At 44.0% G+C, this 85,826-nt stretch carries 67 protein-coding genes and 4 CRISPR repeat arrays; of the genes, 31 read left to right on the top strand and 36 right to left on the bottom strand.

The window, feature by feature from the left end; genetic code table 11:
- Positions 1 to 25 precede the first annotated feature (25 nt).
- The 14 genes from topA to VB775_RS22855 form a co-directional block, all read right to left on the bottom strand.
- Positions 26 to 2,293, bottom strand: coding sequence for a type I DNA topoisomerase (topA, locus tag VB775_RS22920; RefSeq protein WP_281010050.1), 2,268 nt, complete (start codon positions 2,291 to 2,293; stop codon positions 26 to 28).
- A gap of 37 nt (positions 2,294 to 2,330) precedes the next feature.
- Positions 2,331 to 3,038: a hypothetical protein gene (locus tag VB775_RS22915; protein WP_281010051.1), complete on the bottom strand. Its 708-nt coding sequence runs from the start codon at positions 3,036 to 3,038 to the stop codon at positions 2,331 to 2,333.
- Between the two features lie 9 nt (positions 3,039 to 3,047).
- A complete protein-coding gene (locus VB775_RS22910) occupies positions 3,048 to 4,283 on the bottom strand; it encodes a hypothetical protein (RefSeq protein ID WP_281010052.1) in 1,236 nt (411 codons plus the stop codon).
- A 9-nt stretch (positions 4,284 to 4,292) separates the two neighbouring features.
- A complete protein-coding gene (locus tag VB775_RS22905) occupies positions 4,293 to 6,224 on the bottom strand; it encodes a type IV secretory system conjugative DNA transfer family protein (protein WP_281010053.1) in 1,932 nt (643 codons plus the stop codon).
- Positions 6,225 to 6,230: 6 nt separating this feature from the next.
- Positions 6,231 to 7,505, bottom strand: a complete 1,275-nt coding sequence (locus VB775_RS22900; protein WP_281010054.1) for a hypothetical protein — start codon at positions 7,503 to 7,505, stop codon at positions 6,231 to 6,233.
- A gap of 2 nt (positions 7,506 to 7,507) precedes the next feature.
- On the bottom strand, positions 7,508 to 8,083 hold the full coding sequence (locus VB775_RS22895; RefSeq protein WP_323216975.1) for a hypothetical protein: 576 nt from the start codon (positions 8,081 to 8,083) through the stop codon (positions 7,508 to 7,510).
- Positions 8,084 to 8,122: 39 nt separating this feature from the next.
- A complete protein-coding gene (locus tag VB775_RS22890; protein ID WP_281010056.1) occupies positions 8,123 to 9,619 on the bottom strand; it encodes a TrbI/VirB10 family protein in 1,497 nt (498 codons plus the stop codon).
- A gap of 31 nt (positions 9,620 to 9,650) precedes the next feature.
- On the bottom strand, positions 9,651 to 10,484 hold the full coding sequence (locus tag VB775_RS22885; protein WP_281010058.1) for a hypothetical protein: 834 nt from the start codon (positions 10,482 to 10,484) through the stop codon (positions 9,651 to 9,653).
- Positions 10,485 to 10,489: 5 nt separating this feature from the next.
- Positions 10,490 to 11,527: a hypothetical protein gene (locus VB775_RS22880; RefSeq protein ID WP_281010059.1), complete on the bottom strand. Its 1,038-nt coding sequence runs from the start codon at positions 11,525 to 11,527 to the stop codon at positions 10,490 to 10,492.
- A gap of 11 nt (positions 11,528 to 11,538) precedes the next feature.
- Positions 11,539 to 12,504 (bottom strand): hypothetical protein, encoded by a 966-nt coding sequence (locus VB775_RS22875; RefSeq protein ID WP_281010060.1) that lies wholly within the window; start codon positions 12,502 to 12,504, stop codon positions 11,539 to 11,541.
- Positions 12,505 to 12,535: 31 nt separating this feature from the next.
- Positions 12,536 to 15,283, bottom strand: coding sequence for a hypothetical protein (locus tag VB775_RS22870; protein ID WP_323216974.1), 2,748 nt, complete (start codon positions 15,281 to 15,283; stop codon positions 12,536 to 12,538).
- Complete coding sequence (locus tag VB775_RS22865) at positions 15,270 to 15,590, bottom strand: hypothetical protein (protein WP_281009955.1); 321 nt, start codon at positions 15,588 to 15,590, stop codon at positions 15,270 to 15,272. The genes VB775_RS22870 and VB775_RS22865 overlap by 14 nt, the downstream gene beginning before the upstream one ends.
- A gap of 4 nt (positions 15,591 to 15,594) precedes the next feature.
- Positions 15,595 to 16,176 carry a hypothetical protein gene (locus VB775_RS22860; RefSeq protein ID WP_281009956.1) on the bottom strand — a complete coding sequence of 194 codons (582 nt, stop codon included), beginning with the start codon at positions 16,174 to 16,176 and terminating at the stop codon, positions 15,595 to 15,597.
- 175 nt (positions 16,177 to 16,351) lie between these two features.
- Positions 16,352 to 16,600, bottom strand: a complete 249-nt coding sequence (locus VB775_RS22855) for a helix-turn-helix domain-containing protein (protein ID WP_281009957.1) — start codon at positions 16,598 to 16,600, stop codon at positions 16,352 to 16,354.
- A gap of 302 nt (positions 16,601 to 16,902) precedes the next feature.
- On the opposite strand from VB775_RS22855, the gene VB775_RS22850 reads away from it, so the two are divergent.
- From VB775_RS22850 to VB775_RS22815, 8 genes are all read left to right on the top strand, one after another.
- Positions 16,903 to 17,886, top strand: coding sequence for an SDR family NAD(P)-dependent oxidoreductase (locus VB775_RS22850; RefSeq protein WP_281009958.1), 984 nt, complete (start codon positions 16,903 to 16,905; stop codon positions 17,884 to 17,886).
- Positions 17,887 to 18,187: 301 nt separating this feature from the next.
- On the top strand, positions 18,188 to 19,129 hold the full coding sequence (locus VB775_RS22845; protein WP_281009959.1) for a tyrosine-type recombinase/integrase: 942 nt from the start codon (positions 18,188 to 18,190) through the stop codon (positions 19,127 to 19,129).
- A 54-nt stretch (positions 19,130 to 19,183) separates the two neighbouring features.
- Complete coding sequence (csx2, locus tag VB775_RS22840; RefSeq protein ID WP_281009960.1) at positions 19,184 to 20,437, top strand: TIGR02221 family CRISPR-associated protein; 1,254 nt, start codon at positions 19,184 to 19,186, stop codon at positions 20,435 to 20,437.
- Positions 20,438 to 21,488: 1,051 nt separating this feature from the next.
- Positions 21,489 to 21,857, top strand: a complete 369-nt coding sequence (locus tag VB775_RS22835) for a four helix bundle protein (RefSeq protein WP_009625650.1) — start codon at positions 21,489 to 21,491, stop codon at positions 21,855 to 21,857.
- A gap of 156 nt (positions 21,858 to 22,013) precedes the next feature.
- Positions 22,014 to 24,107 (top strand): CRISPR-associated endonuclease Cas1, encoded by a 2,094-nt coding sequence (gene cas1, locus VB775_RS22830; RefSeq protein WP_281009961.1) that lies wholly within the window; start codon positions 22,014 to 22,016, stop codon positions 24,105 to 24,107.
- A 27-nt stretch (positions 24,108 to 24,134) separates the two neighbouring features.
- On the top strand, positions 24,135 to 24,410 hold the full coding sequence (gene cas2, locus VB775_RS22825) for a CRISPR-associated endonuclease Cas2 (protein WP_281009962.1): 276 nt from the start codon (positions 24,135 to 24,137) through the stop codon (positions 24,408 to 24,410).
- A 238-nt stretch (positions 24,411 to 24,648) separates the two neighbouring features.
- Positions 24,649 to 26,185: direct repeats of the CRISPR family, unit length 35 nt; unit sequence GTTTCATATAAATTTCCCCGCAAGGGGACGGAAAC.
- A 490-nt stretch (positions 26,186 to 26,675) separates the two neighbouring features.
- Positions 26,676 to 26,915, top strand: a complete 240-nt coding sequence (locus VB775_RS22820; protein ID WP_281009963.1) for a hypothetical protein — start codon at positions 26,676 to 26,678, stop codon at positions 26,913 to 26,915.
- On the top strand, positions 26,902 to 27,321 hold the full coding sequence (locus tag VB775_RS22815; protein ID WP_281009964.1) for a type II toxin-antitoxin system VapC family toxin: 420 nt from the start codon (positions 26,902 to 26,904) through the stop codon (positions 27,319 to 27,321). Before VB775_RS22820 ends, VB775_RS22815 begins: the two co-directional genes overlap by 14 nt.
- A 119-nt stretch (positions 27,322 to 27,440) precedes the next feature.
- Here VB775_RS22815 and VB775_RS22810 read toward each other — a convergent pair whose 3' ends face one another.
- The 5 genes from VB775_RS22810 to VB775_RS22790 all read right to left on the bottom strand — a co-directional run bounded on the left by VB775_RS22810 (position 27,441) and on the right by VB775_RS22790 (position 33,021).
- Positions 27,441 to 28,265 carry a hypothetical protein gene (locus VB775_RS22810; protein WP_281009965.1) on the bottom strand — a complete coding sequence of 275 codons (825 nt, stop codon included), beginning with the start codon at positions 28,263 to 28,265 and terminating at the stop codon, positions 27,441 to 27,443.
- A 237-nt stretch (positions 28,266 to 28,502) separates the two neighbouring features.
- Positions 28,503 to 30,224, bottom strand: a complete 1,722-nt coding sequence (locus VB775_RS22805; RefSeq protein ID WP_281009966.1) for a GspE/PulE family protein — start codon at positions 30,222 to 30,224, stop codon at positions 28,503 to 28,505.
- Between the two features lie 14 nt (positions 30,225 to 30,238).
- Complete coding sequence (locus tag VB775_RS22800) at positions 30,239 to 30,592, bottom strand: hypothetical protein (protein WP_281009967.1); 354 nt, start codon at positions 30,590 to 30,592, stop codon at positions 30,239 to 30,241.
- Between the two features lie 66 nt (positions 30,593 to 30,658).
- The gene (locus tag VB775_RS22795) at positions 30,659 to 31,429 is read right to left on the bottom strand and encodes a CHAP domain-containing protein (protein ID WP_281009968.1); all 771 of its coding nucleotides are present in this window, start codon (positions 31,427 to 31,429) and stop codon (positions 30,659 to 30,661) included.
- Positions 31,430 to 31,563: 134 nt separating this feature from the next.
- Entirely contained in the window at positions 31,564 to 33,021 is a 1,458-nt protein-coding gene (locus VB775_RS22790; protein WP_281009969.1) for a TIGR03985 family CRISPR-associated protein, read from the bottom strand.
- Between the two features lie 131 nt (positions 33,022 to 33,152).
- On the opposite strand from VB775_RS22790, the gene VB775_RS22785 reads away from it, so the two are divergent.
- The 8 genes from VB775_RS22785 to cas6 (VB775_RS22750) all read left to right on the top strand — a co-directional run bounded on the left by VB775_RS22785 (position 33,153) and on the right by cas6 (VB775_RS22750) (position 43,561).
- Complete coding sequence (locus VB775_RS22785; RefSeq protein ID WP_281009970.1) at positions 33,153 to 34,478, top strand: hypothetical protein; 1,326 nt, start codon at positions 33,153 to 33,155, stop codon at positions 34,476 to 34,478.
- 52 nt (positions 34,479 to 34,530) lie between these two features.
- Positions 34,531 to 34,761 (top strand): hypothetical protein, encoded by a 231-nt coding sequence (locus VB775_RS22780; protein WP_281009971.1) that lies wholly within the window; start codon positions 34,531 to 34,533, stop codon positions 34,759 to 34,761.
- Between the two features lie 338 nt (positions 34,762 to 35,099).
- Positions 35,100 to 36,037: direct repeats of the CRISPR family, unit length 35 nt; unit sequence GTTTCAAAATATTTACCCCGCAAGGGGACGGAAAC.
- Positions 36,038 to 36,625: 588 nt separating this feature from the next.
- On the top strand, positions 36,626 to 38,938 hold the full coding sequence (gene cas10 / locus VB775_RS22775; RefSeq protein ID WP_281009972.1) for a type III-A CRISPR-associated protein Cas10/Csm1: 2,313 nt from the start codon (positions 36,626 to 36,628) through the stop codon (positions 38,936 to 38,938).
- Between the two features lie 132 nt (positions 38,939 to 39,070).
- Entirely contained in the window at positions 39,071 to 39,547 is a 477-nt protein-coding gene (gene csm2, locus VB775_RS22770) for a type III-A CRISPR-associated protein Csm2 (protein WP_281009973.1), read from the top strand.
- The gene (gene csm3, locus VB775_RS22765) at positions 39,547 to 40,506 is read left to right on the top strand and encodes a type III-A CRISPR-associated RAMP protein Csm3 (protein WP_281009974.1); all 960 of its coding nucleotides are present in this window, start codon (positions 39,547 to 39,549) and stop codon (positions 40,504 to 40,506) included. The genes csm2 and csm3 overlap by 1 nt, the downstream gene beginning before the upstream one ends.
- Before the next feature lie 2 nt (positions 40,507 to 40,508).
- Positions 40,509 to 41,495, top strand: a complete 987-nt coding sequence (csm4, locus tag VB775_RS22760; protein WP_281009975.1) for a type III-A CRISPR-associated RAMP protein Csm4 — start codon at positions 40,509 to 40,511, stop codon at positions 41,493 to 41,495.
- The gene (gene csm5 / locus VB775_RS22755) at positions 41,492 to 42,802 is read left to right on the top strand and encodes a type III-A CRISPR-associated RAMP protein Csm5 (RefSeq protein WP_281009976.1); all 1,311 of its coding nucleotides are present in this window, start codon (positions 41,492 to 41,494) and stop codon (positions 42,800 to 42,802) included. Before csm4 ends, csm5 begins: the two co-directional genes overlap by 4 nt.
- 3 nt (positions 42,803 to 42,805) lie before the next feature.
- Positions 42,806 to 43,561: a CRISPR system precrRNA processing endoribonuclease RAMP protein Cas6 gene (cas6, locus tag VB775_RS22750; RefSeq protein ID WP_281009977.1), complete on the top strand. Its 756-nt coding sequence runs from the start codon at positions 42,806 to 42,808 to the stop codon at positions 43,559 to 43,561.
- Positions 43,562 to 43,797: 236 nt separating this feature from the next.
- Positions 43,798 to 44,451: a CRISPR direct-repeat array (repeat unit 35 nt; unit sequence GTTTCAATTTTTTTACCCCGCAAGGGGACGGAAAC).
- A gap of 280 nt (positions 44,452 to 44,731) precedes the next feature.
- On the opposite strand, the gene VB775_RS22745 is transcribed toward cas6 (VB775_RS22750), so the two are convergent.
- Together VB775_RS22745 and VB775_RS22740 are read right to left on the bottom strand one after the other, a co-directional pair.
- Positions 44,732 to 45,010 carry a hypothetical protein gene (locus VB775_RS22745; RefSeq protein WP_281009978.1) on the bottom strand — a complete coding sequence of 93 codons (279 nt, stop codon included), beginning with the start codon at positions 45,008 to 45,010 and terminating at the stop codon, positions 44,732 to 44,734.
- Positions 44,997 to 48,236 carry an AAA family ATPase gene (locus VB775_RS22740; protein ID WP_281009979.1) on the bottom strand — a complete coding sequence of 1,080 codons (3,240 nt, stop codon included), beginning with the start codon at positions 48,234 to 48,236 and terminating at the stop codon, positions 44,997 to 44,999. Before VB775_RS22740 ends, VB775_RS22745 begins: the two co-directional genes overlap by 14 nt.
- 128 nt (positions 48,237 to 48,364) lie before the next feature.
- Here VB775_RS22740 and cas1 (VB775_RS22735) point away from each other — a divergent pair, with 128 nt between their 5' ends.
- From cas1 (VB775_RS22735) to VB775_RS22720, 4 genes are all read left to right on the top strand, one after another.
- Positions 48,365 to 50,335 carry a CRISPR-associated endonuclease Cas1 gene (gene cas1, locus VB775_RS22735; protein WP_281009980.1) on the top strand — a complete coding sequence of 657 codons (1,971 nt, stop codon included), beginning with the start codon at positions 48,365 to 48,367 and terminating at the stop codon, positions 50,333 to 50,335.
- A gap of 1 nt (position 50,336) precedes the next feature.
- Positions 50,337 to 50,615 (top strand): CRISPR-associated endonuclease Cas2, encoded by a 279-nt coding sequence (gene cas2, locus VB775_RS22730; protein WP_281009981.1) that lies wholly within the window; start codon positions 50,337 to 50,339, stop codon positions 50,613 to 50,615.
- Positions 50,616 to 50,763: 148 nt separating this feature from the next.
- On the top strand, positions 50,764 to 51,153 hold the full coding sequence (locus tag VB775_RS22725; RefSeq protein WP_281009982.1) for a four helix bundle protein: 390 nt from the start codon (positions 50,764 to 50,766) through the stop codon (positions 51,151 to 51,153).
- 2 nt (positions 51,154 to 51,155) lie between these two features.
- Positions 51,156 to 51,503 (top strand): hypothetical protein, encoded by a 348-nt coding sequence (locus VB775_RS22720; protein WP_281009983.1) that lies wholly within the window; start codon positions 51,156 to 51,158, stop codon positions 51,501 to 51,503.
- Positions 51,504 to 51,716: 213 nt separating this feature from the next.
- Positions 51,717 to 52,856: a CRISPR direct-repeat array (repeat unit 35 nt; unit sequence GTTTCAATTTTTTTACCCCGCAAGGGGACGGAAAC).
- Positions 52,857 to 52,897: 41 nt separating this feature from the next.
- On the opposite strand, the gene VB775_RS22715 is transcribed toward VB775_RS22720, so the two are convergent.
- From VB775_RS22715 to VB775_RS22705, 3 genes are all read right to left on the bottom strand, one after another.
- A protein-coding gene (locus tag VB775_RS22715; protein ID WP_281009984.1) for a transposase-like zinc-binding domain-containing protein occupies positions 52,898 to 53,894 on the bottom strand; the annotation gives its coding sequence in 2 pieces (ribosomal slippage) (positions 52,898 to 53,521 and positions 53,523 to 53,894; 996 coding nt in all).
- 168 nt (positions 53,895 to 54,062) lie between these two features.
- On the bottom strand, positions 54,063 to 54,356 hold the full coding sequence (locus tag VB775_RS22710; protein ID WP_281010061.1) for a putative toxin-antitoxin system toxin component, PIN family: 294 nt from the start codon (positions 54,354 to 54,356) through the stop codon (positions 54,063 to 54,065).
- A gap of 122 nt (positions 54,357 to 54,478) precedes the next feature.
- Positions 54,479 to 54,754 carry a hypothetical protein gene (locus VB775_RS22705; RefSeq protein ID WP_281009985.1) on the bottom strand — a complete coding sequence of 92 codons (276 nt, stop codon included), beginning with the start codon at positions 54,752 to 54,754 and terminating at the stop codon, positions 54,479 to 54,481.
- Positions 54,755 to 54,893: 139 nt separating this feature from the next.
- Here VB775_RS22705 and VB775_RS22700 point away from each other — a divergent pair, with 139 nt between their 5' ends.
- Positions 54,894 to 55,712: a hypothetical protein gene (locus VB775_RS22700; RefSeq protein ID WP_281009986.1), complete on the top strand. Its 819-nt coding sequence runs from the start codon at positions 54,894 to 54,896 to the stop codon at positions 55,710 to 55,712.
- 7 nt (positions 55,713 to 55,719) lie between these two features.
- Entirely contained in the window at positions 55,720 to 56,853 is a 1,134-nt protein-coding gene (gene cas6 / locus VB775_RS22695; RefSeq protein ID WP_281009987.1) for a CRISPR-associated endoribonuclease Cas6, read from the top strand.
- Positions 56,854 to 56,894: 41 nt separating this feature from the next.
- Here the strand turns inward: cas6 (VB775_RS22695) and VB775_RS22690 are convergent, their stop codons facing one another.
- Entirely contained in the window at positions 56,895 to 58,439 is a 1,545-nt protein-coding gene (locus tag VB775_RS22690; RefSeq protein WP_323216973.1) for an AAA family ATPase, read from the bottom strand.
- Between the two features lie 600 nt (positions 58,440 to 59,039).
- Here VB775_RS22690 and drmA point away from each other — a divergent pair.
- The 5 genes from drmA to drmC all read left to right on the top strand — a co-directional run bounded on the left by drmA (position 59,040) and on the right by drmC (position 66,451).
- On the top strand, positions 59,040 to 63,041 hold the full coding sequence (gene drmA / locus VB775_RS22685; protein ID WP_281009511.1) for a DISARM system helicase DrmA: 4,002 nt from the start codon (positions 59,040 to 59,042) through the stop codon (positions 63,039 to 63,041).
- Between the two features lie 94 nt (positions 63,042 to 63,135).
- Entirely contained in the window at positions 63,136 to 65,001 is a 1,866-nt protein-coding gene (gene drmB, locus VB775_RS22680) for a DUF1998 domain-containing protein (protein ID WP_281009510.1), read from the top strand.
- A gap of 68 nt (positions 65,002 to 65,069) precedes the next feature.
- Positions 65,070 to 65,336, top strand: a complete 267-nt coding sequence (locus VB775_RS22675; protein ID WP_281009509.1) for a BrnT family toxin — start codon at positions 65,070 to 65,072, stop codon at positions 65,334 to 65,336.
- A complete protein-coding gene (locus tag VB775_RS22670; RefSeq protein WP_281009508.1) occupies positions 65,323 to 65,616 on the top strand; it encodes a BrnA antitoxin family protein in 294 nt (97 codons plus the stop codon). The genes VB775_RS22675 and VB775_RS22670 overlap by 14 nt, the downstream gene beginning before the upstream one ends.
- A gap of 43 nt (positions 65,617 to 65,659) precedes the next feature.
- Complete coding sequence (gene drmC, locus VB775_RS22665; protein WP_281009507.1) at positions 65,660 to 66,451, top strand: DISARM system phospholipase D-like protein DrmC; 792 nt, start codon at positions 65,660 to 65,662, stop codon at positions 66,449 to 66,451.
- 48 nt (positions 66,452 to 66,499) lie between these two features.
- Here drmC and VB775_RS22660 read toward each other — a convergent pair whose 3' ends face one another.
- Positions 66,500 to 66,985: a PIN domain-containing protein gene (locus VB775_RS22660; RefSeq protein ID WP_281009506.1), complete on the bottom strand. Its 486-nt coding sequence runs from the start codon at positions 66,983 to 66,985 to the stop codon at positions 66,500 to 66,502.
- A 9-nt stretch (positions 66,986 to 66,994) separates the two neighbouring features.
- The gene (locus tag VB775_RS22655; RefSeq protein WP_281009505.1) at positions 66,995 to 67,345 is read right to left on the bottom strand and encodes a ribbon-helix-helix protein, CopG family; all 351 of its coding nucleotides are present in this window, start codon (positions 67,343 to 67,345) and stop codon (positions 66,995 to 66,997) included.
- 210 nt (positions 67,346 to 67,555) lie between these two features.
- On the opposite strand from VB775_RS22655, the gene VB775_RS22650 reads away from it, so the two are divergent.
- Positions 67,556 to 68,161 (top strand): Uma2 family endonuclease, encoded by a 606-nt coding sequence (locus VB775_RS22650; protein ID WP_281009504.1) that lies wholly within the window; start codon positions 67,556 to 67,558, stop codon positions 68,159 to 68,161.
- 39 nt (positions 68,162 to 68,200) lie between these two features.
- On the opposite strand, the gene VB775_RS22645 is transcribed toward VB775_RS22650, so the two are convergent.
- From VB775_RS22645 to VB775_RS22625, 5 genes are all read right to left on the bottom strand, one after another.
- Positions 68,201 to 68,440, bottom strand: a complete 240-nt coding sequence (locus VB775_RS22645; protein WP_281009503.1) for a hypothetical protein — start codon at positions 68,438 to 68,440, stop codon at positions 68,201 to 68,203.
- Positions 68,441 to 68,792: 352 nt separating this feature from the next.
- Positions 68,793 to 73,166, bottom strand: coding sequence for an Eco57I restriction-modification methylase domain-containing protein (locus VB775_RS22640; protein WP_281009502.1), 4,374 nt, complete (start codon positions 73,164 to 73,166; stop codon positions 68,793 to 68,795).
- 250 nt (positions 73,167 to 73,416) lie between these two features.
- Positions 73,417 to 76,581 carry a DISARM system SNF2-like helicase DrmD gene (gene drmD, locus VB775_RS22635; protein WP_281009501.1) on the bottom strand — a complete coding sequence of 1,055 codons (3,165 nt, stop codon included), beginning with the start codon at positions 76,579 to 76,581 and terminating at the stop codon, positions 73,417 to 73,419.
- Positions 76,582 to 76,858: 277 nt separating this feature from the next.
- On the bottom strand, positions 76,859 to 79,699 hold the full coding sequence (locus VB775_RS22630) for a DEAD/DEAH box helicase (RefSeq protein ID WP_281009500.1): 2,841 nt from the start codon (positions 79,697 to 79,699) through the stop codon (positions 76,859 to 76,861).
- An 18-nt stretch (positions 79,700 to 79,717) separates the two neighbouring features.
- Positions 79,718 to 80,029 carry a fertility inhibition FinO-like protein gene (locus VB775_RS22625; protein ID WP_281009499.1) on the bottom strand — a complete coding sequence of 104 codons (312 nt, stop codon included), beginning with the start codon at positions 80,027 to 80,029 and terminating at the stop codon, positions 79,718 to 79,720.
- Between the two features lie 116 nt (positions 80,030 to 80,145).
- Here VB775_RS22625 and VB775_RS22620 point away from each other — a divergent pair, with 116 nt between their 5' ends.
- Both VB775_RS22620 and VB775_RS22615 read left to right on the top strand, forming a co-directional pair.
- The gene (locus tag VB775_RS22620) at positions 80,146 to 80,637 is read left to right on the top strand and encodes a hypothetical protein (protein ID WP_281009498.1); all 492 of its coding nucleotides are present in this window, start codon (positions 80,146 to 80,148) and stop codon (positions 80,635 to 80,637) included.
- 14 nt (positions 80,638 to 80,651) lie between these two features.
- Positions 80,652 to 81,314, top strand: a complete 663-nt coding sequence (locus tag VB775_RS22615) for a hypothetical protein (RefSeq protein ID WP_281009497.1) — start codon at positions 80,652 to 80,654, stop codon at positions 81,312 to 81,314.
- On the opposite strand, the gene VB775_RS22610 is transcribed toward VB775_RS22615, so the two are convergent.
- The 3 genes from VB775_RS22610 to VB775_RS22600 are packed head-to-tail and all read right to left on the bottom strand — an operon-like array spanning position 81,311 to position 83,321.
- On the bottom strand, positions 81,311 to 81,634 hold the full coding sequence (locus VB775_RS22610) for a cupin domain-containing protein (protein ID WP_281009496.1): 324 nt from the start codon (positions 81,632 to 81,634) through the stop codon (positions 81,311 to 81,313). The genes VB775_RS22615 and VB775_RS22610 overlap by 4 nt on opposite strands.
- A 14-nt stretch (positions 81,635 to 81,648) precedes the next feature.
- Positions 81,649 to 82,569 (bottom strand): ParB/RepB/Spo0J family partition protein, encoded by a 921-nt coding sequence (locus tag VB775_RS22605; RefSeq protein ID WP_281009495.1) that lies wholly within the window; start codon positions 82,567 to 82,569, stop codon positions 81,649 to 81,651.
- Positions 82,569 to 83,321 carry a ParA family protein gene (locus VB775_RS22600; RefSeq protein WP_281009494.1) on the bottom strand — a complete coding sequence of 251 codons (753 nt, stop codon included), beginning with the start codon at positions 83,319 to 83,321 and terminating at the stop codon, positions 82,569 to 82,571. Before VB775_RS22600 ends, VB775_RS22605 begins: the two co-directional genes overlap by 1 nt.
- Positions 83,322 to 83,724: 403 nt before the next feature.
- Between VB775_RS22600 and VB775_RS22595 the strand changes: the two genes are divergently transcribed.
- On the top strand, positions 83,725 to 85,596 hold the full coding sequence (locus VB775_RS22595) for an SWIM zinc finger family protein (protein ID WP_281009493.1): 1,872 nt from the start codon (positions 83,725 to 83,727) through the stop codon (positions 85,594 to 85,596).
- Positions 85,597 to 85,628: 32 nt separating this feature from the next.
- Here VB775_RS22595 and VB775_RS22590 read toward each other — a convergent pair.
- The coding region (locus VB775_RS22590; protein WP_323216972.1) for a transposase at positions 85,629 to 85,826 on the bottom strand (198 nt) is incomplete at its 5' end.

The raw sequence follows: 85,826 nt of genomic DNA, 5'->3' as shown, positions 1-85,826 counted from the left end.
AGAAACTTGCAAATAAGCTTGCTTATCAAGACAACTTTTTAGGACGAGACTTAGCCACTTTACCCGCCTGTTTCGGCTTCCCCTGAGAAACTTTCTTCTCCTTCGCAGTAGCAACCTTACCCAAATTAGGCTTAGCCGCCTCATCCAAATCGCCAAACTTCTTCGACCACCACTTCTCCTGAGAAGACCAGAAAAAGACCACATCCGCATGATCCTTGCGTTGCCGCGCCTGCACATCCGCACACTTCAACATCACCTTATCCACACCATCCTTAGTATAGGGAAACTTAGCCAAAGGCTTGCCACAGACAGGACAAGCAAAACTAGTAACCTCCGCCGTCACTGCATTTTCACCCTTCGGTTGAGGAATCTCCCACTGATTACGGCGATCGCTCCAAAACATGACCAGATTCTCACAGCCATGCTCACACTTGAGAAAATGCCCACCACTCACCTTTTTAGAAGGAATCTTACTGAGAGGATGATTACAAGTAGGACAAGCCACATCCGAAAGCTCATTTTTGCGATTACTTGGTTGTAAATCCGCACCAAGATTCGTATAAGCCCGCGCCAACATTGGCTGAAAATAGGACTGATGCCAACCAATCAAATAGCTCTGCCACTCCAACTTACCCACCGAGACTTCATCCAAAGTAGTCTCCATCCCTGCGGTAAAATCGGCTCTGAGCAGATCGGGAAAAGTTTTATGCAACACATCATCCGTAGACATTCCTAAAGCCGAAGGTTCGAGAACCTTACCCTTGAGTAACACATAGTTTCGATCCTTCAGCGTCTTGACGATCGCTGCAAACGTACTCGGTCTACCCACACCCTGACGTTCTAGTACCTGTACCAACTTCGCCTCGCTATACCTAGCAGGAGGTTGAGTTTGTTTCTGCGTAAAACCTGCATTCGCCAAAGCCAAAGTCTGACCGCTCGTTAACGCAGGAATATGTTTATCCTTACTCAAATCATTCCAATAGCGCGTATAACCCGCAAAGGTGAGAATACTGCCCCTAGTCTGCCAAAGCGTCGAACCAGCCTGAATAATCACCCGACTTTTTTGAATCAAAGCATTCGCACATTGAGAAGCAACGGCTCTGCGCCAGATTAACTCATAGAGTTGATGTTGTTTAGCACTGAGATGATCTCTCACCGTTTTTGGAGTAATACTCAAATAGGTAGGACGAATCGCTTCATGAGCGGATTGAGCTGTTGCCTGTTCGCGATGACGAGTAGTTTTCTTAGGCACATTATCAGGATCGTGTTTCGATAGCCAGTCCTTCACCTCAGCACAAAACTCAGGCGCGAGACTAGTGCTGTCAGTGCGGTGATAGGTAATCAAACCCTTACGTCCGTTCGGCAAATCGACACCCTCAAACAACTCTTGAGCCACCTTCATCGTCTCTTCAGGCGATAGCCCTAATCTCACAGAAGCAGCTTGTTGGAGCGAACTGGTAATAAAAGGCGGTAGAGGTGATTTTTGAGCCGTGACACCCGTAGCTTCGCGAACGATATGGGGATGATTACGGGCAACTTGAATAATTCTGGCAGCTTCCGCTTCCGACAATACCCGTTTTGACTCAACCGTAGATTCCGTATTCACCTCCGCCGCATCATCGGTGACATCCTGATCGTCAAGTACAGGCTCTATCTCACTGCTACCCGCATAGAAAGCTGTGAATCCTTCAGCATATTCCGTCCACACCGACCAATAGTTAATCGGCACAAAAGCACTAATTTCCCGTTCACGCTGACAGACAATATGCAAAGCCACCGACTGCACCCGACCCGCCGAGCTACCGCCGCTAGTACGACGCACCAAAGGCGAAACCTTAAACCCAATCAACCGATCTAAGCATTGTCTCGCTCTTTGAGCCGAAATCAGATTCAAATCTAACTGATGAGCATTAGCGATCGCCGCCTTAACTGCCGTGGGCGTAATCTGGTTATAGACAGCACGTTTGGGATTACGAAGATGCAGTTGCTGTTGTAAATGCCAAGCAATCCCCTCACCCTCGCGATCGCCATCGGTAGCCAGCACCACTTCTGAAGCATTCTTCACCGCCGCCCGAAGTTTAGCGACTACCTGTTGACCCTTGCCTTCCGTCAATTGGTAGCGGCATTCAATTTTGTTGGTATCTGAATGCATCGTAAAGCCCAAGCTATCTTCACCATCTTTAGCAAGTTCCGTAAAGTGACCAAAGGAAGCTTCCACTTGCCATTCACTACCAAGAATTGCTTGGATGGTTTTGCACTTGGATGGAGATTCAACGAGTAACAGCTTTTTCATGTTTTTGTACCTGTGTAAACTTTACCACCAAACAGACTTACTTATGATTTTCAATAGGTTTAGATTGTTGTACGTTTAACATCTCCACAGCCCTAGCAATATTTGCCGCATCAAGATCGGTAACATGGGACTCTAAGATTTTTCCCTGCGACTCCACAAGGATCGCATTAGCAGGACGATCCTTCGCATTCAATGTCATCGTATCCGATGCCTTTTCGAGATTGAACTTGTAATTCCCCTTGCCATCAGGACGTTCAAAGATAAGATTATTACCATCATCTCTACCCTTTACCTGTAGTAATTCGCGACAATCACGCGCCAGTTTCAGATCGCGTTCTGCATCAGTAATTTGACTAGGAGAACTGGGCATAGCAGCAGTTGCAGTATCTTCAGACTTACCGTCTGATTGATCTTTACGCAGATTACTCAACCCATCAAACATTGACAGCGCCAAATTCTGAATCTGCGTTGCATAATCGCTCTGGTTTTGTTCTGGAATAACAGCATTCACCTGTTGAGCATCATTACCACCCGAATTAGAATCGCTACCCTTGCCCCGTACCTGCGATGGTTGCCACTCTTCATCAAATACATCATCTTTATCGATCATCGTTAAATCCTTAATATTAGTGGAAGATATTTCTCGTTCAGCGATCGCTAAAATATGGGTGCTATGCAGTTCCACAACTTGGTTAAACACAGTCATGAACTGAGCCATATCCCGATCTGGGTTCGCAGTAATCATCGCCTTTACCTAACGCTCTAAATCGGGGCTGGATTGTTCTAGCAGAGGCTGAGGCGAATTCATCCGTTGAAACGCTTGTTGGAAGTTGTTTAAATCAGTTGGATTCATCGCATTAAGAGAGATTTGCCCTTGCGTAGTCCGCAAAATATCTTCGCCAGTATAGTTATTGACAATGGTGATATCACCATCCTGATTTCTTTGGAAATTGTAATATTCACCCTTAAACGACTCCTGACCAGTCTCATTAAGGGCATTTTCAACAACCACTACACCCCTAGCCCCAGCAGGAGCCAGATCTCCCAGCTTATCTACTGCCGCGAGATAACCCTGATTCTGAGTCAAACTTGCCATATCCACAGTCGTCGTCCTAAAGGCAGTTTTAGTAAAGTCAATCTGTTGGTCAACCGTAGTCCTATCCTCAACAAACACAGCCCGATCGCTTTGCAATTCAAACTTAGCGATCGCCTCACCATCAAGGTTAGAAATCTCATAGAGATTGTCCTGAGATTGAATGCGATAATTTTCCGCTTCATACTTGCCATCGACACCCAATTTTGCTACTAGGGCAACCGACACCGCCGCCATCACCTGTTGTCTAAAGTCATCAAAAGATAGAGGATTAGAACGTCCTAACTCATCACGATCGCTGATACCATCGCCATCAGTATCAATGCTGCGAGGATTGAGTCCCATCCGCAGTTCATCCACATCAGTAATCCCATCCCCATCTAAATCTCGCCGTAGTAACTCGGCTAACTCTATTTTTGGGAGTTCTCGCCATTCCACATCGATATAATTCTCTTCCGTAAAAATGGGCAATGGTGACTGCGATGACTTAGGCAGTGGCGGTAGATTACTACCAGATAGAGGTGATGGCTGAATGGGTGCTTTGGGAAGCATCGCAAAATCTGGATCACCTTTATCCCGAGGATTATTCGAGATGACAGTCAAAGCCTGTGAAGTCTCAGGAGCAGTAGAGCGATCTGGTGCAGCCTGATATCTGCGCCACCAATCATCCATGATGTCCTGATCCCATTGCTGAGATACCTGATCCCACTCCGCATCACTGAATCCCGATGATGGAGCATCAGGCTCTTGCCTGTTTCCATCTTTCTCTTGCAATAACTCTTCCTGCTTACCTAACAATTGCCTCAGCAGTTCTGCTAGAGCTTCAATCGTAGTTTGTGCGATCGCCAATTGTTGAGCATTAGCCTGAGACGCTTCCGATGTCTGCATAAAAACCATAATTTACCTCTATAAACCTTCAGCCCAAGCAGGAACAGTGGACTTAGGAGCATTGGGAGCATCTTTCGCAGGTAAAGGAAAATGCTCTTGAAAGTAATCTTTACGGGAAGCGATCGCCCCATCCGTAATCGGTACTTGACTACCAGATTTAGCCAACCTAACTTTTAGAGACTCCCATTTAGACTTGCTCTTATCTGCCCTCTCCGCGTCAACTTTGGGGATTTTAATATGACAACGCCGTGGTACATTCGCTTCTTTCTTAGAGCTATAGCCTGGGGAAATGAGAATACAATTACCTTGCGGTAACTTGAGAAAATCCTCTGGAGCAAATAGTTTGCGCGTACGTTCCTGATCCGATGTACTGGTGCTAGTCCGACCACCACCCGTACTACGGGATTTAGATTTGTACTTCAAATGCTCATCACCAAGATAATCAGAGAAAATCTTCGCTGATTCAGGCTCAAGGGGATTAAAAATCGCTTTAGTTGCACAGCCGCCAAAGATTGCTCTTGACACCTCCTTACCATAAGTTTCTTCGAGCTGCACCAAATTCTGGAAACCCAACATACAGGACAAGCCATCCTCACGGTGAACGTTCAGCCATTGGACAAGGCTCGGCAAATAAAGCGTTGGCAACTCATCGATCGCCACTAGCAGAGGATCTTCGCGTTTAGTGGACACGACATTACGGGTAACAATCATATGTAAAACTGTCGCCAACAATGGTGCAACCACATCCTGCTTTTCGCGCTTCATGCCGATAATCAGCAATTGCTTGCCTTTCAACTGCAAAGGAATCGTCGTCTTGCCACAGAACACGCTGAGGATATCAGGAGACATGAAACGACTAAAGAGAATACTCGCCGTCGAGATTACAGAAGCAACAGTTTTCTCAGAATCTGCCATCGAAATCAACTGTCCAAAACTGGTTTCTACCCAAGTTGGCAAATTGGCATTCTGGACTCTAGCAGGCAGGTTATTCGCACCCAATGCCTTGGCACAGAAAATAATATCAGGATAGGGAGTTGTCTTTGCTAGGAGCAGCACTGCTTGAATCAGTTGGTCGCCACTATTGGTAAAGAAGGGATCTTCACTACCTTTGCCGCCAGACTTGAAGTTGCGATTCAGGACGATCGCTACCTGTCGCGCCATATCCACATCCGCAGCATCACGAATAAAATCAAGGGGATTACAGATACCACTTTCAGGAAAACTAGGGGCAAAGATACTGACCTGATAGCCTGCTGCCGCTGCTACTCCCGCAATGCGCGAGGATTGTTCAGCATATTTGTAATCGTAGAGAATAATCGGAAATCCTTGGTCGATCGCACTGCGAATCGCAGGGTCAATTACGCCATAGGTTTTACCCGAACCCGTACCACCGAGTACGGCAATACCGCGATTAGCATCGGGAAGCCAGATCGTCCGATCCGCTTGCGATACCTGAATCACTTTGGGCTTCTGTCCCGCAACAGGTAGTTCGTGATTGGGTGTAGCCACTCCTGGACGAGAAATCAATTCGGGCGGAAAAATTAATTTAGGCTTAACGATGAACAGAGACAGCTTATTACGTTCGCGGCGATTAATCTGTTCCTTTGCCTTTTTCCGCGCCGCCGCAATCTCCGCGCTATTTGCCCAGTGAGCGTTAGCCAACTTGTTTTTGCTATTGCCGCCACCATTCATGCTCAAGAAAACCATGCCGATGGCACAAGCCGCAATAATGCCACCTGTAGGCGTGAATAGCTGATGAGCAATAAAAGCAAGTTCAGGAGGTAAACCATTGGCTGAAGACTTCTTCTCTACTGAGGTTGGAGAACTGTCTATTTCCTGTGAATACCCCATCTCTACTGGGACGAGACAAGCGATCGAAACCGCGATCGCCAGCAAAATTAGTTTCTTTGAGAAATTTTTATGGCTAAACCAAAACATCAAAAAATTCATGGCAATCTATTTGCTGAAAGGTTTGCTAATGGAAATTGGTGAATTGACCGTCGAGTTGCTAGGAACGGCATAGGGAATCGTGCTTTTTTCTTGGAGAACAACCAACGGTAAGGGAGGGGTAATGTAGGGAGTACAACCTAAATCCACAAACCACGATCGCTGACACCAACGAAACCGCAGACCGAGGGTAATTGTGCCTGTAGCCTCATCTAGAGATTCAATAGTGACGCGAAAAGCATCACCAAAGGGATGATTGCCTGCGGGACCGCGATTGCCAAATAGACCACCTAAAAAGCCGTAACCATCGGGTACTTGCTGCGATGCGGTCATCCATTGCTTGCCAGTATAGTAACCACCTGCAAAGTCTGTAACCTCAATATGCGGGCAATCATTATTACCATCGCAACCCACCGCTTGAAATCCTGACTCAGTAACGCCACCACTAATCGGATTAATGCGATTCTTCTCCCTATTGCCAAGGGCAATATCCACCATACCAAACCTGACATTGGGCAGTAACGCTGGAGCATTGGGAAATTGGGAAAGACTGAGTTTACCTAAACCCGTAGCATTCAAATCCGATAAAACCACGCTCGATGCACCTTGAATATTACCTAAAGGCAACTGAGCAAAGCCTGCAATCGATTCGATGCTATAGCTATTCAACCGATCGCCAAGACTGCTCAAGGATAAATTACCAAGATCGGGAAAAGCATTTACCAATTGCCCCACAGTCATACCAGACATTTCACCACTCAGACGGTTGAGATTGGCAGATCCAGATTTCTGGGTAACCAGATCGAAGATGGGTTGAACTTGGCTCAAAGACCGATCGCGCAGATCTGGCAGTGACTGCAACAAACTATTAATCGTCTGCTGCGAAGTAAGTTCGCCCAATTGACCAAGACTGACATTGCTCAGGGAAACACCAGCACGACTAGCGATCGCCTGTAAGCTCATTTGCTCTAAACCCAGAGACTGAAGTGAACCCACCGTCAGATAGCGATCTGGGCTAACAAAACTACCGATTGCCAGATTGGTTAAGGCATTTGGAGAAAGTAGTTGCGATAGCTGTTGCTGCAATTGGGCGGTAACTTGGATTTTCGGTAAATTCTCGAAACTGATTCTCGTAAAATCAGGAATCATAACCGATTGAGCATTCCCAAATGGCTGTACTGTCATAGGCAAAGATTGAGCAGAAGCAAAATCGGCATTGAAAATAGCGATCGCCGCAGAGGAGATCGCTAACGCCGTTATTGGGATGATACGTTTATACAACATGATTAGAAATCCAACGATGTTTTATTGATTTGAGCAGGGGCTGTCGGTGTAAGCGGAGCAAGGCGAGGGATTTGAGCATCGGGAACAACTTCCAAAATGCTGTAGGCAGGAGTGGGGACATTCAGAACTAATTGAAACTGATAGAGATTTCTTAGCCCACCTGTTCCTGTGGTGATCACAGTTAAGGAGGTGCGATTTCCTCTTGCCGAGGCAGATAGATTCATATCCAAGTCAATCGGTCTCGCAAGTTGCCGCAGATTAATTACCGTTGCCCCGCAATTGCTATCGTTCGTAACGTCCTTACAGAGGGGACTGTCATAGTCCATGACCACCTTAGAAGGATTACCCAACCACACCTTTTTGATAATCTCGCCCGTCTTGATGAAGCTAATATTTAAGGACTGCATTGGCGATAGGCTAACTACCGAGGTCACGCCGCTTACACCCATCGCCTGACTGACACCAATCTGCTGCTTGGCAGGAAAGATAGTCTCGGAATGAGCGATCGCAGGTAGTGACAAGACTAGAAAAGCGAATGTCCCTGAGATGGCATATTTTCGACATGGCAAAAAGTTCATAACCATAGAACTGGATCGTTGATAGAAGATTGGTATTAGCTAGAAAATCACAGTTTGATTGACAAACACTTGCAGTTCTTTACCTGCGGGGATAAAGAAGACATTGGGACGGGTTTTAATCTCCTCGATCGCCTGTTGACTACGACGATTCAAAGTTTCTGAGAGAACGCCAAAGCCACCACTAATCGCCGCACCGAGATAGTTGGGGGGTGGTGCAGTACTGACCGTGGCACTCCCGCCAATGGACGAGATGCTGCTAGTAGTTGTGGGACTATTGGTAAGTTTGCCAACTTCCGCTAATGCCGAAGTAATGAAGCTCGCCACATCCATACCGCTAATTTCCGCACCGCGATCGAAGTACTTGTCCGCGACTAAAGGCGCACCCTCCGCACCACGAATCGAGATGGCATTGGGTGGTGGAATCAACTCGCGACCATTGATCGCAATACCAACCACATCCAATTCAGCTAGTCCTGATTTGGCATCAAGAGGACGAGCGGTAACGATTAACACCGCATCCGCAGGAATTATAGGCTTACCATCCGCTGTCGTAATTGGTTCTTGGAGAGTGACGATAAATTTAGGAATGAGTCCAGGGGCGCTACCCATAGTCCGACTGCCATCGGTGGAGAACACAACTGATGTTTTCAATGCGGCTTTAGCAGTTGTCCCGACCAGCAAAGTATTTGCAGGTGTAGTCTTTGGCAAGGATTTTTCCGCTTGAGCGAGATAGTTAGTGAGCGAATTTAAGGGTGGTTTCTCAATTGTAGGAATTGAAGAATTGGGATTGTTAACGCTATTTGCAGCAACTGGACTGACCGCGATCGCGCGAGGCATTTCCGTAGGCGCAGCCAGATTGCCATAACTGCCGATGCTTGCCAAGCGCTGCCATTCATCGGCGGGGTTTTTAGCTTCAGGTGGACTCGCCGAAAAGTTACGTGGCGGCAGCATCACAGGTGTTGGTTGCGACATCACCTGTCGCATCGGTATTGGCTCAAGGGGCGGAGCCGATAGATTCCTTACGGGTGAGACGGTTGGGAGATCGGCAGACTGTGCGGGATTGGCTTCTAACTTGTCTTTGGAATCAGCTTTAGAAGCCAATGCATCTGACTTTGGTAGATTTGCTGGACGCAGTGTTTTTGATTTACCCGCAGAAAGCTGACTACCTAAAGCTAAATCCGTCTTGAACTTGGCAATTTCCGCATCCTTAGGATCGGTGGTCGAGGTTAGGGCAAGCTTTTCATCATTGGATTTAGCCGTTAATTGCTTGGCATTAGATGGCGACATAATGCTATTCATGAATAGCCCCACCAGCAAAAATCCTAGAGAACCAACCCCACCAACCAAAGCCATCTTAGAAAAAGGACTGCCAACAATACCCCTAATTGTCCGATGCTGCTCTGGATCTGGGTCATCACTAAAATCATCGATCGCTAAGCTCGTATTATTTACATCGGGTTGAAACCCAGTTAACTGAGCAAAGTCAATTTCATCGGTTACGCTTACTGATTGTGGTTCTTGAACTTCGGTAATCATCACAACTCCTTCAAGTATCGACAGAGAAAAGTTATTTCAAATCATTTCGGGTGAGATCTCGCATGGCATAGATTTCTAGTCCAGAGGATTTCACTTTGAAAATGGCTTGCTCCAGAGGTGAAGCATCGGCTTTCAGATTCGGCACATCGATCGCCTGAATAAAGATTTCTTTATTAAAGGGAACCGATTCGCCAACTTGATTGAGGGGACTGAAAGTAACCAGATTTGCCACCAGATTAACTTTCCATTTCCCTTTCTCAATCTCTTCAGGAACCGTAATCGTCTGCGGCACTAGAATTACCTTGCTGCCCCCTGAGAAAACCTCTATCGGTGTGAGTTCCGCGATCGATGAGAGCAATCCTTTACGGAAGTCTTCAGAAAAAGCAAAGCTGGCTTGCCATGCCGTGGTAGTGATTTTCTTTTTCAAGCCCTTGTCCGCCGTAACTTCCACGCCAGTATCTAAAAGCGGCTTCCCATTTTGACTTGCCTCAGAGGGCAGTTCCCCTGTCCATGTCATCAGTGCCATCACCTGCTGAGTGACAAACTGTTTTACCACTTCAGGAGATCTGGTTTTATTTTCACTGGCGATCGCCGTAATCGCTTTACCGCCCGACAACTGTACGAGCGTTGGTGGTTTCTGGGAAGCAAGGGAGGCATATGCACCAATCAGAGCGATCAGCCCTAAACTATTGAGTGCCGATAAGCCAAGTATGCCGAACAAAATCGATACCACCAGTACGTCTTTAGGAGTTTTGGCTTTACTACGGTGGGATAGACCAGCAGGAATAAAGCGATGGAAAGCATTAGTTTCATCTGTTTCTGGTTTTGGTTCAGTATTCACTTCAGTATTTGGATATGAGTTCATGGGAATTACCTAGAAATGCGTAGACCGATATTTAAACCTGCGGAAGCGGCGGCACTTGCTGCCGAGAGAATGGCGCTAAATATTGCCATGCCACCACCCGCTGATAGGGATAGGGCAAGAATTGGTGCAAGTAGTCCGAGGGTGATGGCAATGGAGAGTGTATCCAGTTGTGCGGATGCGGCGATCGCGGTGGCGGCAAGTCCTGTGACAATGTTCAAGCTTAGTTTTGCCATCCCTAATGACCAAAATCCCGTCATCCATGCATAGAGTGGCTTTGCCCCGATGGGTAGTAAGGAAGCACCAACCGCAAGGGGACCGAGTAAACCTGTCAGTAAAAATCCGACCTCAATCAAAGCCTGAAACGCCGACTGCATCGCCACCATAAAAGTCTCAATTGCCGCCAGCATAATTGACCTTGAAATCACCGTACCGGGGAAGAGATTAGTAACTGTTTCAAGAGGATTTTCACTTGCTTTCTCGATTTGTTTTTGTAACTTACCAACCAAAGCCGCAGCAACTGCACCGTAGTTGGATTGGTAATTACCGAGAAGGGCTTGAGCTTTGGTATTCACCTCTTGTAAGCAGACCTGCATCTCCTCATTTTTAGTGAGTCCATTGCATTGCTGACGGTAGGCAATGATTTGCTCTTGGGCGACCGAAAAATCAGCTAGGGCTGATAGGGTTTTCTCCAATTGGGCGGTGGAGGTAATTGCGCCTAAGACCGAGTTATTGGCATTGTTAATCACTGTCCGCATCCCATTGGTTAGTCCAATTAGATTTTGACCACCATTAGTGAGCAGCACAATGACAATTACTGGCCAGATTAATTCCCCAAACTGCCGATAGCTCTGGTCATCAATCAAGTTTTTGGTGAATTGGATTGTCCATAGCAACAGCGAAGCCACGGCAACGATCAATCCCAGATTGGTGAGCGCTTGATAGAGCGTGCCATTAAAGGCAAGTTCCCAAGTGTTCTGCCATGCCCCTTGTACCGCTAGCGATACCTCTTCTGAATTGTTGACGATCGCTTGAGCAATCAGCATAGGTCATCTCGCTATCTTAGAAAGGTATAGGGCATCCGTTGTTGCACGGTGGAGTTGCGCTCGATCAACCGATCTTGGCGATCACCTTTGAGGGAGGCGTTAATCTGGTCAAGATTGAGCAGTGATGTGGCTCCCTGTTGGGTTTGTTGCACTTGCAGCGCTAATTGTTGAGCGTCAATCTGAGCGCGTTGGCTATTCTGTTCGGCTACCTGTGAGTTCTGTTCAGATAGCAACCCCAATTGATTAGCGACGTTACCAACCTGATTGGCATTGTTGCCAAACTGGGAAGCAATATTGGCAAGGATTGCCGAATTACCTGCATTTTGCTGCACCACAATCTTGAGGACATCCTGTGTCGATAGGGCGGCTTGTGCTTGCTGCGAAAGTCCATCCACCTGTTGGGAACGGGCTAAGGAATTCTGAGCAAAGCTAACAGAATTCGCCGCGATCTGTTGGGAGACATCAGCGATCGCGGTGCTAGTTTCTGCACCTGTCGCTGTATTCAAAGATAGCTGTCCAACGTTCTGAGCATTGACGAGCATATCTTCAAGGGTTTTCTTCAACCTTGCTTGCCCCTCTTCTCCCAATACATTTTGGATCGAGGTATTCGTAATTGCCGAGGTGACCACACCTTGATTGATCAATGTGCCATTTAGCCCCGCACTGTTAAATGCTCCCTCGATCTGAGCGAGAACGGTGGCTTCGGCTTTACTGGGATCTGGTAATCCCAGTTGCCCAATTGACTGAGTAATGGCGGCTTGTACCTGTGGTAAGTACTGCCCAAGTAGCTTGTCCATCTGTGCTTTTAAGAAATCGCCAGAATTGATCGAGGTAATCAGTTGATTGACCTGTTGAATTAATCCTGTGAGTTCGGGTGGTAATGGAACTTGAGCATCCGCAGGGTGGGGACTAAATAGCAAAAGCGAACAGGTTGCGAGGCTGATGACTGCAATCTGACGGGGTTTTCGTTTGTTCATGGCAGTGTCAGGAGTTTTTAGAGGTGAAAAATTAAGCAGCCAGTTCGGGTAATTTCAGCTTGCGCCCATCCCTCAAAGCACTTGCCATCTCGCGCGAAAAAGCAGCCAGCCCTTTATAGGGATCTGCCATGGCAAGCATGTAAGCAGTACGTGCCTCTTGCTCATCGGGATTGTTTGCCACAACGCCTAGTTGGATATAGCTAGGGAAAAAACGCACGAATGTATAAATGCCTGCATCATCTAGCAGCCATTGCGAATAGATCGCCTCGCGTTTGGGGAAGAACCGCTCCTCTGCATTCTGGGCAATCACCTCTCTGGGATATTTGAGAATGCTCACAAAGCTATCCACTGCCGATGGTTGGATGCGACCGATTAATCTGGTGGATAGATTTTGCAAGATTTTCGGTGCGGAGGGCGATCTGGCGATCGTGTCAGGATCTTGGGCGGAAATAATTACCTTAATACCCGCTTTGGCTCCATTGGCACAGAGCCTTGCCACCATTTCCGAGATCGTCGGATATTCAAATAGAATCGGGGCTTCATCGATGAACAGGATACTTGCAGGTGATGATAAAGCGCGTCGCAGGGCGGCGGAATATGCCGATAAAGCTAAAATCGCCGCATCCTCTGCTTCCGATAGGTTTCGTAGGGCAAACACCAATAGTCTTGCATCACTACGAAAAGTCGATGGACGGGAAATGGCGCGACCGATTCTGGAGTTAAGCCAGAATCGCAGTTGAATCACTATTTGATTGGTGGCTTGATCGATCTGTTCGCTATCAGCAACATCGGAGGTAATTTCCGCTTTACCCTCCGTCAAAAAGTAATCCAGAAAGTCCGACAGAGTTGGCATATTGCTCCATGCTTCTGTACCGAATCCATCAGCGATCGCCCGATCGTATCTGGCTTTAATCTGCTGATCGTCAAAGAAGCTATTAACCACAGGCACTAACAAAGCCCTAATCAATTGCCGCAGTTGCCTTTCTGATGAAGAGAGGTCATGCTGACTTGCCCCGAACACCATTGTCATCAATGCTGATTCTACAAAGGATTTGAAATCCCGTAGCCGTTCTTCTGCTTGTTCAGGGTCAAAGGCTCGCAGATCTGGTAATTCGAGCAAGTTTGAGGACTCTTTGCTAATGTCAAAATAGGCTCCCAGTTCACCGATGAAATGGGTGTAGTCCGTGAACGTACTCGTGCCATCGGGCTTAGGGAAATCGAGAGCCACAATTTGCTGTTCTTGGCATAGGGCTTGAGACAAAATCGCCGATACTAATACCGACTTACCCGCACGGGTAGTTGCAAAAATACCGATATTGCGATGCTTGCGTACATCGATATATAAAGGCATTCCGCCTTCTTCCGTAATCAATTCAAAGCCATTCTCATCAACAGATCTGGGCATCACACAGCTTGTAAAGGCAACTGCTTCATCTGATAAATAAACATGGCGACGGGGGAATGGTTGAGCCAGCAGATTTCCCACTGTTACTGGTAAGGTTTGTTTCCACATCAGCCATGCATATTCCGTCTCGCGTTCTACCCAAGCAGGACGCTGGAAGCAACTGCAAAAATAGCGACAGGCATCATCAAGGGCAATCAAGTTGGGACGACGAATCAACACCGCCACAGCCACATTAATTGGCATAGCTCCCTCATATAGTGCTTCCTGTGCCTTGACCGCTTTTTGCTGTTTCAGTGACGCATTAACATTGATGTTATTCAAGGATGCCGATTGCTCTTGCGAGACAATGCTCTGCTTGGTCACCCGTTGCATATTTGCTTTGACAATGGTTTCATTGGCTCTTGTGAATTGACAAAACACTTCTGTATTTGCCACAGAGTCGCGTGCGATCGCTTCCCAGAGATAGCGCATCTGCTTACCCTTAGATACCCAACCCCCTGGTTTATCCATGAAGGTTAGTACGCCGATATATTCACCCTTGAGATGCACAAACCCATTGTCAGCAAAGGGAATCGAATCGGGACGCTCTAACAATAGTGTTTTTAGATGCACTTGGGTATTGATACGCTCTTCCACACCCCGCTCGGACATCACCAACAACTGCGGAATCGTAGGAGGATTGCTGCTATTAAATTGCCGCCAGAGATGCTCCCATAGTTCCTGCTCGGTCAAGGGTCGCAGGTCTAAACCCATGCGATTAACGAGAATCTGCTCCCAGTTCAAGAAGCCATCGGTAAAAGCCTTAGCAAAAGCAATCTCATGACGCTCCTGCTCAATTTGCTTTTCCTGACCCATCAATTGCTGCGATAGCTTCTGTACCCACGCCAGTGCTTTTTCAAGACCATCATTGCCTTCAGCCGTGGAACCACGCACAGTATAGGTGGCATAGAGTCTCAGGAATTTTGGTTTGCGTAGTCCTGCCTTAGATAGCTCCTGTACTCTCTGCTTTTCACCCATGACTAGAAACTTGAGCTGCGGCGTATCCGCTTGTTCGTAAAGTTCTTGGAGTTGCTGTTGGCGATCGCTGTCGGAACTAACCGAACCAAAATGCACCGTCAGCTTTTCACCATCAGGAATATCTTTCAACCCTGATTGAATCGCCTCAAATAGCGATTCTTCCTGATCCGTTGAGAGGGTGGTATGAATGCCCTTCGACTCCCAGCCAAATACAAACTGTAACGATTCGAGAGACGATTGCCCCTGCTTGAGGACGAAACAACTGACGGCGCGACCGCGTAGCTCGAACTTGAGCAGACATTCTACGGCTAGCTCTTTTTCAAAATGGCGATATCGCTTCTGCTTAACGCTCTGCATACTTTCTTGCCTCCTGTTTACGCATCCCCTTGTACTGATAAACGCCTCGCGTCCATCGTGGCACAGGGATAAATTTTGATAAAAAACGATAGGGCTTTGAACCAGTTAAAATCCACCATGTCGCATCACCCCATGCCACGATTAGCAATACCCATAACCAAGGCAGATTCAGAACCACGTAGCAAATCATGAACAGAGTAAAACTGATAATCGCCCAAGGAATGATTAGCTCAGTGGGAAACGGTCCAATCTTGGGACTTGCCCCCAAAATGGCATTGACCTTACGGAATTTGTATTCTTCTGCCATAGTGTTAGGCTGCACCTGTGATGATGCCTGCCAAAATGTCGCCCATTGTCACCGTTACTACCAGAATTAGCGGAGTTCTAGCCATTTGCTGCCAGTCATCGTCGTTTCGAGCTGATTGAATCACTTTTACTAGTCCAATTCCCAGATAGATTACAAACAAGGCTCGCAACACATTGAAAATCAGGGCAACTAGTCCTGTATCAATCCCAGGAATTGCCCCTGTCATCCATGTCTGAGTCCTATTGAAAAACTGGGCTTGAGCTGGCTCCACTGTGAGAATTAGCAGTAAACCAATCACAAAACCAATGGCGATACCCAGTAATAAAACGGGACTGTACTTGGATTGCCGAATCAATTGCTCGAATTTACCATAGAGCATCAGCAATACCTTTGGGAAGGCTATCAGCAAACCAATCAAGGCGAGTAAAGCTGTGAGATACATTCCTTTAGAGCAAGCAAAGGTGATGACGATTCCCACAATTGAAGCCGTCAATGTGGCTATCTGAAGATTTTGGATTTGGCTGAGGAAGTTACTGCGGTGGGGACTATAGGGAACTCTCAGGGAATTAATTGGATAGGTTTTCATAGTTGCTATCTAGAAAAATGTGAGACATGGGAAATAGATGCACAAAAGCCATAGGCAACAAAGCGATCTGATTACCTTTGCACCTCTACTTTTGAAAAGCATTCTGATTGATAGTTCTTTTCCCGTCAATAACCGAACAGCATACGCACTGTCGTTTTAGGCTGTATTTGAAACATCACGATCGCCGCCGCCGATCTGCTAAGGCATCGTTTAAGCCACCTTGCAAATATTGCTTCCGCAACCTCCAGAGACGGGTTCTTTTAACCCGCAGCACTCGCATTACTTCGGAGATGTCCACACCGTCATGCAGAGCAAGTAATACCTGTGCACGATTGATGGTTGACGCATGACCATTACCTTTTAAGCATAGAGACACGCATTGGCGATAATCGGTGTTGGTGAGGGTGATTTTTAGTCTTTCCATGTTTCAAATAACGTTTTGTAAAGTTTGGCGTGGGGCTACTTTTTTTTGCTAATCATTACTTTTGTCGGACAATTATTTGTTAACTTTCCTGACTAGAATGTTTTATGTAAAACAAATTTTATAAGCATAATCTTCTCAACTAATCTCTGGAAATATTTCATAGGGAAGATTCAGCATATTTTATAGCTATTGTTGAAGATGAGAAGGGGGAAATTAAACAATACAAAAGATTGGTTATGCCCGCCTATTCATATAGGTAAGCGATAATTGGAAAGTGGTTTGCAAAATGGAGATGGTTTATCATGGCAGGAAATTTAAAAGGGAAAGTTGCCTTGGTAACAGGCGCTTCACGGGGAATTGGCAAAGGGATTGCTATTGGTTTGGGTGAAGCAGGTGCGTTGGTTTATATCACGGGGCGCAGTGTGCATCAGACAAATTCTATAGAAACTATCTCGGGAAGCTTACTAGATACCAAAGTCGCAGTAGAAAAGGCGGGTGGAATTTGTATAGCAGTTCCCGTTGATCACAGTGATGATGAGCAAATTAAATCTCTATTTGAGCAAATTGATCGGGAACAAAATGGACAGTTGGATCTATTGGTGAATAATGCTTATGGTGGTGTGCGATCTCTAATTGAGGCAAAGGGTAAACCATTTTGGGAATCGGATCTTAGTCTTTGGGATGCTTGCAATCAAGTCGGTTTGCGAAGTCATTATGTAGCAAGTCATTTTGCTGCAAAGATGATGACTCAAAGCAAACAAGGCTTAATCGTGACGATTTCTTCTTGGGGTGGTTTAGCTCCTATCTTTGGTGTTGCCTATGGTACTGGTAAATCTGCTTGCGATCGCCTTGCGGCTGATATGGGAGTGGAACTAAAGCCGTTTAATGTTGCTTCGATTTCACTTTGGCCAGGGATTGTTGGGACTGAGCAGTTTCATCAGTTGGCGGATGCAAACCTTGAGGGTACTGATAACAATCTTGGTGTGGCGGCGATCGCTGATAAATTCAATTGGGAAACTCCTTTGTTTGTCGGTAGGGTAATTGCTGCTCTATATAATGATTCAGCCCTGATGAAGCGAACTGGGAAAGTTCAGATTGTGGCGGAATTAGCGGCACGTTATGGAATAGTTGATGAGTATGAGCAGCATCCTGTTTCTTTGCGTTCTCTCAGATTTTTATTGGCGCAAGGTTTGCCGAATCTTAAAAGCAAAGCTAGGTTCATTCCCGATCTAAGTGTACCTTGGTGGATTTTGCTTTTAGCAATTCTCAAGTCTCCGAAAATTTGAATATGATTCTAAATCGGGTATGGTAACGATTCGAGTAAAACTGTATCACGACAGGCTGAAGATGTAGATATAGAATTGTTTTCAGAGACTTGCTTTTTGCAGCCTTGATTGACAATCTTAGAATGGAAGATTGTAGGTTTGAGCCACACTAAAGCTAGAGAAAAAGCCTTCATGATCCTAAATTGCCCGAATCGTTGTCATACTTGATCGGCGATCGGACTACGATCAAGATGGCAACCAGTGTCGCAGGTCGTAATATTATTGTGATTCGTGGCTAGAGAACTAATCAATTCATACAGATATGTCGATTCCAGAGCCAACTTTAGTTATTTACGGTGAATTGCCCAAAGCGATCGCTACTACAGACTTACGCCAAGCAAGGGTTGATGAGTTTTTAGCATCAAGGTCTTTGCAGCCGAAGAGTCGTAAGGCTTATCAAGCAGACTTGCGGATATTTATGGACTGGTGCGATCTGGCTTGGGTGGATGTGAGTCGGCGCAAAGTGACGCAGTTTAAAACTTTTTTGCTGAAGGAACGTGAACTAGCACTAAGTTCGGTGAATCGGGTTCTGCGAACTCTGAAATCGTTTTATCGATGGATGTTGCTCTCGGAATATGTGGTTGCCGATCCGACGATTGGGATTCAGCAGGAGCGATTGCCCGATCCTGTGGCAAAGGATTTGGAAGATGAGGAGGTGTTGCTGATTTATGACACGATTGAGTTGAGTAAAATGATGTTGCGCGATCGCGCTTTATTTTCGATTTTGTTGCATGGGTTGAGAGCAGAGGAGGTTTGTCGGCTGAATGTTGAGGATTATGTGAATGGGGAATTGGTGATTAAGGAGGCGAAGTGGGATAGTAAGGGAGAAGTACCTTTGACGAAGTTGGGGATTCAGGATTTGGATGCTTATTTAGATTGGAGGAGGGAGCAAGAAGGGGAGTTATTGCCTGATAATGCTTTGTTTGTATCTTGTTCTAATCGTAGTCAGGGTAAGCGCTTGACCTATTGGGGAATTCGGCATGTGATGGATGATTTGGCGGAGAAGACGGGGATTGATTTGCATTCGCATCGGGGAAGACATACGTTTGCAACGAATTTGATTGTGAAGTATGAGTTAGATCCATCTTTGGCGATGGAGTTGACCAGACATCGGGATGTCAGGAGTTTTAGGCGTTATACCAATCGTAAGAATAAGATTGCGGCGAAACGTGCTTTTTTGAAGGCGGCTGAACGTTTGGATTAGAGGGATGTGCGTTACTGCTTACAATTTATATGGCTACTTAGAAGTGGGTAATTCATGACGACTATTGTTACTTTTTTGGGCGATCGCGGTTTATTAGAAACAAAATATGGTTTTGGCGATCGCGATCAATCTTATACGGGCGGCGTATTCGCGGAGGCACTTGTGCAGTTTTGTGAATTTGATCGCATGATTGTTTGTGTGACGGAGAAGGCAAAGCTAAATACATGGTCAAAATTAGTAAATCTTCAAAATGATCCAAGGGTTCAGGCTCTAGATATTCCTACAGGAATGGATACGGGGGAGATGTGGCAAACCTTTGAGATTATTGCGGCGGAGATTCCTGAAGGGGAAAGTGTTATTTTTGATATTACTCACGGATTGCGATCGCTACCTTTTCTGGTGTTTTTATTTGCGGCTTATTTTAAGGCGGCGAAGAATGTGTCGATTGAGGGGATTTATTACGGGGCGTTGGAGTTGAAAAATGCGGAAGGGATTGCACCTGTGATTGATTTGTCGGAATTTATTTCGATGATTGATTGGATTACGGCGACTACAAGGTTTACGGAGATGGGGAATGGTCAGGCTTTGGCGGATTTGTTGAGGAATGAGATGCCGACTCGTGAAGAATTGGGCGATCGCCCTGATTGGTCGGGTTTGAGTGTGTCTTTAGAAAATACAGCTAGCGCCATTGAAACAATTTCTCTGGCGTTGAGTATTACGAGACCAATTGAGGTGATGGCTTCGGCGGCGAAGTTGGAAGCAACGCTAAAACGTAGTGCGAATGCTTTTGGGCAGAGGGCAAAACCTTTTCAGTTGTTGAGCGATCGCGTTGTGGCTGAGTATGGGCAGTTTGCGTTAGAGCGTCCTATGCAAAGGGATGCAATTCGGCAAAATCTGGAAATCCAGAGGGAGACGATTGAGTGGTACATTGGGCGCAATTATATTGTGCAGGCTTTGACGTTGGCGAGGGAGTGGCTGGTGTCGGTGGTTGCCTATTGGTTTGATTTGGATATTTTGGACTATAGGGGAAGTCGCGAACCAATTGAGGATGCACTGAATCGGCTTAGACATAAGTTTCATGGGCGGGGACGGAAGTTTGTGTCAAGGGAAAGTGGCTATTTTGATGAGTTGGCGGATCTTCCTAATGCTAGGGCGATCGCGACTTTGTGGAAGGAGTTGGCTAATCTGCGGAACGATCTTGCTCATTGTGGGATGAATAAGCGGCCGATGTTGGCGACAAAGATGCGTGAGTGTGCGATGGGGATTGGGCGATCGCTGATTGATATCGAAAAGTCTTTATTAGATTAAACTAGCAGTAACCCAATTCTCGGTATTTGTATGGCTTCCAGTAATTTCAAAAGTATTGGACAGACGGTTAAAGATTTACAAATAATTTATGCTGGGGCGAATTTTTACGCATCATCCTGCAACTTATAGTATTTTTGAGTTGGATCGGTTGTTTGCTATGGTTAACTATATTTTCCAGCAATGTGAAATTCAGTTGGGTAATTATTTAGGCATGGTGGCTTGATTGTTGTTAAGTTTTTACATAATTTAATGTTATTGAACTAGACAAAATCTTGATTTTGCAGTTATAGTTTTGTCAGTCACCTCCATAGGTGGCAAGAACCTTGAAAACCGCATTATTACGTTGACCTATGGAGGTCGCGCTCTCCATAAGGGTTCTGGCTTTTATATTTGTCGTTTTTTTGCAAATTTGGCAAGTTTTTTGACTATATAAATGACCTATGGAGATCGACCCTATTAAAAGCTTTACTGTGTAAGCCTCAAAAATGAGAGGGGTTTCACGCCTAACACCCCGCAAGGGGACGGAAACGAAATTAAAGACGGACGAGTAGCTATTAGCTGGTGCAGTATTGTTTCACGCCTAACACCCCGCAAGGGGACGGAAACATTGTTTGTAGGGTTGACCGTTAAACAATTGTTCGCTCCAGTTTCACGCCTAACACCCCGCAAGGGGACGGAAACTCCCTAATTGGCTATAGACAAAATCACCAATCTCCTCAATAGTTTCACGCCTAACACCCCGCAAGGGGACGGAAACGTAAGGGAAAGAGAGAAGAATGAAGATCGAAGAATGAAGAAAAAAGAAATATGAAATTTCTGCAATAATATAAAATTGAATTCTTGATTTTCAATCTTCATTTTTCCGCCTTTATTCTTCCCTCTTCAATCTTCATTTTTCCGCCTTTATTCTTCCCTTTTCAATCTTCATTTTTCCGCCTTTATTCTTCTCTCTTCAATCTTCCTTCTTCCGCCTTTATTCTTCCCTCTTCAATCTTCCTTCTTCCGCCTTTATTCTTCCCTCTTCAATCTTCCTTCTTCCGCCTTTCTTATTATGTTTGACCTACGTGATCGCACCAAAAGCTTTGCATTGAGAATTGTGAAATTATATACATCACTGCCCAAAAGCACCGAAGCCCAAGTATTAGGAAAACAAGTACTGAGAAGTGGAACATCAGTTGGGGCGCATTATCGAGAAGCAACCCGTGCGCGATCCAATGCGGAATACATCAGTAAAATTGAAGTTGGACTGCAAGAGCTAGAAGAAAGTATTTACTGGCTAGAGCTATTAGCTGAAGCTGAGATTATCAAAGCATCTAACTTAGCCAACCTCATTCAAGAAGCGGAAGAACTGATTGCGATTTTTGTGACTTTGGTGAAAAAAGCAAAAGATAAAGTTGGAAGAGCGAAGGCGGAAGAGTGAAGAAAAGATGAAGAGCAAGAAAAATATATAAATGCTAAAATTGTCGCGATCGCCTAAAACTATATTCTTAAATTTCATTCTTCATTCTTCGATCTTCCGCCTTTATTTTTCCCTCTTCGACCTTCCGCCTTCCGCCTTTATCCTCCTCCTCCTCTGATGCAGAATTTTAGTGATAAATTCCTCAGTCCAGAAAACTTTCAGCTTGCATGGGAACGGGTTGCGGCAAAAAATGGATGTGCAGGTGTCGATCGCGAAACGGTGGCTCATTTTGCTAAAAATGCTGAAGCATATTTAAGTCGATTGAGGCGATCGCTTGCTTCGGGACATTATCACCCAATGCCATTGCGGCAGTTATTCATTCCTAAAAAAGCTGGTGGATGGCGAGAGTTAGGCGTACCGACAGTTCGCGATCGCATTGTCCAAAATGCGTTGTTAAATATTCTGCATCCATTGCTAGAGCCGCAGTTTGAGGCTTGTAGTTTTGCCTATCGTCCTGGGCGATCGCATTTGATGGCAGTTAGGCAGATCGCCCATTGGCGCGATCGCGGCTATGAATGGGTACTTGATGCTGATGTTGTGCGCTATTTTGAGAATATTTTATGGCAGAGGTTACTTGACGAGTTGGCAGAAAGGCTTAACGCGCCTGAAGTTCAATCTCTAATTTCTGATTGGCTATCGGTGGGAGTTCTATCCAAAGAGGGACTAATATTTCCTCAAAAGGGAATTGCTCAAGGTTCGGCTATCTCACCGATATTGGCGAATGTTTATCTGGATGACTTTGATGAAATTGTTTCGGCAACTGGGTTAAAGCTGGTGCGTTATGCTGATGATTTTGTGGTGATGTCGCGCAGTCAGAAGCGGATTGTTGAGGCGAAGGATGAAGTTGCAGAATTAATGAATGGAATGGGGCTGCAATTACATCCTGATAAAACCCGAATTGTGGATTTTGATCATGGGTTTCGATTTTTGGGTCATGCCTTTGCGGGGAAGGTGATTGTTAAGATGGAAGGCGGAAGAGAGAAGAGGGAAGAGGATATGCGGGGGGCGGTTGATCCTTTTCCAGATGGGCAATTGGTTTATAGCGATCCGCAGGTAAGACCAACGCAGATGCAGAAGGCAATGTTGGAGGCTCTCAAAAGTTCGGCTGAGCCAATTCCGCCGCCGCTATTTGTTGTTTTGGGATACAGTCTGCGTGAGACGAAACCTGTCAAGATAGAGTCCGATGAAGCGATCTGGACTACTGGTATGTCAACACTTTATCTGGTGCAGCAGGGTGCAACGCTACGAAAGGAGCAGGGACGTTTTTTGGTGCAGCCGCTCAAAGAGTCGGCATTGGAGATCCCGATCGCTGAAGTCGAGTTAGTCTTGGTATTTGGCAATATTCAGCTAACCACCTCAGCGATCGCGGCTTGTTTAGATGCGAAGATTCCTGTGATCTTTTTGACGCAGATGGGGGAATATAAGGGGCAACTCTGGAATTCGGAGTTTTACGATCTAGTTTCGGAAGAGGCACAGTGGCAAAGGCGTTTGGATGTTGCTTTTCAGCTAGAAACGGCTAGGGCGATCGTTTGGGGTAAGTTGATGAACTCGAAACAGTTGTTGTTGCGGCTAAATCGCAAGCGGCAATTGGAGGAGGTGACGACAGCGATCGCGGGAATTACGTCTGATATTGAGTCAGTGGAGATGGCTGAAACTTTGGAAAGCTTGCGAGGTTATGAGGGAATTGCGGCAAGTCGATATTTTGCGGCGTTGGGGCTGTTGATTACGAATGAGGGTTTTAGTTTGACAGGACGCAATCGCCGCCCGCCGAAAGATCCTGTTAATTCGTTACTGAGCTTTGGTTATACGTTGCTTTATAACAATGTGTTGAGTTTGATTTTGGCGGAGGGGTTAAATCCTTATTTGGGAAATTTGCATCGTAGCGATCGTAAGGAGACGCATTTGGCTTTTGACCTGATGGAGGAGTTTAGATCGCCTGTGGTTGATACGTTGGTAATGACTTTGGTAAATAAGCAAACCCTTAAGCCTACTGACTTTACTTGGTTTGATAAGGATGGGGGGGTATATCTGACCGATATGCCAAGACGAATTTTTCTAAAGGCTTTTGAGGATCGGATTAATGAGTTGGTTTCTCACCCAGATGTACAAGCAAAGGTGTCCTATCGGAGGGCGATCCAGTTACAAATTCGGCGGTATAAAAAATGTTTGCTTGGCGAAATATCCTATGAGGCTTTTTTACGAGCTGTGTGATTACAAAACCTTATTTAGATTATTTTTATGCTTGTACTAGTGGTTTACGATATTGCTGATGATAAGCGTCGCCTCAAGTTGTCAAATTTTCTCGAAGGTCATGGGCGTAGGGTTCAGGAAAGTGTGTTTGAGTGTTTTGTAAGTTTGGAGCAGATGAAGAAGCTCCATGATCAGGTCAAAAAACGAGTTAAACCTGATGTTGATAATGTGCGTTTTTATTGGATACCGTCTGATGCTTTGCCAAAGGCTTTAGCGATCGGTAGTGCGTTGCCAAAACCGCCACCAAATGTTTACATTATTTAGGTTGACTTTTTTGTTTTTAGCCTTTAGTCTGGTTTGTATCGTCAAATCGACGCACCCCCCTCGAACCTTGAAAACCGCATAATTACGTTGAGGTGTGTCGATGGCATACCTAGCAAGGGTTCCAAGATGTCCGTTTTCTTGAAAACCTGTCAATAAGGCTTTCTTATTGAGACTAAAAAGAGGTGCGTCGATTGACCCTTTTGAAAGGTTTGCTGGGTATGGCTTAAAAATTGCAAGGGTTTCATATAAATTTCCCCGCAAGGGGACGGAAACCTGTTCGTCGTGCACTTTCCTGTGCTTACGCCACTGGTAGTTTCATATAAATTTCCCCGCAAGGGGACGGAAACACTTAGATAACGTTCGTTATCTAAGTCCGTAATCCAGCTTGTTTCATATAAATTTCCCCGCAAGGGGACGGAAACGTTAAGGTAAAAAATGGCTTGATTACCTGATTTTGTAGGACTGTTTCATATAAATTTCCCCGCAAGGGGACGGAAACTTTTAAAAATAAAGTAGGTTACATTTGTCAAGGCTCCTCCGAGTTTCATATAAATTTCCCCGCAAGGGGACGGAAACAGCGTTTGACCTGCGCGTGCCTTTTCCATGACGGAAGAGTTTCATATAAATTTCCCCGCAAGGGGACGGAAACAATCATCGGCATCATATTGGAGAAATCTCCTTAAGCGAGACAAGTTTCATATAAATTTCCCCGCAAGGGGACGGAAACAGTATTCTTTGATACCCCCCAAGAGACCACCAGAATGCAACCGTTTCATATAAATTTCCCCGCAAGGGGACGGAAACTTTTCGCCAGTCACATTTCCGTTGGTTGCGCGATTGGTGTGTTTCATATAAATTTCCCCGCAAGGGGACGGAAACTAAAAATCTACGAACTTTTGAGTAAGCGAAAACTGGTCAGTTTCATATAAATTTCCCCGCAAGGGGACGGAAACCTGATTCCGTATAGTTTTCAGTTCGAGTCCCAGATTGGTACCGTTCGTTTCATATAAATTTCCCCGCAAGGGGACGGAAACTAAAAACAGTTTCGATAGCAGGTTTTTTATCTGCTTGATTTGGTTTCATATAAATTTCCCCGCAAGGGGACGGAAACCCTGCATTAGTAGCTCAAGATTGATTGAGATGCCAAATGTGTTTCATATAAATTTCCCCGCAAGGGGACGGAAACGTAACAACGATATCTCCTACTCCTTGCCAATTGGCAGAAGTTTCATATAAATTTCCCCGCAAGGGGACGGAAACAAATCAGTCTTTATATTAGCCCTGTATTCACAGAGCTTGTTGTTTCATATAAATTTCCCCGCAAGGGGACGGAAACAGTTAATCTGCCTATTATCGCACGTAGTTTCCGTTGTCCTGTTTCATATAAATTTCCCCGCAAGGGGACGGAAACTTCTTCGTCAGATTCACCTAGTATAATCAATGCTTGGTTTCATATAAATTTCCCCGCAAGGGGACGGAAACTCAGAAGCAAATACTGTAAGATTAGTTAAAACTAACTGTTTCATATAAATTTCCCCGCAAGGGGACGGAAACCCTCATTCTTGATCGACGTAACCGATTGGTCACGTTGTTTCATATAAATTTCCCCGCAAGGGGACGGAAACAAATATTGCACAACGATCAAAGTTACGATGCATATTAGTGTGGTTTCATATAAATTTCCCCGCAAGGGGACGGAAACTGTGTAAAGAAACATAAAAAAGACCATGCTCAGAAATCGTTTCATATAAATTTCCCCGCAAGGGGACGGAAACGATGATCAAGGAAAAAGGCAAAAGTAGAAAGTAAAAAGTGATAGCAGAGATCGCTAAAACCAAAGGAACAATTTAAAAATCTTACTTTTCCCATTATCTTGCTGTTTCAGCATAACCGTCAATATTCTTACCGCCACAAGCCTTATTCCAGCGTTGTATATTGTCATTAAGTAATACTTATTGCAAATACACTTAGCCATGAAACTCTTGCCTAGAGAGCATTTCAGAGATAACGTGAAAAGTAAGGGTAAAAATTTGTCCTGTATTTTTCCTTTTTCCTTTTTCCTTTTAAATTTTTCCTTGAAAACTGGGGACGGAAACTTAAGAGAAAGAGAGAAGAATGAAGATCGAAGAGTGAAGAAAAGATGAAGAGCAAGAAAAGTATAGAAATGCTAAAATTGTCGCGATCTCAAAAAAATTCATTTTTCATTCTTCGATCTTCCGCCTTTAAATTTCCCTCTTCGATCTTCATTCTTCCGTCTTTAAAAAGATGAACCTAAACACCATTCAGCAAGAAATTGCAATGCTACCACCTGAAGCGCAACAAGTGATCTTTGAGCTAGTAAGCGTTCTCAAAAATCGCTATCATGCTAACCAACCAACCTCCGTAAAAAATAAAAGCCAAAATTGGTCGGACTTTATCGGTTGCATGGAAGCCGAACCAGACCTATCAAAAAATTACAAAACCTACTTAAGCAAAGAACTCGATTTAAAATATGGTGATCGTTGATACGGGCTTCTGGCTTGCTCTTGCTAACAGCAAAGATTCCGCTCACCAAGCAGCGACAAAATTATTTCAGAGCTTAGAGAACGAAGAATTTATTACCGCTTGGTGCGTAGTTACTGAAACCTGCTATTTGATGCAAAAACGAGTCGGTGTAGATGCACCCAAATTATTTATTCGTAAAATTGCATTAGGATATCTACGAATATTTGACCTTAATCCATCTCACTGTCTGCGTATCGAAGAACTGATGCAGAAATATAGAGACTTACCAATGGATTTAGCCGATGCATCCCTAGTCATTCTTGCCGAAGAACTAGGGCATGGTCGTATCCTTTCAGTTGACTATCGAGACTTTAATACCTACCGTTGGAAAAATACCGAACCATTTCAAAATCTATTTCAGGAGTAGAAAGAGAAAGTTGGAAAATCGAAGAAGGAAGGTCGAAGAATGAAGAAAGAGAAAGATGAAAATGATGTATCTGTATTTGCTGTAAATATTTTCAATCTTCATTCTTCCCCCTTCCGCCTTCATCTTCCCTTTACTGGGCGCATATTATAAGAAATATCCACCTCCATAATTGGACGCAAATCTGACTGAATAATATATTCCAAATGCCGATTTGGACTAGCACAAGCAATCACCATTCCTGCCGTCATCGACTTTGTGCCACCCGTATAGTCAGCAATAATTTTTGACTCACTAATCCCTTTACTTTCAGCATCAAAGTAAATACCTTGTACCAACCTCTGGATATAGTTAGGATCATCCACAAACTCCTCAGGTACAAGCAAACTCATATCAGGAGTATTTTCATTTTTAATGGCATAATCACCAAAGAAAATACTTGTCGTCATCAAACACCCCTCCTGCGCTAACTTCGCCACCAGCTTCTCAGCCTCATTCATAGACTTTTCTGTACAGATCAACCAACAACATTGATAGATTGGATTTTTGCCTTGGTTCCAATGGAAGCGAATCGCCCATTCAGCAGGAGAATCAGATTTTGCACTCATGAACGCGATTAAGCCAGCATAATCCCTTGTGACAGAACGAACACTCGCGATCGCATTGCCTTGAGGACTAAAAAACCTACTAAGATACCTTCCAACATTGGAAACAAAATCAGTACCATAAATTATCAAAAGCATAATTGCGATGATTATTGCTAGCCCAGCTATTTGAACCGTGCTTTTGTCCCTAATCTTTAGAGAGTCCTTGAGCAAATCAGCACCAGTATTCCATGCCAAATCAAATATTCCACTGGCAATAAAGGGTAAACCGATCAGACCGATCACAATAAAAAGGAACAAATTACGACTAGGATCGAAAACAGCACGCTTAAAAGGATTCATCTTCAAAAATCTCCCTAGCAAATAATATTGTTAGTTTATCCTTCCATGGAATCCCCTTTTACCATAGTCCAAAAAAATCTTGTAAGCCTGAACCTTACAGCGCTTTGCTAATTCCTGATGCTCTGCCAAATGCTTTAGCGATCGGTAGGTTACTCCACAACAATAAACGAGTAGCGGCGCGATGCGCCGCCACTCGTTTATTGTTGTTTATATTCTTCCGCCTTCCCTCTTTCCCCATCACCCCACATTAAGCAAAGTAACATTACTTGGAAGCTCTTTAGGTTCCTTCCGCTTAGCCAGAGCCGATCGCGGTAGCACCCGTAAAACCTCCGCGATCGTAGTAATCCCAGACAGCACCTTAGCGATCACCGCTTGGCGAAAAGACTGAAAATCATTGCTATGGAGATAGCGCGTCAATTGCGTCATCGAACCCTCATAGATAATTTGCCGAATAGAATCATCAACCTCCAGTAATTCGATAATTGCCTCCCGACCTAAATAGCCCGTATCAAAACATTTAGGACAGCCCTTACCCTTACGAAAGTTTTGATGACTCACCTCACTACGCACCAAACCGATCGCCTCAAGCTCATGGTCAGATGGCACATAGGCACTAGAGCAATGGGGACAAACCCGACGGACAAGGCGTTGAGCCACCACACCCAGCAAAGCATCACTTACCAAACTAGGATCGAGTCCCATATCCTTAATGCGAGGAATCGCACTAGGAGCATCATTAGTGTGCATAGTTGTTAACACCAAATGTCCCGTCAGCGCCGCCCGAATAGCCGTCTCCGCCGTTTCAGCATCACGAATTTCACCAACCATAATGATGTCAGGATCTTGACGTAGAATTGCCCGTAAGCCAGAGGCAAAAGTCATGCCCGCTAACTCATTAACTTGAGTCTGGGTAATATTGGAGAGGACATACTCTACAGGATCTTCCACCGTTGTGACATTGACATTTTCCGTAGCGATCGCCTGTAGGCTCGTATAGAGAGTACTAGTTTTACCCGAACCTGTAGGCCCTGTAAAAATAATCATTCCTTGAGGTTGACTGAGCCAGTTTTCGTAAGTATGGCGAGACTTTTCGGTAAAGCCCAAATCCGCGATATTAGTAAAGGGATTTTCTTGAGGCAGTAGCCGAATGACGATCTTCTCACCGTTGACGCAGGGCAGAGTACTCACCCGCAGATCTAAGTCTTTGGCAATGTTATCCTCAGCCGTGTATTGCTCACCAATGCGACCATCTTGGGGGCGGCGACTATCAGCAATATCCATTTCCGCCATGACCTTTAGCGCCACGATTACTTTGCGGCTAATGTCTAATGGTAAAGTTTTGATATCACGGAGAATGCCATCAATACGGAATCGAATCCGTAACCCTTTATCGGTAGGCTCTAAGTGAATGTCACTAGCCCGACATTGCAAAGCACTAGCGAGAATCGCTTTAATCCGCCCAATTTGGTCAGTAGCTTTAGCTAACTTTAACTCTGCGGTTTCCGCGATCGCCATTGGCTCAAGATCGTCACCAAAGGGTAAATTCCCCTCACCAATAGAAATATCGGAAGCACTCCCAATACGGATATTTTGTCTGCGAAACCAATCACGATAGCTCTTTTTGCTAATCGCAATTATTTCCACAGTCATTCCTAGTCGCGAACTAAGACTCTTAATATCTTGAACAGATAATTCCTCTGGGGAACCCAGAAAAAAGCGTCCTTGCCATAGCAGTAGAGGAATAATCGCTGGTAGTCCCGCTTGATTACCAATCTTTTGAAAAAAGCGATCGCTGACTTCAGGATCGAGGAGATTAACCGCTACCGTGCCATCAGAAAATACCAGTTGGGCAAGAGCCTCTTCACAGGAGATTTTGCCAGATTTCAACAATTGCCAAGGACTAGTGGGAGTGGCAAAAGGAATTGCCGAATTAGATGAATTAATAGTTGGAGAATTCATATTAACCTTGAAATTTAACCTTGAAAGTCGGAATTAGCATCGGGCAAACCTGCGGGTTGTTGATTGCAAGTACCCGTTTGTTCGCATCGTTGATTTTTTTTGCAGAAGTCAGAGAGCAATCGTGTCTTTTCGGCTGTTTCGCCTAATTCGACATTACAAATATTTGGACTGCGGAAACCACAGATAGATGAGAGATCTAGCGCCTGATTAGTAGAGATTTGGGCAAAACAAATCGGCGGATTGTTATGGAGTGAAGCAGGCTCAATATTTGGGAACCTAGTTAATAGTGGTTCAGCCAAGCTAGGACTAGCGAATAGAAGCGAGACAAATGAGGCGATCGCCGCTTTAGGAGAAAGTTGGATAAACATGAGAACCTACAAATAAAAAACTTTAGATATAAGTGCGGCGCAAAGCGCCGCACTTATATCTGTTAGCTATGGCATTGGGCGAGAGTTAGGTGCATTGCCAAAGACAACAGCACTAGCAACCCACTGATTAGTGCCTGAGATGCGATACCAACGAGCATCGGGTGTCCTCATCCACAAATCTCTCTCAGTAGTGCCATACTGCCAAGCATCAAAGTTAATTCTTTGATTGCCGCCGATGCGTCGGACAACTCCGAAGTTTGTACCAGGACCAGAGCGAACATTGATGCCGCCAGAAGCACTGGTTCCAGAAAATCTGACAGAACGGATAGGATTACTTGGAGGTCTGGAAACATTGCCTCTTACCCAGTAAGAGACATCAGAACGTCCATTTACAGGAGTTGCAAAATCGACGATGGCAACATTGGTGCAGTTAAATTCTGAGAACCATCTACCACCTTGGTTTGAGCCTCGTACAGTCAGAAAAGTACTGCCATTGCGAACTGAAGTTCTCTCAACAATGCCCACATGACCATATCTAGCATGAGCGCCGCGAAAGGTGGGTTGCATGATCACAACTGCACCAGGTTGAGGACTGTTGACACGGGTAAATCCATGTCGAGGTAAGCTATGAATCATATCTTTAGCATTACCCACAGCAGCCGTAATCCCAAAGCGGTTTTTGACATATCCGACACATTGGCAGGTGCTGGCAGCTTCGCTAGGACTTGCAAATAGTTGAGAGAGAACTACACTACTAGGGACGATTGCCGCTAAGCTAAGGAGGCTAGAAACTGCGGTCTTTTTGAAGGAAGGCTTGATCTTTGTAAGTATTGTCATCGCTTTATGCGCTTGTGTTTGAAGTTGTTTAATCTTTTGAACACTGCGATTCTGCACTAGAGGTGGGAAGGGGGCTTTCCATTTATTCCCAAAGAAAAAAGGCGATGCAATGCATCGCCTTTTTTCTTTGCTTTTTAGATTTCGTACATCTTCCAAAGTTCATTGATATCTTCTCGCATCTCTTGCCGCAAATCCCAAGGCGATAGTACCTCCACCTGTTGTCCCCAAGCCCGTAAACGCATAATCACAGCCCGATCGCCAACGTGATATTCCACCCGACAATAGACATCTCGATGGGGACGCGATCGCATTATTTGTAAAAGCTGTTCATTCTGTTCAGGAGTATTCGCACTCGCATTCTTGAGCAAGCGTTCAGCATCATCGTAGGAGATAGTCTTAAATAGAGCAGTGCGCTCAGTCCGCTCAATATAATTGCCATGAAAATACTGATTAAACCTAAGCAGCATCGTTTGTTTGGGACGGAAAAAGTCAAACCCCAGCGCTCTGCCCATTTCCGCATTCACGTCATCAATGGTTGGCAAGGTTCCCCGATCGCGTTTTTGTTTGAGGGCAATCGGGATCTGGCGATCGCTCCATGAGAGAGTTGTAATTGACTCAATCCGATCTAACCGATAGTCATACCAGTCTAGGGGCGTAATATCTGAAGGGGAGAGATCTGTATGGGGCGCTTGACCATAGGCATAGAGATAGGGAGCGCGTTGGTGATAACGAATGCAGACAGGATAAACAATTAAATCCAGTTGAGCATCAAACAAACGAGCGCTAGTGTAGTTAATTTGAATCGGGGGAATATCGGCTTCTTCCCAACAAGCTTTGAGTTGTTGTTGCAACTCTTCAAGGCGATCGCTAAGTTGTCTCGGTACGATATATTCCACATCAAGGAAAAAGCGCTGTACACCATTAATTTCCTGTCCCAAGGTTTCTGCTAGAGAAACAATCTCCTCAATGGGAATAAAATTGCTAGGAGCGATCGCATCTGGTTCTTCTATACTCAGCAATTCAGGAAAAGTAGTCACCTTTTGGTATTCCTTGCCTTTTTTGCCAGTTTGACTGGGTACTTCCACTAGCCAGCCACTCTTTACTAACGACTCAAAATCATTCTGGAGAGTTTTGCCTGTGACTACAAACAGACGACCTTCGATTAAAGGAGTTGTTTTAGAAGAAGAACCATAGAGTAATATTTGCTCGACTTCCTGTGGATTGGCGATCGCACATTCCTTAGCAAATTCCTTCTTCCATTGTTTCGCATCGATGTCATAGTAAGGATCAAATAACCAATCAGCAACTGTTTTCGCACAGGGACAATCAGGATCATTATGGATGGGAGTCGCCTTATCGCGATCGCAATGATAGTCTTGGGTATTGGTAAAAAACTGTTGGCTCCAGACCCTCACGGAAAAGCTGTGATCGAGGCTAACCGTCTGCTCTGAAGCTACATCCCCATACAGCGATCGCAGGATTACCCAAAGGCGCACCGCCTTCTGAAAGCTATTATGTAAATAAGACCCGTTGCCTAATAATTCTTGCAAAAGCTTGACTGTGGGCGCGTAATCAAACAGGGTTTCATTCATAATCTCGATCTGTGTTTATAATTGACGGTGCTTTGCGCTGATTTAAAGCCCAGAGAAGTTTTTGAAAGCGCCGCGAAGCGACGCTTTCAAAAACTTCTCTGTACTCCTCAAAATATCAATAGGCTGTAACTATGAGTACTTACTTAACCAAATTAGATGGCAAAATCCTTCAGGTTGGCTTTGGTCAATCTGCGGATAATGATCGCATTGTTCGTGATGCAACGGATCAGATCGATCGCTTGATTGCTAATGGAGAAATGACGGGTGGGGAGATTCTCTGTATTAATGGACGTGCTTCAATGCCCGTAGGCTTTGCGATCGCCGCAAAGGTCGGGCATATCTTTGGGGCGATCGCTGTTTCTGATCCTAAACTGGGCAAAGATACCTTTGTGGTGGCGATTACTCATAGTGCAACCTATAAACTAGGCGAGGTATTACGCCTTGATGCTGAGAATGAACAAAATATCCAATCTTTAATTAAGGTTAGCTTAGAAGATTCAGAAAGTTTAGGGAATAGCTCTAGTTTCTTTGTCAAGCTAGAAGGCAATGTTTTGTTGGTGGATTTTAATCGGTTACAGGAAGTTAGTAATGCTCGCTTGGTTAAAGATGCTAGTGCTGAACTCGATCGCCTTGTGGCTGCGGGGGAATTGTGCGGCGGCGAGTTGCTGAAAGTCAATGGACCAATCTCCTTGCCTGTGAGTTTTGTGGTTTCGCATCGGGTATCGCATCTTTATAAGGCGATCGCGATGTTTGATCCGAAGATGTCGCGCTATGTGGTGACGAGTAGCCATGATTTGCAATATCGTTTGGGGGATACGATTTTATTTGATGAGTTGACTAATCCTGTGCGGGTACGGGTGGTGTTATGTGGGGCAGCCAATTCGGGTAAGTCCTGTTTGCGTGAAGGCTTAAAACAAGCGCTATGGAATCTAAAATCGAACATTTATCCCTATGTGATCACAGCTCAACCCGATGGTGATGGATGTTTTACCTTTGAAACCTATCGTTATGACGAAACTTTTGCCTCTGAACTGAAGCAAACTCTCAAATCTCAGTCTCAGGGCTTTAAGCCAGAGTTTGTACATCTAGTGGCAGGGTGGGTACGCAATGCCTCTTTGCCGCTAACTTTGGTGGATGTGGGCGGACAGATATCGCCTGAGAATAAGTTAATTATGGGTGAAGCTACCCATGCGGTTATTTTGTCTAAAACCCAAGCAGAAATTGATGAATGGCGAGCCTTTTGTCAGTCTTTCAAGCCACGCAATTTAGAAATTATTGCCGAGCTTCACAGCATTTTAGGTGGGGAGGGCGATCGCTTTGAGGAGACAGATAATTTATTAACGGGTGAAATCTACGGCATTAATCGTGGTGTTGATCTGTCTGATCGCGCCATTGTCAAGGCTCTTGCTTTGCGGTTGGTGATGCTGGTGCGATCGATGGAAGGGGGGATTTCTTGATCTGTTTATGCTATTGGCGATCCATAGATATTTCAATATCGAAATTTAGGTTATGTTTCCTGCTAATCGCTACGGCTATTTTTTCCGCTTTACTTGCAAATTCATGGCTTTTGCTTTCTTTTTTGCGGTGGGTTTGCTGTTTGCCTATATGTTTTCGGTTAGCTTAGGCGGAGCAAATATTGCTGTCTTCATCGGTGCGATCGTGCAGCAGTCAATTTTGCCGATTTCGTTGATTTTATTAGCTTGGTTGTTTGTGGCGGTTTCGGTCGAGGCTTTGCGTTAAGACATAAAACCCAAAAGAGAGTTGGGGTGCGAAGCACCCCAACTCTCTTTTGGGTTTTGATTTGTTCTAATACTGTTAGCTGTAGCTATATCAGCCTATTGACGGATGGTTTCAGATAATTTACACTAGCGTCAGCGCTGATCAGTTCTAGGGGTCAGCCAGTACCTTGAAAACCGCATAACTTCGTTGACCCCAAGAACTCGCTCTCCCAGTAAGGGTTTGAGCTTGTTTTGAAAGAGCCTTATTGATAGCTATTATCAATAATTTGACAATTTTCTTACCCCCAAGAATTTTCGTGTTGTCAAATGCACTCTAGGCAAGCCCTCCAGAAGCCGAGGGTTTCAAAATATTTACCCCGCAAGGGGACGGAAACAAATAGCAGTATAGACACCGCCATTTAAAGTATTGTTTCAAAATATTTACCCCGCAAGGGGACGGAAACGTGACTATGTCACCCCAGGCTTCCCACTTTTTTACGAGTTTCAAAATATTTACCCCGCAAGGGGACGGAAACAAGCCCAAGTGCCTCCATAAAAGTTGGACGTTCTCGTGTTTCAAAATATTTACCCCGCAAGGGGACGGAAACAGTTAGCATTTCCACAAAGAGATTACCAGTTAGATGTTTCAAAATATTTACCCCGCAAGGGGACGGAAACTCAAACCCACGTTGAACATAGGCACAGGCTTTTGTTTCAAAATATTTACCCCGCAAGGGGACGGAAACCCTCCATTCACCACCATTAGCATTTGCTAATGGCCAGTTTCAAAATATTTACCCCGCAAGGGGACGGAAACAATTGGAATACACCATAAAGAAATTGTAGCAGGTTTCAAAATATTTACCCCGCAAGGGGACGGAAACACACAGCTACTAGTGCTGTGAAAACGGTAAGAAGTTTCAAAATATTTACCCCGCAAGGGGACGGAAACATTACTCCTGCTTCGACAACCCCTTTTGCTTCTTGTTTCAAAATATTTACCCCGCAAGGGGACGAAAACTTTCCACCGTTATTACCGCTACCAGAGATTTGGTAGTTTCAAAATATTTACCCCGCAAGGGGACGGAAACAGTTTAAACTTAGCATTTGGGTACCCCTTCAAATCGTTTCAAAATATTTACCCCGCAAGGGGACGGAAACCCACGAAGTTGATTCGTGGTTTAGTCATCCTAGGTTTCAAAATATTTACCCCGCAAGGGGACGGAAACTGTACCCGCGGTTGAGCCATTTACAACTAGTTTGGTTTCAAAATATTTACCCCGCAAGGGGACGGAAACGAGGGAGAAAGGTCGAAGAATGAAGATCGAAGAGGGAAGAAAATGCGAAGAAATAAGAAATATTAATGGCAACAAACAAAAACAAAAGATGATAATTTATTGAAAACTTTGAGCCAAGTTCTCTCTTCATTTTTCCCTCTTCAGTCTTTAGAGATCGGGGACGGAAACGGGAGGGAAAGACGGAAGAAAGAAGATTGAAGAGAAAAAATGCGAAGAAATAAAAAATTACTGTAATCGAATACAATTGATTGCTTAAATTTCATTCTTCGTTCTTCATTTTTCCGTCTTTAGGTCGCGGGGACGGAAACGAGGGAGAAAGGTCGAAGAATGAAGATCGAAGAGGGAAGAAAAGGCGAAGAAACAAGAAAAATATTAGTGACAATAAAAGAAAACAAAAGATGATAATTTACCGAGAACTTAGAGCCAAATTCGATCTTCAGTCTTCCCTCTTCCACCTTTAAATCTCCCTCTTCCGCCTTCATTTTTCAGCCTTGGAATACCCCCTTTCCACATATCCTGCTATACTACCCGAAATTCACATAAAACCACCGATTATGCAACCTTGCTAGAGACATCGGGGAGAATAAAATGACTAACTGCTTAGATCCTCATCAAGTTACATTACAAGTGCTGCAACAAGTGATCGCCGATCTGCTTGGCAGTAGATTACCTAGCGAATGCAAACTCAGCGAAGATGCAGAAATCGTCAAACTTGTTAATCGTGTTAAGGAATTACTTACGTTAACTAACGAAAAAATTGATACACTGTCTTTGCTTTTTGATCGCATTAAATTACCAGAAGGCAAAGGACAAAAAAGCAATCATTACGTTGCCTTACAAGAAATTACCTGTAAGTCTAGTGAATATCCCGATTTACCCTACCCAATTACCGAAAAACCTAGCCAATCTCAATTAGAAAACTATCAATCTAGAATTGCTGAAGAAATTAAACCTCAACTTAACAGCGATCGCTGGAACAATCTTAACTTCCTGAGTTTCATCTTGGAAAAGTATGGATCATCAATTAGCTATGGTGATAACCACGTCGCCTTAGTTGACGCAACCAAAATGACCGCCGCCGTTGCAGCCTCCATAGCTCAAAATAGTGAAGCTAATTTACAAACAGTACATTTAATCGCAGGTAGCCTATCAGGAATTCAAAACTTTATCTATACAATCTCCTCAGATGGAGCCTTAAAGTCCTTACGAGCAAGGAGCTTTTATTTAGAACTTGTTGCCGAAGAAATCGTTCAACAAATTCTAGAGCAGTTACAACTACCTCGGACTAACATCATTTATGCAGGTGGGGGTAACTTATTTATTCTCACTGGAGAGAATGAATCCATACTCAAATCAAAGTTAAAAGCTCTACAAAATAAGATAAACGAATGGCTAGAGAAAAATTTTCAAGGTAAAATTTTCTTTTCACTAGATTACGGTTCCTGTGATCTGAATGATCTAAAACCTGCCCTATTTCGGGACTGTTGGAATCAAGCGATCGCCAAAGTTTCACAGCATAAAAACCAGAAATTTCGGCATCAAATCGAGAACGGCAAATTACTAGCAGTTCGTGATAGCTATCAACCCTGTAAAGTTTGCCATCGCGATGATACTGAAGATTTAAAACCTTTAAATCGGCATGAATCTGATTCGACTCTTGCCTGTAAAACTTGTCGTGATATGTTTCAGCTAGGTGACGAGATTCCCGATACGTTGGCGATATTGCGAACTAAGCGATCGCCAGCAGATGGTAGGTTAGGCGCTAAATATTGGATGGAAATCAATGGCTCATATTACTATCTGTTCGAGAATAGTCGAGAGGTTAATTTCAGCGTCAATCCAGAAACTGATACTGTCTATTGCATTAATAACTGGGAGATTGAGAATTACACTACAGGGCTAACAGTACCGATGTTAATGGGCAGATACTATCAAAGTACTGACGACGGCAAGTTCATAACTGCTGAAGAATTAGCGGAAACCTCTCAAGGTATTAATCGTGTCGGTTATTTGCGAATGGATGTGGATCGCTTAGGTCAAATCTTTGCGAAAGGGCTAGAAGGTCATAATTATTCGTTGCCACGAGTTGCTAGCCTGTCAAGACAGATGAGCTATTTCTTTAAGGTCTATCTGAATAGTTTAGCAAGCGATCGCTCAAATAATTTGACTAGCCAAGCTGTGAAGTTAACCGAAAGCGATCGCCCAAATCTAATGTTTATCTATGCTGGCGGTGATGATCTATTTATTAGCGGCGCATGGGATGAAGTTGTCGAATTTGCCTTTGATGTCTATCAATCCTTTCGATCCTATACAGGCAACCATCCTGATATCACTCTCTCAGGTGGTATTAGCATTGATGATGCAAAGTTTCCCCTTTATCAATCCGCAAGAACATCTGGTGAAGCTGAGGATAAAGCTAAAGGTAATGGTCGAGATAGTTTGGGATTATTCGGTACTGCCTTAAAATGGGACGAGTGGCTAGGGAACGAACCTGAGATGATTATTCAAGCTATTAAAGAACGTGATGGCAAAGATAGGTATTGGCAGCAGGAAAAAAATATTCCAGTTTTAGCAGGAGTCTTGCCATTCGTAAGTACCTTAATCGATCAAGGATTTGCTTCAGGATATTCTCGCGCTTTTGTGCGGAACTTGCTCAAAGCTGCTCAATTGCAGGAGCAGAAACTAGAAGAGTTGCGACATAAGCAGAAAAGTCTAGATTCTGATGAAGCAAGGGATTTGCGATATTACTTACATCTACCGCAAATTGCTTACACCATTTCTCGCTTACCCAAGGAGGTGAAATTAAGTGATGAGTTTCGGAGATCGCTCATGAGTCCCTACAATGCTCCATATTTTCGAGCGATCGCTACATGGATCGAATTATTAAATCGAGGGTACTAAATATACGAAATATTACGATGATTCAGAGATACTGTGATCTCCTTACGATTGTAAAAACTAACATTTATCGTGAATTTAGATTTTACAAGTTTAATTTCCATACAACGAAATGCATATTAACTTTTAACCACTATGAATTCTCCAAGTAGACCAAACAAAAATCCAGAAAACTCAGGAAATCCAGAAGAAGATATAGTTGCTTCTATGGTGAAGAAAATCAATGGGTTTGCTAATGGATTGAAAGATTACAAGATTCGCGAATTAGTTGCAGACACCGAAAAACTGGGTCTAAAACTAGCTCAAGACAAGCTAAAGACGACTCAAATCCGCAAGTTTTTAGATGCTATAAATCGATTGAAAGTAAAAAATTCTGGGATGACTCAGTTGCCAGAAGATGTCAAGGCTGAATTGCATTTATTAAGACCGAAGCTTGCTTATGCAGCAGCAAGGCAAGCAACTAATAACAATTCAGGACCAGTTGAACCATTGAAAAGAGTTTTGGAGTCGGCTCTCAAGAAGGACATGGACATGGAAGATTTTTCTCGTCTTGTTCAGTTGATTGAAGCTATCATTGCATACCACAAAGCCGCAGGAGGCAAAGACCAATAATGAAAACTCAAAATCCTTTACTTGGCAAATTGAAACTCACCAGTCATCTAGTTGTCAAAACTGGTTTACATATTGGCGGAGGCAGTATGAGCCTTGATATCGGCGGTATTGATAAATCCGTTGTCCGCGATCCAATAACAAGACATCCTTATCTCCCTGGTTCTTCAATCAAGGGGAAAATGCGTTCTATTTTAGAGCGCTTTCTGAACAAGCCCGTAAATCGCTCAGGTGGTAGCGGGACATTTCGCTATGAAAGTGACGATCTAGTATCAGGCTTTTCGGAAATCAAGGAACACAAGGGACAATTGATCGAGTTTGAAGGTGCTGAAACCTGTGAAGTGAGCCGTTTGTTTGGTTCAACTGCAAATAGTTGTTGGATACCAGAGTCAAAATCTGAGGGTGTTGATAGAGAGCAAAATGTTAAGCCTAGAGATATTAACGGAGTTAGTTACGTTAAAGTAAAGGGTCGCAACTCTCCTGCGCGGCTAATCGTGCGCGATAGTCACTTAACTGCTGATTCAGCCGTGCTTCTCAAATCTATTGATACAGGGCTGTACATGACTGAATGGAAGTTTGAGAATGGCATCGATCGCATCACCGCCGCCGCTAACCCACGTCAACTAGAGCGTGTACCTGCGGGAGCAGTATTTGATTTTGAGATAGTCTATACCGTTGAGAATCCCGAACAAGCGGTTAAGGACTTACAAAATTTAGCGATCGCCCTTGCAATTCTTGAAGATGACGCGCTTGGTGGACATGGTTCTCGTGGCTATGGCAAAGTTGCCTTTGAAAATTTCCAACTCTACTATCGTGATTTGGAATACTACAAAACAATTGGTACTGCCAATCACATTTCTCAAGTCCCACTCAACAGCGCCGATAATACCGAGCAATTGCTAAACAACTTTGATCAGGTGACTAGTGCTGTGGAGAGACAATTGCCATCAGGGAAAAATTAGCCATGAGCAAATGGAAATTAGTCAAACTAGATTTCAAGAATAATCCTGCTCATTTTGGCGAATTGGGCATTGGTATGGAAGAAACTAGCGAACGAGTGCGGTCAGACACCCTCTTTAGCGCGATCGCGATCTCCTATGCCCGATTGGGCAAAAATCTAGATACACTGCTAGATCGCTTTCAAAAAGAATCTCCCCCATTTCGCCTAAGTTCTAGCTTTATCTATCGTCAAACAAGTAGTGGAGTCACCTATTACTTGCCTCGTCCCAAGCAACCGCCAACAAATTATCCAATTGGTAACGACCTCAAAATTGCCAAGGATTATAAAAAGTTAAACTTCTTGGATCTCAAGACATGGAAAAGCTGGTATCAGGATGGGGGGTTTGATAATGCTGGTTTACCTAAAAGCTTGTATAGTCAATGTTTCGAGATTGAGAAACACCCTAAGGTTGCCATAGACCGAATTACTCGATCCACTAATCTTTACCACACCGCCTTTGTCCGCTATCGTTCAGAAGCTAACGACAAATCTGGCTTGTATTTCTTAGTTAAATTCACTGACCAGAGCCTCGAAAATGATCTGAAGTCTGTGTTAGAGCTTTTAGGAGAAGAAGGACTAGGCGGTGAGCGATCAAGTGGTGCAGGTAGATTTGAACCTTCATGGCATGACTTAGATGAGCAGTGGGAACAGATTCTATCTTTCGATGGTGGCAATTCTCAAAGTCTAATAAGTCTTTATTGGGATAACAAACCAATCTCGTTAGATGATTCTAGCTATGAACTACAGGAACGTGGAGGTTGGATTACTTCGGCAGCTAAAAACCAAAGACGCAAAAAAGTCACGATGTTTGCTGAAGGCTCTGTATTTCGAGAAGTTCCGATAGGCAAGCTCGCCGATGTTACGCCCCATCAATTTGCTCCGCATAAAATATATCGCAGTGGGATTGCCCTCAGTCTGCCGATTGAAATCAGCTTAAAGGAATCTTTATGAATCAAATTAATACATTGCCCGATCGCTTTGAAATCAGGGAACAACGCAAACTAGAAGTGAAGAAATTTCAACTTTATAGCCAAATGTTCCATATTGGCTCAGAGGTTTCTAAACTTAATCCCTTTGAATATGTGGCAACAGGTAATCGCGTTTATTTACCCGATTGTGATGCTCTAGCCCAAGCATTGCGCGAAGAAGGCAAGTTACAGGAATATATCAATCGCATTGAAGATAGACAAGAGATCACATCTCTCTTAAAAAATGCCTTTGGCGATCGCTGGTATGACATCGAAACCGATGACGGTAAACCAATTTTCCCTGATTACAGATCTAGCAAACGCTTAACTGAGCAGAAAATCACCGATCTGCGTCCGATGATTCGGAATGGTATGGGTAAGCTTTATGTGCCTGGAAGTTCGATTAAGGGTGCAATTAGAACCGCGATCGCCTATTACTTGCTAAATAACGTCGAGAAATTTAATGTCCCAAAGCAAAATCATGTTAGTGCTATTGAAGGTCAGCTAAAAAAGAGTTTAGGTGAACTCAAACACAGAGCTAAATTTGTTGACGATCGCTTATTCATGGATGAGTTGTTTGCAAACTATGGTTTAACCTATCAAGATCGCAATGCACCCGTTCAAGATCGTCCTAATCCGAATACTGACATTATGAGGGCTATTCACGTTTCTGATACAGAACCGATTGAAGAATTTAAAAAGCCCAATAAGCAAGGACAAACTGTAATTTACAATCAGTCATTAGTTACTGAAGTATTGGTCACAAGTCATTTTAATGATGGTAAGGCAAAATATTGCGCTTCTCTTTATGCGGAAATGGTTTCTAATCTGCAAGTTCCCTTTGAGATTACTCTGGATTTAGAAATGCTGTCGTGGTTTCGCCATCGTAATAATATGATTCTTCCTTTTCAGTCTATTGACGATATTATCAAAATCTGCAAAGAATTTGCTCAAGAGCAATGGGACTTTGAACATGACTATTGGCAGGGTGTTAAAAATAACCTCAATGCTAAAGATACCAATGGACAAACCATTAATCTCGACTACGATCGCATTCATAAACTGTATGAAAAAGAGACCTGTCCCTATGCTCTCCGAATTGGATGGGGAAGTGGTATGACAGGAACAACCATCGGAACTTTGCTAGAAGATGGGCTACGCTCTCAAATCCGTGATGCTTGTGGTATTAGAGCGCCCGATTTTGAAGCGCCTAAGTCACGGCGCACAGTAGCAAACACTAAAAGAGAAATTCAATTTGTCCTCGGTTGGGCTATGTTTAAATCCATATAATTTATGCTAATTCGTTCTACATGGCAGCTTAGTGTTCCTGAACCTGTGACATTGCCACGCTCTCACCATCTGAGTTTAACCAAAGACTTACACAATCGGCTTGATATTCGTATGGGTGAAGAGCAAGTTCCTAGTACTACCTTTTCTGGCATTCTGGGAGTTTGCGATCGCTCTGCTGACTTTATAACTTTTCTACCAGATCAGGTTTATACACTTACTCTAAGCGGTTTACAAGAGTCATCTTCTAAAGCGATCGCTGATTTAGATCTGGGTGAAGCGCTTGAGTTTTTGGGAGCGCAGTTTGAGATTAGCGATCGTCAAGATGAAGTCACTACTTACGAAAATCTTTATACAGAAATAGTTGCGAATGAACCTGAAGCAATTAGAAAATTTGAACTCAATTTTCTCACGCCTACTGCTTTTGCTCAAAGTCGTACCCATTTACCTCTGCCGATTCCGCAACTAATGTTTCGTAGTTGGCTAGAACGATGGAATCATTTTGCATCTGTATATTTAGGTAGTGACGATCTGATCGCTTATCTGACCAGTTATTTTACGATCACTCGTCATCACATTAGGACTGGGACTGTGCAGATTCATCAAAGTCAATGTACTGGGTTTACGGGTCAGGTGACAATGCAGGCGATCGGTAGGGTCGATCCTTTACTAATCAATGTGGCTAACTTGTTGGTTAATTATGCCGCCTTTTCGGGGACGGGTATCAAAACTAGACTTAGCATGGGATATACCAAGTATTGACGGATGGTTTCAGATAATTTACACTAGCGTTATCGCTGATCAGTTCTAGGGGTCAGCCAGTACCTTGAAAACCGCATAACTTCGTCAACCCCAAGAACTCGCTCTCCCAGTAAGGGTTTGAGCCTATTTTGAAAGAGCCTTATTGAAAACTATTCTCAATAATTTGACAATTTTCTTACCCCCAAGAATTTTCGTGTTGTCAAATGCGCTCTAGGCTAGCTATCCAGAAGCCGAGGGTTTCAATTTTTTTACCCCGCAAGGGGACGGAAACAGAAACCAATTTCTGGAGTGCCATTAACATAAAGTTTCAATTTTTTTACCCCGCAAGGGGACGGAAACGTTTGTTTTAGTTATTTCTTCCAGTCAAACAAAAGTTTCAATTTTTTTACCCCGCAAGGGGACGGAAACGTAACGCTGTAGATGGCAAATAGTGAATATTTTACCGTTTCAATTTTTTTACCCCGCAAGGGGACGGAAACGGAGTGGTACCACTTCCCATTGTGTTGCCAATGGTTTCAATTTTTTTACCCCGCAAGGGGACGGAAACCCGTAAAGATTTTCAATAAAGCCAGTTGGAACGGTTTCAATTTTTTTACCCCGCAAGGGGACGGAAACAGGCATAAACACGTATTGACCAACATTTTCTAAAGTTTCAATTTTTTTACCCCGCAAGGGGACGGAAACATTTTGAAGTTCAAGTGGCAGATTTACCACAGGTTTCAATTTTTTTACCCCGCAAGGGGACGGAAACACTCATCGAGGTTTGTAGTCAATGCCATCGAAGGAGTTTCAATTTTTTTACCCCGCAAGGGGACGGAAACTTGAGCTATTAATATACAGATTATGAATGCACTTGTTTCAATTTTTTTACCCCGCAAGGGGACGGAAACGCAGGAGAAAGAGGGAAGAAAGAAGATTGAAGAGAGAAGAAAAGATAAAAAACAAGAAAACTGTAATGATGAGAAATAAGTAGGACTTACGCAAAAATGCCCTGAAAGCCTCATTTTGCCGTAGGGGCAATTCATGAATTGCCCCTACGGCTCGTTCTTTTGCGTAAGTCCTAATAAGAAATAATGATTTACCAAAAAATTCAATCCAAATTCGATCTTCAGTCTTCCCTCTTCCGTCTTTAATTTCAGTCTTCCCTCTTCGATCTTCCGTTTTCCCTGCTTATACCCCCCTAACCTCCAACACCACATTTTCCACCTCTTGACTACACCAATCACTCAAAACGATCGCATCCAAAAGCGGCGATGACACACCCTCAACACGGCGAATAGTTTTAATCACCGCAAAAATTGACCGCCACCATTGACGGTCGGCAAGGATGGGACAATCTTGAGCTACGATTTCACCAAGCAATGCAGGATAGAGCCTTTGGACAGCACTGAGTAGATCGATCGACTCAGACTCACTATGAGAGATTTTGATCAGATTAATCGACTTCAAAAAAAAAACGAGTCTGTATGGCTATTTTCTCCCGATGGATTTTAGGAGATTCAGTTTGAGCGATCGCCTTCAGTGCAGAAATATAAACCCGCGCCAAACCACCATCAAAATTTTGATCAACCCTTCGCGGCAAATCACCGATCGCCTCAAATGCCGCATCAGGTAACTGGCGATAGCGCTGCACCCACGCCGCCACAATCTCGCATAAAGCACAAGCAACTACCTGATTGTCTTCTCGCAAAAGCATCCCACAAATAGTAGCCAGATCCGACTCAGTGAGATTACGCCCCTTATCATAGTGAGCAAAGAGAGCCTTCAGCACATTCACCCTTACACCGATAAACCGACTCTTGAGCAAAGGAATCAGGCGATCGCTGGTGAGCATTGGCAAATTAACAAAATCCTGACTAGCAGAAACTGCAATATCTTTGAATTTAGAAAGACAGGCTTCCAGTAACTTGGCGATCGCATCTTGGTTAATTGATGCTTGTTGCCGATAGTAAGCTACTAAAACTGACTGAGTTGATTTATCGAGAGCCAAGAAATGGGGATGATTAGCAATTGGCTCAAAGCGAAGTAACCGCACCTGCTCATTTTGGCGATCGCGCTCTGGTAATTGGGAAATAAGCTGACGCAGTAGCGATCGTGCAGTGAAAGAAGCATCAGCCAATTTATCCACTGCAAAAAGCAAATCTCGCATCGGGATCTCATCTTGAGGCAGTTGACTTAACCAACCTGCTAATAGTTCTTGACTAGCAGATGGAAATTTATCGCCCAATTTATTGATAAAGGCAGCTAAGGGCTTCAGACAAGCGGGAGCAAGCGTTAAGGGATCTTTTTGTGCAACCCATAGCGCAATTTGTTCACCTGCACCTTGCTCAAGTGCGGCAGCGATCGCAATGTAATTTCGTCGTAAGCGATCGATATTGTGAGCAATAATATCTTCTAAAATACCTGACAGTACCTGCTGATTTTCCGATGCATAGCAGCCGATGGCTGAAGCTTGAATGGCATCCCAACCCTTCGCATATTCTGAGTAGAGAGCATCTTGCCAAGTTTGCCATAGAGAAAAGTTTTTAACCGATAGAGACTCATGGATCACCTTGGCAACAAACTTGACTGTGGCAACTTCCAAAGCTTGAAAATTGCCAATAGGGAATTTCAGTAAATCGATTAGCCATTGCCTACGGATTTCTGCTGATATTGTCGGTCGTGAATGTAAGTCAAGTATGGCAATGCGCGTATCATGACCAAAAAATTGATAATGTTCGCGAATTGATTGGAGCAATTTGGGTTTAGGATTCTCAGCTAATAATGGTAAACAATGTTGGAGCAACCAACCATAGACAATAGCTCGATCTTCTTTGCCAGCGTAAATTTGATGATTAGTACTGCCATCACGCCTTGCTACAGACAAGATCGCTTCTGGCAGGCGATCGCTGAGGGTATACCACCATTGGGCAATCAGGAGACTGATCGTCTTTGCTGTGTTGATCGTAGGCGTATGACCACTACGCTCTAGCAAACTTAACAACAGATCCCACACATATTCAATCAATTGGCGCGGAGCGATTTCTAAAGCTTGCCTTAAGCGCTTTTGGTAGACTTCACCAAGTTCTAGCGCCGTTGGCAACAAATCCTGTAATGCATCGGGGCGATCGCGTGAAGCGGCGGCAAAGGCGATCGCGCTAAAGACAGCTAAGTTCCGACGGTCAAGCCGTTCTAGAGCCTCGTGCCATTCGGTCTCTTCTACTAAAATGGTGAGGTGTTGACGTAAAACAGGATACCAATAGGTACTGGTGGCATCAGCATTATGTAATTGATTGAACCATGCTATCCGTTGAGGCTTAACGGTTTGACGGGTTAACCAATAGGCGATCGCATATTCCAAAAGGGTCTGGTGAAAGAAATGTACCCGCATTGATGGTAAATGTTCGATCACTCCTTCACTCAACAGATCGTCATAGGCTGCGGTCAAATTCGCATCAAAGCCAATATCAATTTCATCGCGATAGAGCGATTCCTGTAGCTTGCTTTGAGACAATCCAAATAGAGAACGGGCGATCGCTAAACATAGTCTTTCTTTATCCATTGCTAAGAGAGAAGTCCGACTGCGATCGCCTCGACTATAGGTAACTTTCTCTTGCCAATAACGTTGATACAGCTTACTTACCGTCAAATCGGACGGAACATTACCATCTCTGGCAAACAAATCGCAAAGCAAGGCTAATAGTAAGGGATTTTCGATAATTTCTCTTAACGAACGGCTATCTGCTGATAGAGCAAGAATTTGGTTAGCAAAGGCTGAACCCTGTTGCTTTAAGTTGGTTTCTTGTCTAGCAAAAAAAGTAGCAGCAGCTTGGCTGATTTCAGCTTGGTTAAAGACTGGAACCGTATGCCGATCGAGCAATTGGAAAACGCCAGACATCCGTTCGCGAATTGGTTCGAGAACTTCGTTATAGTCTTGTTCGCGGCAAGTAAAAACAACCGTTGTCCCTGTCTCAAGGATTTGCCGCAATAAACGGTCAAAAACTAGGACAAAGGCATTACTCGCCACTAAGTCCACGGTATCAATCAGCAGAACCCCTCGGCTACAACTTTGGTGCATTTCTTCACACACAGACACAATGGAAAGGGATTGTCCTGTGAGACTTTCACCAAAGGAGATCGCTAAATCCTGTAACGATGGACGGGTCTCTAATGAGAGAGACGCACATAAAACCAAGCCAACCCAACCTGATTTCTCGCGGCTAAGTTCATCGTATAGATTGCCAAGAATCGTACTTTTGCCATAGCCTGCACCACCCACAATCGTTACGATACGCTGAAAGCCTTCTTTTGTGCCTCGATGAATGGCAGGTAAATATTTTTTCTCCACAACTTCACGGGGAATGCGTTCGAGAATGCGTGGAGTTAGGGATTGCCTCGCGATCGCTGATTGTTGACGGACTAATTGACTAGTTTTGCTTGGCTCAGGTTCTGGCTTTTGCTGATCTTCTAGATCCTGTAAACCATCAACCATGCTTTCCCATTGCAGATCGAGAAAATGGCAAATTTCGATAAATGGAAACCGATCAATGGGTTTGCTATTAAAAAACTTATTTACGGTTGACCATGAGGCAATTCCTGTATTTGCGATCGCTTTTTGAGTAATCCCCTTACGCTTCAAAGCTTGTCTTGCCCTGATCAATCCCTCCGCAGAGACACACAGCGATCGCCCCGTCATGCCAATTACTCCGCTTTTAGTAACTCATATACCGAAGTCATATAACTCATATACACCATATCGGTAACTCATATAGCCATTCTCGACAATAAAAGTCATGACGAAACCCAACACCCAAATCAAACGATATGAAAATTGCCATCGAAGAATTGGCGATCGCTTGGAATCTTGTCCAAAAGGGCAGCCGTTCCGCAGGGATTGATGGGATCACCGTTGATTTATTTGCGGGAATTGCTGCTGAGCAACTTCAAACGATCCAACAACATATCTACCAAGAGCGGTATGTGTTTAGTCCTGCTAAGGGTTTTTATTTACCTAAAAAAGACGGTGGTCAAAGGCTAGTCGGCATTCCTACAGTGCGCGATCGCGTAGTCCAACGCTTTATGTTGCAAAGGGCTTATCCCAAGCTCGATCGCGCCATTAGCAAAGCTGCCTTTGCCTATCGTCCTAGTTACGGAACTCTAGATGCGATCGAACGAGTGGCGGAAGCCTATCACCATCAACCTGCATGGGTAGTCAAAGCTGATATCCAAAGCTTTTTCGATAACCTTTCTTGGACGTTACTTTGCGATCGCATTGAGAAGCTCAAACTTGCTGCGATGTTGCATCACCTAATGATCCAGCAACTCAAGGCAGGAATTGTGATTAATGGCTACTTTACCCGTCCTAATAAAGGGATTTTACAAGGTGGCATTCTCTCTGGCGCACTAGCAAATCTCTACCTCAGTCAGTTTGATCGCCAATGTTTGAATGCTGGCATCAATCTCGTGCGCTATGGCGATGACTGTCTAGCGGTCTGCCACAGTCCCATACAGGCAAATCGCACGATTTCACTGATGGCGGAATGGTTAGAAGCCATTTACTTACGCCTTCATCCAGAGAAAACCCATATTTTTGCGCCCGATCAGGAGTTTACGTTTTTGGGCTATCGCTTTTGTGGCGGTGAAATCTATCCCCCCGAACGCAAGACCTCCACCGAGGCTAAGCCCAAACCATCACCGCAGCCAAGTGCTGTCCGTCCGCTCATCTGTGGCATCGTCAAGGGCGATCGCCAATCTAGCAGTAAATCTCATCAAGAATATTGGAAAGAAGGTATGTCTACACTCTATGTCAGCGATCAAGGTGCTTATCTCAAAGTGCAACAGCAACAGTTTCAAGTCTTTCACCAGCAGCAATTGCGCTGTAATGTGCCGATTAATCGGGTCAGTCATGTGGTTTTGTTTGGTAGCTGCACGATGTCTCATGGTGCTGTGAGTTTGGCTTTGCAACATCGGATTCCTGTGATGTATTTGTCTAGCAATGGGCGCTATTTTGGAAGATTGCAAACCGCAAATCAGGCAAAAGTTGAGTATCTATCCCAACAGGTTTTGCATTCCCATGATCCTGTTTTTGTACTCACTCAGGCAAAAAGTATTGTGGCAGGCAAAATCCATAATTCACGGATTGTCTTACAGCGTCTCAATCGCAAACGCAAGACAGAGATGGCAACCCATGCCATTAGTGAATTGGCGGAGTCAATCCAAAGTATCCCGACTATTGAATCCGTGGAATCTTTGCTTGGGGTTGAAGGTCATGCGGCAAATTTGTACTTTCAAGCTTTTGCTTCTCTGCTCAATGGCAAGTTTGAATTTGAAAAGCGAACTCGCCGCCCACCCACCGATCCAATTAACAGTCTCTTGAGTTTGGGCTATACCCTGCTTTCCCAAAATGTACACTCGATGATTGAAGCGATCGGTTTGCATACGCACTTTGGTAATTTGCATACGCCACGCCCCAACTTACCTGCCTTGGTTTGTGACTTGATGGAGGAGTTTCGCGCTCCTGTAGTTGATTCATTTGTGGCTTATTTGATCAATTCCAATATCTTCTCCCCAGAAGATTTTACGCCTCCCGATGCGCGAGGTGGTGTGTATCTCCATCCCGATGGACTGAAGCGTTTCTTGAAGCATTGGGAAGAGAAACTGGCGACAGAGGTTGTGCATTTGCATACGGGCTATAAGGTCAGTTATCGCCGTTGTATGGAGTTACAGGTTTGGGAATATGTTGCTTGCCTGATTGGTGAGCAAGCAGTATACCGTCCGATGAAGTGGGATAAATAGGATGTTTTATCTAGTTTGCTACGACATCGTTAACGATCGCCGTCGTACTAAAGTCTCAAACTTTTTGCAGGGGTATGGACTGAGGGTACAGAAGTCGGTATTTGAGTGTGTGCTGTCTCCCGATCAGTACAAAACGGTACAGAAACGTGTTCAGAAGCTGATTAAGGCGCAAGAAGACCAGATTCGGTTTTATCCCATGTCCCCACGACATCGACAGTTAGTAAAGATTGTGGGGATGCAACCTGATTTTCAGGTTGATGATGTGGCTTTTATTGTCTGAAAAAGAGATCCCCCCAGCCCCCCCCCAGCCCCCCTTAGAAAGGGGGGGAAATCTTCTTCTTCCCCCTTTTTAAGGGGGATTGAGGGGGATCTAAAACAATTCTTAATCGTTTCTAATCGAAAACTAAATTTAACAATATGAGGTGGTTATGTCACGGGACTTTATTACTAAGTATCAGGAATTGCGGGTATATCAATTGGCGTTTGAGGCGGCGATGTCTCTGCGTGAATTGGAATATGAGTTACCTGAACGTGAGAAAACTTTGCTGGCTGAACCGATGTTGCTTGCCGCAAGGTTAGTTTTTATTCATGTGGCGGCGGCTTGGCACAAACGCTATGCTTATCGCGCTTTTATTACTGGTATCAGTGATGCGGCATCTCATGCGGCTAAAGCTCAGTCATGGATTGAGTTTGCTGTGACCTGTGGCTATTTCGATGCGGAAAAAGGGCAGGAGATCTATCGTCAATATGATGAGATTATTACGGCTCTAGGGCGGATGTCTGAGAATGCCAGTGCGTGGCTGGTGCGAGGTAAATAGTGATGTTGCAGCGCTCTCAGTTAAAAATAGCGATCGTGGGTGGGCATCCCAGTATTTATCGCGAGGTCAGCCATGCTTTGCGGAAAGGTTACGGTTTATGTGATTGGGTTGAGTTGCCTTCGTTTAGTAAGCTCGGCATTGGAGGCAGCAAAATCAAGGCAAAGATCCTCTACTGCGATCTCATTTTTATCCTGACGGGCTATATGCGTCATGGTCAAACTGATGCAGTTGCGGCGTTAAAGCGATCAGGGGCGATTTCAGGTAAGGTGATTTTGCTTTGCTGTCGGGGCAAAACTGGTGTGATGCGGGCTATTTTGCATCATGTTGACGTTTTGTGTGAGGTGGCATAGACTATATCTCATAGACCCAGTTCTAGGGGTCAGCCAGTACCTTGAAAACCGCATAACTTCGTCAACCCCAAGAACTCGCTCTCCCAGTAAGGGTTTGAGCCTGTTTTGAAAGATCCTTATTGATAGCTATTCTCAATAACTTGACAATTTTCTTACCCCCAAGAATTTTCGTGTTGTCAAATGCGCTCTAGGTAAGCCCTCCAGAAGCCGAGGGTTTCAATTTTTTTACCCCGCAAGGGGACGGAAACTATCATCGACGACTACTGTATCAGCTTTTACAGGCGTTTCAATTTTTTTACCCCGCAAGGGGACGGAAACTGCTGTGCTTGTCCGTTAAGGCTACTGTGTTTCAATTTTTTTACCCCGCAAGGGGACGGAAACCAACACAAGATTGCGAAGATTTTTCCATATTTATTATGGTTTCAATTTTTTTACCCCGCAAGGGGACGGAAACGGATGAGTATGGGAACGCAGACACAGACACAGGTTTCAATTTTTTTACCCCGCAAGGGGACGGAAACATTGAACGTAAAGAAAATTGACTACCATGCTAAAGTTTCAATTTTTTTACCCCGCAAGGGGACGGAAACTTTGTGAGATTTTGAAAACAGAATAAGAAAAAAGTTTCAATTTTTTTACCCCGCAAGGGGACGGAAACCATTGCCTTGAAGATCAACAGTCACGGTCATGTGTTTCAATTTTTTTACCCCGCAAGGGGACGGAAACGTAATTGAAAAAAGTTAAACCTTTCTCATCGAGTTTCAATTTTTTTACCCCGCAAGGGGACGGAAACCATAGGATGATACAGAAGCAATCAAGATTAACAAGTTTCAATTTTTTTACCCCGCAAGGGGACGGAAACTGAAGATAGCAACTAAATTTAAGTGTTTTAAGAAAAAAGTTTCAATTTTTTTACCCCGCAAGGGGACGGAAACTTTGATGAAGTTCCAATTCCAGGTTGCAAACGGTTTCAATTTTTTTACCCCGCAAGGGGACGGAAACTTACCAGTTACGGTGTAGATACATCCTGCCTTTCGTTTCAATTTTTTTACCCCGCAAGGGGACGGAAACTCTCGCCACTTAGTATTTAAATCATTAAGATCAACAGTTTCAATTTTTTTACCCCGCAAGGGGACGGAAACATTGGTTACCCTCATAAGGTAAGGTCAATACACGATAGTTTCAATTTTTTTACCCCGCAAGGGGACGGAAACAATACGATCATTGCTGATTTATCGTATAAAGAAGTTTCAATTTTTTTACCCCGCAAGGGGACGGAAACAATCACTGTCTTTGACAGGGGAGTACGGAAAAGCTAGTTTCAATTTTTTTACCCCGCAAGGGGACGGAAACGTAAGGGAAAGACGGAAGAAAGAAGATTGGGCACTGGTCAGTTAAGGCGTGAGGGAAGTAAAGCCGCGTAATGACAGCAACTCCAGCATAGAAATCGGTCGATGATATAGCCCGATCGCCATAACTGGAGTCTTGTTCTTGCCTAAGCCCCCGTGAGGTCTTACCCAGTTGTGTACCAATCTTTGCACAGTGACTGCGCGTTGTAATCCTTCAGTATTCTTTGCATATAGGTTTTGTCTGCGGCGATAAGCGCTACATCTCCTTCTCAATGCACTGTTGTTTGCTTCATTGTGATTAGCATGAACGTCACTCCTGTCGCTAATCGCGGTATAAGGATGCTCAGGTTTTACCCATTCGACTCGACGATTGCCCTGTGAGCCTTTGATTTTGATCGCCACTTCTAATCCATATCGCCATACTTTCCGATGTCCATACTCACGGCTTACTTCGGTGGATTTGAGGTACACACTTGCCATTTGCCAAAGTTGTTGGGCATATCTCCTTTCACCATCGCTAAACCATCGGATGTATTGAATTGCCTTTGACCATTGCCATGCTGTTTTTGTTGCTTTCTCAAATAGTTCGGTGGTTTTCTTGCCTGCCTTTGCTTCAATCCAATAGCGACTGTTGCGTTCGATAAATACTACTGTCCACCCTTTTGATTCACTGGGGGGGAAGGTTCTCGCTTACGCGAGTATAAATTTCATCTCCTTCAATAGTCACTTCTCCTCCTGCTGGGGCTTCTGGACTCCATTGCTGTGCTTGATTTGCCAGTTTTTGCTCCCATCTCATGATGCTGGTGTGCGATTTCTCTAGCACTCTCCCACTTGCTCTGATTCCCATCCCCTCTGTCCTCATTTTCAGCGCATAGGACACGATACTTGCTGGGGTTCTTAGCCTTGACATCGCTGTTCCTGTCCGTTCGTTGAATCTTTTGCCACATCCTTTGCATAAATAATTCTGGATCGCTTTGCCGTCTTGGTGGTAATCCTTGCCATTCTTGACTACCTTTTCGCTTTGGCAGTGGGGACATTTCATGATTTACTCCTTGGCTCTACATCTTTATTTTAACCCTCACTCCTTCACTGACCAGTGCCGAAGATTGAAGAGGGAAAGAAGACCAAGAGATGAAAATACTAGTAACAAAGAACGAAATGAGAAATAATAATTTACCAAAAACTTTAATCTAAATTCGATCTTCAGTCTTCAATCTTCTGCCTGTAATTCAACCATCTCCAAAAACATTGATGCAGAAACTACCTGTGTATTTTGCAAATCAGAAATATCATCAAAATCGCGATCGCCAGTAATTAAATAGGCGGCATTAGCCGCGATCGCGCATTCCAAAAACTTAGCATCCTTAGGATCTCTAGGAAAATCAACAGAAATACTCACATCAATAGTCGTTGTAAATGCATCAATAATTTTTAGCCATCTTTGTTGCTGCTCTGTGGACAGCTTTAATTTTTTACGCATTAAAACTGCTTTATACTCAGCCAGAATTCCTTAAGACACAACCCACATAAAATTTGGATTAGATACCAAAGTTAAAATGACAGACTCAGGATAACGTCCTGTCAGTGAAGCTGAAATCAGAATATTAGTGTCAACAATAACTTTAATCATTCGCCCCTACGATAAGCAGCAATTTCTTCGGCAATTTCTTCTTCGGTTATTGGATTATCTGCATGAATAGCCTGAGTCTCTTTAAGTAACTGCTTGAGATCTTCAACTAAAATCTTTCTGTCTTGTATTATTTTAGGCTTTGACTGATTCTGATTAACTTGTTGCTGATAAAGTAGAAAGTTTACAAAATCAATTACAGAATTTAATTTGTCTGCTTCAAGATCATCTAACTTTTTGACAAGGCGATCGCGTAACGTACTATTGGCAGTCATAGCTCATGTTCCTTATAAACATATAACAACTATACAAAAAATTTCTTGATCGGTAAATGATGACGGAACACTCCCTTTACCTGAAACTTGTATAATTTGAACCTAAAGCTGGTTTTGTCTAATTATTCCCTGTAAAGCAATGCGTAAAACTATAGACTCCCTCGCCAAGCCCAATAAATATCCCATCATCTTCTTTGTCTTTACCCTAACCCTCAGCATTGCCGCCAACGGATTATCGACACTGCTTCTTGACACCCTCGGCACATGGTTAGAGACAAAATATGGCTTGAGCAAAATCTTTTGGCAAATTGTTGTAGTAAGCATCCTCTCGATCATTCTATTTCTATCAATTTCCAACATCAAACGCATCATCTCAAATATCTTTAGCGATCGCAGCCTTATCAGTGAAGCCCCCGAAGAACTAAACGCCACATTTAGAGGATTAATTATCTTTGCCAGTCTCACAGTAGACTCATCTGCAAAAATTGCCATTCAACATCACTGGAAAGAAAGTAAAGGCGATCTTCAGCATTGTTGGATTATTTGCGGAGGAGACAAAGCACTAGCAGCCACTAAGGAAATAATTAAGGATCTAATTATACCTGACAATATTTTTCACTTTGATCGCGATTACCCATTAAGCGATCCAGAAAACCCTAAAAAACAACTTTCCCTAGTCATCAACCCTGAAGATGCTAACGATCCTAATCAGATTCGTAAAATTGTCGAAGCCATATATCAAGATGCGAAGGAAAATTATGATCTGGATAACTCAGACATCATTGCCGACTATACAGGCGGTACAAAATCTATGACCGCAGGACTAGTCCTAGCCTGTGCAAGTCCAGATCGTCGATTACAATATGTACTGAGCGATTATATTGATAATAAACCAGTCAATCCCAAGGTAATGGAGATCAAACTCTCCTATAGCCTTAAACCAGTCAAGACTTACTAAGCATTCCATGCCAAGCCCCCAGAAACCAACGATCGCCCCATGGACAGACGACACCGAAATCGTCAGTATCACCCTGACCTTAAAAGCGATCGCCGACATTGAATTATCCCCTAACTACACCACTGCCTTACATGCGTGGTTTCTGCATCAAGTCCGTGCTAGCGATCCACAACTCTCAGCATATCTCCATGATGGACAATCCGAAAAAGCCTTTGCCATATCTCCCCTCAATGGCAAACTTGAACTCATAGCCAATACATTCCTCGCTAGAGCCGATAGCACCTATACATGGACAATCTCCGCCCTATCAAATGATCTATGTGAATGGTTGAGAACTTGGTACAACGACCATCCAGAAACGATTAATCTTTACAGTGGCAACTTTGCGATCGCGCAGATAGCCATTAATCAACCTGCCACCACCTACAATAATCTCTGGTCAGCTTCAGCAAATCCAGAATCCAGATTTACACTTGCTTTCCTAACGCCGACTTGCTTTCGTAGCAAAAATCATCATTTACCCTTACCGATTCCCGCCAACATCTTCCATAGCTACCTCCGCCGATGGAACGACTTTGCGCCTGAAGCTTTTCCTCAAGAGGAGTTTTTAGCATGGATTGAACAGGTAGTTTATATAACTAACTACGATCTTGTCTGTACTAAGGTTGCTGTTGCAAAACAGGGCTATGTGACTGGATTTACTGGTACAGTCGAATTTGCTGTCGATTTCAAAGCTTCTCATAATTCTGATTTTGAAAGGTTGCTCTCGGCATTAATTAAACTCGCTAATTATTGCGGAACGGGGCATAAAACAACGTTTGGGCTAGGACAAACGAGACTAATTGGGAAGAATGAAGTCGGAAACTGGAAGAATGAAAAAGAATCAATAGTAACAACTCCCATTCAAGAGCATTTAATTAAGAGAATCGCTGAGCTAACAGAGCTATTTCTACAAACCAAAAAAAGACAAGGAGGCGATCGCGCTCAGAACACCGCTACTATCTGGGCAACCATCTTAGCAAGGTATGAACTAGGCGAAAGTCTCAAAGCGATCGCGATCGATCTCGATATGCCCTATGAAACAGTGAGAAAATATGCCCAAGCTGCGCGTAAGGCGATCGCTCTAAGCAATTCACTGTAAACAACTAAAGTCAGCTCTGGTATTGACATAGCAAGCAGTCTCTAGCCTCGAATTACAATAATTTCTCGCCCTGCGGGACTGATGACATTTTCAGTAGTAGTGCGATCGCTTAGCGGCGGCAAGCCAGAACGGCGATCGAATATCACTAACCAACCCGTATCCAAACTCAACCCCGATAAATACTTATCCAACTGCTTTAATCCTTCCTTGATTGGATCTGGCTTCTTGTCTCGCCATACTTTCAACTCCATCGCCAAAGTTGTCTTACCATAGCGCAAACAAATATCCATTCTTCCCGAACCAATGGCATATTCTCTCTCCAAAGTGCCCCCACCATTAACAACACGGTGCAGAAAAGCCATCAATACAATATGAGGTGCAATCTCTGGATAGGGTGTACTGTCAAATAAAGGCTCTCCATGCTGCCGCCAGAATAATAAGAACGCTTCCAACAAGCGATCGGGCAAAAATTCACCTTGCTCACTAAGCCAGATTGGTTGAAGATACCCAATAGAAGCAGTAGTTACATAGGCAAGCACTCTAGGAAGCACTTCCTGATAAATAGGATTAGCGATCGCCAAACCATTTTCGTTAGTACAAAGCCCTAAATCTAAAACGTAGCGAATATCATCCTGTGGTACATCTGGCAGTTCCTGCCCAGCGAGAATAGGCTGAATCACTGCTCTGACTCTATCTTCCCGTAATCTTTCGGCAAGGCTATCCAGATGCGTATCCTGTCTCTTTATCAGTACTTCCTTAGCTTGATTTACTAGCTCAGCAGTAATAGGAATAGATGGATCTTTAGCAATATATTCAACAATTTCCTTAGCGATCGCATTAACTAACCAAGGCTGACCCTGCGTCAAATGAAAAGCTAAATCGACAGCTTCAGTCGTAAATATCTGTCCTGTCGCTTCTGTATGTTGCTGATAGAGATTCCTCACATCCTCAAGAGTGAAATTACTTAGAGTAAAAGAACGCACTTTAATATTAAAAGGGCTGGAGGTATTTAGCCGATCGCTTCCCCCTGATGCATATTTATAATCCCGCACATCACGCATCCCCACCAATGAAACTGACTGCGGAAATCCCTGCGGACGACGGGGAAATCCAGATCGGATTTGTCGTAGTACAGAAACCAAGGTCTCATCACTCAAAGCATCAATTTCATCAAGAAATACTGCTAAAGGGCGCGATGATTCTTGTGACCATGCTGCCAAAAAAGCACCGATTTGACGACCTGATTCTCCTAAAATTCCATTACTTGGCTGTAACTCTGGTGGCAAATAAAATCTAATCGCATCTTGCCACTCATCTAATATGGCTCTCTCTGCTAACTCAGGATCGTGAGAAAATACTGCTCCCACTTCCAAGGACAACATCACTGACGTATACTGCCCGCTAGCTGTTAACTCCTTTGCCAGCGAAATCATTGCTGTAGTTTTACCCACTTGTCTTGGCGCATGGAGGACAAAATAATTCCGCTGCGAGATTAGATTGACTAACTCAGGCAAGCGCCCTGTGGACGGCAGCATGTAATGAATATCAACTTGACAAGGACCAGCAGTATTAAACCATTTTTGCATGACGACAACTAACTAACGGGCAGATACCTCAACAATATAACGCAACGCGCCAAGCAAACGCCTCAAACCTTTAAAACACGTTGATCAAAACGAGTATAAATACTTATTCATATAAATTTAATGACAAATAATGTATGATTATCTGCTCTATGATGTTTCTGTGACGAGTTAGGTCTCAAATTTCAAAAATGATTGTTTTTAGTGTGATTATGACCATAAGTTTGCCGATGCGGCAAACTTATGGTGTCAACTTCTAGGATAAGAGACTTTAACACTCAGATCAGCAAGTCTACATTTCAGGGATAAATGGGCGCATATCCACAAAACTTCATCTAATTCTTGTCAATTCATATTAGAGTCTCATCAAAGTTTATAAATCTCTATTAGAGGGAAGTAGGGATATATTGCAAAGTAAGTTTTGTTTTTACAACTCAAGTGTCTCATTACAAAATTTACAAAATATGGTAATGCCAATCCTTCGGATAATAAATGATTTCCTTTTTAGGAATACCAAAAATATTTAGATTAAATCACTATTAAAAGAAAAATTAGCGTAAAATAACCCCTAAAGACGGGAAAATTATGCCATAGCAAGGGTTTATGCAACTTATCAAGCTTCCTCGCCAAGAATTCGAGCAACTGAATCTTGAAGAAATTAATCAGCAATTGCGAGATGATAAAGTTCATCTCGATTGGAGTCTCGTCGAAGAAATTAGCGATCGTCAGTTGGAAATATTACTGCAAGGTTTGAGTATTGCAGCGCATGAAACAGTTTTGGGGACGGAGACTATTTCACCACAATTATGCGATCGCATTAATCGAGTTATCGGTAAATTATCGTCAAGGAAATCATCGGGGAAAAACAAGACAAGGATACAGGGTAAACTCTTAGAAGAGCAATTTATCCCCGCCACAAGTCAACCGCAAAATGGGCAAGGGGAATTATTACTCAGTACAGAATTTGTAGTTCCATCAGAGAACGTAGAGCAGGGAAAGATCCTCCAAAAGGCAACGCCTAGAGAGATTCGAGAGAAGCTAGTGGCAATGATTTACAAGGATTTGCTGGGGCCTGTAAATGGTGAAAATGAGGAAGTTGATGAGCCTAGCCTCACTGAACGCTATCTAGTTGGGGCGATCGCACCACGTAAACGCTATACAAAAGTCGCATCTGGGGATCAAATTGGCGATCAAATTGGTGATGAAATAGATCTTACCCAAGAAGAAGATCCTGCTCAACAGGACAATCTGGCGATCGCAGGCAAAAAGAATAGCGATGATGGTGATACGGAGGAGGTCGCACCGCCTAGCAGCTTATTTCCATCGTCAATTGGTTTGAGTTTTTGTGTGGATGGTGATTTTGACGAGATCACAATTCAGGCTATTTGGGGATATTACAAAAAAGGCGAAAGCGAAGTAATTACTAATGATAAGAATAATCCTAAAACTGTTTGGCAACGTAATCCGATTAATGGCTCTGGCATATTTAAATTAGCGGATATTGCAGCAACTACTGAACAGACAAGGGAATGGTATCCCGATCGCAAAAATGCACCTGCTGTAGTCGTGCGGGTGCGTTGTCGTAAAATTGATCGTGATTGGATTGTGACTATCTTTTTAGAAAATAGGCAAACGGAACCTAAGCAAAATCGGGATTCGGCTTGGCTCTTTCAACCAGAAGTTAAGGTGCAGGGCAGTAATCCCCATCAGGCAATCTTTATACGCAAACCACTTACTAGCAGTGACAGTCTTGATGGTGATCTACGCTATGAACAAGAATCTTTGCAACTGCTCTATCGGAATTGTGTTGAATTTGCGGTGGGGCATAATACTAGCGTCCATGCGGAAGTTGTAGCTGACAGTTCATCAAGGTCATCCCAACAAGGCGATCGCGCTATCAGTCTTACCACTAGTGCCATTCCTAGACATATCGTTCCCAACACGACACCGCCTGATGAGAAAGAAATCCCTGCGCTCAAGGGCTTGATTTTAGATATGAAGGTACTCGCTCAGGTCGAAGCTGAAGCGTTGCCACCAATCCTCTATCCGCTTGTGAGTGCCTATGAACAATGGTTACGGTCACAGGAAATCAATAAACAGCAATTACCAAGTAGTCCAGAATTTTATAAACAAGCCGCCGATCGCAATCTCAAGGATTGTCAGATTGCATTAACGAGAATTCGCGAAGGAATTCAGCTATTAGAAGCCAATCCGCAAGCCGTGGAAGCTTTTCAGTTTATGAATATGGCGATGGCGCAGCAACGGATTCGGAGTCTTTATGCTGAACAAAAAAGACAGGGTAAGGACAATCCTTTCAATGATTTTGAAAGACCTGAGAATTATAGCTGGCGGACTTTCCAGCTTGCTTTTATTTTGATTAATCTCCCCAGTTTGACCGATCTGCACCACAGCGATCGCCAAACCGATCAGAAGGCGATCTGCGATCTGCTATGGTTCCCCACTGGCGGAGGTAAGACTGAGGCATATCTAGGGCTAACTGCCTATACCCTAGCGATGCGGCGTTTGCAGGGCGTAGTGTCTGGACATGATGGAGAGCATGGCGTGGCGGTATTAATGCGCTATACGCTGCGATTGCTGACGCTGCAACAGTTTCAACGTGCCACGACGCTGATCTGTGCCTGTGAATCTTTGCGGCGCAAAGATCCTGTTAAATGGGGAAGGGAACCCTTTCGGATTGGACTATGGGTCGGCAATAACAGCACTCCTAACTGGACAGAACAGAGTGAAGAAACGATCAAACAACTCAAGGGACAAAATCAGGGTCAAAACTATAGTGGCTCCTCTGGTACACCCCATCAGCTTACTAACTGCCCTTGGTGCGGCTCGGTGATTGATGCGGGAAAAGATATTGAAGTACTTTCCTTTGAAAAAAATATTGGCAGAACTCTGGTTTATTGCAGCGATCGCGTAGGCAATTGTTTATTCGGTCGTAAGCACTCACCTAATGAGGGTTTACCGATTGTGGTAGTTGATGAAGAAATCTATCGCCGCTTGCCATCTCTGGTAATTGCCACGGTTGATAAGTTCGCGCAAATGCCTTGGAATGGTAAAACTCAGATGCTCTTTGGAAAGGTGAATGGCTATTGCGATCGCCATGGTTTTCGATGCCCAGACCTTGAAGATAGTGATAGTCATCCCAAGAAAGGCACATTGCCCGCCGTTAAAACTAGACCGCATTTGCCCTTACGTCCGCCAGACCTGATCATTCAGGATGAGTTGCACCTAATTAGTGGCGCATTGGGTAGCATGGTGGGACTTTATGAAACGGCAATTGATCACCTTTGTACATGGGATGTCAATGGTCAGCAAGTGCGTCCTAAGGTAATTGCTTCGACAGCGACGATTCGCCAAGCGCGTAATCAAGTACATCAACTATTTTTGCGTGAGGTAAAGATATTTCCACCTCAGGCGATCAATATTGAAGATAATTTTTTTTCGCGGCAACGTCCACCAAGCAATGAACATTCTGGACGGTTGTATCTGGGAATTTGCGCCCCTGGTCGTCGTCTCAAGGCGGCTCTGATTCGGGTCTATTTAGTGGCACTTTCGGCGGCTCAACAACTGATGGATGATGGTTATGATGCCGATCCTTGGATGACGTTGGTGGGCTATTTTAATTCTCTGCGTGAGCTAGGTGGAACGCGCCGCCTTGTGGATGATGACATCACCACCCGCTTGTCAAAAATGGATAAACGGGGATTAGCGAAGCGCTATCTTAGTCCTAGTCGAATTGAAGAGCTAACTTCGCGCAAAAGTTCTACGGATATTCCCAAAATTCTTGATGCTTTAGAAAGAAAGTTTGAGGTTTTGACTGCGGAAGAGAAACGGAATCAACAGAAAGATAAGAAACAGCAAAAACTCAATCCCCTTGATGTAATTTTGGCAACGAATATGATCTCTGTGGGTGTGGATGTGAAGCGGCTGGGGCTGATGGTGACTTGCGGTCAGCCCAAAAATACTGCGGAATATATCCAAGCTACATCACGGGTGGGGCGGAGTCATCCTGGGTTAGTTTTGACGGTTTATAACTGGGCAAGACCAAGGGATTTATCGCACTATGAGCGCTTTGAACATTACCACGCTACTTTCTATCAGCACGTTGAGCCTTTGTCGGTAACGCCATTTTCTGCGGGAGCTTTGGATCGTGGTTTAGCGGCGTTGTTTGTTTCGCTGGTGAGATTGAGTGGGTTTGAGTTTAATGACAATGATGGAGCCGAGAGGATGATTACGGAAAATTTTAACCATCCTGATTTGGTTTCAAGCATGGAGGCGATCGCTGAACGTATTAGTCAAAGTTTTCAAAATCCTGACTTAAGGGATGAGATTCTCTATCAACTGCATGGACTGCGCGATAAGTGGGCAAGTGCCGCAAAGCCTAATGAAGCAGGGACAAGGTTACAGTTTAAGGCTTCCAGTCGCGGCGGCACAACGGTTTCACTTTTAAAAAATATTGCTCAAGATCCTGACGATTATTTTGCTTGTTTAAATTCGCTTCGCAATGTCGAACCTGCTTCAGCGCTAATCTTTGTCGATCAAGCACCTGATAATGAAAGCGATCGCTTACCAGAACCATTCACCTCTTAAAGTAGAGGCGCAAAGCGCCGCTATTTTAAGGTTGTGTGAGAGTGCGCGGCGCACTCTCACAACCCATTTAGGATTGCTATATATTTTTAAAACTATGAACAAATATCGTATTGGTGAACTTCGTCCTAGTCAGATTATGTTTAGTTATGGCATCGGCGCGATCGCTGACTTGCCCAACTTAGCAGCGATGGTGATGGGCTTAGAGGAATGGCAACGCCAGCATACTCAAGTAATTACGGAAGATCGATTGTTGGCGGCGGTGCAGGAGCAACTTGGCGCACAGGTACAGCAATTAGTCAGTTTACCGATTCCTGAAGAAGAAGCCCGTCACCCCTATCTCAATCAGCAACCAAACCTTGAAGGAATCCCCGTTGCGCCATTTCCAACTTGGATGGTATGCCCTAAGTGCGATCTGCTTGCACCGATTACTGACGGACTTTTTGAATTAAAAACTTTCCGCAATCGCCATAGTGAAGCTGCTTATCATCATACAAATTGCAATAAAGCGATCGCCCCCAAAGTAATTCCTGTGAGATTTCTCACCGCTTGTGAAAAGGGACATCTTGATGATTTTCCTTGGCGCTATTTTGTTCATCGTGGGAGTAGTGATTGCAAGGGATCGTTGCGATTAATTGAGCCGAGCGTATCGGGAGCCGTGACTGATATTGTGATCAAGTGTGATAGCTGTGCGGCGAGTCGGCGGATGTCCGATGCCTTTGGGCTGTCTGGCAAACAAAATATGCCCCGTTGTCGCGGTCGCCATCCCCATTTACGCAATTTTGACGATAAGTGCGATCGCCAAATGAAAACAATGCTTTTGGGAGCCTCTAATAGTTGGTTTTCCCTGAGTCTATCAGCGCTATCGATTCCCAATGCTGAGAATAAACTAGAACAATATATTGATGGCTATTGGCAGACCTTGGGAGAGGCTGATAGTGCTGATACTTTGAAAATTTTGCTCAAAATTTTACAAAAACAGGGTAAAGCCTACGAGCTAGAGAATTATGATATTCAAGAAATTTGGGAGGCGATCGCCAAGCGTAATCATGGCTCTAGCCAAGAAAGTAATGATCATACTTCGGCAACGGATCTCAAAACTCCTGAATGGCTCAAATTTAAAAGCGTGACGGGGCTTGAGGATCGCGGCAAAGACTGGCGACTCAAGGCGATCGCGCCGCCTGTTGATTTTGACAAAGTAATTTCTAAAGTCATTCTGGTGGAAAAATTACGGGAAGTGCGATCGCTAATTGGCTTCACCCGCATTCAGTCACCTGGGGACTTTACCGATACGGGTGATGTGCCGAAGGAATATCGAGCGCCCCTCAGTCGTTTTAAACCAAGTTGGGTTCCTGCGATGGAAGTGCGCGGCGAGGGGATCTTTATCGAATTTAATGAGGCGGCGCTGCAAACATGGGAACAACAACCCGCAGTCAAAAAGCAACATATCAAGGTCAAAGAAGCTCACAAAACTTGGCTCAATCAGCGCAATCCTGAACTTGTCGATAAAATCTCGACTCCCGATATGCGCTATTTACTGATCCATTCCTTTTCCCATGCCCTGATGCGTCAATTTGCCCTCGAATGTGGCTACAATGCCGCAAGTTTACGCGAGCGCATATATGCTCAGGTGGCAAATCGCGATCGCCAAGCACAGGCAGGTTTATTAATTTATACGGCGGCTCCTGACAGTGAAGGGACATTGGGCGGTTTGGTGCATCTCGGTGAAGCACCAAGGCTCAATCATCATATCCAGCAAGCTCTTGAATCAATCAAGATCTGTACATCTGATCCACTATGCGCTGAGCATGATCCTGCTGATGATCGGGTTTCTTTGCATTGGGCAGCTTGTCACGCCTGTTTATTTAGTCCTGAGACTTCTTGCGAGAGGGGCAATAAGTTTTTAGATCGGGCTTTGCTGGTTCCCACCTTCTCGCAAACAGATATTTGTTTTTTTAGCTAATCAAAGAGAGGTGGTGCTTTGCACCACCTCTCTTTATTTGTATGTACAAATTGTGTTAACATTAATTCATGTTTGAATGGGACGAAGAGAAAGCAAAGCTTAATTTGATTAAGCACTCTGTGGGCTTTGAGTTTGCAACCAGAGTCTTTGATGATACCCAGCGTATTACAGTGCTGGATCATCGTCAGGATTATGGAGAGAATCGCTATATCACTTTGGCGAAAATTGATAATCGTGTATATGTAGTTACCTTTACGCTCCGTTCATCCAAGATTCGGCTCATTTCTGCGCGAAAAGCAAATACAAGAGAGGTTAATCGCTATGAAAATCGTTGAATATATTGCTGATCCTGTTCATAAGCCTCAACTTAGCAAGGATGAGGAATTTCGTCTTGCGAATTTATCGGATGAAGATATCGATTATTCGGACATAGAGGAATTGGATGATTCTTTTTGGGCAAAGGCAGAGATAGTCTCACCTGATTTGACTACACCTGTGACTTTGAGAATAAAAGAATCGGTTTTGCATTTTTTTCAAAAGGATGGAAAGAAAGGATATCAGTCTCGCATGAATGCAGTATTGGAGAGCTATGTAAAGTTTCACCACAAAGATTAAAATCTATTGATGTATGGCTTTGCCGCGCCTCAATATTTTAATTATGTATAACCCAATTTTTGTTGATGCGCTGAAGGGATTGGCTCTGGCTCTGCCCGATCGCCTACTGCCTGAATTAATCAAAATCATGGCGATTATTCCTGAGTCTGATTATTGGAAATATTTGCTTTCGCAAAAGGTGACATCGCAGGAATTGCGCGATCGCGTTTACAAATTCATAGAGCTTTGGCAAGAGTTACATCCTGAAGTTAGCTCGGAGTCGCTGCATTTGGCTTTGCTGGCGGCGATGGAGTTGGGGCGCGAATTGCAAAAGAACTATGAGGTGCAGCCGATCTGGACGATGCCCGACCAAGCGGGGGAATGGAACCGTCAAACGGAACCGACGATTTTAGAGTTAATCCATCAAACCCGTGAGGAGTTATTGCTGATTAGCTTTGCGGTTTATGATATTCCTGAAATCGTGGCGGCGATGCGTAAGGCTCTAGCGCGTCAGGTGGTGATTACGATGATTGTGGAAATGCCTGAGCGCTCTGAAAAAATTCCCTTTGGTATTTTGCAGACTTTTCCTGCGGAGATGATTGAGCAGTTACAGATTTATTATTGGCCGATTGGTAGAAGACCTGTGAACTCGAAGGGGAAGTATGGATCTTTGCATATTAAGGGTGTGATTAGCGATCGCCATCGGGTGTTGATCAGTAGCGCTAATCTGACGCAATATGCGCTGAGTCTCAATTTGGAGTTAGGGTTATTGACGGATCAAGCGAAGTTAGCGAGGCAGATTCACCATACCTTTGATGTTTTAATTCGCGATCGCGTCTTGATTCCTTTTCGTTAGTTTTGAAATAGTAAGATATGCATCGCAAAGCCCCACCCATCTTACTATCTAGCTCTCTTTTCTAATCCATTCCATCATTAAGTAAGGATGAACAATGTGGATTTTATGGTTAGGAGATTGATATAGATAATGTCGTGATGGGATAATTATTTGGGTTTCTTTGGATTGAAAATCTTGAAAATTGGCGGTAATCAAGAAGTCAGCTTTTCCTGCGATCGCTGTTTCTAGGACATGACGATCTTCTACATCTTGAAGGGGAATAATGCCTGTGCCGCCAAGAGTAAGGCTAGGGTTGATGCTTGTATAAGCACGAATATTATCAATATAGTTAAAGGCATATTCTGGAGATATTTGCAGACGAAGTAGAACTGCTTGCAAACGATTGAGCATTCCCCATGAAACGATCAGTTCGACTGAGCCAAAATGACTTTTGCCTGTTTGGACAATGCTTACTAAATTTTGGCAGGCTGATCCTTGGTTTTGTTTAAGATCGGCGAGGATGGCAGCACACCAAATATTGAGACGAGACACCATCGTGAGATTTTAGCCATGTTGAGTCAGTAATACGGCAGCATTAAGGATGTCGTCTTCGGTTTCTAGAGTGTCGAGCCATTGCCGATCGCCTTGGGTTGACATTTTCTGTTGTAGTAGCCGATAGCGATGATTGAGGAGGGTACGGGTGAGGTCTTGCTGTAGGGCTTGCCAATCTTCGATGGTTCCCATTGCTTTGATCTGAAGTAATGCTGTCCATGCTTCATGGGGGAGGTCGCCGCCTAGTTCTACGACTGCGCCTGTAAGTTGCGATCGCGATCGGTTTTCGAGTTTGGCAAGGTGATCGATTTTGGCGATCGTTTCACTGGTGACATGGGCAGATATAGTTTTGCTTTTGTTCATTATCTATAGTTTCTATAGGTTTTATAGATATTATAAACAATAGACTCAGATATAATGCTGAAAGTCTTTTAGATGTTCTTTATCATCGGTGTGAATGATTAGCTTACCTTTGGCAGTTCACAGATAGGTCGCGCTGATGACGGTGAAGTTTTGGGAGTAAGTGATATTGCTGACTATGCTATTTTTGATTAAAAGTTAAGGACAAAAGCGATGATTGCTAATCTTAAAAATGATTTCTTAACGCCTGAAGAGTATTTGGTATGGGAAGCGAAGCAGGAGTTTCGCCATGAATATATTGATGGTGAAGTTTATGCGATGGCTGGTGGTACGATCGCTCACAATGATATCGCTTTAAATGCTTACAATGCACTGCGATCTCATTTAAAAGCGATGGGATGTCGCATAAATGTCGCTGATGTTAAGGTGCAAGACAGGAATGCAAAAAAATATTTCTATCCTGATGTGGTGGTGAGTTGTAATGAGAGCGATCGCGGATCGCGTGATGTAATTTCTTTCCCTAAGTTAATTATCGAAGTTCTATCTCCAAGTACGGCGGGTTTTGATCGGGGCGATAAGTTTAAATATTATCGGCGTTTTCCGAGTTTGTTGGAGTATGTTTTGATTGATGCGGAGAAGATTAATATAGATGTGTATCGGCGGGGGAATGCTGGTAAGTGGGAATTGACGAGCTATCCAGAGGATTTGCTGGAGTCTGATAATCCTGACTTGTTTGAGTTAACGAGTATTAATTTTCAATGTTCTTTGGCATTGATTTATGAAGATGTGGAGTTGTCGCCAATAGTTGAGGATTTATAATGTAGATATTTGTATCTAAAAATATACGTTCGGGCGGATTCATGGATTCTGCCAACCCCTTTCTATAATGATTTCTCGTTTTACTTGTTGGATCAGGTCGAGAATTTTTTGTTTGCTGTCATAACCGTTGGTTATGGCTTGTTGACGCATTGTTTCTAGTTCATTTGGGGCTTCGGCGGTGAAGATGAAGACTTCAACCTGTTGTTGATTGAGGCTTGGCGAAACTTTGATGGTGATTTCGCCGTTGTTAACTTGGCTCTTGGTTTGCAGGATTTTCATGGGTTTATTCAAATCACTAGATTGATTATAGGTAATGAATCTAGGTAAAGGACAAAAATAATTGATTCAGGTAGGGGCAAAGCATTCCCGCAGGGGTTGATGATGTTTACTGAAAATTTGTCAATGGGAATGCTTTGCCCAAATCGCGGACTCTAAGAGATCCCCCTCAATCCCCCTTAAAAAGGGGGAAGAAGAAAATTTAATTTATTCTCCCCCCTTTTTAAGGGGGGCTGGGGGGGATCGAAACCCTGAAACGTAGACAGAGCAAATAGAAGAGGGTAAAGCATTTGCGGATAGAGGTTATTTATGATTGTTCAAGATTGTGGCGCAAATGCTTTACCCCTACAGGTTTTTACATTTCTAATTCATATTGATCTTTGTTTACCTGTACGACTTTTTCCTTTTTCCTTTTTCCTTTTGACTTGTCATGCAGTCCTGCTTTGACTTCTTCGGCGTATCTTTGATGGTTGAGGGCAAGGAGGCGATCGAGGATGTCACGCCGCGCTGTTTCGCTGATGGTGAATCTTAGTCCTTGTTTAGTTTGATGAAACCCATGAGCCAACGGGAATTGCTCTCCCTCAACTCCCAATTCGTAATTCGTAATTCGCAATTGCTCCCCCCACCCATAAGCTTTCATTACTGCGTAATCCATCTGTATATGCAGTTCACGAAGTTGCTGGATGTCGATCGCGGTGTCGTTGGGGTCGTGGAAGCGGTTATAGGTTTTGGTGAGTCCGAGTTGGGTGGTTTGCATGATCTGCTGACGATCGCTGTAATATTTCTCTCCTATTGTTTCTAGTTCTTTTTCTATTTCTGGGGTGAGGGTTGGCAATGGGAAGGTTTCAAAACAATCTGAGGGAGTATATCGCATCCCTGCGCCTAGAGTTGAACAATTTTGCCATGCCCAAGAATCATGTATTGATGATTGAAGAAAAGAAAAAAGATAATATTTTGATTCATTAAAAACTATCAGCATTTCGTTATACACATAGTCTTTGGAAGCGAATGAAAACATCAAATTTTTGGTTACTCTTGCACAAACTAAAACCCGATCACATTGCGAGATCGCCTCATAAAGTGCTGGTCTTTTATCTGCATAAATCCACCATTTTTGAGGTAATGGCTTTCTGAGCGCAAATTCTCCTTTTTCATTTAATCTAGTTCTCTCAGGCTTAACCAGTCTTTCAACAATTTCTAAACAATCAGGATAATCAGACGCATAGGGCGCACCTTTAGGATTTTTCGGATCATCATGCTCTGGTGATAACGCCCAATCAAAAAAGTTAATCACCCACCGTGCTGGAGATTGATCAGGATTGCTGTTTAAATCTGAACCATTGAGATAGGGAAAGAGAACATCTTTGTTTTTAGGGTTCTTCGTAATCAAAGCTTTAGCTTCCTCTGGTTCAAGCACAAATCCCATTCCTAAAACGAAAGATCCAATAAAAGATTTACCGCTATTTAACTCTAATCGATTTGGTTTACCTAATTCAGAACTCTGAACTGTGAGATATGGTGTAATCGCTTCTACTGGCTGATCATCTAAAAAATATTTTCCTTTCCAATCACCTTTTTTAGCCCAAACATAAGCAACCTCTAGCGCCGCAGTTCCAGACCAAGGACGGCTAGGAATAGCGCGATAAATCTTTCCTTTAGTTGCAACCTGATCTAAACCGATTTCTCTTGTATCACCCTGCGAGATCGTATTAGTGGCAACCAAACCAAAACAACCATCATCTTTCAATAATCGCGAAATCTGCAAAAAGAAATAAGCCACAAAATCCGCATTCCCTTTTACATTATTCGCAACCCATTCCACAAGAAAATCACGATAAGCAGTTCCCATTGCCCCCGTAATCTTTTTACCACCCATAAACGGCGGATTGCCACAAATCGCATCAAAACCCGCATTCTCTTGATCGAGGAAAATTTCGGGAAATTCAAAAATCCAATGAAAAGGAACCCTACGCTTATTAGAATCAGTCGCCAAATCTTGCTGAGACAGATCAAAATTTAAACGTCGTTCCGCTTGAGCTTTTAACAAACTAATTTCGCGATCGCGTTCCTGCTCATCCTTCAACAAAACCACAGTCTCCAACAAAATCTGCAAATCCTCCGCCTTGAGATTTTCCGCCTTATTCGCCTTGGCAAAACACTCACCAATCAAACTATCACCAATATATCGAACCTGTGCGATCGCCCGATCCGCCTCCCTTAACTTAGCCTCCTTCAAAGCGCGATCGTCATCCCTTAAATTTTTCAACCCCAAACGTTCAGCGATCGCCTTTTGCAAAACTGGTTTCATCTTTGGCGCAACCAAACGCCCCGTAAAGTTACCCTTTTCAGGATTTAGATGTAACTTCTCAAACTGTTCTCGACTCGTCAAACCCAATAACGAATCCCCACACCGCAACGCATGATCCACAAACGTAAACGGCTTATCCTTCTGCAAAGTCTCCAACCATAACGACAACTTCGCCATCTCCACCGCCAAAGGATTCTTATCCACACCATACACACAACGCTCCGCAATCAACCGCTTCGCCACAATCAACCGATCCAAATCATCATCAGGAATCAAAGCCTCATCAAGATCAGGCTTAGAAATATTGCCAAACACCGTGAAGACTTCCCTCACCCCCAGCCCCTCTCCCAGAGGGCGAGGGGAGCCAGAAAGATCTCTTGTTCCCCCTCGCCCCTTGGGAGAGGGGGCTAGGGGGTGAGGGCTTCCCAACCCTTCCCAACTCTCCAACAACCGCGCCGCCAAAAACCGACAAACCTGCACCAAAAACGCCCCCGAACCCATCGTCGGATCGCATATTTTGAGACTCAAAATCTCCTGCGGCGATCGCAACCTCCATTCACCCTGCGGCAAACCCTCACTCACCCCCACATACACCAACGGCTCCAACGTATAGCGCACAATCTCCTCCGTCAAAGCCTTCGGCGTGTAATGCGTCCCCGACTCCCGCCGATCCGTCCCCGCCGTCACATACACCGCCCCCGCACTAATAATCACAGGGTACTCCCGCGAATCCTTGCGAATGAGTCGATAAAAAGGCTTAATCCGATGCCAAAGCTGCAAATCATTACCGCAACGAGTCAAATAACGCGACTCCTCGTAATGGGATAAGCCCTCACCCCCAGCCCCTCTCCCATTAAGGGAGAGGGGAGTAAATTCTCTTGCTCCCCCTTCTCCCTCCTTGGGAGAAGGGGGCTGGGGGGATGAGGGCAATAATTTTTTCAACGCCGCCTCACCCCGTCCCGTCTCTTTCTTCAGAAACTTAACCAACACCTCCTCACCCTGCGCCGCCAAAGCCTCCAGATCCTCTAGCAAAATCTCAGGCTCCTTATTTTTCGTTCCCTCCAGACCCAACACCGTAGACAGCGATCGCACCGCCTGATGATCTAGCAAACCCTCATAGACATGACCAATCTGCTCCACCTCGATCGCCTTAAAACTCAAACGGCGCGGCTCAAAACCACCCCCCGCCACCTTAATTCTCAGGATTTGCAACGACTCCAACAGATGTAACACCGTGCGATTATCCACTGCGATCGGTTCATCATGCCCCTCAAATCTGCCCTCCAAAAACGGAAACGCATCAGGATCAAACAAATCACCACCGTAGGCAGGCAGCTTAAAATTAGGATGATAAACACCACCATGCACCGCCCGAAATAGCGCCATCAACCGACACCAAGCATCATGACGACGTTCTAAAATCTCCTCACCACTATGATCGGCGATCGCCCTGAGATTTTCTTGCAAAGTCGAAACCGCATAATTCTTGTCATAGCGATCCTCACCCAATAGCAATAACCCACGCTCCTCCGCACATAGCAAAAACACCAACCGCATCATCACAAAACAAGCCGCCTGATATAGCTCCTGCATGGATACCCCCGCCAACATTCGCCCCTGATGATCGGCATCAATTTCCGCTAATTTTTGAATCAGGATTTCGACCGCCTTGCGTACCTGTAGCCCCAGTTGATCGGTAACTTCCTGTTGCGAATTTTTAGAGCGATCGCACAGACTCGCTAAAGTATCCTGCTCCTGCACCCCAAAGAAGCGCTCTACACCCAACAAATCCCGAAATGCGCGTAAAGTAATCTTTTCTTCGATCCAGATATTCCCATACCAAGAAACCGTCGATGAAGTCCCACCCTGCGGCGCATAAACCAACATCCATTCTTCGCCGTTGGTAATCAATCCCAAATTCACCCGCAGCCCCCGCAACAACTCCACCATCCTCGTCACAGGCGAAGCCGACCATTTCGATTCTTTATTTATGCCCTTATAAGTTCCATCCAGTTTCTGACTCGGTTCAAAAATCTGAATCAACAACTCAGGCTTAATTACCTTATTAGGATCATGAGCATCGACCAATACCCAATCAGGCGCAATCGTTTCCTGATGCTGCTCCATCCTAATCCGCCAATGATTAGCAATCTCCTGCCCCGTCTTCAGATATTCCTGCGGATAGCCCAGCGTATTCACCAGCACCCATTCCACCCATGCCCGATGAATTTGGCGATCAATACGGCGATCGCTCTGCTCATTTCCCCATTCTGCATAAACCTGTTTCAAGAGCGCAAAATGCTCACTATCATGGACGCTCAACCCCTGCGGAAATACCTCTAGCAATACCTCCATACTCAAAAACGAGCCAACAATATCAAGGAGGCTTAACCATTCAGCATGATGACGGGCGATCGACATAGATTTAGACGTGATGTAAATACATTAAAAATTAAGATCTCGTAGGGGTAGAGCATTTGCGCGACAAGTTAGAAATTCAGAGAAAATCTTGATACGCAAATGCTCTACCCTCTTCGTTCTCGCGCAGTTGATAGGTAGATTATTATAGCGAAAGGTCTGGGCAAAGCATTCCTGTTGATAAATAGTAGTGAAATTTAGAGATATCGGCAGGAATGCTATGCCCCTACAAATACCTCTAAACATATACGTTTTAAAACAACTTTGGTGGCACAAGAAAAGCGATCGCTAAGGGAAATAACCTCGGCTGCGGGTCAGCATACCTTTGGCGAATAATTTCCTGCTCCTTTTTAAGTTCACCAGGAATTTGCTTCAGTCGCAACTCTAAACCCTGACGATTGCGCTCAAACTGTTCTCGCTCATCACTGCTAAACAAATCAAGTTGGAGCGGCTTGTCTGTATCCGCAAGTTCCCTTTCGATACTCTGTTGCAGTTCCGTGAGAATTGTCTCAATATCAGCACTTTCCTGTTGAGCGCGATCGGCTAATTGCTTTTGCAAAGAATTTTGGCGATCGCCCATCCGACTTTCGAGACTCTTTTTTAAAGGTTCGGCGTAAACATCCCACAGCCCGATCAGTTTTTGAGAAACCGACTCTGGCACGGGGTCAGGCGTGGCACTTTGTAATAACTGATTTAGCTCCAAGACATTCAAGCGCACAAACTTACCGCCACGAATCGCACCACCCACCGTAATCACCTCTTCATTCAAGCGCTGTTGATCGCTACCCAAAATCACGAGCCGCCCATAGGCAACCACTACAGGCTCAGCACTGAGACTATTGGGAATTTGCAGCGCCGTAACACGATTTAACTTTTTCGTTTCTCCCCGCAACCATACCTCGGCTCTGAGCAACCGCAAACACATCTGCACTAACCGATGATTGAGGTGAGCGAGAACCACATCATCTTTATGTCTAGCGCGATCGGGATCGAAGGTAATCGGACGAATCTCACCTGTATGGGGATGGGCTAAACCCTGATTGCACACCGCCCAACTACCGCGAAATGCTGGCAAATAGAAAGCCTTGGGATCGTGTTCAATGGGAATCAATTCGGGCTGCCCAGCGAGACGCAAGCCCACCTGTACCACCGATTGAATATTGCTCGGTTCAAGGCGCAACTCCTGACGGGTTTGATCAAGTTTTTCCTTGAGTTTCTCAATATCCTTTTGTACCTGTCGCTCAAATTTGAGCAAGCGGCGCATCGGTTCTACATCCTTTTCCGCTTGAGCCGTATCGAGCCTTACCCGCTTACCAAGCATCGCCTCCTCCACCTGTGCGGCGATTACAGGGCCAACCTTGCCCAAGTCCTCACGGATATTATTAATTTTCAAAGCCGCCCGCATCAAAAATTCAAGATCGCCTTCGAGATCACCCGCCTTCACATCACGCATCACCTGATTTTGATAGCCCTGTCCCACAAAGTGATAGATCTGTACCTTATCCGCCCTCTGACCATGACGATCAATCCGTCCATTGCGCTGTTCCATGCGATTAGGGTTCCAAGGGATTTCGTAATGGATTAATTTCGAGCAGAAATTTTGTAAATCCAAACCCTCAGAAGCCGCATCGGTCGCCAGCAAAATCCGCACAGGTGAAACTTTAGGATCGGTTTGGAAGGCAGCTTTCACTTTTTCGCGATCGTCGCTATTCATGCCACCATAGAGCGTCATCAAGCGATCGCCCTGTCCTAACCCACGACTCAGCAACAAATCCGCCAACCATTTTTGCGTAGTCCGATATTCCGTAAAAATAATTACACGCTCCTCTGACCACTGCCCATTGGGACGAATATGCTGGTCTATCCATGCCAATAATTGTTCAGCTTTGCTATCAACTTGACGCGCAGTTTGTTCCGCCCAAGCCTTTAAATCTGAGAGTAAATTTTGCTCTTGCACCGATAGCGATCGCCATAGCGTTGTACTTGTGGCGATCGCCGTCGATGTTGATTCTTCATAGAGATCATCATCGGCAAATTCTTCTTCAATATCTTCAATCTGTCGCCGCAATAGTCCCACCGTTGGCTGTGCTAGACGTTTTGATGAATTTTTACCCTTTTTGAGTGATTCCTCATGTTTGATTAAGGTAGTCAAAAAAGCTTGAGGACTAGAGAATAAACGTTTTTTGAGTAATTTCAAGACAAACTCTGTCGCAGTTTGCTCTAGTTTATTAGTCGCCCCATCTCTTCGCAATTTTGTATATTCATTGAGCTTGCGATTTGCGGCACGCTCCGCATCGGTATAAGGGACAGCGATCGCCTCTAGAATGCGATCAGGGAATCGCGGCGTGCCATCCCAATTGGGCGGCAACTCTCGCTTGAGACGACGGATCATGATCAAGTTCAATTGCTTAGGATCGGGTGGAATTTCTCTAGCGAAACGTTGAGAATCCAATAGCTCCAGTAGCGCCGTAAAGCTCTCACTATAACCATTATGCGGCGTTGCCGATAGAAATAATTTATGCTCACAATGGGGAACTAAAAATCTGACTGCTCCCGTTCGTTGCGAATCGATCGCATATCTTCCACCCGCCGACGGTGCAATATTATGGGCTTCATCGACAATCAACAGATCAATGCGTCTCGGATAAATTGATTCGCCTTCCGATGGCAATGATTCGCGCAATAGCCGTAAAGGGCGATCGCGTTTAATAAAATCAATGGAAGTAATCAAACGGGGATAATGCCCCCAAGGATTAGTATGCAGCCCCCGCCGCCGCCGCAAATCTCGCATCAACTCACTATTCACAATCCGAAAGTCCAAGCCAAACTTATCGCGCATCTGCTCTTGCCACTGCACCTGCAAAGATGAAGGACAAACAATTAAGATCCGATGCGCCCTTTGTCGCAGGGTTAGCTCTTGCGCCACCAGTCCCGCCTCAATGGTTTTCCCTAAGCCCACGTCATCGGCGATCAGCAAATTCACCCTTGGCATTTGCACCGCCCGCACCACAGGATCGAGTTGATAATCCTCAATATCAATGCCACTGCGAAAGGGTGACTGCACACCTTGGCGATCACCTTTAGATACCGCCCCCCACTTCACCGCATCCAAAAATGCGGAAAAGACTTCAGGACGATCCAACGCTCTGGGATAGGGCAATTCCCTCTCTTCAAAAAGTTTTGCCCCCTTCTCTAGTTCCCACACCACCTCCAACTCTTCCCCCAATCCCTCATCCTCAATCGAAGCAAGGGTTAGCAAGTGATGAGTCGGCAACCTAACAAGATGGACAGGATTAGCACTCATGCCCGAAGCTTGAACATTCATCACCGCAAAAGTCCGTCCGCGCACCTTTACTAGCTGCCCTTGTTCTGGCAACGGCTGAGCTTGATTTTGAGTTTGAGCTTGATAAAATGGCATAAATCCTTACTTGAATCTATTTCTCAAAAAATCCTAAAATTCGATTATCACATATTTTCTAGCTATCGCCAGTTTAAAACCTAAATAATGTGAGGCGGCGCTTCGCATTATTTGGGCTTTAAGCATCGCTGACAAGAATAAGAGCTAGACTGTGAAGAATTGCCACAACTTCCACAATTAGAACATATATAAAACTGCGAATTATTATCATCAAAACAAGGCACAGCTAGTACATCACGTCCAAATACGCGATCGCACCAACCAACAGAGCGATCATTTAAAAATATTCTGATTCATCACTAATTGCTTGGAGCAAGAACAAACCTAATGCTTTATTCAAAGCTTGATTATCCTGCGGACAACGCGCATCCGTGAGACATCTTGGACAACCATATTGACAATTACAAGCCTCAACTAATTGAGCAGCCCGAACAGCAAACGCTTCAAAACGATCAAATAATTCCTCACAAGTACCATTACCGCCATCGGTCGTATCAAAAAAATAGGCAATTGTCTTTAATGTATTGATGCGATTTTTCTCGGTCTCACAATAGCTATTCAGATCTTGTCGATCGCTAAGCACTATTAACGGCACGGCAATCCCAATCTGATGACAGATTGAATGCAAAGCTAGATCGGCAGGATTAGTTTGAAATAGAGATATAAGTTCTGAAGGAATATCAGTGCCAAATTGATTCTCTATCTGTTGTTTGAGTTTATTGGCATATTCTTGTAATGGCTCCGACAACTCTAAATTCATCTCAATCCTCAATACTGGGGCTTGATAGTGAGTCGTATAAGCTACATCAAATAGATTTTCTTCTTCGACTTCTGTAATTTCAGCTAATCTAGTTGGTTTGCTACAGGCGGTACAAATATCAGACTGCATTGGTTGATGGTAGCGTGAACAACGGGGATGGCTACAGGTAATTGTTCTCACTTTGCTGATCAAGTTATATCCCGTTACATGATTCGTAATTTCAGCCCAGCTAAGGGTCAAGCGTAATTTACTGTCTTTGAGATTTAAAGCAACTAATCTTGGCTCACGCAGATGCTCCAATGGCTTAATAGTCATGTCTTGTGTAGCCTGTGTGCGGAGTTTTGGCTCTGAATCAATGGGGATCAGGCTCGCTTGTTTGGATTCTAAATCTAGCGATCGCGATCGGTAATATTGCAAATTTCCATCGTTACTCTGCATAGCATATATCGCATTAGGAAATACTTCACGATAAGCCTGTAGTAGCGATAGTTCCTCAAGTTCTTGATTGGTATTACCATCTACCAACATGACTGAATCTTGTGTTGCTCCCCTCAGATTAACCGAGTTATGCGGGCGGTCATGGGTAAAGAGATCACCTGATTTCTCGTTGATTTGTAATGCTTTTTGATTAAGAAGTTCATCAGCAATATTACCCGCGTTATCACCGAAACGTTGCTTGATTTCATCCGCAGGAATCATGCTTTCACTTGCCGCACAACGGAGATGCTTACTGAGAATTGAGTGATAGTTGGGATTGCAAAGAGCGCGTTCAACTTCTCCATCAAGAAGCATCTGGGGATTGCTCCCGTAGTAATAATCAAGCGAATCTCCCAAGGATGGTAGAAAAACAACTAGCCCATGCTGATGCCTTCCTGCTCTGCCAATCCTTTGATAAAAACTCATCAATGATCCTGGGTAGCCTTTGATTAAGCAACAATCTAATTCGGGTAGGTCAATACCTGCTTCTAACGCAGACGTGGCAAATATTACCCGTACTTTATTTTGTTTGACTGCTTCGATAATCTGATTGCGGCGATCGCTGCGTAGTGAACCATAAAAAAGAGCCAGCGATGCTTTTAGATGTCCTCGCTTCTGTCGTTCTAATTCTGCATTCATCAGAGCTAGCAATGACTTTGCCCCTGCGCGAGTGTTACAAAAAACAATGCCACTTAGTCCTCTTTCCAGCCATTCTAAAATCAATCGACTAGCTTCTGTGTTAGTTCGAGCCGTAGGATTTAAACAAAGAATTGTTCGCCCTGCCGCCCTTGCGCCACTGCGATTGATATATACAAGTCGATCGCTTCTTTCTGTGATTCGCTCTGTTAATTCAATCGGGTTACCAATCGTCGCTGTGGCTAGAACATACTGAATGCGATCGCTATTACCTTCAAGTCGATCAACTGCTAATCGCAATCGGCGCATCAGATTAGCAAAATGTCCACCAAAGCTCCCACGATATGTATGGGCTTCATCAACTACAACATAACGCAATCTGGTTAAGAAATCTCGCCATGTCTGCCATTCGTGACGGTAGCGAATGCGATTAAGTTGATGGTGAAGTAAATCGGGACTAATACACAAGATCTGTGGTGCTTGAGGCGTAAACAGTTTTAGCCGTTCTGCCTTTGGCATATCTCCTGTCATCATTCCTGTATGTAATCCCATAGGCTTGGCGATCGCTTCAAGTTTTGACAGTTGATCAATTGCTAGCGCCTTTAAAGGAAAAATTAGTAGAGCAGTCGCCTGTGGATCTTGAATGCAAGTTTCTAGAATTGCTGGTAAAAATGACAGGGTTTTTCCACTTGCTGTTGGTGTTGCGAGTAGCACATCTTTACCGTTTCTCATCGCTTCTAGCGACTGTATTTGATGTGACCACAGGTGAGTATATCCTTGTTCCCTCAATGCTTCTTGCAAAATACTAGGCAGATCCACAGGTAATCTATGAGCCTCTCCTTCTGTACTTTCCGTTACGCGAATTGCCGCAAGAGATGCTTGAAAGTTGAGTGCAATTTCTCTAAATTCTCGATGCGGAATCGTGGCGATGTCTTCTTCACTTACATCATAGATTTCCCGTTCACGGGTATTTTCTGCTGTTATTTCCTGACTGCTAGCTGGCAATATTTCTTGACGACTGATTGCTTCTTGCCAGTTTGTGATGATTACAGGTACTGAGTAGTTGGGAAATTTGGCTATGAGGCGATCACCTAAAATAGCTGTTATTTTACCAATTCCTTGAGCGTGACTAGGAGCGTATATAGCTTGACCTTCGACTAACCACGCAGGCTTTTGTCCTGATGGTTTCATTACTGAACGGGCGATCGCTGCGTAGTCAATAGGACGATCAGATGGGTTGGGCATATTTTTCCTGTAGCATTATTAGCTGGGGCTTGCTACTTCAGCAGGTTTGGCTTCTTTAGGCTTTTTCTCAAACACTTGGATGTTTGGCTCAAGCAATACAAATCCTGTCTCAGTAACTTCACCCATCTTGCCCGCGATCGCCGCTACCCACTGCGGATAATTAGCCCGTGCATCTTCTAATTTCTTAAATACCTTGGGCTTCACTGTAACGCTAAAGATTTGACCGTCACAATCCAAGTCAAAGGACTTCCAACCGTTCTTATCAACGGTCACATCAGCAGGAAGTTCATTGATTTTGATGGTTAATTCCAGTTTTCCTTGTACTGTCATATTTGTATTGTATACCTAATGAATTATTTGCTGTTCTAGCATACGATACCTAAACTTCATCCTCACATCTAACGGAAATCTTTAATCAGTTCTATTTAAATTATTTTTCCCCAAACATGACTAAAGGTATCCCCGAAAAGTGTAAAAAGTGTGCGATGCTCTCTGCGTCTCAGGCTCAAGAACTTCATGGTGAGTTGGGCGATCGCTGTTGGAATCCTGCGGTTTGCTATAGTCGCCGTTCCTATGCCCGTCATCGAGATCGCCGTAATTTGATTCGCTCTCGCAAACGCGGTGATTCCGATGAAAGTTTAGTTGTAAATATTGATGAGTTTGCGTCAGTATATTGGGCGGTATTAGTGGTTTATCGACAGTCGGGAACGGATACACCAATTCATGCGATCGCAGCGCAAGTTTGGAAAGGACAAGAAAAGTTCGCCGCAATTCCACCAATCCATTGTGCTGGGATGGTTGCGACTCAAGTGCATACTTATGTGCAGAAAGTATTGGTTTTGCTAGAGTCAAATTATGGAATCAAGAAATTTGCCAACCAAGAAAGTCTCGATCCTTGGCTTTGTCCTTTGCGCCCTTGTCCCTGTCATCCTAATTAATTTTCAGAGTTGCTATGAAAGGTAAACAGCTTGAGTTGGATTTGTGGGATGTCATTTCGACTGCAAGGCAATCTCCTGAAGATGCAAATTTTCTAATGATGTTTAAACTTTTAGATTTGACTCTAGTTAATCTCGATACGCGATCGCAGTTGCGAATAGCAGGAGATGCTGTTTGTCAAATTGCGGATTTGTTTTGCGATCGCTCTAGTTCTTTATTTGAGGAATTACATTCTCGTACGGTAAAGGGCGAGCCGATCATGGCTGATGATGCTTTTGATCGTTATGTGCGTCAGTCTATAGTGGTGGATTTCGACCAGTTTATTGAGCCTTTGCAGAGTTTACCTAGAAAGGCTCCTAAATATGCAAAAAATGGTAATTCGATTGTTGGCGCAATTGATAAGGAGGTCTTGATTCAAGCTTTAGAACAGGAAAGTTTACTTAGTGTGGAGGAGGAATTTGAACGGGCGATTAGTACTGCTCATGCTGAGAATGTTTCGGCTTGGATTGAAGCGATCGCGCATTGCATTGCTAATAATTCTTCTCCTATCCGCTTGTTAGATTTGCAAAGCGCTTTAAAATTGCCAATAGTGGAGATTTGGTTGGGTTTACTTTTGGGTGATTTCAAACTTGAGCAAAGAGGAGGATTTTATAATTCAAAAGAGATTTGGATTAGCTAAAATGCAAATTGCCCATGCACAGCTAACCAGATACAAGGTGGCTCGATACTGGTATATTCAACACGATGCTTTGTATGGGCGGGAATTAGCAGATAATCTCCTGCTTTTAGTTTTATTCTCGAATCATCTAGATAGGAAAGTTCGGCTTCACCTTGCAGTAAAATCACCCATTCATCGGTAGTTTGGTCATACCATTGTCCAGAGCGAGTAGTTTGTCCTGTGGAAATAATGCGCTCAATCTGGATGTTTTTACCAGCAGCAATTTGCTCAAACTTTTCTATCTGAGATACTTCTTGAGAAAGTTCGTATATGTTCGGCATAACCTCAATGAGTTTTACTCATCCTGAATTAAAGTTTCGATTTCGGCTAGTAGCTTGGCAAGTTTTTTAGTTTTTTTAGGATTATCCCAAACCTTTGATTTTTTCATTGTGGTGAAAGCTTCGCTCATCAAATCTTTGAGAGAAGGCTCTGTCGCGATCGTATTTTTAACAGAGTTAATGGCAGCAATCCTAGCTTTGATTTGAGAGAGAGACAGATTTTGAGCGATAGATTCTTCAAGTAATTCTTGCCGTTGAGCTTCGTCTCGGATACGGGCGATCGCCCTTGCTTTGGTAAATTCTAATTTGCCCTGACGCAATGTTTCTAAAACATCATCAGGCATATTTAATAGCGGTAAACGATTTGTGCGAAAGGATTCAGCATTAAATCTGCCAACATTAGCTAGCAAAGATTCAATCGCCCCAAGCTGACGGGTAACGTTATCCGTCAACTCTAATCCACGCTTTTTAGCATTGGCAGATTGGTTTAAAGTGGAGGTAATATCACTGATCTCAATATCAAGAGAAAGGGATAATAACTCAAGAATAGCCTCAGTTTCTTCAACAGGATTTAAGTCTTCACGCTGTAAATTTTCGACGAGAGCTATTTGGATCGCTTCTTTGTCCGTGACATCTTTACTGATTATCGGTACTGTATCTAGTCCAAGAATTTGAGCAGCCCGAAACCTTCTTTCCCCTGCAATTAGTTCGTATTGTCCATTTGCCAAAGGTCGAACTAATAGCGGTTCTAAGATGCCATGTTCTTGGATCGATTGCACAAGTTGCTGCATCTTTTGCGGATCGAAATATCGTCGAGGCTGTTTAATTGGCAATTGAATCAGATCTATTTTAACTGTCTGATTAGTTGCTGGGGTCAATTCATCCAAGAGGCGAACATTGCTAATTTGATATGCTGGTAAAGGTCGCTTGCTAGCCATTAAATTGTCTCCAATGAATCTGTAATTTGATTTAAGATATCGATAACTGGGTGTTTTGGGGAATGTAATCCTAAAGGTTCATGCATTTGAGCCGAGTCAGGAAAGGCGATCGTCCTTGGGATGGGAGGATAGACGATAGCAATTGATGATAATTGGGTCTGAATAGTACTAAGGCTAGTTTTTGCTTGCAGGGTTTGTCCTTCGTGCATAGTTGGAATAAAGCCTGCAACTTTAAGGTTACGGTTAGCCCTTTGGCGGACACGAGCAACGGTTTCTAGTAATAAGTTACAACCAACTAGACTTTTATAATGGGTTTGAATTGGGACTAACACATGGGTTGCCGCAATCAGGCTGATATAGCTAAGGATAGCGAGACTGGGAGGACAGTCGATCAGAATGAAATCATATTGTTCTTGAACTGTAGCGATCGCATCTTTGAGACGCACTTCTCGAAATTCAGCTAAGACCAATTCCATCTCGGCAGCACTCAACTGAATGTTGGATGGGACTAAATCCATGCCATGAATATTGTGGTGGATTGGTAAGCTCTCGTACTGAGTAATAGACTGGTAAATAGTCTTATCTAGCTGGTAGATATCGAGCCCTAGGAATGATGTTAATGATGATTGCGGGTCCATATCAACGAGCAGGACTTTGAGATCGCGTTGGGCAAGTTGGTATCCCAGATTCATGGTTAGACTGGTTTTGCCAACCCCACCAGATTGATTAAACAGGGCAATAATCTTGGTCACAGGATATCTTGGTAAACAACACTTAAGAAGTGTAACTTATGTTTGTAATTTTTTTATAAACAGTGCGGCTTTTAAAATAGATTCAATAGTCATATAGCAATTTAAGTTTTATGTCCTAGCTATCTCTTGCGTTGATATAGATTAATTTGTGATTATTAAATCGACTATTTATAAGCATTTTATGTCAATTTCTGATTTGACGGTTAACGTTATCCGTCAGTTACCTCAAACATTAAAATTTAGGTAAGACAGAGATAAATAAATCCTGATTGTCTATCTTTAAAATGCAGTCGAGAGCAGAATTAAAGAACAAAAGAAGTCGGAAAGTTTAATTAGTTACTAGAAGTAATGGTTATCGCCAATCTCATAGTAAAATCACGATAACAAACGTCATGAGTTGCATATGCCTGTACTAAAGATCAGTGAATCCCTGATTCGCCAAAATGCAAGCGATAAATCTTTTGAGCGTGGTAAAGAATACGCGCGATCGCAGGCAGTGCGTGATTTATTCTTGCGAGATCAAATTTTGCAGGCTTCAGTGGCAGGGAGTACTTACTATCGAGTGAGCATTGGCTTTAGCGATCGCGGTATTCAAACAGCAAAGTGTTCATGCCCTTACGATTTTGGTGGTTGGTGTAAGCATATTGTGGCAGTTCTATTAGTAGGTATGGAGCGACCACAAATTGAAGAGCGTCCTAGTTTAGACGAAATGTTAGAAAAGCTAGATCTAGAACAAACCCGTAAACTTTTGCATAACCTTACTGCTCAATCACCTGATTTAGTCGATCTCATTGATATTCAGATCCAACTTTTAACCAATATTAAAGAGAGTAAATCTAAAGCTAGTAAGACGAATAAAAAAACTAGTAAAACAGAAACTCAACATCCCGAAATTGACAGATCACCTTTTCGTCGGCAACTATCCTATTCATTACAAAGTTCTTTACGCAATTATGAGCATAGTTATTACGATGAAGATGATCCTTTCACGGACATCATTTATGAAGAGATCGAAAAAGCCAAAGTATTTCTAGAGGCTGGCGATAGTTTTCGTGCTTTTGTGATGTTGTATGCGATCGCGGAAGAGCTATGTAACTATACAGAAGAAATAGAAAACTATTTGGGTGATGTTTCTGACTTGGTTTATCATCTCGATTTGGAAATGGCTGAGGCGATTCTCTGGACAGATTTTTCTGTCAAGGATCGGCAAAAGTGGGTTACAGAAATCGAAGGCACACAAGATGTTCTCTGTGCTGAACTTGACTTTAGCCTCGCCGCCTTGATACAAGGTTGGGACGATCCCTATTTACAAGCAGTCCTGCAAGGTAAAGAAAAGTCTGAAATTATTAATCATCCAGCCGTACAAATCTCAACTCAATCCCAAAGGAAAAGGACGACTATTCAAAAGGGAGCCAATGCATATGTTCACGAAACAGATTTACGTCCATTAGGAAGAATTCGACTCAAAATTTTGCAATCCCAAGAGCGTTTTGATGAATACCTCAATCTTGCTAAAGATGAAGACTTCTTTACAGACTATGTAATTATGTTGCTTAAGTTAGACCGACATAATGAAGCGATCGCATCTGCAGAAAATGTACGGGATGAAAATGATGCTTTTGAAATAGCTCAGAAATTATTAGAGCATGGGTTTGAAAAACAGGCTTTATATATTGCCAATAAGGGATTGCAATTACAAGAGACCGAGGCTAAACGTTATCGCTCAAAAGAACTTGCAGATTGGACAGCTCAATTAGCAGAGCGTTTAGGAGAATCAGGGACTCTGCTCAATGCTAAAATCATTGCCTTTAAACTAACCCCTTCTCTTGCGGATTATCATCAAATTCGCGATTTAACTAAGAATAAATGGAACTCGACTAAAGATAACTTACTACAATATTTATTACAACTAGATTCCTTTGCGACCTGTGAAGCCAAGGTAGCTATCTTTTTAGAAGAGGAACTATTTGATCAGGCGATCGAGATCGCTAATACTAGCTATTGCCGAACTTACGATAGATTGCGGGTCATGAAAGCAGTGATTAGTTCTAATCCGCAATGGGTCATCACAAAAGCGAAGTCTCTAGCTGAGGATATTATTACTCGAGGCAAATCCGATGATTACGAACAGGCGATCGAGTGGCTAGAACAAGTACGCAATGGATATCGAGGTTTAAAACAGGAAAAGGAATGGCTCACCTATAGAAATCAATTAGTTGAAGTAAATACGCGTAAACGTAAGCTCATGGAATTAGCTAAGCGCAAGGGAATTTAAGCGATCGCATAGATTAACGTGAGTTCGACGAACTAAAAGATGGCAGGAGGAAGAGCAGGTAAGCCTTTGAAGAGAAGATCTAAAGCAGGTTTAGTCTCTCGATATGTATAAGCAACCAACCCAGCTAAAAGGTTGACAAGAAAATTAAAAAAACTGCGATGTCTTGAATGCTCAATCTGAGAAATGTTTTTGAGTTGATCATTGACGGACTCAATAATTGCGCGCTTACG

It is taken from the genome of Pseudanabaena sp. CCNP1317 (genome assembly GCF_034931345.1).
Taxonomy (GTDB): domain Bacteria; phylum Cyanobacteriota; class Cyanobacteriia; order Pseudanabaenales; family Pseudanabaenaceae; genus Pseudanabaena; species Pseudanabaena galeata.
Note: the sequence above shows the minus strand (reverse complement) of the source record. Positions and strands in the feature narration are given on the sequence as shown.

Excerpts from the sequence above, each read along its gene's own strand:
- csm3 (WP_281009974.1), top strand. The coding sequence starts at position 39,547 with ATGAAAACTCAAAATCCTTTACTTGGCAAATTGAAACTCACCAGTCAT.
- VB775_RS22690 (WP_323216973.1), bottom strand. The coding sequence starts at position 58,439 with ATGCAAAAATGGTTTAATACTGCTGGTCCTTGTCAAGTTGATATTCAT.
- cas10 (WP_281009972.1), top strand. The coding sequence starts at position 36,626 with ATGACTAACTGCTTAGATCCTCATCAAGTTACATTACAAGTGCTGCAA.
- VB775_RS22705 (WP_281009985.1), bottom strand. The coding sequence starts at position 54,754 with ATGACTGCCAATAGTACGTTACGCGATCGCCTTGTCAAAAAGTTAGAT.
- VB775_RS22610 (WP_281009496.1), bottom strand. The coding sequence starts at position 81,634 with ATGCCGAACATATACGAACTTTCTCAAGAAGTATCTCAGATAGAAAAG.
- drmA (WP_281009511.1), top strand. The coding sequence starts at position 59,040 with ATGCAACTTATCAAGCTTCCTCGCCAAGAATTCGAGCAACTGAATCTT.
- VB775_RS22870 (WP_323216974.1), bottom strand. The coding sequence starts at position 15,283 with ATGCAGAGCGTTAAGCAGAAGCGATATCGCCATTTTGAAAAAGAGCTA.
- VB775_RS22640 (WP_281009502.1), bottom strand. The coding sequence starts at position 73,166 with ATGTCGATCGCCCGTCATCATGCTGAATGGTTAAGCCTCCTTGATATT.
- cas2 (WP_281009981.1), top strand. The coding sequence starts at position 50,337 with ATGTTTTATCTAGTTTGCTACGACATCGTTAACGATCGCCGTCGTACT.
- VB775_RS22915 (WP_281010051.1), bottom strand. The coding sequence starts at position 3,038 with ATGATTACTGCGAACCCAGATCGGGATATGGCTCAGTTCATGACTGTG.
- VB775_RS22620 (WP_281009498.1), top strand. The coding sequence starts at position 80,146 with ATGACTAAAGGTATCCCCGAAAAGTGTAAAAAGTGTGCGATGCTCTCT.
- cas6 (WP_281009987.1), top strand. The coding sequence starts at position 55,720 with ATGCCAAGCCCCCAGAAACCAACGATCGCCCCATGGACAGACGACACC.
- VB775_RS22725 (WP_281009982.1), top strand. The coding sequence starts at position 50,764 with ATGTCACGGGACTTTATTACTAAGTATCAGGAATTGCGGGTATATCAA.
- VB775_RS22800 (WP_281009967.1), bottom strand. The coding sequence starts at position 30,592 with ATGTTTATCCAACTTTCTCCTAAAGCGGCGATCGCCTCATTTGTCTCG.
- VB775_RS22780 (WP_281009971.1), top strand. The coding sequence starts at position 34,531 with ATGTTTCCTGCTAATCGCTACGGCTATTTTTTCCGCTTTACTTGCAAA.
- VB775_RS22815 (WP_281009964.1), top strand. The coding sequence starts at position 26,902 with ATGGTGATCGTTGATACGGGCTTCTGGCTTGCTCTTGCTAACAGCAAA.
- cas6 (WP_281009977.1), top strand. The coding sequence starts at position 42,806 with ATGCTAATTCGTTCTACATGGCAGCTTAGTGTTCCTGAACCTGTGACA.
- VB775_RS22880 (WP_281010059.1), bottom strand. The coding sequence starts at position 11,527 with ATGCTGATTGCTCAAGCGATCGTCAACAATTCAGAAGAGGTATCGCTA.
- VB775_RS22605 (WP_281009495.1), bottom strand. The coding sequence starts at position 82,569 with ATGGCTAGCAAGCGACCTTTACCAGCATATCAAATTAGCAATGTTCGC.
- VB775_RS22885 (WP_281010058.1), bottom strand. The coding sequence starts at position 10,484 with ATGAACTCATATCCAAATACTGAAGTGAATACTGAACCAAAACCAGAA.
- csm4 (WP_281009975.1), top strand. The coding sequence starts at position 40,509 with ATGAGCAAATGGAAATTAGTCAAACTAGATTTCAAGAATAATCCTGCT.
- VB775_RS22845 (WP_281009959.1), top strand. The coding sequence starts at position 18,188 with ATGTCGATTCCAGAGCCAACTTTAGTTATTTACGGTGAATTGCCCAAA.
- VB775_RS22670 (WP_281009508.1), top strand. The coding sequence starts at position 65,323 with ATGAAAATCGTTGAATATATTGCTGATCCTGTTCATAAGCCTCAACTT.
- VB775_RS22810 (WP_281009965.1), bottom strand. The coding sequence starts at position 28,265 with ATGAATCCTTTTAAGCGTGCTGTTTTCGATCCTAGTCGTAATTTGTTC.
- VB775_RS22740 (WP_281009979.1), bottom strand. The coding sequence starts at position 48,236 with ATGACGGGGCGATCGCTGTGTGTCTCTGCGGAGGGATTGATCAGGGCA.
- VB775_RS22900 (WP_281010054.1), bottom strand. The coding sequence starts at position 7,505 with ATGTTGTATAAACGTATCATCCCAATAACGGCGTTAGCGATCTCCTCT.
- drmB (WP_281009510.1), top strand. The coding sequence starts at position 63,136 with ATGAACAAATATCGTATTGGTGAACTTCGTCCTAGTCAGATTATGTTT.
- cas2 (WP_281009962.1), top strand. The coding sequence starts at position 24,135 with ATGCTTGTACTAGTGGTTTACGATATTGCTGATGATAAGCGTCGCCTC.
- VB775_RS22795 (WP_281009968.1), bottom strand. The coding sequence starts at position 31,429 with ATGACAATACTTACAAAGATCAAGCCTTCCTTCAAAAAGACCGCAGTT.
- VB775_RS22720 (WP_281009983.1), top strand. The coding sequence starts at position 51,156 with ATGTTGCAGCGCTCTCAGTTAAAAATAGCGATCGTGGGTGGGCATCCC.
- VB775_RS22700 (WP_281009986.1), top strand. The coding sequence starts at position 54,894 with ATGCGTAAAACTATAGACTCCCTCGCCAAGCCCAATAAATATCCCATC.
- VB775_RS22790 (WP_281009969.1), bottom strand. The coding sequence starts at position 33,021 with ATGAATGAAACCCTGTTTGATTACGCGCCCACAGTCAAGCTTTTGCAA.
- VB775_RS22615 (WP_281009497.1), top strand. The coding sequence starts at position 80,652 with ATGAAAGGTAAACAGCTTGAGTTGGATTTGTGGGATGTCATTTCGACT.
- VB775_RS22855 (WP_281009957.1), bottom strand. The coding sequence starts at position 16,600 with ATGGAAAGACTAAAAATCACCCTCACCAACACCGATTATCGCCAATGC.
- drmD (WP_281009501.1), bottom strand. The coding sequence starts at position 76,581 with ATGCCATTTTATCAAGCTCAAACTCAAAATCAAGCTCAGCCGTTGCCA.
- VB775_RS22675 (WP_281009509.1), top strand. The coding sequence starts at position 65,070 with ATGTTTGAATGGGACGAAGAGAAAGCAAAGCTTAATTTGATTAAGCAC.
- VB775_RS22860 (WP_281009956.1), bottom strand. The coding sequence starts at position 16,176 with ATGAAAACCTATCCAATTAATTCCCTGAGAGTTCCCTATAGTCCCCAC.
- csm2 (WP_281009973.1), top strand. The coding sequence starts at position 39,071 with ATGAATTCTCCAAGTAGACCAAACAAAAATCCAGAAAACTCAGGAAAT.
- VB775_RS22895 (WP_323216975.1), bottom strand. The coding sequence starts at position 8,083 with ATGAACTTTTTGCCATGTCGAAAATATGCCATCTCAGGGACATTCGCT.
- VB775_RS22850 (WP_281009958.1), top strand. The coding sequence starts at position 16,903 with ATGGCAGGAAATTTAAAAGGGAAAGTTGCCTTGGTAACAGGCGCTTCA.
- topA (WP_281010050.1), bottom strand. The coding sequence starts at position 2,293 with ATGAAAAAGCTGTTACTCGTTGAATCTCCATCCAAGTGCAAAACCATC.
- VB775_RS22785 (WP_281009970.1), top strand. The coding sequence starts at position 33,153 with ATGAGTACTTACTTAACCAAATTAGATGGCAAAATCCTTCAGGTTGGC.
- VB775_RS22595 (WP_281009493.1), top strand. The coding sequence starts at position 83,725 with ATGCCTGTACTAAAGATCAGTGAATCCCTGATTCGCCAAAATGCAAGC.
- csm5 (WP_281009976.1), top strand. The coding sequence starts at position 41,492 with ATGAATCAAATTAATACATTGCCCGATCGCTTTGAAATCAGGGAACAA.
- VB775_RS22660 (WP_281009506.1), bottom strand. The coding sequence starts at position 66,985 with ATGGTGTCTCGTCTCAATATTTGGTGTGCTGCCATCCTCGCCGATCTT.
- csx2 (WP_281009960.1), top strand. The coding sequence starts at position 19,184 with ATGACGACTATTGTTACTTTTTTGGGCGATCGCGGTTTATTAGAAACA.
- VB775_RS22625 (WP_281009499.1), bottom strand. The coding sequence starts at position 80,029 with ATGACAGTACAAGGAAAACTGGAATTAACCATCAAAATCAATGAACTT.
- VB775_RS22645 (WP_281009503.1), bottom strand. The coding sequence starts at position 68,440 with ATGAAAATCCTGCAAACCAAGAGCCAAGTTAACAACGGCGAAATCACC.
- VB775_RS22630 (WP_281009500.1), bottom strand. The coding sequence starts at position 79,699 with ATGCCCAACCCATCTGATCGTCCTATTGACTACGCAGCGATCGCCCGT.
- VB775_RS22905 (WP_281010053.1), bottom strand. The coding sequence starts at position 6,224 with ATGAATTTTTTGATGTTTTGGTTTAGCCATAAAAATTTCTCAAAGAAA.
- VB775_RS22835 (WP_009625650.1), top strand. The coding sequence starts at position 21,489 with ATGTTTGACCTACGTGATCGCACCAAAAGCTTTGCATTGAGAATTGTG.
- VB775_RS22805 (WP_281009966.1), bottom strand. The coding sequence starts at position 30,224 with ATGAATTCTCCAACTATTAATTCATCTAATTCGGCAATTCCTTTTGCC.
- VB775_RS22650 (WP_281009504.1), top strand. The coding sequence starts at position 67,556 with ATGATTGCTAATCTTAAAAATGATTTCTTAACGCCTGAAGAGTATTTG.
- VB775_RS22655 (WP_281009505.1), bottom strand. The coding sequence starts at position 67,345 with ATGAACAAAAGCAAAACTATATCTGCCCATGTCACCAGTGAAACGATC.
- cas1 (WP_281009980.1), top strand. The coding sequence starts at position 48,365 with ATGAAAATTGCCATCGAAGAATTGGCGATCGCTTGGAATCTTGTCCAA.
- cas1 (WP_281009961.1), top strand. The coding sequence starts at position 22,014 with ATGCAGAATTTTAGTGATAAATTCCTCAGTCCAGAAAACTTTCAGCTT.
- VB775_RS22820 (WP_281009963.1), top strand. The coding sequence starts at position 26,676 with ATGAACCTAAACACCATTCAGCAAGAAATTGCAATGCTACCACCTGAA.
- VB775_RS22875 (WP_281010060.1), bottom strand. The coding sequence starts at position 12,504 with ATGAACAAACGAAAACCCCGTCAGATTGCAGTCATCAGCCTCGCAACC.
- drmC (WP_281009507.1), top strand. The coding sequence starts at position 65,660 with ATGTATAACCCAATTTTTGTTGATGCGCTGAAGGGATTGGCTCTGGCT.
- VB775_RS22890 (WP_281010056.1), bottom strand. The coding sequence starts at position 9,619 with ATGATTACCGAAGTTCAAGAACCACAATCAGTAAGCGTAACCGATGAA.
- VB775_RS22910 (WP_281010052.1), bottom strand. The coding sequence starts at position 4,283 with ATGGTTTTTATGCAGACATCGGAAGCGTCTCAGGCTAATGCTCAACAA.
- VB775_RS22865 (WP_281009955.1), bottom strand. The coding sequence starts at position 15,590 with ATGGCAGAAGAATACAAATTCCGTAAGGTCAATGCCATTTTGGGGGCA.